General features: G+C 40.1%; 95 protein-coding genes and 4 pseudogenes (1 of these 99 running past the window's edge). 13 read left to right on the top strand and 86 right to left on the bottom strand.

The window, feature by feature from the left end:
* The 3 genes from uvrA to AR328_RS04245 all read right to left on the bottom strand — a co-directional run.
* Positions 1-1,664, bottom strand: partial view of an excinuclease ABC subunit UvrA gene (gene uvrA, locus AR328_RS04255; protein WP_066290518.1) — the 5' portion only. The gene continues 1,216 nt to the left of window position 1, outside the view; only the first 1,664 of its 2,880 coding nucleotides appear in the window; its start codon is at positions 1,662-1,664; its stop codon lies beyond the left edge, outside the window.
* A gap of 7 nt (positions 1,665-1,671) precedes the next feature.
* Positions 1,672-3,651 carry an excinuclease ABC subunit UvrB gene (gene uvrB / locus AR328_RS04250; RefSeq protein ID WP_066290517.1) on the bottom strand — a complete coding sequence of 660 codons (1,980 nt, stop codon included), beginning with the start codon at positions 3,649-3,651 and terminating at the stop codon, positions 1,672-1,674.
* A 292-nt stretch (positions 3,652-3,943) separates the two neighbouring features.
* On the bottom strand, positions 3,944-4,612 hold the full coding sequence (locus AR328_RS04245) for a GntR family transcriptional regulator (protein WP_066290515.1): 669 nt from the start codon (positions 4,610-4,612) through the stop codon (positions 3,944-3,946).
* Positions 4,613-5,059: 447 nt separating this feature from the next.
* Here AR328_RS04245 and brnQ (AR328_RS04240) point away from each other — a divergent pair, with 447 nt between their 5' ends.
* A complete protein-coding gene (gene brnQ, locus AR328_RS04240) occupies positions 5,060-6,406 on the top strand; it encodes a branched-chain amino acid transport system II carrier protein (protein ID WP_066290508.1) in 1,347 nt (448 codons plus the stop codon).
* Between the two features lie 51 nt (positions 6,407-6,457).
* On the opposite strand, the gene AR328_RS04235 is transcribed toward brnQ (AR328_RS04240), so the two are convergent.
* Positions 6,458-6,691 (bottom strand): CsbA family protein, encoded by a 234-nt coding sequence (locus AR328_RS04235; protein ID WP_066290506.1) that lies wholly within the window; start codon positions 6,689-6,691, stop codon positions 6,458-6,460.
* A gap of 163 nt (positions 6,692-6,854) precedes the next feature.
* On the opposite strand from AR328_RS04235, the gene AR328_RS04230 reads away from it, so the two are divergent.
* Positions 6,855-7,127 (top strand): alpha/beta-type small acid-soluble spore protein, encoded by a 273-nt coding sequence (locus AR328_RS04230; RefSeq protein WP_066290504.1) that lies wholly within the window; start codon positions 6,855-6,857, stop codon positions 7,125-7,127.
* A 196-nt stretch (positions 7,128-7,323) separates the two neighbouring features.
* Entirely contained in the window at positions 7,324-7,878 is a 555-nt protein-coding gene (locus AR328_RS04225) for a hypothetical protein (protein ID WP_066290502.1), read from the top strand.
* Positions 7,879-8,150: 272 nt separating this feature from the next.
* On the opposite strand, the gene AR328_RS04220 is transcribed toward AR328_RS04225, so the two are convergent.
* From AR328_RS04220 to AR328_RS04145, 16 genes are all read right to left on the bottom strand, one after another.
* Entirely contained in the window at positions 8,151-9,734 is a 1,584-nt protein-coding gene (locus tag AR328_RS04220) for an acetolactate synthase large subunit (RefSeq protein WP_066290500.1), read from the bottom strand.
* 139 nt (positions 9,735-9,873) lie between these two features.
* Complete coding sequence (locus AR328_RS04215; RefSeq protein WP_066290498.1) at positions 9,874-11,463, bottom strand: amidohydrolase; 1,590 nt, start codon at positions 11,461-11,463, stop codon at positions 9,874-9,876.
* A gap of 49 nt (positions 11,464-11,512) precedes the next feature.
* Positions 11,513-12,835: a branched-chain amino acid transport system II carrier protein gene (brnQ, locus tag AR328_RS04210; protein WP_066290496.1), complete on the bottom strand. Its 1,323-nt coding sequence runs from the start codon at positions 12,833-12,835 to the stop codon at positions 11,513-11,515.
* A 322-nt stretch (positions 12,836-13,157) separates the two neighbouring features.
* Positions 13,158-14,525, bottom strand: coding sequence for a sigma-54 interaction domain-containing protein (locus AR328_RS04205; RefSeq protein ID WP_231734769.1), 1,368 nt, complete (start codon positions 14,523-14,525; stop codon positions 13,158-13,160).
* A 402-nt stretch (positions 14,526-14,927) separates the two neighbouring features.
* Positions 14,928-15,347 carry an arsenate reductase (thioredoxin) gene (gene arsC, locus AR328_RS04200; protein ID WP_066290487.1) on the bottom strand — a complete coding sequence of 140 codons (420 nt, stop codon included), beginning with the start codon at positions 15,345-15,347 and terminating at the stop codon, positions 14,928-14,930.
* A gap of 21 nt (positions 15,348-15,368) precedes the next feature.
* Positions 15,369-16,667, bottom strand: a complete 1,299-nt coding sequence (locus AR328_RS04195; protein WP_066290483.1) for an arsenic transporter — start codon at positions 16,665-16,667, stop codon at positions 15,369-15,371.
* Positions 16,668-16,682: 15 nt separating this feature from the next.
* Positions 16,683-17,027, bottom strand: a complete 345-nt coding sequence (locus AR328_RS04190; RefSeq protein WP_066290477.1) for an ArsR/SmtB family transcription factor — start codon at positions 17,025-17,027, stop codon at positions 16,683-16,685.
* Between the two features lie 407 nt (positions 17,028-17,434).
* Positions 17,435-18,796, bottom strand: a complete 1,362-nt coding sequence (locus AR328_RS04185; RefSeq protein ID WP_066290476.1) for an NAD(P)-binding domain-containing protein — start codon at positions 18,794-18,796, stop codon at positions 17,435-17,437.
* 55 nt (positions 18,797-18,851) lie between these two features.
* The gene (locus tag AR328_RS04180; RefSeq protein ID WP_066290473.1) at positions 18,852-19,301 is read right to left on the bottom strand and encodes a MarR family winged helix-turn-helix transcriptional regulator; all 450 of its coding nucleotides are present in this window, start codon (positions 19,299-19,301) and stop codon (positions 18,852-18,854) included.
* Between the two features lie 166 nt (positions 19,302-19,467).
* Positions 19,468-19,971, bottom strand: a complete 504-nt coding sequence (locus tag AR328_RS04175; RefSeq protein WP_066290465.1) for an arsinothricin resistance N-acetyltransferase ArsN1 family A — start codon at positions 19,969-19,971, stop codon at positions 19,468-19,470.
* 282 nt (positions 19,972-20,253) lie between these two features.
* Entirely contained in the window at positions 20,254-21,447 is a 1,194-nt protein-coding gene (locus AR328_RS04170) for a PDZ domain-containing protein (protein ID WP_066290461.1), read from the bottom strand.
* Between the two features lie 536 nt (positions 21,448-21,983).
* Positions 21,984-23,435, bottom strand: coding sequence for a S41 family peptidase (locus tag AR328_RS04165; protein ID WP_066290454.1), 1,452 nt, complete (start codon positions 23,433-23,435; stop codon positions 21,984-21,986).
* Between the two features lie 217 nt (positions 23,436-23,652).
* Positions 23,653-24,546 (bottom strand): permease-like cell division protein FtsX, encoded by an 894-nt coding sequence (gene ftsX, locus AR328_RS04160; RefSeq protein ID WP_066290451.1) that lies wholly within the window; start codon positions 24,544-24,546, stop codon positions 23,653-23,655.
* Entirely contained in the window at positions 24,536-25,222 is a 687-nt protein-coding gene (gene ftsE, locus AR328_RS04155) for a cell division ATP-binding protein FtsE (RefSeq protein ID WP_066290445.1), read from the bottom strand. The genes ftsX and ftsE overlap by 11 nt, the downstream gene beginning before the upstream one ends.
* Before the next feature lie 257 nt (positions 25,223-25,479).
* Positions 25,480-25,833: a cytochrome c551 gene (gene cccB / locus AR328_RS04150; protein WP_066291897.1), complete on the bottom strand. Its 354-nt coding sequence runs from the start codon at positions 25,831-25,833 to the stop codon at positions 25,480-25,482.
* A 54-nt stretch (positions 25,834-25,887) separates the two neighbouring features.
* Positions 25,888-26,706, bottom strand: coding sequence for a YitT family protein (locus AR328_RS04145; protein ID WP_442854430.1), 819 nt, complete (start codon positions 26,704-26,706; stop codon positions 25,888-25,890).
* A 284-nt stretch (positions 26,707-26,990) separates the two neighbouring features.
* On the opposite strand from AR328_RS04145, the gene AR328_RS04140 reads away from it, so the two are divergent.
* Positions 26,991-27,332: a hypothetical protein gene (locus AR328_RS04140; RefSeq protein WP_066290441.1), complete on the top strand. Its 342-nt coding sequence runs from the start codon at positions 26,991-26,993 to the stop codon at positions 27,330-27,332.
* Positions 27,333-27,439: 107 nt separating this feature from the next.
* Here the strand turns inward: AR328_RS04140 and prfB are convergent.
* The 5 genes from prfB to hpf all read right to left on the bottom strand — a co-directional run bounded on the left by prfB (position 27,440) and on the right by hpf (position 35,647).
* Positions 27,440-28,541, bottom strand: a protein-coding gene (gene prfB / locus AR328_RS04135; RefSeq protein ID WP_156422646.1) for a peptide chain release factor 2 whose coding sequence is annotated in 2 segments (ribosomal slippage) — positions 27,440-28,468 and positions 28,470-28,541 — 1,101 coding nt in all. Because the reading frame shifts where the segments join, the coding sequence is not laid out codon by codon here.
* Positions 28,542-29,532: 991 nt separating this feature from the next.
* Positions 29,533-32,046: a preprotein translocase subunit SecA gene (gene secA / locus AR328_RS04130; protein ID WP_066290435.1), complete on the bottom strand. Its 2,514-nt coding sequence runs from the start codon at positions 32,044-32,046 to the stop codon at positions 29,533-29,535.
* A 364-nt stretch (positions 32,047-32,410) separates the two neighbouring features.
* Entirely contained in the window at positions 32,411-33,256 is an 846-nt protein-coding gene (locus tag AR328_RS04125) for a DUF1028 domain-containing protein (protein ID WP_066290433.1), read from the bottom strand.
* A 103-nt stretch (positions 33,257-33,359) separates the two neighbouring features.
* On the bottom strand, positions 33,360-34,970 hold the full coding sequence (locus AR328_RS04120) for a gamma-glutamyltransferase family protein (RefSeq protein ID WP_197414414.1): 1,611 nt from the start codon (positions 34,968-34,970) through the stop codon (positions 33,360-33,362).
* A 125-nt stretch (positions 34,971-35,095) separates the two neighbouring features.
* Complete coding sequence (hpf, locus tag AR328_RS04115) at positions 35,096-35,647, bottom strand: ribosome hibernation-promoting factor, HPF/YfiA family (protein ID WP_066290431.1); 552 nt, start codon at positions 35,645-35,647, stop codon at positions 35,096-35,098.
* A gap of 339 nt (positions 35,648-35,986) precedes the next feature.
* Between hpf and AR328_RS04110 the strand changes: the two genes are divergently transcribed.
* Positions 35,987-36,553, top strand: a complete 567-nt coding sequence (locus AR328_RS04110; protein WP_066290428.1) for a Uma2 family endonuclease — start codon at positions 35,987-35,989, stop codon at positions 36,551-36,553.
* 146 nt (positions 36,554-36,699) lie between these two features.
* On the opposite strand, the gene AR328_RS04105 is transcribed toward AR328_RS04110, so the two are convergent.
* The 31 genes and pseudogenes from AR328_RS04105 to sda form a co-directional block, all read right to left on the bottom strand.
* A complete protein-coding gene (locus tag AR328_RS04105) occupies positions 36,700-37,053 on the bottom strand; it encodes a hypothetical protein (protein ID WP_066290421.1) in 354 nt (117 codons plus the stop codon).
* Entirely contained in the window at positions 37,053-37,454 is a 402-nt protein-coding gene (fliS, locus tag AR328_RS04100; protein WP_066290416.1) for a flagellar export chaperone FliS, read from the bottom strand. Before fliS (AR328_RS04100) ends, AR328_RS04105 begins: the two co-directional genes overlap by 1 nt.
* 20 nt (positions 37,455-37,474) lie before the next feature.
* Positions 37,475-39,649, bottom strand: a complete 2,175-nt coding sequence (gene fliD / locus AR328_RS04095; protein WP_066290413.1) for a flagellar filament capping protein FliD — start codon at positions 39,647-39,649, stop codon at positions 37,475-37,477.
* 129 nt (positions 39,650-39,778) lie between these two features.
* The gene (locus AR328_RS04090; RefSeq protein WP_066290409.1) at positions 39,779-40,147 is read right to left on the bottom strand and encodes a flagellar protein FlaG; all 369 of its coding nucleotides are present in this window, start codon (positions 40,145-40,147) and stop codon (positions 39,779-39,781) included.
* Between the two features lie 113 nt (positions 40,148-40,260).
* Positions 40,261-40,404 carry a hypothetical protein gene (locus tag AR328_RS22485; RefSeq protein ID WP_156422645.1) on the bottom strand — a complete coding sequence of 48 codons (144 nt, stop codon included), beginning with the start codon at positions 40,402-40,404 and terminating at the stop codon, positions 40,261-40,263.
* Between the two features lie 9 nt (positions 40,405-40,413).
* A complete protein-coding gene (locus AR328_RS04085) occupies positions 40,414-41,535 on the bottom strand; it encodes a PD-(D/E)XK nuclease family protein (RefSeq protein ID WP_066290403.1) in 1,122 nt (373 codons plus the stop codon).
* A 21-nt stretch (positions 41,536-41,556) separates the two neighbouring features.
* On the bottom strand, positions 41,557-41,709 hold the full coding sequence (locus tag AR328_RS22480) for a hypothetical protein (RefSeq protein WP_156422644.1): 153 nt from the start codon (positions 41,707-41,709) through the stop codon (positions 41,557-41,559).
* Between the two features lie 114 nt (positions 41,710-41,823).
* Positions 41,824-42,063, bottom strand: coding sequence for a hypothetical protein (locus AR328_RS04080; protein ID WP_066290401.1), 240 nt, complete (start codon positions 42,061-42,063; stop codon positions 41,824-41,826).
* 64 nt (positions 42,064-42,127) lie between these two features.
* Positions 42,128-42,328, bottom strand: a complete 201-nt coding sequence (locus tag AR328_RS04075; protein ID WP_066290400.1) for a YjfB family protein — start codon at positions 42,326-42,328, stop codon at positions 42,128-42,130.
* Between the two features lie 33 nt (positions 42,329-42,361).
* On the bottom strand, positions 42,362-42,730 hold the full coding sequence (locus AR328_RS04070) for a hypothetical protein (protein WP_066290399.1): 369 nt from the start codon (positions 42,728-42,730) through the stop codon (positions 42,362-42,364).
* 185 nt (positions 42,731-42,915) lie between these two features.
* Positions 42,916-43,191, bottom strand: a pseudogene (locus AR328_RS23445) (flagellin); the annotation flags it as partial.
* 1,833 nt (positions 43,192-45,024) lie between these two features.
* Positions 45,025-45,333: pseudogene (locus tag AR328_RS23440) on the bottom strand (flagellin N-terminal helical domain-containing protein); the annotation flags it as partial.
* 177 nt (positions 45,334-45,510) lie between these two features.
* Positions 45,511-45,750 (bottom strand): carbon storage regulator CsrA, encoded by a 240-nt coding sequence (csrA, locus tag AR328_RS04060; protein WP_066290388.1) that lies wholly within the window; start codon positions 45,748-45,750, stop codon positions 45,511-45,513.
* Position 45,751: 1 nt separating this feature from the next.
* Positions 45,752-46,201 carry a flagellar assembly protein FliW gene (fliW, locus tag AR328_RS04055; RefSeq protein ID WP_066290381.1) on the bottom strand — a complete coding sequence of 150 codons (450 nt, stop codon included), beginning with the start codon at positions 46,199-46,201 and terminating at the stop codon, positions 45,752-45,754.
* 17 nt (positions 46,202-46,218) lie between these two features.
* Positions 46,219-46,797: a DUF6470 family protein gene (locus AR328_RS04050; protein WP_066290378.1), complete on the bottom strand. Its 579-nt coding sequence runs from the start codon at positions 46,795-46,797 to the stop codon at positions 46,219-46,221.
* Positions 46,798-46,865: 68 nt separating this feature from the next.
* Positions 46,866-48,080, bottom strand: coding sequence for a flagellar hook-associated protein FlgL (gene flgL / locus AR328_RS04045; RefSeq protein WP_066290373.1), 1,215 nt, complete (start codon positions 48,078-48,080; stop codon positions 46,866-46,868).
* A gap of 15 nt (positions 48,081-48,095) precedes the next feature.
* Positions 48,096-50,084, bottom strand: coding sequence for a flagellar hook-associated protein FlgK (flgK, locus tag AR328_RS04040; RefSeq protein ID WP_066290370.1), 1,989 nt, complete (start codon positions 50,082-50,084; stop codon positions 48,096-48,098).
* A 15-nt stretch (positions 50,085-50,099) separates the two neighbouring features.
* On the bottom strand, positions 50,100-50,594 hold the full coding sequence (locus tag AR328_RS04035; protein WP_066290368.1) for a flagellar protein FlgN: 495 nt from the start codon (positions 50,592-50,594) through the stop codon (positions 50,100-50,102).
* Between the two features lie 25 nt (positions 50,595-50,619).
* On the bottom strand, positions 50,620-50,877 hold the full coding sequence (gene flgM / locus AR328_RS04030) for a flagellar biosynthesis anti-sigma factor FlgM (RefSeq protein ID WP_066290365.1): 258 nt from the start codon (positions 50,875-50,877) through the stop codon (positions 50,620-50,622).
* 267 nt (positions 50,878-51,144) lie between these two features.
* The gene (locus AR328_RS04025; RefSeq protein ID WP_066290362.1) at positions 51,145-52,074 is read right to left on the bottom strand and encodes a transcriptional regulator; all 930 of its coding nucleotides are present in this window, start codon (positions 52,072-52,074) and stop codon (positions 51,145-51,147) included.
* A gap of 219 nt (positions 52,075-52,293) precedes the next feature.
* Positions 52,294-52,731: a YaaR family protein gene (locus AR328_RS04020; RefSeq protein WP_066290360.1), complete on the bottom strand. Its 438-nt coding sequence runs from the start codon at positions 52,729-52,731 to the stop codon at positions 52,294-52,296.
* Between the two features lie 92 nt (positions 52,732-52,823).
* Positions 52,824-53,258, bottom strand: coding sequence for a flagellin (locus AR328_RS22770; RefSeq protein ID WP_442854433.1), 435 nt, complete (start codon positions 53,256-53,258; stop codon positions 52,824-52,826).
* Positions 53,259-54,707: 1,449 nt separating this feature from the next.
* Positions 54,708-55,121 (bottom strand): annotated as a pseudogene (locus AR328_RS22090) (flagellin N-terminal helical domain-containing protein); the annotation flags it as partial.
* Between the two features lie 24 nt (positions 55,122-55,145).
* Positions 55,146-55,571 carry a flagellar export chaperone FliS gene (gene fliS / locus AR328_RS04010; RefSeq protein ID WP_066290355.1) on the bottom strand — a complete coding sequence of 142 codons (426 nt, stop codon included), beginning with the start codon at positions 55,569-55,571 and terminating at the stop codon, positions 55,146-55,148.
* 57 nt (positions 55,572-55,628) lie between these two features.
* Positions 55,629-55,928 carry an EscU/YscU/HrcU family type III secretion system export apparatus switch protein gene (locus tag AR328_RS04005; protein ID WP_066290352.1) on the bottom strand — a complete coding sequence of 100 codons (300 nt, stop codon included), beginning with the start codon at positions 55,926-55,928 and terminating at the stop codon, positions 55,629-55,631.
* Positions 55,925-59,992, bottom strand: coding sequence for a hypothetical protein (locus tag AR328_RS04000; RefSeq protein WP_066290350.1), 4,068 nt, complete (start codon positions 59,990-59,992; stop codon positions 55,925-55,927). Before AR328_RS04000 ends, AR328_RS04005 begins: the two co-directional genes overlap by 4 nt.
* Positions 59,993-60,449: 457 nt before the next feature.
* Positions 60,450-60,875: a TIGR03826 family flagellar region protein gene (locus AR328_RS03995; RefSeq protein WP_066290342.1), complete on the bottom strand. Its 426-nt coding sequence runs from the start codon at positions 60,873-60,875 to the stop codon at positions 60,450-60,452.
* A 92-nt stretch (positions 60,876-60,967) separates the two neighbouring features.
* The gene (locus AR328_RS03990) at positions 60,968-61,672 is read right to left on the bottom strand and encodes a ComF family protein (RefSeq protein WP_066290340.1); all 705 of its coding nucleotides are present in this window, start codon (positions 61,670-61,672) and stop codon (positions 60,968-60,970) included.
* Complete coding sequence (locus AR328_RS03985) at positions 61,662-63,158, bottom strand: DEAD/DEAH box helicase (RefSeq protein WP_066290337.1); 1,497 nt, start codon at positions 63,156-63,158, stop codon at positions 61,662-61,664. Before AR328_RS03985 ends, AR328_RS03990 begins: the two co-directional genes overlap by 11 nt.
* 64 nt (positions 63,159-63,222) lie before the next feature.
* Positions 63,223-64,062 (bottom strand): DegV family protein, encoded by an 840-nt coding sequence (locus AR328_RS03980; protein ID WP_066291880.1) that lies wholly within the window; start codon positions 64,060-64,062, stop codon positions 63,223-63,225.
* 622 nt (positions 64,063-64,684) lie between these two features.
* Positions 64,685-64,855 carry a sporulation histidine kinase inhibitor Sda gene (sda, locus tag AR328_RS22085; RefSeq protein WP_082677119.1) on the bottom strand — a complete coding sequence of 57 codons (171 nt, stop codon included), beginning with the start codon at positions 64,853-64,855 and terminating at the stop codon, positions 64,685-64,687.
* 246 nt (positions 64,856-65,101) lie between these two features.
* Between sda and AR328_RS03975 the strand changes: the two genes are divergently transcribed.
* Positions 65,102-65,335 carry a hypothetical protein gene (locus AR328_RS03975; protein WP_066290336.1) on the top strand — a complete coding sequence of 78 codons (234 nt, stop codon included), beginning with the start codon at positions 65,102-65,104 and terminating at the stop codon, positions 65,333-65,335.
* 56 nt (positions 65,336-65,391) lie between these two features.
* Here the strand turns inward: AR328_RS03975 and AR328_RS03970 are convergent, their stop codons facing one another.
* Together AR328_RS03970 and AR328_RS03965 are read right to left on the bottom strand one after the other, a co-directional pair.
* Positions 65,392-66,078, bottom strand: a complete 687-nt coding sequence (locus tag AR328_RS03970) for a response regulator (protein WP_066290334.1) — start codon at positions 66,076-66,078, stop codon at positions 65,392-65,394.
* 186 nt (positions 66,079-66,264) lie between these two features.
* Entirely contained in the window at positions 66,265-67,407 is a 1,143-nt protein-coding gene (locus tag AR328_RS03965; RefSeq protein ID WP_066290331.1) for a sensor histidine kinase, read from the bottom strand.
* A gap of 593 nt (positions 67,408-68,000) precedes the next feature.
* Here AR328_RS03965 and AR328_RS03960 point away from each other — a divergent pair.
* The 5 genes from AR328_RS03960 to AR328_RS03940 all read left to right on the top strand — a co-directional run bounded on the left by AR328_RS03960 (position 68,001) and on the right by AR328_RS03940 (position 74,602).
* Entirely contained in the window at positions 68,001-68,639 is a 639-nt protein-coding gene (locus tag AR328_RS03960) for a YigZ family protein (protein ID WP_066290328.1), read from the top strand.
* A 105-nt stretch (positions 68,640-68,744) separates the two neighbouring features.
* On the top strand, positions 68,745-69,782 hold the full coding sequence (locus AR328_RS03955; protein ID WP_066290326.1) for an LCP family protein: 1,038 nt from the start codon (positions 68,745-68,747) through the stop codon (positions 69,780-69,782).
* 348 nt (positions 69,783-70,130) lie between these two features.
* Complete coding sequence (locus tag AR328_RS03950) at positions 70,131-72,419, top strand: N-acetylmuramoyl-L-alanine amidase (RefSeq protein WP_066290323.1); 2,289 nt, start codon at positions 70,131-70,133, stop codon at positions 72,417-72,419.
* Positions 72,420-72,552: 133 nt separating this feature from the next.
* A complete protein-coding gene (locus AR328_RS03945; RefSeq protein ID WP_066290321.1) occupies positions 72,553-73,269 on the top strand; it encodes an SH3 domain-containing protein in 717 nt (238 codons plus the stop codon).
* A gap of 1 nt (position 73,270) precedes the next feature.
* A complete protein-coding gene (locus AR328_RS03940; protein ID WP_066290318.1) occupies positions 73,271-74,602 on the top strand; it encodes a SpoIID/LytB domain-containing protein in 1,332 nt (443 codons plus the stop codon).
* Between the two features lie 496 nt (positions 74,603-75,098).
* Here AR328_RS03940 and AR328_RS03935 read toward each other — a convergent pair whose 3' ends face one another.
* The 14 genes from AR328_RS03935 to AR328_RS03865 all read right to left on the bottom strand — a co-directional run bounded on the left by AR328_RS03935 (position 75,099) and on the right by AR328_RS03865 (position 91,520).
* Entirely contained in the window at positions 75,099-76,340 is a 1,242-nt protein-coding gene (locus AR328_RS03935) for a glycosyltransferase family 4 protein (RefSeq protein ID WP_066290312.1), read from the bottom strand.
* Between the two features lie 14 nt (positions 76,341-76,354).
* The gene (gene galU, locus AR328_RS03930; RefSeq protein WP_066290309.1) at positions 76,355-77,218 is read right to left on the bottom strand and encodes a UTP--glucose-1-phosphate uridylyltransferase GalU; all 864 of its coding nucleotides are present in this window, start codon (positions 77,216-77,218) and stop codon (positions 76,355-76,357) included.
* Entirely contained in the window at positions 77,215-78,297 is a 1,083-nt protein-coding gene (locus tag AR328_RS03925) for a glycosyltransferase (protein ID WP_066290302.1), read from the bottom strand. Before AR328_RS03925 ends, galU begins: the two co-directional genes overlap by 4 nt.
* A gap of 35 nt (positions 78,298-78,332) precedes the next feature.
* Complete coding sequence (locus AR328_RS03920; protein WP_066290300.1) at positions 78,333-79,439, bottom strand: glycosyltransferase; 1,107 nt, start codon at positions 79,437-79,439, stop codon at positions 78,333-78,335.
* An 11-nt stretch (positions 79,440-79,450) separates the two neighbouring features.
* Positions 79,451-80,833, bottom strand: coding sequence for an O-antigen polymerase (locus tag AR328_RS03915; RefSeq protein ID WP_066290296.1), 1,383 nt, complete (start codon positions 80,831-80,833; stop codon positions 79,451-79,453).
* A 10-nt stretch (positions 80,834-80,843) separates the two neighbouring features.
* Complete coding sequence (gene wecB / locus AR328_RS03910; RefSeq protein ID WP_066290294.1) at positions 80,844-81,902, bottom strand: non-hydrolyzing UDP-N-acetylglucosamine 2-epimerase; 1,059 nt, start codon at positions 81,900-81,902, stop codon at positions 80,844-80,846.
* Positions 81,899-83,491, bottom strand: coding sequence for an asparagine synthase C-terminal domain-containing protein (locus tag AR328_RS03905; RefSeq protein ID WP_066290291.1), 1,593 nt, complete (start codon positions 83,489-83,491; stop codon positions 81,899-81,901). Before AR328_RS03905 ends, wecB begins: the two co-directional genes overlap by 4 nt.
* 19 nt (positions 83,492-83,510) lie before the next feature.
* Complete coding sequence (locus AR328_RS03900; RefSeq protein ID WP_066290286.1) at positions 83,511-84,935, bottom strand: lipopolysaccharide biosynthesis protein; 1,425 nt, start codon at positions 84,933-84,935, stop codon at positions 83,511-83,513.
* A gap of 1 nt (position 84,936) precedes the next feature.
* Positions 84,937-85,668 carry an acyltransferase gene (locus tag AR328_RS03895; protein ID WP_066290282.1) on the bottom strand — a complete coding sequence of 244 codons (732 nt, stop codon included), beginning with the start codon at positions 85,666-85,668 and terminating at the stop codon, positions 84,937-84,939.
* Positions 85,669-85,950: 282 nt separating this feature from the next.
* Positions 85,951-87,264, bottom strand: a complete 1,314-nt coding sequence (locus AR328_RS03885) for a nucleotide sugar dehydrogenase (protein ID WP_066290276.1) — start codon at positions 87,262-87,264, stop codon at positions 85,951-85,953.
* 49 nt (positions 87,265-87,313) lie between these two features.
* Positions 87,314-88,324, bottom strand: coding sequence for a Gfo/Idh/MocA family protein (locus tag AR328_RS03880; RefSeq protein WP_066290273.1), 1,011 nt, complete (start codon positions 88,322-88,324; stop codon positions 87,314-87,316).
* The gene (locus AR328_RS03875) at positions 88,317-89,156 is read right to left on the bottom strand and encodes a hypothetical protein (RefSeq protein WP_066290270.1); all 840 of its coding nucleotides are present in this window, start codon (positions 89,154-89,156) and stop codon (positions 88,317-88,319) included. Before AR328_RS03875 ends, AR328_RS03880 begins: the two co-directional genes overlap by 8 nt.
* 43 nt (positions 89,157-89,199) lie before the next feature.
* Positions 89,200-90,312 (bottom strand): DegT/DnrJ/EryC1/StrS family aminotransferase, encoded by a 1,113-nt coding sequence (locus AR328_RS03870; protein WP_066290264.1) that lies wholly within the window; start codon positions 90,310-90,312, stop codon positions 89,200-89,202.
* Positions 90,313-90,461: 149 nt separating this feature from the next.
* Positions 90,462-91,520: a glycosyltransferase family 4 protein gene (locus AR328_RS03865; RefSeq protein ID WP_066290261.1), complete on the bottom strand. Its 1,059-nt coding sequence runs from the start codon at positions 91,518-91,520 to the stop codon at positions 90,462-90,464.
* A gap of 379 nt (positions 91,521-91,899) precedes the next feature.
* Between AR328_RS03865 and secA2 the strand changes: the two genes are divergently transcribed.
* Positions 91,900-94,254: an accessory Sec system translocase SecA2 gene (gene secA2 / locus AR328_RS03860; RefSeq protein WP_066290258.1), complete on the top strand. Its 2,355-nt coding sequence runs from the start codon at positions 91,900-91,902 to the stop codon at positions 94,252-94,254.
* An 83-nt stretch (positions 94,255-94,337) separates the two neighbouring features.
* Positions 94,338-95,180: an accessory Sec system S-layer assembly protein gene (locus tag AR328_RS03855; RefSeq protein WP_066290252.1), complete on the top strand. Its 843-nt coding sequence runs from the start codon at positions 94,338-94,340 to the stop codon at positions 95,178-95,180.
* Positions 95,181-95,353: 173 nt separating this feature from the next.
* Here the strand turns inward: AR328_RS03855 and AR328_RS03850 are convergent, their stop codons facing one another.
* From AR328_RS03850 to AR328_RS03800, 14 genes and pseudogenes are all read right to left on the bottom strand, one after another.
* Complete coding sequence (locus AR328_RS03850) at positions 95,354-96,085, bottom strand: C40 family peptidase (RefSeq protein WP_066290247.1); 732 nt, start codon at positions 96,083-96,085, stop codon at positions 95,354-95,356.
* 360 nt (positions 96,086-96,445) lie between these two features.
* Positions 96,446-96,853 carry a hypothetical protein gene (locus AR328_RS03845; protein ID WP_066290244.1) on the bottom strand — a complete coding sequence of 136 codons (408 nt, stop codon included), beginning with the start codon at positions 96,851-96,853 and terminating at the stop codon, positions 96,446-96,448.
* A gap of 374 nt (positions 96,854-97,227) precedes the next feature.
* The gene (locus AR328_RS03840; protein ID WP_082677117.1) at positions 97,228-99,705 is read right to left on the bottom strand and encodes a phosphodiester glycosidase family protein; all 2,478 of its coding nucleotides are present in this window, start codon (positions 99,703-99,705) and stop codon (positions 97,228-97,230) included.
* A 320-nt stretch (positions 99,706-100,025) separates the two neighbouring features.
* Complete coding sequence (locus tag AR328_RS23375; protein ID WP_331457157.1) at positions 100,026-100,622, bottom strand: anthrax toxin lethal factor-related metalloendopeptidase; 597 nt, start codon at positions 100,620-100,622, stop codon at positions 100,026-100,028.
* Positions 100,602-100,880: pseudogene (locus AR328_RS22965) on the bottom strand (bifunctional 2',3'-cyclic-nucleotide 2'-phosphodiesterase/3'-nucleotidase); the annotation flags it as partial. The gene AR328_RS23375 and the pseudogene AR328_RS22965, both read right to left, overlap by 21 nt.
* A 553-nt stretch (positions 100,881-101,433) precedes the next feature.
* Complete coding sequence (locus tag AR328_RS03830; RefSeq protein WP_066290239.1) at positions 101,434-104,895, bottom strand: S8 family peptidase; 3,462 nt, start codon at positions 104,893-104,895, stop codon at positions 101,434-101,436.
* A gap of 101 nt (positions 104,896-104,996) precedes the next feature.
* Entirely contained in the window at positions 104,997-106,193 is a 1,197-nt protein-coding gene (locus AR328_RS03825; RefSeq protein ID WP_066290223.1) for an efflux RND transporter periplasmic adaptor subunit, read from the bottom strand.
* Between the two features lie 16 nt (positions 106,194-106,209).
* Positions 106,210-106,863, bottom strand: coding sequence for a hypothetical protein (locus AR328_RS03820; RefSeq protein ID WP_066290218.1), 654 nt, complete (start codon positions 106,861-106,863; stop codon positions 106,210-106,212).
* 259 nt (positions 106,864-107,122) lie between these two features.
* On the bottom strand, positions 107,123-107,254 hold the full coding sequence (locus tag AR328_RS23250; RefSeq protein WP_269433500.1) for a hypothetical protein: 132 nt from the start codon (positions 107,252-107,254) through the stop codon (positions 107,123-107,125).
* Positions 107,255-107,295: 41 nt separating this feature from the next.
* A complete protein-coding gene (locus AR328_RS03815) occupies positions 107,296-108,435 on the bottom strand; it encodes a glucosaminidase domain-containing protein (RefSeq protein ID WP_066290213.1) in 1,140 nt (379 codons plus the stop codon).
* A 174-nt stretch (positions 108,436-108,609) separates the two neighbouring features.
* Positions 108,610-110,463 carry a bifunctional metallophosphatase/5'-nucleotidase gene (locus AR328_RS03810; RefSeq protein ID WP_066290210.1) on the bottom strand — a complete coding sequence of 618 codons (1,854 nt, stop codon included), beginning with the start codon at positions 110,461-110,463 and terminating at the stop codon, positions 108,610-108,612.
* 347 nt (positions 110,464-110,810) lie between these two features.
* Positions 110,811-110,957: a hypothetical protein gene (locus AR328_RS22465; protein ID WP_156422640.1), complete on the bottom strand. Its 147-nt coding sequence runs from the start codon at positions 110,955-110,957 to the stop codon at positions 110,811-110,813.
* 44 nt (positions 110,958-111,001) lie between these two features.
* Positions 111,002-112,621: a right-handed parallel beta-helix repeat-containing protein gene (locus AR328_RS03805; protein ID WP_066290207.1), complete on the bottom strand. Its 1,620-nt coding sequence runs from the start codon at positions 112,619-112,621 to the stop codon at positions 111,002-111,004.
* A 371-nt stretch (positions 112,622-112,992) separates the two neighbouring features.
* Positions 112,993-114,903 (bottom strand): N-acetylmuramoyl-L-alanine amidase, encoded by a 1,911-nt coding sequence (locus AR328_RS03800; protein WP_066290205.1) that lies wholly within the window; start codon positions 114,901-114,903, stop codon positions 112,993-112,995.
* Positions 114,904-115,343 lie beyond the last annotated feature (440 nt).

The raw sequence follows: 115,343 nt of genomic DNA, 5'->3' as shown, positions 1-115,343 counted from the left end.
TCTGCGGCCATCATCGTATCCTCGTCATGCTCAACGACAATTAGCGTATTTCCGATATCACGCATATTTTTCATCGTGTCAATTAAGCGGTCATTGTCACGCTGATGCAGGCCAATCGAAGGCTCGTCCAAAATGTAAAGAACACCAGTTAATCGGGAACCAATTTGAGTAGCTAACCGGATTCGCTGAGCTTCCCCTCCTGACAGCGTTCCAGCTGCACGGCTTAAAGTCAGATAATCGAGACCTACATTGACTAAAAAGCCAAGACGTTCTTTAATTTCGCCAAAAATCAGATGGGCGATTTTCATTTCTTTTTCAGATAGTTTCAGATGTTCAAAAAAATGATAGGCTTCCTCTACGGACAGCTCTGTTACTTTTCCGATATGCTGACCAGAAACGAGAACAGCAAGTGTTTCCTTTTTTAACCGATAGCCTTTACATGCTGGACAAGGCTTCTGGCCCATATATTTTTCCATTTGCTCACGAATATAGTCAGAGCTTGTTTCTTTATAACGGCGCTCGACATTTCGGATAACCCCTTCAAATTCAATGAGCCCTTCTCTAACTTGTCCAAAATCATTCTCATAATGGAAAAAGATCTTTTCTCCATTAGAGCCATATAAAACTTTCTCAAGGAGATGCTCAGGAATTTCCTTTACCGGAACGTCCATATCAATCCCATAATGGGTACAAACGGCCTCCAGCAGCTGTGGATAGTACTGTGAACTTGTAGGTTCCCATGGTGCAATCGCATGCTGGCGCAAAGATAAATCCGTATTAGGAATAACTAAATCCACATCGACCTCGAGCTTAGACCCAAGCCCATCACATTCAGTACAAGCTCCGAATGGGCTGTTAAAGGAAAACATCCGTGGCTCTAGCTCCCCAATCGAAAATCCACAATGAGGGCAGGCGTGATTTTCACTAAACAGCAGCTCTTCTTCGCCAATCACATCAATAAGCACTTTTCCGCTTCCAAGCTTCAAAGCTGTTTCAATTGAATCAGCCAGACGAGCAGAAACGCCCTCTTTCACAACAATTCTGTCTATGACTACCTCAATGGAATGTTTTTTATTCTTTTCAAGCTCGATTTCCTCTCCAAGATCAAGCATGTCTCCATTCACTCTGACCCGGACAAACCCTTGCTTCTTTACTTCATCTAATACTTTCACATGTGTGCCTTTTCTTCCAGAAACAATCGGGGCAAGCACTTGAAGCTTTGTTCGCTCCGGGTATTCAAGAATGCGGTCCACCATCTGCTCGATCGTCTGTGAAGAGATTTCGATCCCATGATTAGGACATGTGGGACGCCCTACTCTTGCAAATAATAATCTTAAATAATCATATATTTCCGTCACGGTTCCAACAGTCGAGCGGGGATTTCGGCTCGTTGTCTTTTGGTCAATCGAAATGGCTGGAGACAAACCTTCGATGGCATCAATATCGGGTTTGTCCATTTGTCCAAGAAATTGGCGTGCATAGGCAGATAAGGATTCCACATATCTGCGCTGCCCTTCTGCATAAATCGTGTCAAAGGCAAGTGAGGACTTCCCAGATCCAGAAAGCCCTGTCAACACAACTAATTTATCCCTCGGAATGGTGACATCAATATTTTTCAGATTATGTGCTCTGGCGCCTTTTACAATGATATTTTCCATCGCCATTTATACGTCATCCTTCCGCTTTCAGCTCTAAAATCAAATCACGAAGTTCTGCAGCACGTTCAAAATTAAGTGCTTTTGCTTCTTCCTTCATTTCTTTTTCCATCACTTGAATGAGTTTTTCTCTTTCCTTCTTATTCATCTTGCCAATTTTCGCGGATGCTTTATATTCTTCCTGATCTTCCGCAGCAATGGTGGCACGGATGACATCACGGATTTCCTTTTGAATCGTTTGAGGAGTGATGCCATGCTTTTCATTGTATTCTTCTTGAATGGAACGGCGTCGTTTTGTTTCGCTAATCGCTAATTCCATTGAGTTTGTCATTTTATCCGCGTACATGATTACATGGCCGTTTGCATTACGTGCTGCCCGGCCGATTGTCTGAATAAGTGAACGCTCAGAACGAAGGAAGCCTTCCTTGTCTGCATCAAGAATGGTCACTAATGAAACTTCCGGAATATCAAGTCCTTCTCTTAAAAGGTTGATCCCAACTAGAACATCATAAGTACCAAGGCGCAGCTCACGAATAATTTCAATTCGCTCCAATGTCTTCACTTCAGAATGCAAATATTGCACCTTAATGCCGATTTCTTTTAAATAATCGGTTAAGTCTTCTGACATTTTTTTTGTTAAGGTTGTAATAAGAACGCGCTCATTCCGCTTGATTCGGTCATGGATTTCTCCGATTAAATCATCAATTTGCCCTTCAATCGGCCGAACTTCGATGATCGGATCAAGAAGCCCAGTCGGCCGGATGATTTGCTGAATCATTTCAGGTGTGTGCTCAATCTCGTATGGGCCAGGAGTTGCAGATACGTAGACAATTTGATTAATATGGTTTTCAAATTCATTAAACGTCAAAGGTCGATTATCTAATGCTGAAGGCAGGCGGAAGCCATGTTCCACCAGCACCGATTTTCTCGCCTGGTCCCCATTATACATTCCGCGAATTTGCGGGAGGGTGACGTGGGACTCATCTATAACTATAAGCAGATCTTCAGGAAAAAAGTCCATTAATGTATATGGAGTAGAACCCGGAGGCCTTAAAGTTAAATGTCTTGAGTAGTTTTCGATTCCGGAGCAAAAGCCCATTTCTCTCATCATTTCTAGATCATACCGAGTCCGCTGCTCCAGACGCTGAGCCTCGAGAAGCCTATCATTTTCTCGCATTTCCTTCAGCTGGACTTCCAACTCTTCCTCGATGCTTTGAATCGCCACACGCATTTTTTCCTCACGAGTAACGAAGTGGGACCTTGGAAAAATCGCTACATGCTCGCGGTCCCCGATAATTTCGCCTGTCAGTGAATCCACCTCGCGAATGCGGTCAATTTCATCCCCGAAAAACTCCACACGAATACAGCGCTCATCCTTTGATGCCGGGATAATCTCCACTACATCTCCGCGCACACGAAAAGTCCCGCGCTGAAAAGCAATATCATTTCTTTCATATTGAATATCTACGAGTCTGTGGAGAAGCTGATTTCTCTCAATCTCCATCCCTGTTCGAAGAGACAGAACGAGCTCCCGGTATTCCTCCGGCGAACCTAAACCATAAATACAAGAAACACTGGCAATAATAACGACATCTTTCCGTTCAAATAACGAAGAAGTCGCTGAATGGCGAAGCTTATCAATTTCATCATTAATACTCGCATCTTTTTCAATAAATGTATCTGTCTGCGGAACATAGGCTTCCGGCTGATAGTAATCATAGTAGCTAACGAAATATTCAACCGCATTATTTGGAAAAAACTCTTTAAACTCACTGTATAGCTGGCCAGCAAGTGTTTTATTATGAGCAATGATAAGAGTTGGCCGGTTAATTTCTTGGATCACATTTGAAATCGTGAACGTCTTTCCTGTCCCAGTCGCTCCTAGTAATGTTTGATGCTTTTTGCCGGATTTAAGCCCCTTTACTAGCTGTTTAATCGCTTCTGGCTGATCTCCTTGGGGAGTATATTTTGAGACTAGTGTAAATTGGTCCTTCATAAAAAGCCTCCCGTTTTTTCTTCTCTATTAAAAAACCTAACATCCTCTAAGCAGGTGTAAGGGGTATTTGTTATCTAAGCTGGTTAAATATATAAAAGAACGTAAAACATTCTATAAACATTCTACCACAAAGCAATGAAATCTAACCACTAATATGCGAACGGATATTCGATTATTTTTTAAATATATAAGGAAGGTACTATTTATATGAAAAAGGGGAGGGATTTTTGCGTGGATTCACCTATGGAACAAATACAAAAGCCTGCCAAAATAACGGCAGGCTACTATTTTTCTATTTTTTATTTTCCTGTATGGAGTAGAATATCTCAATAGCCTTAACGATATTGTTTCGGGCAATGCTGGCGGCTTCTTCTTTATTTTTCTCTTCAAGCGCCTTCAATATAGCTTCATGCTCCTCAATAGACTTCGGAGTTAGAATAATGGAGTTGTGAAAATAAAGCCTGCGCACATGTGACAGAAGATTTGAAACGGTACTAGTGATATACGAATTGTCGGTTACCTCGACAATGCCTTTGTGAAATTCTTCATCCAGCTTTAAAGCCTTGTAGGAATCACCTGATTTTACAGCCTCTGCAAATTGATGATTAAGTTCACGAAGAGATTCAATCTGTTCCTGACTAATAATCGGTGCCGCCAATTCAGTAGCTAAAGCTTGCAGGGCACCTAATGGCGGCAAGATTTTGCTAATATCCTCTTGATTAACTGATGTAACTTGAGTTCCCACTCCTGGGTACATTTCAACAAACCCTTGAAAGCTGAGCAGCTGTAAAGCCTCTCTAATAGGAGTTCGGCTTACGCCTAAGCTTTTCGCAAGATCCGCATCATTCAACTTTTCTTTAGGATGCAAAGTCCCGTCAATAATCCATTCTAGAATTTGGGAGTAGGCACGCTTTTTTGCGGACATCCGAATAGGAGTGGAATAATTAGCAGGAATCGGCATATAATTACCCCCTTCGTTATTTTAAAAAATACCATCATGCCTATAAATGAAACGCTTACATTTTTAAATAACAGTATTATTATATTAGACTAATAATAAGAATACAATATATTACAATTAAAATAAATCTATTTCCCCTATCAATCTTGTAAAAAGTATTTTCATATAATTCTATTTTCAGAAATATATTGCATACATATAGCCTATATGTTATATTTTCTTTATTCCATTTAACATTTGTACTTTGAGCAAGTTTCAAAAAGAATATTCAAATAATTTTATTTCCTTCGAAAAAACAAAAATTAATATTCGCATTTACTCAATTTACAATAATAAAAATATTATAATAATTTACTGCACTGATTTGGGATTCATAGATGAATAGAGATAGTATCTCCCTATCAGAGTTGCAGTTCATTATTTTATCTGAAACAGGAGGGAATTATCATGTCATCAAAAGGGTCATTTTCATTTTTGATTGCTGCAGGTTTTATGCTATTCGCGTTATTCTTCGGGGCTGGGAACTTAATTTTCCCCGTCATGCTTGGACAAATGGCAGGAGAAAATGTGTGGGCAGCGAATGCCGGATTTATCGTAACTGGAGTTGGCTTGCCGTTACTAGGAATATTAGCTTTAGGATTCTCAGGTAAAAGTGATTTGCAATCATTAGCAAGCCGTGTAAACCCAGCTTACGGAATTTTCTTTACAGTGGCTTTATATTTATCAATTGGTCCATTATTTGCAATCCCAAGAACAGGCACAGTTTCTTACGAAATTGGCATTAAGCCATTTTTAGGCGAAACGAACAGTGTTCTGCCGTTAATCATTTTCTCCATAATCTTTTTCGGAGTTACGTTATTCTTTTCATTAAAAGCTTCCAAGCTTGTCGATATTGTTGGGAAAGTGTTAACGCCATTATTATTAATTTTTATTGCTATTCTTATTGTAACGGTATTTATTAACCCAATCGGTGAAATTCAAGCTCCTACTGAAACTTACATGGAAAATGCCTTTTTTAAAGGATTCCAAGAGGGCTACTTGACGATGGATGCACTTGCTGCGTTTGTATTCGGGATCATCATCATTAATACAATGAAGGATCGAGGCGCACAAACGAAGAAACAAATTATGACTTCTAGCATGAAGGTTGCTTTCATTGCAGCTGGCCTATTGGCTGTCATTTATTCATCTCTTGCCTATATGGGCGCATCTGGTGTTGCAGGACTTGGGCATTTAGAAAACGGCGGGGCAATCCTTGCGGCGGTTTCTACCCATTATTTCGGTTCTTTCGGGAAAGTGTTATTAGCGCTTATCGTTATTGCTGCATGTTTAACAACAAGTATTGGTCTGATTACGGCATGTGCTTCTTATTTTAATAAACTAGCACCAAGTATTTCTTATACAAAGTGGGCTGTAATTTTCTCCGTTTTTAGTGCGGCGATTGCTAACTTTGGACTATCTACTTTAATTTCCATTTCGGTACCGGTTTTAGTAGCGCTTTATCCTTTAGCTATTTGTTTAATGGCTTTGACATTCTTACACCCTCTTTTCAAGGGAAAAACAGCGGTTTATCAAGGCAGTATTCTAATGACATTTATCGTTAGCTTATTTGACGGATTAAACGCAGCTGGCATCGAAATTAAAGCGATCAATGATTTATTTACAACAATGCTTCCAGGATATTCAGTTGGAATTGGCTGGATCATCCCCGCGATTATCGGCGGAATTATCGGTTATGCGTTAAGCTTAGGAAAAAGAGAAAGCTTAAAAGCATCCCCAATTGAAGGAAAATAAAAGATACAAAAAGGCGATTCTTTTATAATGAAGAATCGCCTTTTTTGCCTATTAAGATCGTTTATGAATATTTTCCTTCATTCGATTTGCATACCAGAAGCCAGCAGTCAGTGAAAACGCATCAACAACAATGAGCCATATGGAATCTGTGTAGCCTTTATAAACAGAAGCGGCAATTAATGCTACCGTCAATACAAGTCCAATCACACGATTATACGCTACTCTCGTAAATAACACCACTAGCAGTCCCGGCAGCAGCAGAGCTGATAGGTATTTTAAAAACAATGATTACACCTTCTTTTTCAAAATGATCAACGTCACCATTCTTTCCTATAAGATAACATAGAATCCCCTATTACGATAGGATTTACAAGATTATTCCACAGGATAAACCGATTAGATCCGCACAAACTATTAGCAAACTCGCATATATAAGGAGGCCGAAAGCATGGCTAGAAGAAAACGGCGCCCTCTCGTACCGGATTCAAGAGGGGCTTTAGATCAGTTCAAAAATAAGGTGATGGCCAATGAAGGATACAAAGTGGACAGTGAGAACCCCGACCATGTGAAGTTTGAAGTAGCAGATGAAGTGGGGGTGCCCCTGCAAAAAGGCTACAATGGCCGCCTAACATCAAGGGAAGCTGGAAAGGTCGGCGGAAAAATCGGCGGGAGCATGGTGAAGGAGCTTGTCCGAATGGCACAGGAACAGATGAAGAAATAAGCGGGGCGGTTTGTATATGTGCCTGAAGTGGGGAAATTTGGGGATCGAGCATATATTCGCATTATCGTGCAAATATTCCTGGTATCGTGCATATATGCCGGATTAGTGTAATTTACACAGTCTCGCTATAGATCACGATTTTACTATAATAAAATGTATTTCTGTGCATATAGTGGATGGCATAAGGAGGTTTGCCATGCACGACTTAAAGGAAGATATGAACGAAATACAAGCTGCTTTTGAACAATGGCCCCGGGCGAAAAAGATTGTGCTAATCTCTCTTTTAAGCAGCTTCGGGGCCATTTTTCAATCGGCAGGAGGTTTTTTACCGGGTGTCGGTTATTTCATTAGCCCCTTGGCTACAGCGCCTATTATTGTTTGCTCTATTTTTTCAATTCCCCTTGGTCTTGCTTCCTACATTTTAACAGCTCTATTACTTTTGATATTACAGCCTTCCGAGTTAATTGTTTTTCCTTTTACAACAGGTCTGTTGGGGCTATTTATCGGAATTTCCTTTCACCAGTTCCGAAAAAGATGGAGTCATATTTTGAGCGGGGCGGCAGGCCTAATGTTTGGAATCTGCCTATTATTATACGGATTGAAATTCCCCGTTTTAGGGCCCGCCATCTCCCACCAATTTAGCGTTACTGTTGTTGGCTTGATTTTTATTTTCTCTGCTTTTTATAGCTGGATCTGGGTTGTTTTAAGCGCAAGACTTATAAAAAGAATCAGGGGTATTGTATTTTCGTAGCCTTCATTCTGTCGGTTTGGTAGTCACTTGGAATTTAGATTATATTCCAAGTGACCATATTAGGGTGGATTAGTGACCGAACGGATCATTTTTCAACGCCGATGGGCACCATGGAGACGCTTTGGTGACCGGGCGGATCGTTTTTCACCCCCGACGGGCACCATACGAACGCTTTGGTGACCGGGCGGGTCGTTTTTCAACGCCGACGGGCACCATACGAACGCTTAATGAACTATCGAATTTACCAAAGAAACCTCCATCCACAAATCCTTCTATTCATTCTCCATCTGAATTTCGATAAGCGTCAGTTCTTTTTTAGTCAACGCTTCATCAAGCATGGTTTCGAATTCATGGACATTCGCAGGCTGTACCCCTTTTATACCAAAGCTTCTCGCAAGCTGTACAAAGTCAGGATTTCCAAAAGCAGTTCCAAAATCATTGCCCAATTTTTTCATCATCATTTGTTCTTCCAATTTCAGCTTCGAATCGTTAAGGACGATGATCACAAAAGACAATCCTAATCTGGCTGCTGTTTCGATTTCTGCAAAGTTCATTAGGGCTCCCCCGTCACCCGTTATGCAAATGACCGGATCCAATGGGCATGCTAGCTTGGCTCCAATGGCACCGGGAATGGCTATCCCCATTGAAGCAAGCCCATTGGAGATAATAAGCTTATTTGGCTTCTTTGGCTGATAAGTTCGGGCTATGGCCACTTTATGTGAACCTACATCCGATAGGACAATCGTATTCTCACATGTACGCTTTTCAATGGCTTGCAAAATGGATGTAATGGATAAAGAAGAATTCGATTCTTCATTCAAATGGTAGGCCCGTTTGATATGCTCCCGTAAATTCCCGGATGGCTCCCACGGCTTCGGCTTGATTTCAGACTCATTAATAGCCTGCAAAGTCCTTTTAACATCTCCAACCAATTCGCTTTGAATAGGATAATATTCATCCGATTCAGCCAGAACAGCATTTATATGGATAACCGGCACCTTCTTTTTATTCCATTCCTTAGGAAGCCGCTCCACAAAATCATATCCGATAACGATAAGCAGATCTGCCTCCTCGATCCCCGGCAGAACCTCATCCTGCTCGCTAAAGCCAAACGTAAAATAATTAAGCGAATAATCTTTAGGAAGAATCCCTTTTGCTTTCATGCTATGAGTAACAGGTGCCTGAAGACGGTCAATGAATGCTTGTACCTCATTCACAGCCTCCCCCCTAATCACCCCATTCCCAATGATGATAAATGGCCTTTGGCTATTGTTGATTTGGTCAATAGCAGCTTTGATCTCTTCAATTACAGGCGTATAGACTGGCAACGGTTTGACAGTCATCGCATTGTCAGGAATTTTTTGACCAGCTAAATTTTCCGGTAATTCCACGATAACAGCGCCCGGCTTTTCCATTTTTGCCTTCTGAAAGGCTTTATTTACGACCTCTGTAATTGTTAGGGAATCCTTAATTTGAATGCTCCATTTCGTTGCTGGCTCGAATATTTTCACCAAGTCCAAATATTGATGCGATTCCTTATGCTGCCTTTCCAATCCAGCCTGTCCGATGAGCGCCACTACAGGTGAGAAATCAAGAGTTCCACTCGCAATCCCCGTTAATAAATTCGTTGCCCCCGGCCCCAATGTAGACGTACACACCCCAGCTTTACGAGACAGCCTCCCGTAAACATCAGCCATAAAGGCGGCTCCTTGCTCATGCCTCGTATTGACAAATTGAATTTGCTCAGATCGGGACAGGGAATCGATAAGATCCAGCGTTTCTTTTCCCATGATCCCAAAAATATATTCCACTCCTTCATTTTCTAAACATCGAACAAGAACATCAGTCGCTTTCATATGATCCTCCTAAATAGATTTACCACTTGCATGAATAGGTTGGTTATTCGTAGTTTTGCCTATTATTCAGGAATCATTTATCGTGACTAATTGAAAAAAAGAGGAAGCGAATTGTAACCAACTCTGCTTCCTCTCATTATTATTTTTCAAATACCTTTTCCCCGCCCATATAGGTCGCTTTTACCCTAACCTCATCAATCTGTTCAGGGCTTACTTCAAGAATATCCTTATCCAATACGATAAAGTCAGCTTGATACCCTTGCTTTAACTGGCCGATTGCCGGAATACGTGTGATCTCATGAGCGGCACGAGTGTAAAGCTCAATGGCCGTTTCCACATCAACGCGCTGATCCTTGCCTGTGTCTGTTCCATCATACGACACACGTGTGACAGCTGCTTTGATGCTGACAAACGGATCAACCGGATCTGCCCATGCCGTTGCTGGCGCATCAGAAGAGAAGGCTACCTTAATGCCTGCATCCAGCATCTTTTTAACCGGGTAAGTCGTTTTTGTACGCTCTGCACCCAGATTATTTAAATAGCTTTCGATTTCAGCAAAAAGAAAAATCGGCTGCGGAACAAAGGCAACCCCCATTTCAACCGCACGCTGAATCGCCTGTTCTGTTGGCATAGCCGCGTGCTCGATGCGAATAGAAGGCGCATCCTCCAGCCAGCCCTTTTTCCCGTAAAATGTATCAACGATCAGGTCGATCGCTTGCTCACCCATCGCGTGAACGACTAATTGCACACCATAATTTTCTGCCACCTCAGCCGCTTCCAGCAATTCTTCTCTAGAAGTTGTAGAAATGCCGCAGTTTTCATCATCGCCTAGGAACGGAGGGTTAACCCAAGCCGTTCTGCCGGACACACTGCCGTCAGCAAACAGCTTAATTCCGCCAATGTGAATAGGGTTTTCTCTATTCGTCTTATGTTCGTCCAAGATCATGTCCTTCTTTAAATCCTCCCACATATAGTAGAGGACAGTCCGCTGTTTCAGCCCATGATCTCGCGCTTCATTATACATGTCTAAGTAGTCAATAGGCTTGCTTAATGCCATTAGATCAGTAATGGCCGTTATTCCGCGCTCAAATAAAAATGGACTTAACTCAGCAAGAAGCGATGCATTTTCCTCTATCGAACGAACTGGCATCGCGTTTAATACAAGATGCCTTGCACTTTCTCGTAAAATTCCGGTCGGCTCCCCGTTTGCATCACGGTCAATTTGTCCTCCTGGAGGATTAATCGTATCCTTTGTAATTCCTGCAATCTCCAAAGCCCTGCTGTTGACAGAAATAATATGGCCGCATGTACGTGTTACTACAACGGGATTATCAGGAGCGGCTTTATCTAAATCCGAACGGAAAGGCGCACGCCCATCCGTCAGCTTCCCTTCATCATAGCCCCAGCCTTCAATCCATTCGCCAGAGCCTATAGATTCACTCTGTTTGCGAATGGCTTGGACCATATCATCAATGGAATAAACAACTGGAGCCATACAGACAACCTGTTTAGCAGCATTCGCTAAATAAAGCGGATGTAAATGCGCATCAATAATTCCAGGTATAACACGGCGATCTTGAAGATCGACACGCACTCCTTCCAGTTCAGCCAAATCCCCTTCATTGCCAATCCAATCGATTTGCCCTTCGCTCACAACCATCGCGCTAGCATAGGGCTGATCTGGATTTGATGTAAAAATTCGCCCATTATGAAAAATTGTTTTATTCATAACTCTCTCTCCTTACCATTTATGTCTTCACTAGTTGAAAGTGATCCCCTTATTCATTTTCTAAAAGTTCTATCGTAGGGTCCTGATCTTTTTTTATAGAAATAGTTTTATAGATGATTGTTCCTAAAATAAATCCAATAATAGCTGGTACAAGCCATGAGAAGCCATTTGCACTAAATGGAAGCATGGAAATAAAACTTTGAACTGCTGATAAATGAATTCCAGTCGCTCCCAATGTTCCTAAAATACTAACAATAAACGTTAGAAGAATCGCTCCACGATAAGAACCAGGATTCGGAATAATCTTTCGGAATAAACCGAGGAAAACTAATACGATCGCTACTGGGTATAGTGCTAGGAAGATCCATAGCGTATAGTTAATAATGTTTTCTACGCCAAGTGATCCGATTGCAATCCCTGTTAAACAAACAATTAACGCCCAAACACGATAGCCAAATTTATTTTTCGTTAAATCATTTAAAAATTCAGCTATAACAGCAATAACACCGATGGCAGAGGTTAAACATGCTAATGCGATTGCGATGGATAGGGCAACTGCACCGCTGCTCCCTAATAGGTGGTTGACCAATTCAGAAACAAGAGCTGTACTATCCATATCCTTCGGGAACATTCCGCTGCCGGAAGCCCCAATGTAAAGCAACCCGCCATAAACAATCAAAAGGCCGGCACCCGCAATCACTGTTCCAGTAATGGCAATTTTGCGCATCTCTTTTCCTTTATAGCCATAGCTCAAAATCGCAGCGATAAAAATAGGGGCACAAAAAATCCCAGTAACAACATCTCCTGTTTGATAGGCACTAATAAAGGCATTAGAAAATGGCGATTTCAAATCTGTTGCAACAGGAGTTCCAATTGGATTAAAGATTCCTTTTCCAACAATAAATAAAAGAATTAGCACTAATAAAGGTGTTAAAAACTTCCCGATTTTTTCAATAACATTAGATTGATCCATGGCAAAATAAAAACTTATTGCAAAAAAGACGATAATTGTAACAATAGATGGAACTTGAGGAAATAAGGTGTAAACACCAAGCTCATGAGTAGTAGCTGCCATGCGAGGAATCGTGACAAACATGCCAATCCCAACCATGAGCAACAGATTAAAAGCTTTATAGAACCACGGACTGATCGGTCTCGTTAATTCTTCAAACCTGCCCCCAGCATTTAAAATGGCGATGACAGCTAATAATGGGAGTGCAATTCCCGTAACACAGAAGCCAATCAGCGCGGGAATCCAATTCGTGCCCGAGGCGTTGCCAATAGACGGAGGAAAGATTAAGTTTCCTGCACCGAAGTAAATGGCGAATAAGGCAAAACCTAATATAAGACTGTGCTGGACCGTTTTATTCATATTTCTCATCCCTTTCTTTTACCAATAGAAATCGTTTTCATTTTTGTCTTTGCCCTAGGAAGTTCTTCCCGAGCAAGATATCTTTATAAATGCAATTTGCATGCCAACATTAATTTTAGTGGCTGTTGTTTTAGAGTTTTTGATGATTCTATGGCAAGTAAAGTCTTAATCTGACAGGTTTTTCGACAATTTTCTTTCCATTATAATACTTTTCATTATTTTTAATCATGGAAATATTTATTCAGCCAGCATCATTGGTTTCATTAATGGACAAAAAAAGAGGGGGAAAATTTTCTCCCCCTCCGTAAAAAAATCTTTACTATTACCTTAATTGATACTTATCCAATTTGTATTTTAAAGATTGTTTGGAAAGCCCTAAACGCCTCGCTGTTTCTGCTATTTTTCCGTTCGTTTCATTTAGTTCATTCATGATGATTGATTTTTCATAACTCTCAACTGTATCCTTCAACGACAGCATCTTCGCATGACTAACGTTCACTCTTGCTTCTTTTCCGGAATAATTTTTAATTCGATCAGGAATATCATCGATGGTTATGAGAGTTGAACTCACGTTGTTAAAGGCGTTCTCCACCGCGTTCTTCAGCTCTCTAATATTTCCCGGCCAGCTGTATCGTTTAAAACATTCAAGTGCTTCCTCCGTCATGCCTTCCACAAATATATTCATATTGTTGGTGTAAAAATTCACATAATATTGCAGAAGTACTTCAATGTCATCAGTTCTGACTGAAAGCTTTGGCAGATTGATTTGCACGACCCCTAAACGGAAAAATAAATCCTGTCTTAATCGCTTTTCATCAACGAGAATATCCGGATCCTCGTTGGTCGCGGAAAGCACTCTTATATCTAATTGAATATTTTTCTTGCCGCCAATTCGGCGAATCGTTTTTTCCTCAATCGCCTTTAGCAGCTTCACCTGAAGATTCATATCAAGCGAGTTAATTTCATCTAAAAACAGCGTGCCTCCCTCTGCCTGTTCAAACAGACCAGGCATATCCTCCGAGCCAGTAAAGCTGCCCTTCGTTGTGCCAAATAACGTGCTTTCCATCAGGCTCGCGGGGATTGCTCCACAGTTGAAGGAAATAAACGGCTTGCCGAATCTCTCACTCAAATTATGTATAGACTGGGCCACGACCTCTTTGCCTGTACCGGTTTGCCCATAAATTAAGACCGTAGAGTCCGTTTTCGCTACTTTTTCAATTCTTTTTTTAACAGTCATCATCTGCGGATTAACCGTCACAATATCATCAATCGTATAAATGGTATTATTTTTTCGATATATTTTATGACCGGCATACTGATCAAGAAATTGAATATCCTCTTTCGTAAAAAAATGCTTTGAAAACTCGATAGCTCCAATAACTGTTTTATCTTGCTTAATCGGATATGTAGAGCTTTTCGATACGAACGCACTCCCCGTTTTCGTGATCATTTGCTGCTCGACTTCACATAAAGCTTCCCCTGTTCTTAACACATTCATAATCGTGCTATTTTCAAGAGTCAAATTTTTATAAAAAGACGTAATGTTTTTTCCAAGAAACTCCTCTGGCTTTTGTCCAAGCTTCTTCAAAATATGCAAGTCTGCTAAATCATAAAAAATTGTTTTTCCCGTTTTATCAACAACAAGAACATTGTCAAAATCAGATAAATGCTTCAAATTGGGTATATCCATATTCACATTTATCCCTCCCATCGAAAAGCAATATCATATATAAACAGTATACAGACACTGTGAACGAAGACAATATTTTTTATAGCTTGCCCTAACTATTAGCAAAAAAAATATGAGAACCGACTGATGGTCGATTCTCATTGATTACATTTCCACAAGGTTAGATAATCTGTGATTTTCCATAATTCGTGAGAATGACATCCAATAGAGACAGAGATATTTACTAGCATTTTTTCATAATTCGTGAGAATAAAATGACCGAAAGCAAAGAAATTTCATCGTTTTTTCATAATTATTGAGAAAAAATCATTTTAACGAATTCCTTCTAAAAAGCAGCTTTCCTAAAGGATAGCCACTCATGAGATTTATATAGTGAAAGTATGGTGATTTATTGTTACTTTTTCAATTTCCTGTTTCTGCAAAGTGCTTTATTCTCTTGCCAACTTCATCGCGAACACGTTGGAAGAAAGTCCATTTTTCCTCTTCTGTTCCTTCAGCTTTTGCTGGATCATCGAATCCCCAGTGTTCACGTGTAACGTGAGGTGGTGTCATTGGACATTTATCAGCAGCATCTCCGCATAGTGTTACAACTAAATCAGCATTATTTAAGATCTCAGAATCGATAATATCAGATGTTTGGTTAGAAATATCCACTCCTGCTTCTTTCATAGCCTTTATAGCATTCGGATTTAAACCATGTGCTTCAATCCCAGCACTATACACGTTCCACTCATCACCTAGATATTTCTTAGCCCATCCTTCTGCCATTTGGCTTCTGCAAGAATTTCCTGTACATAAAAAGTAAATTGTTTTTTTAGACATATTGTATTTCTCCCTTTTTAATTAGTGAATGAATAACAACCATATATACAAGCCAACTAATGTAATAAATAGGGTTGGGATGGTTAAAACAATCCCTGTTTTAAAATAAGTTCCCCATGAAATCTTAACCCCTTTTTGGGATAAGACATGTAGCCATAATAAAGTTGCAAGAGAACCGATTGGCGTGATCTTAGGACCTAAATCAGACCCAATCACATTCGCATAAATAAGCGCTTCACGTATGACACCACTTGTATTGGTGTCTGCAATAGCTAATGCATCAATCATAACGGTAGGCATATTATTCATAATTGATGAAAGAATAGCGGCTATGAATCCCATTCCAACTGTAGCCGCGAACAGACCTTGATCGGCAGTCACCTGAATAAGATCAGCTAATATATTAGTTAACCCTTGATTTCGTAAGCCATAAACGACAACATACATTCCTATTGAGAAAAAGACGATTGCCCATGGTGCACTCTTAATAACGGTGCGAGTGTTCACAGCATGGCTTCTTCTAGCCATGAAAAGGAAAAAGATAGCTGCAATACTAGCGATAATCGAGACGGGAATACCTGTAAATTCACTAGCAAAATACCCCATAAGGAGGACAGCCAGTACATACCATGACAATAGAAACATTTTTTCATCCCGTATCGCTTCTACTGGTTTTTTAAGATCGGATAAATCATAATTCTGGGGAATGCTTTTACGGAAAAAGAGATATAAAACGAAAATACTAGCAGCAAGAGAAAAGAAGTTAGGAACAATCATTCTTGATGCAAATTCATTAAATCCAATTCCGAAATAATCTGCCGAAACAATATTTACAAGATTACTTACAACTAATGGAAGTGATGTTGTATCCGCAATAAATCCACTTGCAATAATGAATGGAAAAACCATTTTTTCATTAAACTTAAGATTTCGCACCATTGCCAATACGATAGGAGTTAAAATGAGCGCGGCACCATCATTCGCAAAAAAAGCGGCCACTAAAGCTCCAAGTATGGATACATAAACAAACATTAAAACCCCGTTTCCTTTAGCAGCCCTCGCCATATGAAGCGCTGACCACTCAAAGAAACCAATTTCATCTAATATAAGAGAAATAATGATGATTGCGATAAATGCTAATGTCGCATTCCAAACGATGGATGTTACATCGATTACATCTTTTAAGTCAACCACTCCAACGATTAATGCTAGAATAGCGCCTCCACAAGCTGACCAGCCGATGGATAAACCTTTAGGCTGCCAAATTACTAAAATAAGTGTTATTAAAAAGATCACTGATGCTAATATAACTGATGTCAAAACTTTATCCTCCTATTACTCACACGAGATACGTAACCCCTGTTCTTCTAGTTCTTGTAATTTATTATCTTGACTTGGGAGATGCTGAAGTATGTTTTCAACCAATGAATAGTATTCACTATCTCTGTTCAATGAATAAATAATCCATTGTCCTCTTCTTGCTTCTTTTACAATTCTAAGGTCTTTTAGTTTTCGTAAATGTTGACTTATTGCAGGCTGGCTAGTTTTAAATATTTCAACAAATTCACAAACACAGCAATCATGAGAGTCTAAAATTTTCACCATGGTTAGTCGCGTTTTATCCCCGAATAATTTTAAGACCATTGCGGCCTTTTCTATTTCAACAGTTGATACTTGCATAAAAGCACCTCCTATACTCACCCTTATATAAACATATAATAATTCACTTATATATTGATTACAAACATTTTTTTGTGAATTTATTGTTAACAAATAAAACGATAATAAACAAAAAGTTCATTACCGCAACTCTAAAAATATACAATTACATTAATACTTGAGTTTCATGTCTCTGCTCTACAGACTTTTTTTCATTTTTATAAATCTCCTGAGAGACTTAAAGCAGTAACTATGGCAACAATGACAATAACTTTGGAATTCCGCGGCTCTTTTTTAGAAACAGACATATTAGAAGTTCTCCTTTTCCAAGTGAAACTAACTATAATAAAATTCCTTTATATAGGCATTCTCTAAAGTAATAAAGGAAGCACTAAGCCCCCTTAACAATTTAATTTCATGAAGTTGAATCAACAACTAGACGTTTTTGTTTTTAAATTCACACTACACACACCAGTTTCCGGTAGGTCTAATTCCACATTTTCTGCAGATTTAATATCTCCACTTAGATTGGCCACGACTGATCTAACTTGTTCGTAACCTGTCGCCATTAAGAATGTTGGAGCACGTCCATAGCTTTTTGCACCAACAATATAAAAACCTTTATCTGGTTGGCGTAATTCTTTTTCTCCATGTGGGCGGACGGTGCCACAACTATGAATATTTGGATCAATAAGTGGTGCTAACGCATTAACACTTTCTGTTGAAGAATCGATAGATAATCTTATTTCATTTATGATTGTTAAATCTGGACGACTTCCTGTATTTACTATCATCTCATTAATTCCAGCTAGGCTTCTTTCCTCACCGCTCTGAATGCCTGTAATCGTAATTCCTTCTTGAAATCTTTTTACCATCTGGATTAAGAATGGAGTAATTACTTTTATTTTCTGATCATCAACAAGGCTGTGGATGCGGCTTCCTAACTCACCACGGGCTGCTAATGCATCCTTTTCTTCTCCACCATATGCATCTTCAACCTGTAGCCTTCTCATTATCCATATAATTTCTGTTTTAGGAAAAGACTCTTTAAGATTTGCTAAATCTAATAATGTATTAATAGCTGAATGCCCACCGCCTATAACGGCTATTCGCTTATTGGCATACCGTTCCTTTTCTTTCCCTAAAACATTAGGGATTCCATAAAATATTTGGTCATGAAGCGATTTCTCTTCATTTAGCCATATTCCACTTGATACAGCAGGATTCGGATTTCCCCAAGTTCCAGTTGCATCAATTACTGCTCTAGCTTCATAAGTTTTATAGGTTCCATTTGATTTTGCATGAATAATAAAAGGGATATTTTCTCGATTCAGTGCTTTCATTTTATCCGTATCTTTTTTACCAATTGAGATTACCTTGGTATTCAAGTGAATAAAGGGTTTAATTTCTGAAAGATTTGAAAGTGGTTCTAAATACTTCTCTACAAGTTCTTTACCTGTTGGCAATTCCTCCAAATCGGGATGTTTCCAATTACTCTTATCCAGTAGGCCCTTAGCAGCCTTATCAATGTTATAACGCCACGGTGAAAATAATCGAATATGTCCCCAAGTTAATATGTTGGAACCAACTTGGTTACCACCTTCTAATAGGAAAAAGGATTCCCCTCGACTAACTAAATGAGCGGCAGCTGATAATCCAACTGGACCAGCACCAATAATAGCGATTGGCAATTTATCTTCGTTATGGTTTAAAGTTTTTGTTTTTAAAGATGTTGTTTGTGGAGCACAGCATCCTTGTACATTAATTAATAGATTATTTAAGTCCTTCATATTTATCTCTCCTTTTATAATTACTTGCAACTTGCAACTATTTATTTTGAGGATTTCACCTCAAAGAAATTGTGCAACAATGGCTTGTTTTTGCCATTGCCTCATTTAATAGCTTAATGGATCTAATAACCGTTTCTTTCTCAAATTCATTCATATTAGAAAAAACATCGTTCAAGTATTCATTCATTTGCTGATCAATTGTTGTCGCTACATATTTCCCTTCAACTGTAAGAGATAAAATATAGACTCTTTTATCATCGCTGTGTGGGGTTTTTTTTACCAAATTCAGTTTAACTAATGATTGCACTTGACGACTAAAAGTTGTGATGTCTGTACCCAATGTATCTGCTATTTGTTGCATCGATGGTTCGTGTTGATTGTCAATCTCATAAAGAATATGACTTTGAATGAGGGAAATATCACAACCTCCAACACTACAGCAATTTTTATTTAAAAGGCCAAACCGTCGTGTCATGACTTGAAATAACTCACGTGGATTTTCCATTTTCTTCACCTCTTACACTTTTTATATAAAATAATTTGCAAAATGCAACTATTTATTTTTTATTATTTCTATGCTGAGTGGGAATTTAATATATTTCCTGACCGTAAAGCAAAAATTCCATTTTAAAATTCAAACTATAATTGCCTGCCACAGTACAAAGCTACCTTTACTTAGCTTGTACGAGTAGCTTCTCCATTGCCATAACGTTAACATATTTTCCATCCAAAATACCCTGATTCTTAAAAGTACCAACCTCACGATATCCTTTCTTTCGATATAAACCCTGACCAAGCTGATTGAATGGAAATGTAAAAAGAACTATTTTATGAAAATCATTTTCTATGGCTTGATTTTCGATAGCTGCTAGCAACAAACTTCCTATGCCCTTCCCTCTGTACTCCCTAGCAATATATACAGATAAATCTGCTACTCCAGCATAAGTACCACGGTTATTATATTGATTTAAAGAAGACCATCCTAATATTTGTCCATTTTGTTCAGCAACTATAACTTTGTACCGCCCTCTATGCTGCTCAAACCATTCTTTCATGTATTGTAAATCTTTTGTTTCAGTTTCTAAAGTTGCAATTTTGTCTTCAATGCCTTGATTATAGATATTTAAAATGGTATCAATATCATTTAAATTTCCTTCACGTATTACAGCTAACATTTTGTCACCCCTAACAACAATTATCAATATTGCCTTTAACAAATATATAATATTTACTCAAGCCATATGTAACTTTGAAAAAAGGTTGATCAATAGTTGCCAAGTGTTGTTAGTAGAAAAAAAGAAAATCCATTTTGAAAAAAGCGTGATAAAAAATGGATTCTCTTCTTATGAATTATTAGATATTTATAATAAAGATTAGCATGGAGAATTCTCACAAATTATGAAAAAAACCTCATGAATCATGAAATGAATCTCAGATTCATGAAAAAATCACAGTAATTATACCGCCTCACTGCCCTTTTTCTTCTCATCCTGCACAAAGAAAATCCCAAGCTCATGGTGGTCCCCTTCATATAAGGCCCTTTGCGCAAAGCGGATTTGACCATTCACATCGAGCACCTCCAGCTTACAATGGGCGCGGTTTTTCAAAAGTGCCTGATAGAAGCTGTTTCTGTCATGGACAGCGAGGCCGTTTACCTTCGTAATGAGCTCTCCCACCTGTAAAGCCATATTATTCGCTGGAGATCCAGGGATAATCCCAAGGACAAGAACCCCTTGATTTCTTTTTGAAAAATAGAACGGGAGATTCTCCTCCGCTATTCTCTGTCTTAACGTAATCATTTCACGTCCAATAATCGCAAGCGCCACCACCGCAATGGAAGCAAGCGGATACCAGTAGCCTGAAATGGATGCAAGCGCAATAAATATGCCAAGAGCGATTACCCTTCCACCGACTGACTTCACAGCTTCAGCTGGCAGCTTGCCCTGAATCTGCTGGAAAAAGCCAATAGCAAACGGTACAAGAATAAGGGAATACGTGCTGCCGCCGAACGTAAAGACTGGCCACCATTCAAAAGGGGTCTGCAGCACCTCTCCCGGAACGAGAAGAAACATAGGCAGCATCCAGAGCCGCTTCACCTCATGAACGCCAACCCTCTGACCGCGTTTGCTATTGATTAGCTTAGGAGACGACCCCTTTCTGCCATTCCGGGAAATAAGGATGCCTTCCCCGATTAGAAGAAGTGCAAGAAGGGCAGCAATTGATGGAAAAATCGTCTGTTCCGAATCCGTAATAGAAGTTAAAAACCCCGGCAGCTTCCACGGGAGTTCTGCCGCAAATATAGTCACAAAAAAAGCAAAGCCAAGCGTATAGGCCGGCGACATCCAGCGAATTCTTGTCGTAATGCTCCAAACGATCGTTAGGATCGCCGTATATAGGATTGTTTCCATTGGAATGACAAGTCCTGCCACAATCGAAACGAGTGACAGCCCCAGTCCCGCTAAAATGCCCAACGGGAGCAGCTGCCTCAGCTCAAAATAGGCATTCTCCGCGCGAACATGGAAATTCCTTCTCTCCCGCTTCACCCGAGAAACGCCCAATACCGCAGCCATAAAGAAAAGAAAATAGAAAACAGGGTGAAGAAAAAGCTTACCCATCCCCTTCAATATTTCAAAAAGCCATTCCAGAGCCAACTTAGCCACCTACCTTTATTAGAAAAATACTTGAGCAAGTATGTAAAATAATCATTTGTGAATGCATCTCAACCGTAATATAGGAATGAAATGAACCTATTAGTTAAAAAAAATTGCTAAATTAACCTATTACTCTATATTCTATCAAAATGTCCTCTTAAAGCCTATTGCTATATTTTTGAAAAGGGATTCTTATTGGTCATTTTAATTTTTCATATAAATACCGTTTGTGATTTTACTCTGTTTGAAAAATAAACGGAGAAATTCCGCTTAAATTGAGAAATACCCCTATTTCCTTAAAAATAAAGGAAGTTTTTCCGGTTATCTTATCCAAATCGATTGATTTTTGCCTTTTTAGAGCAGTTAACCGGAATTGCTCCGCTTATATCTGCCTCTTATGCATCCACTATATACATTAGACGGAAATTCTCCGCTTATAATTTTATACCTACAAAGAAATATAAGAAGCATGGCGAATTCACCATGCTTCTTTGTAAGTTATTTAATCCGTTTTTCACACTTCAAAACTTCACTTATTATCTAGCCACAAGCCGCAACGCCATTTGCAGCTGCATGTCGTTCTCTTCTTTTTTCATTTCGGCAATAACCGCTTGTTCGAGTGCGGAGGCTGTCTTTTTATCGATGGCTCCGGTTGGTTTTAGATCGTGCTGCTTCTGGAAAGCACGTACGGCCGTTTCTGTAGATTCACTGAAATATCCATCGTTGCGACCTGGCCCATAGCCTAAGCCCTCGAGCATTTCCTGTGCGTTTTTCACTTGCTCATTGTTCATATCTTTCTCAAGAGCTTTACTAATTTGAATCGGATGTGTATAAAAAATCTTCGGCTGCTTTACTTCCAAAGTCGGTTTGATCCCTTCATTATGAATCCAATTTCCATCTGGCGTCAGCCATTTATATAAAGTTAATTTAATATTGCTGCCATCCCCCATCGGTACCGGCTGCTGAACAGTCCCTTTGCCAAATGTATTCTCTCCGACGAGCGCATATCCTTCCGCTTCTTTTAGGGCACCCGCCAGAATTTCTGAAGCTGACGCACTGCCTTTATCAATTAGCACGGCAATCGGGTATTCCTTTTTCTTCTTTAAGCTGGAATAATATCTTTTCTTTTCACCTTCGCGCTTTTCTATTTGAATATAAGGCTTTTCATCTGTGACGAGCTCTTTCAAAATTTTCTCTACTGATATTAGGAGCCCACCAGGATTCCCGCGCACATCTATGACTAAGCCTTCCATCCCTTTTTCCTCTAATGACTTAAGGCTTTTTTCAAATTCTGGAGCTGTATCAGTTGAAAAGGATGTTATTTCGATATAGCCGACTTTTTTCCCATTTTGCTTTTTCATTTCTGGAAACACCGTAATTTGCGGGATTTCGTCACGCTTCACCTCAACAATAAGCGACTCCTTTAATCCATTGCGCGCAATTTCCAGCTTCACCTTCGTTCCTTTTTTACCGCGGATTTTGGAGGTTGCCTGGAAAAGATCCAATCCTTTTAAGCTTTCCCCATCCACTTTCAATATCTGATCATGCGGCTTTAATCCTGCCTTTTCTGCAGGAGATTCTTTAAAAGGGGAAATAATAATAATTTTTCCATCCTCCATGCCTACTTCTGCACCTATTCCTTCAAAGGAGGATTCAAGCGTCTCATTGAATTGTTTGACTGTTTCCTTGTCCATATAGATGGAATACGGATCTGCAAGGGTCGCAAGCATGCCTTGAATCGCTCCTTCAACTAGCTGCTGCTCTCCAACCTTTTCAACATAGCTATTAAGAATAAGACTATATGCCTGCTCTACCTTTGTTAAATCACTTTTTCCAGTTGCTGATGGGAAATTTCCCTCTTCCATTTGAGAAGGTTCAATTCTCTCTAGCACGGTACCTTGGCTCAACCACTTCATGCCCGCATATGTCCCGCCAGCCCCCGTCAGAAGTGAACCAGTCAAAAATAACGCCATCCATTTTCTATTCATCCCATCTTCCTTTCTATTCGCTACACACCCTGGTGAAAATTTCGGGAAGGCGAATGCCTTTGCTTTTTTTTTCCAAAAATAATGAAGCCTTCTTAAATAGTTAGGGATGCCTTAATAATTCAATATATGACGAAAGTGGACGGGTTATGAGAGTTTTATGAGAGGCGGGGTTTAACGCAAAAAGGAAGAAGCCAATGGCCCCTTCCTTCGTAAATTCCTATACTTTTAAAAACTTTCTAACAGACATCATACTGCCCCAAATGCCAATCAATGCGCCCATGAGGAGAAGCAACCCGGAAATTTGATAGACAAACGGGTTAAAAGCGAGAATCTCGATAAAATTCCCTTTCAGCTTCGGTGCAAGGAAATCATATAGATAATAGTACGAGAACGTAACGAGAATGATTGGCAGAATGGCTCCAATGATACCTAGCCACAAGCCCTCCAAGAAGAATGGCCATCTGATAAAGGCATTGGTGGCCCCTACTAATCTCATAATCTCAATTTCTCTTCTTCTAGCGACAATGGTAATTTTGATTGTATTGGAAATGAGGAACATGGCCGTAAACAACAAGCCTACGATCAGAACGATCCCGACATTTCGGCTGTTCTTAATAAAGGAGAAGAGCTTTTCAATCTTCCCTTGGCCATATTTAACCTTTGCCGCGTATTCCATTTTTTCAATTTTTTTCGCAACCATCATCGTATCAGAAGGTTTCGTCGTTTTGACAACGAAGACATCATTTAACGGATTGTCCTGTTCAAACAGCTTGTAGGCTTCCCCTTCTTCTCCGAAGCTTTCAATCAGATTATTAAGCTCTTTATCTTTCGGAGAAAAAACAACGGATTTTACCTCTGAAATTTTTTCAATTTTTTCCCCTAATATCTTCTGGTCCTGTTCATTGGCAGCCACATCGATATGGACGCGGATTTCCACTTGCTCCTCTAAATCGGTTGCCACTTTATTCAAATTCATCATAATGACGAAGAAAACTCCGACCAAAATAAGTGTTACCGTTACAGCACTCGCAGACGCAAAAGTCATCCAACCGTTTCTCGCAAGACTCTTCAAGCTCTCTCTTAGGTGACGGCGCATTGTTCTAGCTTTCATAGCCATAATCACCTCTCTGCTGGTCACGAACAATCTTTCCGCCCTCAATGGCGATAACACGGTGCTTAATCGTATTTACGATTTCCTTATTATGTGTAGCCATCACGACAGTCGTGCCCCTCGTGTTAATTTCGTCAAAGATGTTCATAATTTCCCATGATGTGTCAGGGTCAAGGTTTCCCGTTGGCTCGTCTGCGATGACAACCTTCGGAGAATTGACGATGGAACGCGCAATCGACACACGCTGCTGCTCCCCACCAGACAATTCAGTTGGCAGCATACGGGCTTTATGCTTTAAATTCACAAGCTCCAGCGTTTCCATAACCTGTTTCTTAATATATTTAGGCTGTTCCTCTGTCACTTCTAGCGCAAAAGCAACATTCTCATAAACAGATAGTGTCGGCAGCAGTTTAAAGTCCTGGAAGACTACGCCAATATTACGACGAAGAAGAGGGACCTTATTCGCCTTTAACTTCCCAAGGTTTACGCCATTTATTGTAATCGTTCCGCTCGTCGGCTTCTCTTCTCTATACATCATTTTGATAAAAGTTGATTTCCCCGCACCGCTCGGGCCTACGACATACACAAACTCTCCCGGCTTGATATGCACATCAATCCCATTTGCAGCAACTACTCCATTTGGGTACTTTTTAAATACATCATGCATTTCTATCATTTACATCACCTAATATTTTCTTAAAGTTTCGATTGAGTGACCGCTCGGCCTTAATCAAACAGCATTCGTTAAAATTCGACAGCAAAAAAACGTAAAACAAGACACCTTTTTCATTTACACTTTCCCATTATAACATCATCGGTTGTCTAATTACCTTGAAAAATTATTACATTTTCTTTTCACTCTGTAAAATGGGGCTTGAAGGGAAATAAAAAAAACGCTCTGTCTACAAAACAGAACGTTTTCTCTCGTAGCTATTACTTCTTAGCAGCTAACCAATCAGCAACTTGTGTTGCTTCATCGCCTTTAAGAAGGCCTCCTGGCATTGCACCTTGTCCATTAGCAATGATCTTTTCAATATCTTCTTTGGATAGGTGAGACCCAGCATCAGAAAGCTTAGGACCTACAGTACCTTCAAGGTTTGCACCATGACAGCTTGAGCATTTTTGATCGTATAGCTTTTGAGCATCGCCATCTCCAGCTGTTGTTGTTTGACCGCCGTTTGTGGTACCTGTATCCTCTTTTTCAGTAGCTTTGTCACCGCCACCGCCGCCACAAGCAGCAAGAACTAGGGATGTACCCATTAATAATGCAAGAAGCTTCTTTTTCACCATTATATCCCCCTCTGGTAAAATTACATACTACAGCTATATTATACCAATATGTTATACCCGTTTGAAACCCTCCCCAAGCACCTCAGAGGCATCCGAAACCACGACAAACGCAGCAGGATCAATGGTTTTGACCAATTGTTTCAACTTTGTGAATTCTGTCTGATCGACGACACACATGAGAACCGGGCGTTCATTATCGGTATAACCGCCATATGCTGTTAGTTTTGTCACACCTCTATCAATTTTATTCAGGATTTCTTCACGAACTTCATTTTCATTTTCCGTAATAATCAACGTCATCTTTGAACGCTTCATTCCCATTTGAACAATATCAATCGTCTTACTTGTCACATAGAGAGCCAGCAGTGCGTAAAGCCCCCTCTCAATATCAAACACAATCGCAGCAGTCAGCACAATTAAGCCGTCAATAATCGCCACACATGTCCCAAGTGTCATGCCCGTGTATTTATTAATAATTTGCGCAGCCAAATCGGTTCCGCCAGTTGAAGCCTTTCCTCTAAAAACAATACCCAGCCCAAGCCCCACGCCAATCCCACCAAATAGCGAGGCTAATAACGGATCATTTGTCCATGGCTCAAACCCCTTTGTCAGAAAAACGACAAACGGCAGAAAAATCGTTCCCGCCAGCGTTTTCACCCCAAACTGCTTTCCAAGGAACACAATTCCGGCAATAAAGAGCGGTATATTAAACGCCCATTGCACATACGCCGGCTCCCAGCCCACAACCGCCGCCAAAATCGTACTAATCCCGCTTACCCCACCAGACGCCACCTGATTCGGCAGCAAAAACACATTAAACGTAATCGCAATAATTGCAGCACCGATAAGTATGGATAGGTATTCTTGCATGGTTTCCCATATTATGTTCTGTGAAAAATCACGTTTTGCTTTTGTCATAGGAAAACTCCTTTTAATGTAAAAATCAGATATTGCAGCTAATGCCGTCAGTGAGTATAGCATGAGGTTATAGTTGTGTAAATGCCATCAGACTGCTGTTTTAACGCGGTAAAATGATCTGGAGGGTTGTTTTTTAATAGGTTGTGGATGATTGACTAAAACTATGAATGATTAAAAAGCCTAAAGGCCTTTTTGCCTACTTTGTGGTATAATCGCGAAAAAGGAGGTGGACAAAGATGGAGAAAATTCTTTATGAAATTTTAGACCAACTGAAGGATCATTCGAAGAGATTTGATAAGATTGATGAAAGATTTGATGCCGTTGACCGGAGACTTGATGCGATGGATCAAAGATTTGAATCAATCGACCGAAGATTCGATGCGGTTGATGAAAGATTGGATTCGATTGACCATAGACTTTATAAACTTGAGGAGACGGTTCAGAATAATGCTACAGAGTTTAGAAGCCATTTCAAGCATATCCATTCAAAATTAGACCAGCATGATGAAAACTTTCGAATTATTTCTGAAAATTTAAAGGTCGCTACTGTTGGTACTAAGAAAAACAGTACGCACTAAATTCCACTTCTAGTAATTGCCTCACAATCAACAAAGGCAAACGCCAAAATTCCAAATAAACAAAAAGGCCTTTGCTGATCAAATAATCGAGCAAAGGCTTTTTTCTATTAACTTAATTTTGATCTAAGGAAAGCATCAATAAATGAATCCAGTTCTCCGTCCATGACGGCCTGCACATTCCCAGATTCTGTATTTGTCCGATGATCTTTTACCATCGAGTATGGATGGAATACGTAAGAACGAATTTGGCTGCCCCAGCCAATTTCTTTTTGCTCTCCGCGAATATCGGCCATTTGCTGTTCCTGCTCTTCGATTTTCTTCTGATAGAGCTTCGCTTGAAGCATTTTCATCGCACGCTCACGGTTTTTAATCTGTGAACGCTCTGTTTGACATGTCACGACTACTCCAGTCGGGATATGTGTGATCCTTACCGCAGAGTCCGTTGTATTGACGTGCTGTCCGCCGGCTCCACTTGACCGATATGTGTCAATCTTTAGATCCTCTGTCCGGATATCGATATCAATCTCATCATTGAACTCTGGCATCACTTCACATGATACAAAGGAAGTATGTCGACGGCCTGATGAATCAAATGGCGAAATACGGACTAAACGGTGCACGCCTTTTTCCGCCTTCAAATAGCCGTATGCATTGTGGCCTTTAATGCTCAAGGTGACACTTTTAATTCCAGCCTCGTCTCCCGGCAAGTAGTCAAGTGTCTCAACTTTAAAGCCGTGCTTTTCAGCCCATCTCGTATACATGCGCAGCAGCATGGAACCCCAATCCTGTGATTCCGTTCCGCCCGCACCTGGATGCAGCTCAAGAATGGCATTATTTTTATCATATGGCTCGCTTAGAAGAAGCTGCAGTTCAAACTCATTGAAGCGTTTGGACATTTCTTTCAACTCTGCCTCAAGCTCTTCCCGAAGTTCCAGGTCATCCTCTTCCTTAACGAGTTCGTACGTTAACTCCAAGTTTTCATACGTTTCGTTCAAATCATACAGCTCATGTACCTGATCCTTTAACCCATTAAGCTCTCCAATTACCACTTGAGCCTGCTGCTGATCATCCCAGAAACCAGGCTGAAGCATCGTATCATCAAGTTCCGCAATTCGTGCCTCTTTGTTTTCTAAGTCAAAGAGACCCCCTAAAGTCCGCCAAACGCTTAGCTGCTTTTTCTAACTCATGTCGAATATCTGCTAATTCCAATTTCGTCACCTCATATTAGTATTGTTATTTTTATTATAGCTTTGTTAAAAAAATTGTTGATTTGCAATTCGCTTACTATGATGAGTATCATGGCGCTTCCCCATCCAAAACGCTCACTATGAAGAGTTCATAACACTCGTTTAAGTGGCACCTCATCCAAAACGCTCACCATGAAGAATTCATAACACTCGTTTGGGTGGTTCCTCATACAAAACGCTCACTATGAAGAGTTCATAACACTCGTTTGGGCGGGTACTCATACAAAACGCTCACTATGAAGGAGTCATAACACTCGTTTGGGCGGCCCCTCATGCATAACGCTCACTATGAAGAGTTCATAACACTCGTTTTGGTGGTTCCTTATGCAAAACGCTCACTATGAAGGAGTCATAACACTCGTTTTGGAGGCCCCTCATGCAAAACGCTCACTATGAAGGAGTCATAACACTCGTTTGGGCGGCCCCTCATGCAAAACGCTCACTATGAAGGAGTCATAACACTCGTTTGGGCGGCCCCTCATGCATAACGCTCACTATGAAGAGTTCATAACACTCGTTTTGGTGGTTCCTTATGCAAAACGCTCACTATGAAGGAGTCATAACACTCGTTTGGGCGGCCCCTCATGCAAAACGCTCACTATGAAGAGTTCATAACACTCATTCTGGCCGTTCTTCATGCAAAACGCTCACTATGAAGAGGTCATAACACTCGTTTGGGTGGTTCCTCATACAAAACGCTCACTATGAAGAGTTCATAACACTCGTTTAAGTGGCACCTCATCCAAAACGCTCACCATGAAGAATTCATAACACTCATTAAACCAACAATCACCAATTTACCCTTACATTAAAAAACATGATATTTATTATACTGTTTCCAATTAAAAATTTCACACCTATTTTATGAAAATTACCATTTTTGGCTTAAAAAAACCGCAAGAAGGCCGGCAAAGCTGTTCTGAACGGCTCGCCGGCCCTTATTCTGTGGACAGTTATGCATTAACCCCACAGCAGTTTTTATATTTTTTGCCGCTTCCGCAAATACATGGGTCATTGCGGCCGACGCTGAGTTGCTTGACCACTGGCTTTTTCTTCACCTTTTCGCCATCTTCTTTAGGGTTTACTGCCTGACCCTTTGCTACTTCCTGGCGCTCAAGGTTATTGCGAATTTCAGCCTTCATGATGTATTTCGCTACATCCTCTTCAATCGCAGCAATCATGTGCTCAAACATCGCGAAGCCTTCATGCTGGTATTCTCTTAATGGATCAATTTGACCGTACGCGCGGAGGTGAATCCCTTGACGAAGCTGATCCATCGCATCAATATGATCAATCCATTTCGAATCTACAGCACGGAGAACGATAACTTTTTCGAATTCACGCATTTGTTCTGGCTGAAGAATGTCTTCTTTTTCATCGTAGCGTTCTTTTACTTTTGCAAAAATCGTATCTACAATCTCATCAGATTCCTTGCCGCGAAGATCATTAACCGTGATGTCTCCTTCATGCAGAAGGTTTCCAATCACATAATCAACCAGACCTTGGTAGTTCCATTCCTCATCGTCCCCAGAATTAGGGGCAAAGGCTTCAACATTACGCTCTAGAGAAGTCGTAATCATTTTCTCAACGATTTCACGAAGATTTTCTGATTCCAACACTTCATTACGCTGTGTATAAAGAATTTCACGTTGCTGGCGAAGGACATCATCATAAGATAGAAGCTGCTTACGAGCATCGAAGTTATTTCCTTCCACACGTTTCTGAGCAGACTCAACAGCTTTTGAAACCATTTTACTTTGAATCGGCTGAGAATCGTCCATGCCTAGACGCTCCATCATCGACTTCATATTGTCAGAACCGAAACGGCGCATGAGCTCATCTTCCATAGAAAGATAAAATTGCGTAACCCCTGGATCTCCTTGACGACCAGAACGTCCGCGAAGCTGGTTATCAATCCGTCGGCTCTCATGGCGTTCTGTTCCAATAACAGCTAAGCCGCCTATTTCTTTAACACCTTCACCCAGCTTAATATCCGTACCACGGCCTGCCATGTTTGTCGCAATCGTAACAGAACCCTGTTCACCTGCATTGGCAATAATTTCAGCCTCACGTCCATGGTTTTTCGCGTTCAATACATTATGGCGAATACCTTTTTTCGTTAAATATTTCGAAATGACTTCAGATGTTTCAATCGCAACCGTACCAACAAGAACAGGCTGTCCTTTTTTGTAGCGCTCCGCAATATCCTCCACAACCGCACGGAATTTCCCATCGATCGATGAATAAATAAGATCGGCACGGTCATCACGAGCAATCGGACGATTAGTTGGAATCACGACAACATTCATATTGTAAATATTGCGGAATTCCTCTTCCTCTGTCTTCGCTGTTCCCGTCATCCCCGAAAGCTTCTCATACATCCGGAAGTAGTTCTGGAAAGTAATGGTTGCAAGCGTCATACTTTCATTTTGAATTTCCAAGCCCTCTTTTGCCTCAATAGCCTGGTGAAGCCCGTCACTATAACGGCGCCCCTTCATCAAACGGCCGGTAAATTGGTCAACAATGACAATTTCGCCTTCTTGAACGACATAATCCACATCAAGATGCATGCTCGAATGAGCCTTTAATGCCTGTGTAATATGGTGATTTAATGTGACATGACTGATATCAAACAGGTTCTCAATGCCAAAAGCACGCTCAGCCTTCGTCATCCCTTCTTCTGTCAGCTGAACCCCTTTAGTCTTTTCGTCAAACGTATAATCCTCATCCTTTTTCAGCGTACGTACGAAAGCGTTCGCCTGAATATAGAGGGCTGCTGACTTTTGAGCAGTACCTGAAATAATTAACGGCGTACGGGCCTCATCAATTAAAATCGAGTCAACCTCGTCAATGACCGCGTAATAAAGCGGGCGCTGAACCTTTTGCTCTTTGTAAAGAACCATGTTGTCACGAAGATAATCGAAGCCAAGCTCGTTATTTGTGCTATACGTAATATCCGCAGCATACGCAGCCTGCTTCTCTTCCTTCGTCAGCCCATTTAAATTCAACCCGACAGTGAGCCCAAGAAATTCATACAGCTGGCCCATTTCGTTCGCATCACGGCTCGCCAAATATTCGTTCACCGTTACAACATGAACCCCTTTGCCTGAGAGGGCGTTCAAATAAACGGGCATCGTAGCCGTTAAGGTTTTCCCTTCCCCTGTCTTCATCTCGGAAATATTTCCATCATGCAGGGACGCTCCCCCCATCATTTGAACGGGGTACGGATATAAGCCAAGGACACGACGGGAACCTTCTCTTACAACCGAGAAAGCTTCTACCAGCAAATCATCCAATGACTCGCCCTTTTGATAGCGCGCTTTAAATTCTTCCGTTTTCCCGCGGAGCTCATCGTCTGAAAGCTTTTCCATATCTGCTGCATAAGTCTCTACTTGTTCAGCTATTTTCGTTAGGCGTTTTAGTTCGCGTTTATTTTGATCGAATACTTTATTTAAAATTCCAAGCATTAAAAACGCTCCTTTATATTGGATATGGGAGGAAATGTGAAAGCCTTCTATTTCAATCTGCTTAAATCTCGTTCTTTTAGCTTAAAAAAAGATTCGCTGCCAATCGGCTGAATCCTCCCATGAAATCGTATATTTATACCTATTAATATTACCACTTTCACTAGGGAGTGACAACTTCTGGGGGGAGGAGGGGATTTTGGCGGATAGCCGTTTCTGGTTGTTGTTACCAAATTTTTAGCTGATTCGAAGTTTATTTGCTGGTTCCCTTGTAAATGAACTATATTTTTATTGGTAAAATTATGTAAGTTTTGATATACCCTCCACTACCTTCCAGACAGAAAAAAATAGCGGCATGACCCGCCCGCTATTTTCCTTGCTTCCTCATATAAGTCAAAACATCCAAATCAATTTTCCCCTGTGCCTGCTCACGGGCTTCGAAGTTTTCAGTATGAATGTAAGTGGTTAACGCTTTAAATAGCTGTTCATCGTCATGCCTAGCATCCAAATATTGCAGACGAACCAATTCATCAGCAACAGCCTCTTTTACTTCTCCCTCAACCTCAACAATATTTTCCACCTTAGCTGGAGCGAAATAAAGCTGCTGTAGCTGGTAAATGCGGATAAGCTCCTTAATCGGCTCCGGGTGTTCATCAACCCGAAGATCGACATAACGATCATTAAATCCGCCATAGCCGCCTTTATCTTTCACAACAAGGAGTGCCGCAGATTGCTGGCCCCGGCTATCCCCGCCTGCTGACTGGCCGGCATCAAGTGCCGCGAGCAATCGCTCAGCCAAAGTTCCTTCTACGTTTTGAAAAGTTTCCGCCATCGCTTGCACCGTTTTTTCGTCAACCAAAATATTTCCTTGCGCCGCAAAATGGGGACCTGTAATCCCCCCAGCCCAGTCATAACAGCCTTTACCCGTAAAGGTAGCCGCGTTCCCGAACGCATCAATGATCCCTACCTGGCGCAGCCCTTTTTGCGGATCCTTCTCCGTAATAATATCCATTACCTCTTGCGCTGTTTTCCCTTGGGCAAATAATTCAAGTGCCTTTGGGCCATAAGAAGTATTCGCATAGGATTGAGTGGCTACCGCACCACCCCCGGCTTTTGCAAACGGCACAACTGCCCCCACACCAAGAAATTTAGACTGAACCGCAATTCCCCATTCTTTCTCCTTTGGATCATAACCAACAATTGAAAACGTCATCGTAACTCCTCCTCTTTTTAAAAATAAACGCCTTACCTGATCTCTCTTGTTTTCGCGCATACATGCAAAAATAATCGCTCATATTGCCTAAACATAATTCGGTTTACCAAACCGCAATCGCCCCGTCCGTTCGGGATTCGGTTCCCCCCATAAGCACACCCGTCTCCAAATCACGCCAAATGATTTGCCCGCGGCCAAATCCGCCGGAATCTACTGTCATTTCTATTTGATGCCCTTTTCTCATCAACGCTTGTGCGAGGGAGACCGGAAAATGCGGCTCAACCAGCACCTTTTTATCCGACACCCATTGCCATCTTGGTGCATCAAGGGCAGCCTGGGGATTAAGGTGAAAATCAACCGTGTTCATCACCACCTGCATATGCCCCTGAGGCTGCATAAAGCCGCCCATGACGCCAAAAGGGCCAACAGCTTGATTCCCCTTCGTCAGAAACCCCGGAATAATCGTATGAAATGTCTTTTTCCCAGGCTTTAGAGCATTATGGTGACTCGGATCGAGCGAGAAATCATACCCCCGATTTTGCAGAGCAATGCCTGTCCCCGGAACGACCAAACCAGACCCAAAACCCATATAGTTGCTCTGAATAAACGAAACCATATTGCCCTCATCATCGACAGTAGCCAGATAAACCGTCCCCCCGCTCGCTGGCTGATAAGTCCTTGGCATGATCGCCTGCTCGCCGATTTCAGCTCTCCTTCGTGCCCCATACTCCGCCGAAAGCAGCTCACTCAGTTGAATCCTCATCTCTTTCGGATCGGTAATATAGGCCTTTCCATCTGTAAAAGCAAGCTTCATCGCTTCAATTTGTTTATGTATCGTATCCACTGAATCTCGGTGACCAAAAGTGTAGCCGCTTACAATATTTAAACCTAATAGCGCAATCAGCCCCTGGGTGCTAGGCGGAATTTCCCACACATCATACCCGCGGTAATTGACTTTTATAGGCGTAACCCATTCCGCTTTATACTTAGCTAAATCCTCTTTAGAAAGAAAAGCATTGTATTTTTTTGCAAAGGCATCAATTTTTTCAGCCAATTCCCCTCTGTAAAAACTCTCTCCATATGTGTCGCCAATAGAACGTAATGTTGTGGCATGATCTTCAGAGCGCCACTGCTCTCCAATTTTCGGAGCTCTTCCATCAGGTGCAAAGGTTTCAAACCAGTGCTGAAATTCCTCGCCTTTTAATACCTGCTTAAACTTCTGAAAGGCATACCCCCAATATTTCCCTAAGACAGGGGTCAAAGGATAGCCGCTTTCCGCATAGTCAATCGCTGGCTGCAGAACTTCCTGGAAAGAAAGCCGGCCAAATCTTTTCGATAATTCAGCCCATCCGGAAGGGGCACCCGGCACGGTAACCGGCATCCACCCATGGGCAGGGATTTTCTCAAATCCTCTTGCTTTCATGGCTTCAATCGAAATGCTTTGAGGCGCCGGACCACTGGCATCCAACCCATACAGGCTTCCATTTGTCCAGACAAGTGCAAACGCATCGCCCCCAATGCCATTCGAGGTCGGTTCTAGTACCGTCAATGCGGCTGCTGTGGCTACGGCGGCATCGATTGCATTCCCGCCCTTTTTGAGCATATCCAGCCCCGCCTGAGCAGCAAGCGGCTGAGAAGTCGCCACCATGCCTCGCTTCGCCATTACCGTCATTCTTTGAGACGGATAGGGATGATATAGAAAATCCACATTCATCTGCAACACCCTTTTAGTCGTAGTATTCCAATTATACCAAATTATTAAAATATATGATTTTTTACTAGACTATTTTTTTAAAAAAAGGCACCAAAAAACCCCGCAACTGGGCGGGGTTTTCATACTTATTGAGCTTCAATCAAGCCATAGCGGCCGTCTTTACGCTTATATACTACATTAGTTAGACTTGTCTCAGCATTTGTAAACACATAGAAACTGTGACCAAGCATATTCATTTGAAGGATGGCTTCCTCGCTATCCATCGGTTTCAAATCGAAGCTCTTTTGGCGAACCACTTCCAGATCTTGATCCTCATCAACTGGCGTTCTTTCAGAATCGTCCAGCGTCACGAACATAGCTGGTGCATTGCCCTTTTCACGGAACTTGCGGTTAACCTTTGTCTTATGCTTACGAATTTGACGCTCAAGCTTATCAGTGATTAAATCAATCGCTGCATACATATCATCATGAACTTCCTCCGCACGAAGCACTAGATTCGGCATCGGAATCGTAACTTCCACTTTAGACTTTTTATCTTGATACGTTTTCAAATTCACATGTACAGTTGATTCAGGAGTTTCAGTAAAATACCTTTCTAATTTAGCAATTTTCTTCTCGACATACTCTCGAATTGCTGGAGTTACCTCAATGTTTTCACCACGAATGTTAAAATTCATAAGTGAGCCCCTCCTTTTCATTTACAAATGCTTACGCTTTTTAGGGTTGCCACTTTAATGAAATAGCCCCTTTAAAAAAGCGCTAAGTCTTATTAAAAAGACTATATGTTTACATTTCTATTTTACCCCATAAAACTCCTGCTAGTACAGGAAAAAGAATTATTGAAATTGTCGATTGTGTGAAGGATTTGCGGTGATGGGGGTGGATAAAGCTTTTCTTGATCAAATGTATTTGTTCATATCGTATAATTTAAAGTAGGATTACCCCCGAGTGACAAGAATCTTTTACTAAATTATTGTATACTGATGATACATGACATTGAAGGAGGATGAAAAAAGGTGTCTTCAAAAAAAACGAAAGTGAAGGAAAACCCCATTCCCTATAATGAAAAAGAAGAACGGTTTGAAATTATTGAGGGCATTCGCTATGATTTCCAAGCTGCACCTGCGATAAGACATCAGCAATTAGTCGCCTATCTATGGAAATGTTTCGAGGATACTTGTGCACCGGATGGACTGGTCCTTGCCTCGCCCATTGATGTAAAATTTGATGATGAGAACGAATGTCAGCCAGATCTCATCTATATTGCCAACGAGAATCTTCATATTGTCACGGAGAAAAAAATCATCGGTGCCCCAGACATAATTGTCGAAATCCTCTCTCCTAGCACTAGCAATAATGATAAAATCCGCAAAAAAAATGTCTACGAACGCTTTGGCGTCAAGGAATATTGGATTGCCGACCCAACCCATCTATATGTCGATCAATTTATTCTTTCCGACAACAAATATATACTCGCTCACACATATGGAAAAAATGACACTGTTCGTTCAGACTTATTTTCTTGTATAAAAATAGATTTAGAATCGATATTTAGCCGGTTGTTGGTGTTTGATAGGGATTGATTTGTAAGTGATTGACTCGCTTTTCAGCCGGAACATACTCGCTAACGCGACTTAACCATGACCCAAGTGAAAAGTATTCACTTGGGTTTTTATTCGCCTGTCGCATTGTGCCATTACAAAAAGGACAGATCATCCCTGTCCAATTATTATTTCTTCTTATCCAAAAACATCCCATCCTCATAACTAGCCGCATAAGGATTTTCGTATTTGGTTTGCTGCTGTTTCTTTTGCTTCAACGAAGTAATATCCATTTTAATTTCGTTCAACTTCGCATTTAACAAGATATTAATCTTCCCATCATATTTAGCAATTTCAGCCCCAAGCAGTTTATCTTCATCACTAAACGGCGGCTTCATTTGCTCCAATAACGATTGTCTTTCATTTAACAGGTGCTCAAGCTTTTCAATATATTGCTCACGTCCATCCTTATTCCCATCCCACTTTTGTAAAAAAGAATAAAGATCCAAGGTAGATTCATAAAGCTCTTTAACAATGCTCACTAAATTCTTCCACCTTGTTGATGATTCATCTGACGGCTTTGCTGAATAATTTCCTTCCACGTATCGCGAAATTCCACAATAAACCCTTCAACTTCATCAAGAATGGCGACATTATTCGTTACATTAGCTTGTACAAGCTGACGGAATAGGTAATCATACATTCTCATTAAATCCGCTGACAGGCCAACATCTGTATTTAACGTTACCATAAGCTCTTGGACAATGGCTTGGGTTTTTTGGATGTTCTCATTTTTCAGCGGAATATTATTCTGCACAATCCCTTGCTTAGCAAGCTTAATAAATTTCAATGCTCCATTATAAAGCATTAATGTTAATTCTGCGGGTGAGGCTTGGGTTACTGAGTTTTGCTTATACGTTTGATATGGGTTATTAATGGCCATTTATTGCTTCACTCCCATTTTTATTGCTGCATTGCCATCCCTAGCTGCTGCATCATGTAGGATGATTGCTGATTCATCTTTTGGATGGCTTGTTCCATGGCATTAAATTGTTTATAGTACCGGTCTTCCAGTTGTTTAAGTCTGCCTTCAAAATCCTTCATTCTCGTATTCAAATCATCTAAGTTCTTACCAATCGTAAACTGGCTGTTCGTCTTCAAATCATTACCAGCCGTTTCCTCAATGCTTTGCATCGTCGTTGTTAACGAATCTCTTAATCTTCTAGCAATACCCTTTTCTGAATAGTTTTCACTATCTGCTGCAAATAGCTTATAAATACCTTCCGGATCATTATTAATAGCCTCTTTTAACTTGGCCTCGTTAATCTCTAATTTTCCTTTATTCACATTATATAAATTCGTTGTGGTGATGCCAATGGCACTCAATTGCTTATATTGGCTATCTCCCTGAAAATTAACCGATGCGTAAAAATCACTTCTTAACTTATCCAACCCATTCGACAATTTTTGATCTCTTCGAAGCAATCCGCTTTTGGCCTTTTCTTCCCACATTTTAATTTCATCTTCACTCATTGAGTCCCGCTGTTCTTTTGTAAGCGGGGTAAACTCACGATAATACTCTTCGCCGATTTTTTTATTAACTTTATCGATGGTTTCATTGTACTTGTCAATAAAGCTTTTAATGTTTTCAAAAACTTTATCGGTATCTGTCTTGGTCCCGATAGTTATCGGAGAATTGGAAACATCTTTTAAGGTAAAATTAACCCCGTTAACAGTGAACGTGTTTGAATGTCGGCCTGTCTCTAAGCCGTTTAGCGTAAACTTAGCGTCATCTCCGCCTTTTTCATTGCGCCCATGAAGCTGCAGAATATTTTTCAAAAATGGATCATTCATAAAACTTATTTCTGCATTACGTGTCGTTATTGTTGTGCCATCCGCCCCATAAACGTTAGCATTGTAGTCGCCTGTTTCCGTTCGAGTAACAGTCACCTTATCCGCATATTCATCATAAAAGGCATTGACACCTAAGCCTGATTTGGAGATTTTGTCTAAAACAGAGTTGAATGAATCTCCTGCATTAATTTTAAATGACTCAGTCACTTGACCTTTTGAAGTATGGGAAGACATTTTCATTTCGAAAAATTTATAGGAATATTCCGCCTCAATTTTTGCCCCTTGTTCAAGATCTTTATCAAAAGTCAATTTGCCGGTGTTTTCATCAATTGTCACTTCATTATCGGCAGGTGAGCTTTTATATTTCCCATCCGCATCTTTCGTATAGGTGTATACCTGTTTTACAATTGAATTCCCGCTAGAATTTTTCTTAATCGTTCCATCTGCATTTTTTTCATAAGTGGTAACAGTAAATGATTGGACATTGGCAATCCCAGCATTTGATAAATTAAATTCCTTCTTTGCCGTACTAGCAGTTAATGTGTCCTTTTTATTATATTTATAGGATAAATCAAAGCTACTGCCTGCCGCTAACTCTTTTCCGAAGGTCAACTGACCGGTTTCCGTATTTACAAATACCTCATCCTCTTTTAAATCATCAAGTTTTGATTTGTCAGTAATAACCTTGAATTTATCTCCGTTCGTTTTATCACCATTAATGATTTGAATTTCCGTACCAGAAACACTGCTACTATCAATGATTCCTCCAGATAATTGAGATAGGCTTATAGTCTTACTTGCCTTCGTTACCTTGACAGTCTCTTTATAACCATTTCCATCAGTAGTTTTCCACTCAGAAGCATCCATAGATCCAGCGAATTTATCCTGCAAAGAGTAAACACTAGCCTTAGGATCAATTTTTCCACCAGCTTTAGAAATTGCAATCTCACTAGCATTCGTCGCAGCCGAAGCCAAACGATCCACTTTATTAAAAGTATAGCTAGCATTTCCTGCAGTTGGATCAGATGATGCTGAAATTTTACTATCATTTGAGGAGGTTGCGGTTTTAGTTAAATAAGTTGAAGTCAAACGCATTTTCAACGTTTCTTCCCTTAATGAGAAAAGAAGTGTATTCATTTCGCGGTAATTATCCCGTTTCCACTCAAGGGTCTGCTTTTTTTGACCCATCTTATCAAAAGGAATTCGCTGGGCCCGAACCATATCCTTTACAATACTATCTATATCCATACCGGTCGCCAATCCGGTAATTCTCAATCCTGCCATGTCCATCCTCCCTTTTCATCTCGGAGACTATCAATTTACAGTCCATACTCTTAATTATGTTATCGGCCAATGCTGAAAAAATTGAAGTCCGAATCCAAAAGAAAAAGAAGAGTTCATCACCCTTCTCCCTTAAATCTTCGTATCCATTAAAATCCCCGAATATTCCGTAATTCTAGCCATCAAATCAAGAAACTCCTTGGACGGAATCTCTTTAATCACTTCTTTTGTCTTCTGGTCCTGAACCTCGACATAGTATCGATTTGTCTCTTCGTGAAGGTTGAATTTCAGAGAGGTCATATTCGACTCCAATACTTTATTAATACCATCAATCTGAGCTTCAACTTTTTCCTTTTCATTCGTTTGTGGATTTAATGCATTCTCTGAGGTGTGTGGTTGTTTAGTGTCTAAATTCTTGCGGCTGATTTCGTTCATTTCGGGCTGTTTCTGGTATTGGGGCATTCCCTGAACACCCGTTTTCACTTGCGAGGTAACTTGCATAATCGGCCCTCCTTAACACTTTTTAATTATATCGGATGGAAATCAGCTATTTTTAGAAAAATTAATCATTTTAATATACTTTTAGAATTATAGAGACTGTTTCTTTCAAAAAGTTATCCTTTTGATTCTTGTGTTTTAATCTGTCTTATCCCTCTTAACAATTCATCACATTCATATTCATTCACACAATCCTCCCAATAGCCAAATTTTAAAATGGCATCGATGTTCATCGCTGGGTTGACAATTTTACTGTTCAAGTCCAGAATTTACCCGCGGCCACTTCCTAATTGAAGAAGAAAAGTTTTTTCATCTTGCTGAGCAATGACGTTTCTAAGAATTTGAATATTCCAATCAAGATTAGAGGTTTCTAGAAGAAAATCCTCTACAAGATCTAAATGTTCACAGAACCACCTATGCATCCATTTTTCAGGATTGCTTTGATTAATGACATCTTCTAGCGGGATCGAATACCTTGCTCTAAGTCCGGAATCCGTTTCAATGACGAGGTCAAATACGGCTTCTCTCTCAACAATATGCTTCTGAAACTCTTCAAATTTACTATTATTCCTATTGCCCCATAGTTGAACAAATAAAGCCGGGCCACCATTCTCATCAAAAGTAACCCCTGCTATCAACTCACTACTTCCCGTACTAAACGCCTTTTTCCGAGAAATAATAAATCGGTTATAATCGGCAATTTCCTTCATTCCTTGATTTCCCGGTTTCACTGTGGCATCACCAAAACGCTTGCTGAACTCTAGGCTGACTATCTCCATCCATTCACCAAGTTTCTGAAGCGTTTCTTGCATTTGTGTCATTACATACAAATCAGTTTTATTAATTTCTCCACTTTTCACTAATTTCGTCCTTTCTAAATAAAGTATGAATGCATGAACAAGGGAATCGTCATTGTACGACGAAAGATAACGATAAATATCATTCCATCTTAAAGAATGAAAGCCTATCTCAAATAGTTGATTAACTTCCTCGATGTTTTTTGTGCAATAACGCAGGTATACTTCTTTGTATTTATCTTGATCCTTCAACTGACTAAGCACTTTTTCATAACGTCTTAATTGACCCGTATGCTCAGTAGAATCCACTTTATTTTCTAAAAAACAAATACTAGTATCGGAATAAAACACCATATCTACACGGCAATTTCGATCATCATCTAGGGGGTAAAACTTTTGTGTGACAACCCGGAAATGATCGCCTGGAATATGCAATACTTCATTCACAAATCCATCGATTATAGCCTGGTTACTTCCCAAAACACCAGCCAAAACCTCTGTTGTAAAATCTTCAAGTGGAACGTTCATATGAACGTCATTTCTTTCATAAAGGCTTAAGAGCTTTTCAAAAATTGAACCCATCTCTCTTTCCATATCACTCATCCTTTAATTAGATCAGATACGTTCATAAAACCCACATTTCTTCGTACAAACCAATGCCAGAAAAGCATCCAAAGTCATATTGCCACTTTCGTCAAAAATCAACTCTTCATTGGCATCTTCAATTAGTAATGAACCACACTTGGGACAAAGCTTATTATCTGCCAAAGGGAAAACTCCTTTTCTGTTTGTTTACTATTTCCATATAAATAAAAGAGATATTGTACTAATCTTTTTTGTATAAATTATCATATTAGGTGTTTTATCATAATCATGTTGCCATTAATGAACAACTGTATTCAATTGCTTCTCTAGATGTTTAACTTCATCTTTTAAAGTATTCAATTGCTCATTGAGCTTATGAATTTCATTTAAACTTAGGTTATGAGTAAGGGAAAATTCAGCGATCTCCTTCATCTCGTGAAGCTTATCATTTATTGCATCTAAAATTTTTGAACGATCTTTACTCCACTCTAGCTGCTGCTCTAGGAACTTCATTAATTCTTGTTGTTCGGTATTCATCAATTATTCCCTCCCCCAAACCAAAATGAAAAAGAGCAACCTCCTTGGCTACTCGAATTTCCTTTTATCCTTTTAAATCAATATTCCCACCCAGATGTGGCTGAGTTGCATGCTGGAGTGCCTGTACATCAGCTGTTGCCATCATTTTTGTCAGTCCATCAGCACCTGTTTCTGCTTGGTCCATGGCTATTTTCATGACCGACATGGAAGCTTGTTGTTGGACTTGTCCTTGACTTAATGCCATTGAGAGTAATGCGATATCCATAATGATACCTCCTTGTGTAGTTATATTCATTAATTAGGAAACAATGAATGGGTTAAATGCTAGTTCTAATTCTTCTTTCAGCCTTTTGTATCGTGGTACTAGTGTAAATTGAATAATTTCTTTTACTTTAGCATAGTTCTTTTCTTCGTAGGCTGTAACAACTAGGTTGGCTGTATGGCTGAATTCCGCTTGCTTAGCAGATATGCTTTCATTGTTTAGCTCATTTACAACTGGTTCAATGTTTCTTTCAATGGTTGCATAGGCTTGTAACACTTCTTCAAACATGAAAACAGATTGTTCACTTTTTCCTTCACTTAGTAGCTTTTGGATATATCGCAAGCCTTCTAGAATCGTTTCAGAAAGTTCTAGGGACTTTTTCATTACTTCGATGTATTTTTCCATGTCGTACCTTCTTTCTGATTATTAATCTTTATCTATGAAATTCTTTAAGTAAATAATCAATTATTACTTCTGCCTGTTAAGAGTGTTTTCCAATATTAAAAATCGCTATAGGAATCCCTCACACATTTATGTAAAAAAGGAGACCCCAGCATTGCTAGAGCCTCCTTTGTAATTGTTAATTAGGATTAACCTAATAATTGTAATACTGCTTGAGGCTTTTGGTTTGCTTGTGCAAGCATTGCTTGAGATGCTTGTCCTAGGATGTTTGCACGAGTCATTTCCATTACCTCTTTAGCCATATCTACGTCACGGATACGAGATTCAGCTGCAGTTAAGTTTTCAGATGCATTGCTTAAGTTAGAGATTGTGTGCTCTAAACGGTTTTGGAATGCACCAAGATTAGAACGTTGTGCTGAAATTGTTTCGATTGCATCGTTGATAACTGAAATTGCGGCAGATGCTTTTTCATGTGTAGAAATATCTAAAGCAAACTCAACGTTTTCATTATTTGATCCATTTGTTACATTTGCAGTTGCTACGAAAGAAGCAGTTTTACCATTTTTAGCCTCTACTTCTCCAGCAGATTCTGTTCCACTAATTTTGAGTGCTTTTGAACGCATGTCACCAATTTCAATTGTCATGCTTTGTCCTGAGTTAGCTCCAATTTGGAAAGTAGCTTCGAATTTTCCACCGACAACTTCCTCTTTACCAGAACCTTGCGCAGTAGTAAATGAGAATGAAATTTTTTCATCTTTATCAAACTTTGTAGGGTCCCAAGAACCAATATTAACAGTAACCTCACCAATACCATCTTTAGCTGTTAATTTTACATTTGCTTGACCATTAGTTACAACAACAGCATTTCCTGCTTTATTACCACTACCAGCTTCAGTTAGTGTAGCTTCATATTTTGTACCAACAGTAAAATCTAATGTTTGAGCTCCAGCTGCAGCTGTAAAGTCATTTGGTGTGTAATTATCTAATGTAATCGTAACATTTTTCCCAGCAACTGAGAATGTACCTGAACCACCTGAAACATCAATAGCTCCGGCAGAAACTACACCCCATGTTCCATCAGCATTTTTCTTTTCAAGATTGACCTCATCTTGAGATCCAGTACTTACTAACCGATAATCTCCCTCAGCTAAATCAGCATTTGCTGCAATAGACACTGTAGGATTGGTATTAAAACCACCAGCAGCTGTTCCTGTTGTAGCAATTTTACCTTTATTTTCAATTGTAACCTTGTGTTCTCCATCAGCTAAACCTTTTGCTGAAACTACCTTTTCTCCTTCTAAACGCCCATTACCATATGTTTCAGTTACAGCTACTTCTGCGTTATTTCCTACAATGATTTCGTTACCAGCTCCACCACTTTGAGTGGCTGTAAGTTGGAGAACTCCATTTCCCGCATTAGATAATAAAACATTTGCAAGGGCACTGTTCGAAGCACTATATGTTCCAGCTGTTTGTGAAGCCCCTACCGCTTGACCAGCAGTTCCAGACATTGCATCTACGATTTTATCAACAACTTGCTGGCCGTTACGAGCTCCATTTAAGTCAATTGCAAAATCTGCATTACCTTCATATTTACCATTAGCACTGTCATAGAAATCAACTGATTTTCCATCAATTACAATACCAGTTCCAGCTAATGTTTCAGCAGAACTTTTTGAAAAGTCAATTGTTGCTGTTCCATGTGCTCCTTTTGAAGCTGAATTAGTAATAGTTCCTCCTGTTCCAGTTACTCCATCTGCAATTTTCACTTTTCCGCCATCAAGAGGCCCAGTTAACTTACCATCTTTATCGTATGCAATTGCATTACCTTGGATTTTAATAGTTCCAGCTGTGGATGTAGTATCTACTGTATATTTACCTTTTAAATTTTCATCATTATTAATAACACTAGTTAATTGATCTCCAATAGCCGTTGCTAAATTGGGAGCTGTCATACCATCAGTTGTTTTGATAGTAATATTATCACCATCAATTGAATGATTTGAAGCGGTTGAATCATACTTAACAGTTAGTTCACGTTCTCCAATTGTTACTCTAAAACTTTTACCATCATCATTTGTCGCAGTTGCGTTAATAGCACTTAATGCAATTGATGCATTAGCACGATCCGCTGGAGTGTTTAAAACATTCGCAGTACCTTCTCCACCTGCTAAGTTCGCAGGTACTGTTAATCCATTTCCAGATACTGATGTTTTCTTAGTTGGATCAACTCCGCCACCATTAAGTAACTTCTGAGTATTGAACTCAGTTGTGTTACCAATTCGGTTAATTTCAGAAGTTAATTGGTTCATCTCTTTTTGGATTTCTTCACGATCAACAGCTACGTTAGTATCGTTTGCTGCTTGTGTTGCTAGCTCACGCATACGTTGTAGGATATTGTGAGTTTCTTGTAATGCACCCTCAGCTGTTTGGATCATTGAGATACCATCTTGAGAGTTACGAGAAGCTTGGTCTAAACCTTTGATTTGTGCACGCATTTTTTCAGAGATTGCTAGACCCGCAGCATCGTCGCCTGCACGATTGATACGAAGACCTGAAGATAATTTTTCCATTGCTTTTGAGCCTGCATTTTGGTTAACACCCATCTGACGGTACGTGTTCAACGCAGAAATATTGTGGTTGATAATCATTTGTATTTCCTCCTTGAAATGTTTGTTTGTCCCACATCCATGTGGTTTTTTTAGCAGCAAAATAAGAGACTAGCGGCCGTCCAGACTCTTATTTTGCTTTACGATGATTATATCGGCCTATTTTGTCGAGTTTTAATAGATTTTTGTATTTTTTATTTGTTTTGTGAAATTTTCTAAGATGGAGATGGATGTTTGTGCTGCTTTTTGGTTTTCTTGCTGGATGGCTAGGTAAACTTCTTTACGGTGAATCTCTATATTTTTTGGGGCATCGATGCCGATTTTAATTTGTTCGCCCTCAATGGATAGGATTTTGATTTCGATGTCTTCGCCGATTCGGATGGCTTCGTTAAGTTTTCTTGTTAAAACAAGCATATTAGCGCTCCTCTCCTACAGAGGGTTTTTGTTTGAAAATTATATGCCTCGTAAGGTATTCAGCGTCATTCAGAACAATTTGCTTTCCTAGTTTTTCTTTCGTATTAATAATAATTGGACCTTTTAAATTTATTGTTGTTTCTTCGAAGGGCTCCTTCACAGTCAAGATGCCAAAGGTCGCCACAGTTTCTTTCTCTTCAATTTTCAACTGCTCAATCACTGCCTCTGGAATAGCGACTTTATATTCTGGAAAAAAGCTAAAGGGATCCGTTACAAGAAAGGCTAGAGCAGGTGTTGATAAGGATTGTAAAACGATAAATGGGGTATCTTCCCCCAATTCTAACAGGGTAAATCTCTTTTCTTCCTCAAAGCTAGGAATCCCATTCTCAAAATGAATGATATTTTCCTGATCAATTTCTATTTCACCATGATACTTCGTCTGGATTAACATGATTTCACCCCTCTATCTTATTTTTGAACATCTACATTTAAGCCCGGTACTGAAAATGAAATGGACGACTTTTGTTTTAGATAAATATTAGTCTTACCAGGATTTACGTTAATTACTGGTTGATTTGGCTTTATTTTAATAATGGGTTCTTGCTGATCAACTTTCATGTGAAATGCTCCAGGAGAGTATTGGATTTTTACCTTGGATGCAGATGATGGCATAAAGCCTATGTTAAATTCCCTTATCGGATCTTCGCTATTGGTCTTTGCGATTTGGGGAATGACTAGACCCCCTTGCTCAATTTTCATCATTTGATCGCCTTGCTGGGCAATCGTTGCGATGGCCTGCTTAGCTTGTTGCTCTCCCTTTTCTGCCCATTCCCGTATATGTCTGCTAATCGGCTTTAAACCTGCATCAGCAAATGCCTCTGATTGATCAATTTGAATAGTTGCGTCTCTTTGCTGATAATCTATTTGGGCATGTGGCTGCCTTATGGTCATATCTGCCATTGGCTGCCGCATTTGAATCGTTGTTGGTGTCTTCTGAATTTCAAGCTTTGCACTTGTAGCATTGATTTGGATGCTAGGTAGCCTCATCAATAGTCACCTCACTTTAGAAAATGGAAAAAGAGCTATCTTCCGAAAAAGATAGCTGCATAAAATAATTATCGTAAAAAATCCATTAATGTTGGCTGAATAATTCTTGCCCCTACAGCTAGAGCTGATCGGTGAATCATCTCTTGGATTTTGAGATCAGTGACTGCTTTTTCAAAATCAATATCTTCGTTTTCAGACATCGTTTTCCTCGCAATTAAATCCTGTTGGCCAAGTCTTTCCTCAATTAATTCTACCCGGTTAAACCTGGCTCCTAGGTCTGATCTTTCAGCCGTCACGTTATCAAAATGCTTCTCAAATTTGCTAAGGAAAGCGTTAATATCCGTAGCTTTTTGACTAGGCTCCTTTAGTGCCTTAATAAGATCTGCTGTATCCTTGAACATTTCCGCGGAAAAAACATTCTGCGGGCGAATGTTGACATTAATGTTAATGCCTTTCATTACTTCAATTTCTAGATCTTGTTGATTGGTGGAAATGGCGTTTTTGTTTGAGATGACGATGTCTCCGCTTGTAATAGAAATTGCCTTAGTTGGATCACCTGAATCTTTATTATAAACAACAGACTCTTCTTCCTTTGTAGAAGTAACACCATCCTTTGTTGTCTCAGTTAACTTATGGGTTAGTGTTATTTCCTCATTGCCGCTTTTAAATACATAGGTATGAGTTGTATCTTTGGTTGTGATTCCATCAACGGTAGAACTATTTATTATTGGAGTAGGCGCACTATCAAACGTAAATTGTTTACCCTGATAATTCAGTATTAGATCTTTCCGAGTCTGAGCATCCATCCCATTCAAATCAGCGATATTAAATCCAATTTGACTAATATCCACTGGCTTGCTGTTCGTATTCGTACCATTAAAAATATACTTGTTGTTTATTTTTGTATTGGCAAGCGACTGCAGGTGGTTTTGTAATTCACTAATTTCCTTTGCAATCCCATTTCGTTGATCGGGTGTGTACGTTTCATTGGAAGCTTGGACAATAAGCTCCTTAATTCTGTGAAGAACTTGAGTCGTATCGCTAAGTGTGGCATCCGCATTATCCATCCAGCTATGTACTTCACTTAGATTTCTTTCAAACTGTTCAACTTCTACCACTTGAGAACGATAGGACATCCCTTTAATCGCGATGACTGGATCTTGGGATGGGCGAGTAATTTTCTTCTGAGAATTGATTTGATCGAGAAGATCGCCATATCGTTCATAGTTATTGCTAATATAATTGAGGTTATTACGCATGAGCATATTTTGTGTAATCCGCATTAATTAATCACCAGCCTATCTGCCAACTAATCCCATATTATTAATAATTCGATCTAGCATTTCATCCACCATCGTTATATTTCTTGCTGCTGCGTTGTAGGCATGCTGAAATTTAACCATGTTAATCATTTCCTCATCAAGTGAAACGGATGAAATAGATTCTCTTCTTGTTAAAACGGAATCAGCAAGAACTTTTGTATTCTTGGTCATTTGGTTAGCTTGAGAAGCCTTAACTCCCATGTCCCCAATTATCGATTGGTAAAAGCTCATTACGGATGATGATGAGCCATCGTAATTTAAGATTTCGTCTTTTACTCTCGCAAGTGCTGACGCATTGGATCCGCTGCCTGCGAAAGCTTTATCTTTTGGGGTAATGCCCTCATTATTATTAATTGTTAGTGACCAGGAATCTCCTGTTTTCTGATTTGCCACACTTGAAAAATCAACTTTCAAGCCTCCTGGAAGTTCCGCTACATTGTTTTTGATGTCTATTACAGTAGCTGGGCTTACATTTCCAGATGGTTGCTCAGTAATCTTATACTTCCAGTCAGCCCCATCAGAGAAAACTTCCACATTTATCGCACTTACACCTGGCAGGAAGTCGATATTTCCAAAAATAACAGGTTCACCCGTTGTTCCTGCATCATTTGCAGCATTTTTTTGCATGGTTGAGGAAATCATCATCCCTTCCGCAGCTGCTGCAATATTATCCGTACTCTCAAGAATAGCTTTATCAATTTTTAATCGCTTGGCTGCCCCAGTCGGATCTGCAAGAGTAGGTTTAGTAGGAGAACTATCATCAAAGGTGAAGAAGTTTTTCCCGTCCTTTACCCCATTCTCCAATTCTGTCAAACTCCAGCCTGAACGATGGACTTCATTAAATTTTTGCGAAAAAGTGTACGCCATTTCGTCTAATTTTCGAAGCATGTCAGGGTATGTACCATTTGCTTTACCATTTGCGTCTGTGAAGCCATAAGATTCAATAAAAGAATTCAAGCTTCCAGTAGAATTATTTTTTAAAGGCTCGAAGCTAGTAAAAGTATAAGATGGATCCATTGCCTTTGATGGATCTGCTGGGTTGACTGCAAAGCCATCAATGCGCTTGCTATTTGGGTCAAGCTTTACGAAGTTTAGCCCTTTAACAGGATTTTCAGGATGAGCAGTGTCATATTGAACACTGATCCCGATAGCTGTTCCATCTTTATCAATTAGCTTAATGTTCCTTCCATTTGAATCTTTCAATATTTTTCCATCGTTGTCTGCAAGGTAAATATCCACTTTACCATCGGCAATTGGTGAAGCAAGACCGCCAGATTTTTGCGGGTCTACTTTAATATTTACATAGGTTGATAGGCTATCAATCAATAAATCTCGCTTGTCATACAAATCATTAGGCAAGTACCCATGAACTTCAATATCACCAATTTGTTTATTAATATCATTTATTTGGTTAAGAATGGAGTTTACTGCTTTTTGAGTAACATCAATTTCATTCTTGTAATCTTCACGAACCGCTGTAAGGCTCGAACTTAAATAATTGAACGTATCAACAACGGCTAGACCTCTCTGACGAACAACAGATCTTGTCCCAGAATCCTGAGGAGTAACAGACAAGTCTTGAAGGGACTTCCAAAATTGATCAAGAGTATTGGCTAAACCGTGCTCCGTCGGCTCGTTCATGATGGTTTCCATCGTATGCAATGACTGGCTTCTAGCACTCCAATAGCCAAGCTTATTGTTTTCACCGCGGTATTGGTCATCTATGAAGCTGTCCCTCATCCGTTGAATGGACCCTGCCATGACTCCAGTTCCCATTTGCCCTGGAATTTGCGGACGATTCATGGAAGGGTTTGGGAAAGGATTTGTCTGTTCAAAGTTGACCCTTTGTCTTGAATATCCAGGAGTATTAGCATTTGATATATTATGTCCAGTTACATACAAAGCTGCCTGCTGAGCCGACATCCCTCTTTTGGCAACTTCTAACCCGTGAAATGTAGAAATCATTATATTTTTCCCCCATTACGCCTTTGAATCAAAAATAGAACGTTTGGTTTCTTCTATATCATGTCCCTGATGCGGACGATCGTAGTTATAGGAGTCAATCTCTGGTGACAGCATATCGATTGACATGTTGACGAACTGTAAGGATTGCTCGATTAATTGCTGGTTTAGTTCGTTTTGCTGCTTCAGCATGCTGATTTGTTCTTCTAAGGCAGATTTGATCCCTGATAATTCTTGTTTTTCTGGATCAGCAGCCGCATTTATACATTCAGTCAATGTGATATTCCGATCTGATGACTGATCCGCTTTTAAAAATAATTTTGTTTCATTTTGTAATTTGCTTTCTAGCTTTTGGAGAGCTTGTAGAAAGAGTTTCTCTTCTGTAATGGTTGATTGCAGGGCAGAGAGATCACCTTTTTTGATAATTTTTGTTTTTTGAACGGCTGCTGTTGTCAGTTTCTCGTACGTTTTTAACAGCATTTCGAGTGTTTTTATAAGATTGAGAGCAGACAAAGGTTAATCCCCCTTTTCCCTTTTATTACAGATTCCAAAAGTCATACATTTTTTTAGCGATTTCTCGCGGTTTTATTTCATATTCCCCTGATTGAACCTTTTCCTTTAATTTCTCCACTTTTTCTTGTCGTTCAATTTCAAGTGGACCTCCCTTTTGAAGCTCCAATGCCTCAGAGGAAATTTCGATTTTGTCCCGCTTTGATACATTTTGTGCCTTCTCCATTTTTTCCATTTGCTTATTATATGGGTTAACGTTCACACGACCGATATTGTTGATTTTCATTTGGTTCACCCCTTTAAAATGTTTATATAAAGTTCGATTATGTTTATAAATTTCCATCCCTATTCGTTATTCTTTTTCTTATATCGGTAAAAATTCGAGAAGTTGAAGAAAAAAGTTGATTTTGTAAAAATGGCGTTATATTGTAGTCAAAAAAACTACTAGAAATGAGCTCTAGTAGTTGGAGTATGTGTAAATATTAATGAACAGACCTTTGAATTCTCCGGTGCATTTGCTTAAGATGCCGCAATACTTTTTAAGGAATTTAGGCTATTTGTCTATTTTTAGTTTTTCAACTTCAGCAACTGATAATCCCGTTATTTGTGATACTTTTTCCACATTCAAATCCGCTAGTAACTTTCTTGCTATTTCGTAAGCCTGCTCCTTTAGGGCTTGTTCTTTTTCCTGTTGATTTCTTAAAGCCTGCTCTCGCAAGGATTGTTCTATTTCTTGCTGTTTTCTTATTGCTAATTCTCGCAAGGATTCTTCCTTCTCCTGCTGATAGATTTTCTCGACCTTGGTCATCCGTAACCACTCCCTTATACTTTTAGAGTATTCTTCGTCAATAATCTTATCAGTCGCAGTCAAAATTCCTACGATGACGGCAATTTGCTCATAATCATTTTGAATTTCTTTTGCAATATCTATGCTCTTTCGAATTAAATCGTGGCGATCTTGGGTACTTTTCATGAGAGGCACAAGTATTAATTTCATTATATCCACTTTAGTAAGCAAAATTCCATTTTCTATTTTATGTTTAATTGCAACTAGAATGGCATTACCGTCAAAGTCCCGAAGTGAAACTGATTTTGTTTCTATAAACATACTTCCCATATCTAATAATTGAACGTCTGGAATGATATCGCTTGAATATATAACTGCAACATGAACCTTTTTAATTTGATTGTCTTCCTTATAATATCGATTTACAATCCGGAGAACATATTCGCTATATTTAAGATGATTTTCAATGATTCGACTGTTTGTTTCATATTCTAAAAGCAAAATTGATTCATCTTCAAGTAAAAAGACATTATCAGCTCGCCGTTCATCTACCTTCATTTGCGGAAAGTTATTAGGAAGAACTTCTTTTATTTTTGGGTAATCTAGCTGATAAACTTTCAAAACCTGATTTTTGTAAAGCTCACTCAATGATTTCATAAGTATATCATTTGAATGATAGCTTATATTTTTTTCCATACAATTTCCTCATTTCTCTTTAATTTTTGGCAAACTCCTTTCTTTAAGTTGAAAATTTCATCGATAGATTTTTGAAATTGTGATAGACATGATGGGGAATAGCAAAAAACAGGACTTCTTTCCATCGAAATTGCCCTGTTTGACTACACTTGAAGTAAATTTATTTGAGGTTTTATGTGGTGATTGCTTCGTAAAGAAGTAAGTAACTTATTAGACTCTTTATGTGTAAATATTAATCAATAATCCTTTAATCTCACCAACTTGATTTAATATGTCGAGGCCCTTCTTTTCTTTATCTAATACGGTATTCGTCAAATCAATAAGCTTTTTATCTACTTCTTTAACAATTTTGTAGATTTTAGTTCGACCGCGGCGATTGAAGCCACGTTGTTCTTCCAATTGAAGGCCATTTTGAACAGCTTCTTCTAGAAAACTTTTTACTAATTTCTTATATTTCCTAAGTTCATCAACTGTCCGCTTTTCGGATAAAGCTTTCCCTTGATCTTCGATATCTTGAACCATCTTGTTGAATTTATCATATAAAACCTGCTGACGATTCTTCGAAATTACTTCTTGGAAGGAAATACTTTCTGTTGGTAAGTTTTGTTTGGTTTGAATTTTATCCAGTCCTGTTTTTCCGATCTTTTGAACATCCATGTGACAACCACCTTAAAATCGAAGTGTGACTTTATTTTATCATAAATTAGTGTAAAAAGAGAGAGGTGCTGTGGTGTGCACCTCTCGGAAAATTAGCCTTGTAGTAATTGTAGAACACCTTGCGGCAATTGGTTTGCTTGAGCAAGCATCGCTTGAGCAGACTGATTAAGGATGTTGTTTTTCGTAAATGCAGTCATTTCAAGTGCCATATCAGCGTCACGAATACGTGATTCAGAAGATGATAGGTTTTCATGAGTTACTTTTAGGTTGTTGATTGTGTGCTCTAGGCGGTTTTGAAGCGCTCCTAGGGAAGCTCTTTCACCGTTAACTCTTTCGATAGCTGTATCGAATACTTTGATAGCTGCAGATGCTTTCTCATGAGATGTTACATCAATTGAGAATTCAACAAACCCTTCACTTAGTCCATTTGAGATATTTTTTACTACATTAAATGCAGCACCTTCGATTAGATCGCCGTTAATATCTCTAATTTCAGTTCTTGGATCTGTTGTAGCTATACCGAGCATTGGTGAACGGATATCATGTAATTCCACTGTTAACACTTGATGCTGGTTAGGTCCAATTTGGAGGTTGGATTTAAATGTATCTCCGTCGCCAGTGTTGGAAAGCATTATGTTTGGTAAGACAGCACTTTCATAACCAGGCCTTTGTTCTAATTTAATTTCGTTTCCTGAGCCAGTAACAAAGTATTTTTTACCTAATTCAGGGTTTCTTTCAATCGCTTTTCTTAAGTTATCAGCTTGCTCAGATAGAACTTCGCTGTAACGCATAGCCTTGCCCGTATTGACATCATCGTTATATTTTGTAGAATCATTGACTACTTTAATTTCAACGTCGTCAATTGTGTAGGATTGGCCTACGATTGAACGTTCGATGGTGAAGCTGAATTGCCCTGGGATGGCTTGGGTTAAATCAGTTTCAGGTTTAGTAATTGTACCAGCACCATTTGCTTTTGCCTCTAACGTGATTTTTGTTCCAGCGATACTTACATTATAAGCCCCGCCTAATGTAGTGTTTGCCTCAATTGCTTGTTTCAAACTATTTGCTTGGTCACGTGCATTGCCATCTACACTAAATTGTCCGGTCCCTGCTGTACCTAATTTACCAGTGAATACTTGGGTACCAATTTGTATTGTTTCATTTTCTCTGAATACATTTGTAATATCGATTTCATATTTTGCCGTTGTTGATGCTGAACCTGGGGAGATTTCATTAAAATGAACTGTACCTTGGGCGTTACCAACTCTATTAATCACTGGTGCAGAGCCTTTAGCCTGTCCTGCTTTTTCTTTTAGAGTTAATTTGTTATCTACTACTTCTACTGAGAATCTTGTAGAAAGATTTGAATTTGCCTCAATAGCTGCTTTAATGTTAGAAGCTTGTTCAGATTCAGTGTCTCCGATATTTATTTGACTGCCAGTTGCCCCGCTAGATACAAATGTAAAAGTTTCGTTACCTACTTTTATTTGCTCTCCGGCAATGAACTTTTTGGTTAATTCTAGTGAATATTCGCCTGATTTTTCTAATAAGTTAGTTGGGTTTGCTGTGATGGAATATGTATTTCCAGTTCCAGCCGCTTCAGTTAGTTGAATTTTAGCGCCTGTATTGGTAGCACCAGCTGTAAAATCAGAATCTACTGTTCCTATTAATGTTGCTAGTGCTGCTGCCTGTGCTGAAGGAGTTGTAGCACTTGAAATATCTACATCATTAGCTCCGGAAGGCGTAGCTGTAAATGTATACTCTTTATTATTAAAAGTAATTTTTTCACCTTCAGCAAAGGCATTTTTAATAGTAAATTCATATTTTCCTTGAGTCGTAGTTGCTACGCTAGCTAGAGTAGTTGTCAATACTGAAACTTTACCTTCTACACTAGCAGTTTTTGTTTCTAACGCTACTTCTCCAGTTGCAATTGCAACTCCATATTTATCAACTGTAGGTGCAATCTTCGTAGCCCCACCATTCAAAATCTTCTTCGTATTAAACTCAGTAGCATTACCAATACGATTTATTTCAGAAGTCAACTGATCAATTTCCTTCTGAATTTCCTTACGATCGCCTTCTGTGTTTGTGTCGTTGGCTGCTTGTACAGCTAGCTCACGCATACGGTGAAGCATGCTATGTACTTCAGTTAATGCACCTTCAGCTGTTTGGATTAGGGAAATTCCGTCTAGGGAATTTCTTTCAGCCATTTGTAAGCCGCGGATTTGGGCGCGCATTTTTTCAGAGATTGCTAGACCAGCTGCATCGTCTGCTGCACGATTGATGCGTAGTCCTGAAGATAGTCTTTCTAGGTTTTTGGAAGTGTTGAATTGGTTAGATGATAGGTTTCTATAAGCATTCAATGCTTGAATATTATTATTAATTCTCATTTCATTAGATCTCCTTTATTTTAGCTATTCTACTGTAAGGATATGTTTTTCGTAGGCATTTGCTTTTTGACGTAAAGCATTTGGCAGCTTGTTGGGTTTTGTTTTAAGAGCCTGATTCCACGATGCACTTATTTCACTAAGAATGTTTATTACTTCTTCTATTAACTTAGTATCTTTATTTATGTTTGCTTCAATTAGCTTCTCTGACATGTAGTCATAGAGGGCGTCTAGTTGGTCTGCGATAATTCCGGCTTCATAGTTTATTCCCGCATCCAGTCTGTAAAGGATGTCATTTGCTTTTGTTAAAAGTTTATTGGATTTGAAATAATCCTTTTGTTTTATGGCTTCCACTGCTTCTTCCAGAGTGGTTATACAAACTTCATATAGTAATGAAGTGATTTCTTGAGGTGATTTTTTATAAATCAATTCTTCTGTTAAGAAGTCGGTCACTACTGTGCACCTCCAAATTGGTTGTCTGTCTCTTTTATCGACAATTTTCTCAAGTGTTTAATAGTTTTTTTCCATTTCCTCAATTAGCACTAAAATTTCCGCCATGACGGCATAAAGCTGGGGGGGAATATTATCCCCCAGGTCCATGTCCAGCAGGTTGGCTACTAGTGAAGAATCCTCTTGCATATGAATATTATTCTTTTGGGCTAGTTCGATAATTTGTTGGGCAACCTGTCCTTTTCCATGGGCGACAATGACAGGGGCCTTCCCGTTTTCTTCATCGTACTTAATAACAGCGGCGGAAGGACCGTTGATTTCTTTGCGTTTCTTTTGGTTGTAAAAGTTTGAAACTCTCATATTTTGAAGTCCATTCCCTTCTCGGTAAAGACTGGTCTTGTTGGTTTAGCTTGGGCATTTGGTTCGTTTTGAGAAATAGATTCTGTTTGGATAGGGGTCATTCTTGTAAAACTTAGGCTGCTGACGTTATATCCTACCTCTTGAAGCTTATCTTTTGTAAAAGCTGCCAATGGCTCCATTTTCTCTTTAAAACCTGGCAGATCATTTTTGATTGTAATGGATAAATTTTTATCCGTTGAATTTAATAGAATGCCAACGTCTCCGAGTTTTTTCGTTTCGAGTAAAAAGTATAAATTACAATTCTGCCAATCTACTTGCTGACCTTCATTTTTCGAGTTGACAAATACTTGCAGGTTTTCTGGTTTGCCGCCTAACAGAAGCGGAAGATTAAAGAACATGCTTTGCAAGGTACCTGTTGCGTCCGATTTACTTAGTAGCTGCTGGCCAGTCAGATTTGTTAAGGCTTGTTCAGCATGTTGGGTAATTTTTGTATTGGTTTCTTCTCCTTGTGCTAGCTTCATCAGAACTGCTTTTAAGTTTTGCTGCTGTTGCTGGTTTTCTTGAGATTGATCGCCTTTTTGGAATACTAAGGACTGTGCGACATCACTGTCATGATTCAATCCAAGAGAACGGACCATTTCAAACATTTGTCTTGGTGATGCTTCCTGGCCAGCATATCCGCGAGTTGTTTCCCCAAATTGGGCCAGCATTTGTTGTCCAGGTGTACGATTTTCAAGAGCCATACTCTCTTTATTGATAAAGTGCATGATTTTTTGTTCTGACGGTTTAAAAATAAGTTTGTCGACTAAATTTTTTACGTCGTGAACAATTTTCCCAGCTTGAGCATGATCTCCTTTTGCTAATAACTTTTTCGCTTCGGCTAGCTGAGAGCTTGCCTGCATGAGCTGTTTTTCCGTTTTCATGTCTGTAAAAAGCATCATTTCACTTTTTAAAATTGCATTATCAAGCTTACTGATGGCCGTTTCCAGCATTTGCTTTGCCTGTGGATAGGCGTTATTTTTGAACGTTTCAACCAAACGATGGACGTTATCAAGGCTTCTGGATATTTCCCGCTTTAGCTCACGAAAATCATGAGTGGCCTGGGCTAGTTTCTGAGAAACCTTGGTTACTAGAATATCTTTTGATTGAACTTGCATGGATTGCAGCTGTTCATTCAGGTCGTACTGGGCTAGCTTTTGATCCGGAGTTACCTTTGGCTCTGCTTTGGCCAGCTCTTGCTCGATTTCTGATAGTTCTGATGTAATTTGTTGTCGGGCTGCTATTTCTCTTCCTCGATCTAGCAGTTGATTGGCATTATTAATTGCTTTTTCAGCTCGTTCAATTGTTTTTACATCAATACTTGGATTACTAGTGATTTCTTTTCGTACCTGCTCAAGTGCATGTTCTAGGTTTGGTTCTTTTTGCAGTTGTTTTAATGCTTGGTTAATAGTATCGGAAGGACGAACTTCTTGAGATTTTGCTAGTTCTGTCATGTCAGCATTTTTTAAATTGTTCATTGGCTGTGTAATCTTAGTAGCTGACTGTTCCTTTTGATTCATTTCTGAACCATTGTCCGTACCTTTTGTTTGCGTCTCCTGTTTTAAAGCGGCCTCCACTTGTTGAAGCATTTTAACAAGGCGCTCACGACCGGCCTGATCCAGTTGGTTGGCTTGTTTGGCTAATCGCTCTATATCTTTTGAAATTTGAGGATCTATATTTTTGTTGTTTGTAATGAGATCCTGAACTTTTTGTAAAACTTTATTCGTGTCAGACTCTGTTTTGATCTGTTCACGGACTTGTTGAATGGAGTCTTTTACATTTGGTTCTTGTTTAATCGGCTGAGTTTCAGTTTGCTTTGAATTTGGTTCGATTTTCGTTTCACTATTTAGCTGGTTTTGTGATTGTTGTGCCGGTTGGCGGATTTCTATTTGTTTTAATTCAACTTCCGCTTTGGCCAAGGCTTGTTGAAGACGATCTCGACCGACTGATTCTTTGCCTATTTGTTGAAGCTGGCTGGCTTCTTTTAGAGCTTGTTCTACTTTTTGAGAAACCTCACGATCCATTTTTGGATGGTTGACGACTTGGTCGCGGACTTTTTCTATTGCCCGCTGCAGGTTTGGTTCTCTTTGAATTTCTGTTTTTACTTCCTTCAAAATATCACTTGGGCGCTGTTCTGCTGTGCTTCGTTCTGGTTGTGATACTTGAGTCGGCTGACGGGTTTCCAGTTGTTTTAATTCAACTTCTGCTTTGGCTAAAGCCTGTTGGAGACGCTCTCGGCCTACTGATTCCCTACCGATTTGTTGTAGCTGGCTCGCTTCTTTTAAAGCTTGTTCTACCTTTTGAGCAACTTCACGATCCATTTTAGGATGGTTTACGACTTGATCCCGGACTTTTTCTATAGCCTGTTGAAGGTTTGGATTCCTTTGAACCTCTGCTTTTACTTCCTTCACGATTTCACTTGGCTGCTGTGCAGTGGTGCTTCGATCTGTTTGTGGTACCTGAGTCGGCTGAGCAGGTTGACGGGACTCTATCTGCTTTAGTTCTACTTCAGCTTTTGTTAGGGCTTGCTGGAGGCGGTCTCTACCTACTGACTCTCTCCCTGCTTGCTGAAGCTGAGCCACTTCTTTTAAAGCTTGCTCCACTTTTTGAACAACTTCACGATCTACCTTTGGATGATTGACAATCAGGTCGCGCACTTTTTCAATCGCTTGTTGAAGGTTTGGGTTTCTTTGAACTTCCGCTTTTACTTCCCTAACGACCTCACTTGGACGAATATCAAGATTTACAGCCTTTCCATTTACTTTTTCAACCGATTCCCCAATTTCAGCTAGTACTCTGCTCAAGACTTCTCTTCCGGTAGTCATCCTCCCCTGTTTTGCCAGGGCTGACGCTTCATTAACAGCCTGATTTGCTTTATCTGTTAACTCTTTAGGGAAGCGAGGATTTTCTGCAATTAGTTCTTTTACTTGATGAATGAACCGAGGGAGGTTTGGGCTTTTTGAAACCTCGTTTTGCAAATCTTTTACTGCGCTGGCTAAATGCGCTTCCTTCGTAGGAAGAGTGTCCGTACTTTTCTGTTGAATCGCTGCCTTTACGGATTGCTGCTCACTTTTCAGCAGTTGCTCTTCTGCACCTTTTAATGCATGAAGCAGGCGATCCTTCCCAATTGATTGGAGTTTCTCGGCCTCAGACACCGCTTTTTCAACCTTTTGGGCTAGGTCACGGTCGATATTTGGATTTTTTATGATGACTTCTTTAATCTGCTGAATGGCCTTCTTTAAATTGGGCTCCTGCTCCACCATTTCTCGGCTTTTCCGGACAAGCTCGCTTAGTTGATTGGATTGTGCTGGAGGTTTGGATTGTATAGGTTCAGCCTGTTGTACTGGAGTCGGCTTGGCTGTTTCAACGGGATTCGTTGGTATATTTGTTTTTTGAATATTCTGTTGCGGTATCTTCGGATCTTTATTTTCAAGTTTAAACTCCGGGTCAATTTCTTTTGCAATATCCGTCAGCACCTCATTTAATGGCTTGCCGTGCAAAGCCTCATGTACAGCACGGAGCTGCGGCTGTGTCGGTTCAAGTCTTTTATTGGCAAGTGCCTTAACAGTTTCAATTTTTGTTTCTGCCGTTCCTGTTGCTTTATCCATGAAGTTTTTTAAATCTTGAACGGTTTCCTTGGATAGTGGAGAACCCTTGTCTAATAAAATTTGAACAGCTTGCTTTAAGCCGGTGCTTTCTTTTCCGGATAGTCCTAAGCTTTTTAGAACGTTCTCTTCATTGATCACCCGAGCGTTTGAAGCTGATTTGGCGCTTTCCGTATCTATCGTTTTCACATGAATCATTTGCTCATTTTTTTCATTAACTTGGATCGTTACCCGATTTCCCGAGGCTGGAACACCATCTTCAAAACGGGCAAGCTGTTCCTTGCCTCTTATTTGTAAAATGGCTTCGTTATCGGAAACTCTCTCTTTAATCGTGGCCCGATAGACTGCCCCTTCCTTTATCTCTGCTGGACTCTCCATAAGGGCTGAAGGATTAAGTGATGGCTGGTTGTTGATTTGCATATGTTCCACTCCCGTACACTGCGTTCTGCATTTAATATCGGTTTAATCTAGATAATATTAAATAATGTGCAGCTGGATTTTATTGGGTGTGAGCTTCCTTTTTACTTCTTCGGTAAATGAACTCCCTTTGCTTTTACCGTTTAGGCTTCCTTTTTTACCTTTTTGGGAAATGAACTCCTTTTGCTTTTACCGTTGAGGTTCCTTTTTTACTTTTTCGGGAAATGTACTCCCTTTGCTTTTACCGTCAAGGCTCCCTTTTTACCTTTTCGGGAAATGAACTCCCTTTGCTTTTACCGTCAAAGCTCCCTTTTTTACCTTTTCGGGAAATATACTTCCTTTGCTTTTACCGTTTAGGCCCCTTTTTTTGCTACTTGGGAAATGGACTGCCTTTGCATTTAGGGAATCGGCTTTTTTTCCAACAAAAAAAGGATATCCCTAAAGATATCCTCTGCTCCAATTACTTCCGAAACTTCTCATTCCCCGCAAAGTAAGTCGCATGCTTCTCTCTTCGTTCTATTTCCTTCCGGCGTTCTTCTTCCGATGCATGTACTTGCAAATCCTTCCTTAGCTCTTCTGTACATTTATCACAAATTTTCCCTGTTCGAATAATTGCCCCGCATTTGTCACAAGGGTATCCTAGATTCGGAAATTGGGTTAGCTGAAGTCGGCCGGCTTTGATAAATTTCAAAATCAATTCTTCTTCGACTTCTGTTGCTTCAACGACTTGTCTCATCGTTGCGGCGCGGTTTTCGCGTTTGCGCATGAATTTGTAGACGGTTTCGTAGGCTTTTTCTTCTTCTTTCCAGCATTTATCGCACACATCGCGGAATTTATTTTTTACAAAAATACTGTCGCATTTTGGGCAATTCATAAGCTCTGCCATTCTTTCTCCCCCTCATGTTGAACATGTCTCTTTATTTCCTCCATTATAGCCAAAGTTCTCCATTTAAGAAATGACGGATTCACGAATTTTCGCTAGCCGCGGGCAAAAGTGAGGGAGCTTACTGAGTCGGCGCCCGCTTCCTTTAAACATTTGGCAGCATGCCGAAGAGTGGAACCCGTAGTATAAATATCGTCAATCAGGAGAATGTTTTGATTCGGAATGGGTTCTTTTATTCGAAAAACTTGCTCTAGATGGATTCGTTCCGAGCGGGATTTTTTCGATTGTTTTTCGGTGTGGATTCGGGTAAAAAGATCGCTTGGCTCAAAGCCACAAGCCCGAATGAATGCCTCTGACTGGTTAAAGCCGCGTTCATAAAGGCGCTCGGCACTTAACGGAATCGGGACAATCTTGTCAAAGGGGATTGCAGCAAGCTTTTTTTTCATAAAAGAAGCAAAGACATGCCCGAGGACATAGTCGCCTCGGTATTTAAATTGGGCCATGACCTCTTTGGCAAAATCATTGTACATCACGATGGAGTAGTTTTTTTCCAAGGTCTCTGCCCAATGCGGATCCTCCTCCCAGCGAACACAATCCAGACATTGGTCGTGAAGCTTAAATTGCGGTTCTATTTGCTCTAATGGACGATCACAAGTCCGGCATGTCTCGCCTACAATGATGGAAAACTTTTCGCGGCAAGACCAGCAAACTGTCACTTCCTCCTCTTTGGAAAATAAAGCGGTCCAGCCGATTTGAGGGATTATTTCTGCAAAACATACAAGACAATAATTAATAATCAATCAATCCTTTCTTTTCCGCTTCATCATTCATATTTTGGATTTGTTTTTTCGCGCGGATCATGGCTTCTGTTTTTCCATAATGAAAAAATACAATATCACCGCCGGGAGCAAGCGAGCTTCTTCCAACACGGCCAGCTATTTGCACTAAAGCGCTTTCGGTAAAAATCCGGTCTTCTGCACCCAAGACAGCGACATCAATATTAGGGAAAGTGACTCCCCTTTCTAAAATAGTCGTCGTGAGCAGAAGCGGGATTTCCTTATTTCTCATTGCCTGAACCTTTTCTTTACGCTGAGGGTCCTCGGCATGGACCGCTTCAATTTTGGGATGAAGTTTCCTTACGAGAGGAAGAATTTTTCCCATCTTATCGATTTTAGGAACAAATAATAGACATTGCTTGTTGGAATCCAGCCGGTTTTTGATCCATTGGATGACATTAGGCGGGAGCTGCTCTTTTTTGAGTCGCTTTTCCCAATTGCCGCACCATTGAAAACGAGGTACCGGGAGAGGGTGGCGGTGAAAACGTGCGGGAATGGTGACAAAATCTCGTTTTCCTTGGCGGCAATCTCTTTGCCATTTTTCATTAGGAGTGGCGGTTAGGTAAATCATCGAGGATGTCGGTTTGCGCGATTGGCGAACAGCATACTGGAGCGATTCTTCGACTGAATAGGGAAAGGCATCAACTTCATCAAGGATGACGGTATCGAAGGCATTGTGGAAACGAAAAAGCTGGTGGGTAGTGGCGATGGTGAGCGGCGCATTGAGGTGTCGGTCCTCGCTGCCGCCGTAAAGGGAGGCGACAGTGATAGTCGGAAATACTTTTTTCAGACGTGGAGTAAGCTCAAGGACCACGTCGGTTCTGGGGGTTGCGAGGCATACTCTTTTTTCAGCGGTGAGTGCCGCGTTTATTCCTTCGAAAAGCACTTCTGTTTTCCCCGCTCCGCAGACAGCCCAGACGAGCAGCTCTTTGTCGTTTTTAACGGCTTCGACAACCCGCTTGGATGCAAATTGCTGTCCGTCGGATAATGTGCCATCCCAGGAAAGCGGCGGGTCTGTACATTTTAACTTGGGCACTGGACCTGTCCAGCTGATCAGGGGCGTGCAGGTGCTCACTCTTCCCATCATGATGCATTTTCGGCAATAGAGACACTCTTCCCCGCATCTTGCACATGGAAACGAGGTGAAAAATTGTTTGTCCTTGTTGCCGCAGCGCTGACAGAAGCTTTTGCGCCCTTCTTTTAAAATTCCCTTTCGATACATGAGATACCCGTTTTCATAGTGTTTCTGGATTACTTGAATGTGTTCATTTAGGTCATCCAGCAAAAGCTGCTTTCCGGATAATTGCTGCTGGAGTTCTTGTGAGAATGGGTAGGCTGGATTTAATTCTTGGTGAGGAATGCTTTCTATGGAGGAGATTTGATGAGTTTTTGCAGGGGACGTTAGAAGTTTGTCTGGAATAATCTTGCTTTCAATTAGGGCAAATCGCATTGGGGACACCTCTTTTATATAAAGTTATAAGGACCCTCTCCAAGATAGAAAGGGTCTTTCATATCTATTTCTTCACCCACCCAAGCCCCATCGATCCTTCGCCAAGATGGGTGCCAATGACTGGGCCAAAGTAGCTGACCATGAATTCCACATTTGGGAACTGGCCTTCTAGCTCGTTCTTCCATTCAAGAGCTTCTTCTTCCCGATTGGCATGAATAATAACGGCGCGGTAAGGTTCGCCGGATTTCACATCTTCTTCCAGTAGGTCGACAACTCGCTTTAATGCTTTTTTACGGGTGCGAATTTTTTCGAATGGGACGATTTTCTTGTCTGTAAAATGGAGAAGTGGTTTGACTTGGAGCAGGCTGCCAATGAGTGCCTGTGCGCTGGAAAGCCGGCCGCCGCGCTGCAGATGCGAGAGATCGTCCACCATGAAATAAGCGCGGATGGATTTCTTCATTTCTTCCAAACGAGCGATGATTTCTTGAGGGGCTTTGCCTGCTGCTGCCATTTCCGCTGCCTCCAAGACGTAGAAGCCTTGTACCATGCAGCTAATTTCTGAATCGAATGGATAAACCTCAATTCCCTCTGCCATTTCGCCTGCAGAAACGGCTCCTTGGAACGTGCCGCTAATCCCGCTCGAAAGATGAATGGTGATGACCGCATCATAGTCCTTTGCCAATTGGTTGAAAAGCTCTACAAATTGACCAACGGAAGGCTGGGATGTTGTTGGAAGCTCTTTTTCCCTAACCTCTTGATAGAATTCCGAAGCGGTAATTTCGACCTCCTCCTGATAGCTTTCATTTTCGAAGATGACACTGAGAGGAATCATATGTATTTGTAGGGAATCTCGCAATTCCTTCGGGATATAGGCTGTACTATCCGTGACAACGGCCGTTTTCATCATTTCGTAACCATCCTTATTTTCTACTGTTATCTAGAATTCATTTTAGCGGAAATCAGGTGGGATTGCATTAAATAAGGGTAAAAGGGCCTATAAGTATATTTCATAGTGAGCGTTTCAACTTAGGCCAGAATTTTCAAGCACCATGAGCCCGTCATAGTGAGCGTTTTCAGCTTGGGACACACTTTTCGTGCACTATGAACCCTTCATAGTGAGCATTTTCAACTTGAATCACTATTTCCGAGCACTATGAACTCGTCATAGTGAGCATTTTCAACTTGGAACATCCTTTTCAAGCACTATGAACCCGTCATAGTGGGCATTTTCAACTTGGAGCACCTTTTTCGAGCACTATGAACCATTCATAGTGAGCGTTTTCAACTTGAAGCAACCTTTTCAAGCACTATAAACCCGTCAAAGTGAGCGTTTTCAGCTTGGGACACACTTTTCGAGCACTATGAACCCTTCATAGTGAGCATTTTCAACTTGGAGCACCTTTTTCGGGCACTATGAACCCGTCATAGTGAGCATTTTCAACTTGGAGCACCCTTTTCGAGCACTATGAACCCGTCATAGTGAGCATTTTCAACTGGGAGCACACTTTTCGAGCACTATGAACCTGTCAAAAAATAACTCGCATATCTGCATCCTCCTTATCACCTTTTACCTCTAAGCCTCTCTTTTCTAATTCTGCCGATAATATTTCGATAAAGAAAGGGTCAAGGTTTTGATCTATTGCTTTCTCGTATGTATTAATTAGAACGGTATCTGTCAAACAAGCTAAACTTTCCATAAGTCATTCCTCCTATAACCATATACCTATTTTGTATAAATTACCGAATTTTGTAAATAGCAATATGAAAAATGTCATTATTTTAACAAACTTGATACAATTTGGCGACTTTTATCAATTATGTTAAAGTGAACTAATATGCAGGTCTCATTAAAATATCCTTAATCATAAAAAAATGCCCTCGATTTCTTCAAGGGAAATAAGGATGAAAATTATCAACACTTGTTCGGGGGAATGTAAAATAAAATGCTACAGAATTATAAGTTCAATCAATTAAAAAGTGAGCTGGGCCGGCACAAGTCCATCAAAGTGCCGAATATGAATTATTCTATTAGTGGGGATGAATTAGCAGACTGGGTACTTGAGGTTTCTTCTCCACAGGAGTTAGATGAAATCATTCTAATGATTCAATATGCACGCAAAAGAGGTTCCAAAATTATGTCACTTCTCCAAACGATCGCTGCCGCGTTATTAAAATAAAAAACACGTCATAGCTCTATAAAGCCATCACGTGTTTTTAAAATGAGTAGTGCCAATTAACGCACTTCCACCCAGCCATTTTTAATCGCTACAACCACTGCTTGAGTACGGTCGTTAACATTCATCTTTTGAAGAATATTACTTACGTGGTTTTTAACCGTTTTTTCGCTGATGAAGATCGCTTCGCCGATGCCTCGGTTGCTTTTTCCGTCAGCAAGCAGCTGAAGGACTTCGCATTCGCGGCGAGTCAGCAAGTGAAGCGGGCGGCGAATTTCTACTCTTTGTGTGTAGCCCCCACCCTTTCCAGACTCCTCAAGAGCCAGACGGCGATATTCATTCACCAAGTTATGAGTAACTTTTGGATGCAGGTAGGATCCGCCGTCTGCGACAACCTTAACAGCCTCGATTAAGGCATCCGCATCCATTTCCTTCAATAAATATCCACTGGCGCCAGTTTTTAGCGCATGTGACACATAGTTTTCATCATCGTGAATAGATAGAATGATGACTTTTGATTCTGGATATTTCTCAATTAACTGTCTCGTTGCTTCTACGCCGTTCGTTGTAGGCATATTAATATCCATGATCACAACGTCTGGCTGATGTGTTTCTACAAGTGCTAACGCTTCACTTCCGTCATCACCTTCTGCAACAACCGAGAATGATTTTTCAAAATCTAGTATTCTTTTTACACCTTCTCTAAACAATTGGTGGTCATCGATTATGACAATCTTTGTAGTCAATTGTGTTCCCTCCCAAATAAATCCCAATTTGTCTCATTCTATTTTTTTCCTCTTATCATTCTACAATTACTATTTAAATACCTGCGAATTGATTCTGATACGAACGCTTTTTTGTTTGCAAAGTAAGAGAACCAATTCTGCTGGTAGAAGATCTGCATTTTTATCGCTTTACAATGTATGTAGCAGCTACATATTTAATGGAACCTGTATAATGACAATGGTCCCTTTTCCAACGACTGAATCGATGGCTAGCTGTCCTTCCAGCAGCTCGACTCTTTCTCTCATGCCCATAATCCCAAAGGAATTGTTCTTCTTTTCTTGAATATCGAAGCCTTTTCCATCATCTCTAATGACGACAGTTACCTTCGATTTATCAATTTCCAGTCTCACTGTGATTCGATTGGCTTCTGCATGCTTTAAAGCATTTTGCACGGATTCCTGAATGAGGCGAAAAAGTGCTACTTCGTATTTACCAGGAAGGCGCTTTTCTTCTTTTATATTTGAAAAATCTATTCGAATCGACTTATGATATTCTTCGATGGTTGCTAAGTATTTTTTGAGGGTTGGGACTAAGCCTAAGTCGTCAAGGGCCATCGGGCGCAAATCATAAATAATCCTTCGAACCTCATAGAGAGCGCTTCGGACCATTTTCTTAAGATCGCGAATTTCCCCAATTGCTGCAGGACCGCCTTGTTCCTTATATACTCGTTCAATCAAATCGGAACGCATCATCACATTCGCCATCATCTGTGCGGGGCCATCGTGTATTTCACGGGACAGCCGCTTCCGCTCTTCTTCCTGCGCTTCGATAATTTTCAAGCCAAATTCCTGTTTCAGCTTGGCGTTTTCCAGCATTTCTCCAACCTGTTTCAAATCGCTCATTAAATAATTCATAACCACTGAAATTTGCGATATCAAATGCTCGGCACGTTCAATGGTTTCATTTAAGCCCAAGAGCCTTCTTTCAATATCATCCCGTCTGTCCCGGAGCTGCTTTTCGAGCTGCTGATTCATGGAATAATCCATTTGCAGGCGGTGCGCCTTTTCATAGGCATCCCGAACCTCAGCTTCAGTATAGTCCTTAAAGTGCTTGCTCACCTCGGAAAGCTTCTTTCTGGCAAAACGAGTCTGAGCCTCAAGCTTGTCCCCTTCGTCAATGGAATTTCTGACAAGCTCCTTCACTTCTTTAAGTTCATCGGATAATGATAAATGCTCCTTGCGGCATTGCTCACCAATTTGAAACACTTCGTCCTTGCTTGAACCAACTGCTTCAACCATTTGCTCTAAAATCAAATCAAGTGTTTTCGTATCAAATTTCTTATTACTCATAAGATTTTCCTCCAATGATTAGACGCCAGAAACTTCGCATAAGTTTCACTATCGCCTAACTCAATTTGGCGGGCTGGCAAAGGCAAATTGCTTCTCTACTTGAAATTTTTAGCCTTGCAGCGATCGGAAGAGTACTAACCGCATGTTTACAATGAATATTATTACTAGGTACCTTCTTTTAAGCCCATTACCTATATCCATTATATTAGTTTTATTTAACAAGAGATACTATCATTCCGCCCATTAAATTATACTAAATCATGAAAAAATCGGTAAAAAGACTCATACTTGAGTTTTTCCTCTATGTCTTATATCCTAGTATAATGACTATAGGTGTGACTAAATCCTAAAGTACTTTCCTGTTAAGCGGCCGACAAGCTCCACTAATCCAATTTTTCACTATTAGGATAGTGTTATTATACCATGGGACAAATATTGCTATATTAAGATTTCATTACAAAACAAGATATATTTTTCAACTTTATTATATTTTAGAATAGCACGTAACTTTTACCATTATGATTGATGTAATAATGGTGTCGAATTATAATGTAGAAAGGCGATTCAATGTTTGAAAAGAAAGGAGCGGTTATATGCTGCCCCGTTACTATACAGTGAAAGAATACGGTGAAAACGAAATTGTCATCCAAAAATCACGATTTATTGCTTATGTGACTAGAGCGGAGACGGAAGCAGAAGCCCAGGACTTTATTCAGCAAATTAAGAAGAAGCACTGGGATGCCACACATAACTGCTCAGCCTATATGATTGGAGAAAATGATCAAATTCAAAAGGCAAACGATGATGGAGAGCCGAGCGGCACAGCCGGAGTTCCCATTCTTGAAGTACTGAAGAAAAAACATCTTAAAGATACAGCTGTTGTGATTACCCGTTATTTCGGCGGAATTAAGCTCGGTGCCGGCGGCCTGATCCGCGCCTATGGAAAAGCCACCTCTGAAGGCATCGATTCAACCGGTATAGTCGAACGGAAATTAATGAGGGTCATGCACACAAAAGTCGATTACACCTGGCTTGGCAAGCTTGAAAATGAACTCCGCTCGTCCGTTTATTCGATTAAAGAGATCCATTACCTTGATAATGTCGAGTTTGAAACTTATGTCGAAGAGGAGCAAACGGAGAACTTCATTAACTGGATGGTTGAGCTTACGAATGGACAAGGTATTATTTCGAAAGGTGACAAGGTGTATTTGGAGGAAGAAGTGGGAAAATAATTATATTTACGATTGCCTATTATTTATGTAAAATTAACTATTGTTTCAATCCCATTTCCTAATTCAAAAAAGTGACTATATTATTTTAAAAAAAGTAGGGATAGCATGTCTAAATCTAGGTCAAATAGGCGAAAAAACAAAAAGAAACGCTTTTGGCGAGTTACTGTCCTCCTTTTCCTCCTCCTTCTCTTAGGCGGCGGGTCCTATTTTGCTATTAACGTATTTTACCATGCCAAATTAGCCGGCGATAATATTTATAAAGAAATTGATCGGGATAAAGTAAAAAATCACCGTACAGAAGAAGTAAAGATTACGAAGGATGCTTTTAATATACTTTTACTTGGGATAGAAGAGCAAGGCGGCGGTGCAAGATCTGATGTTGTCATGCTAGTAACAGTCAGTCCGCAAACAGGAGAAGTATCCATGCTCAGCATTCCTCGGGATACTCGAACGATGATTCCAGCAGCAGGTTTCCAGACAAAAATCACGGAATCCTATAGCTATGGCGGTGTAGAGTCCACAATCGAAACAGTTAATCAATTATTGGATGTTCCGATTGATTACTATATCACGACAAATTTCGAAGGCTTTGAAGATATCGTTGACACCCTTGGCGGCGTTCAGGTGAATGTTCCCTTTACATTTAAATCCCAATTAACCGGAAGTTTAAAATGGAAAACTTTCTACGAAGGCCAAATGGACTTAAATGGAAATGAAGCACTTGCCTACGTTAGGATGAGAAAAAAGGATCCTGAAGGTGATAAAGGACGTAATGAAAGACAGAAAGAAGTCATAAAAGCGATCATCGACAAAGGCACCTCTTTCGGAACGATTACAAAAATTGATGATCTATTAGGCGATCTTGGAGAGAATGTGAAAACAAACATCCCTCCATCTCAATTTGCTAGCTTTGTTAAGCTTTATTCCAAACTAAAAACTTCAGAAATTCAAACCCTTGCTTTAAGAGGAACTGATGGGAAATATAATGGGATCTCTTACTTTTTCCCAGAAGATGAATCCATCGAAGAAATTAGCACGATTCTAAATAACACGCTCAACAACACGACTACTAATAACCTGTCGGGAAATCAATCATCCGATTCGAGCGCTTCTGAACAGGCGTCCACTGGTGTAGAATACTAATTTCATTTTTTAAAAGATTACCATCTTAATAGATACTAATTAAAGTTGCCGATGCGGATGCTAAGGCAGCTTTTTTTATGTAAAAACTAAATTGTTGTTGAATTCAGCAGAACTTGTTAGTAATCACCAGCGCCGAGAAATGAAGCCAGCGACATTTATTCTAGGCTGGGAGCAGACGCTCATGAATGTTTTCTGCCTATCAAACAAGCCTATTTTAGCTTTATTTTCCTCCTTACATTTTTTTCATAATTATAAATGCCTAAATTTGCTTTTACGGGTTGGAACATTAGACAAAATTCGCTAGAATAAGGTAGTATCTATTAAATTTTGACAACGGAGGGAAGAAATTTGAAAAAACTCATTGCCTCTTCTGTTCTTGCCACTGCTGCTTTATTCCCTGCCATCGTACAAGCCGAAAATCTTAATACTCCGGCTAATATGTTCGTAGACCAAAATGTTGAGATTAGAAAAGGCGCTACAGCTGCCTATCCTCTAATTACATCTCTTCCTATAGGAAAAAGCGTTACCGTTATTGATGAATTCATCAACTCTGCTGGTGAAACATGGTATCGAGTTGATTTAGGCAGCAAACAAGGATGGGGATTAGCGAGCGGCTTTGCCGAGAATTCTACTAATCAATCTACACTGCTAACAGGAAAAGAAGCAACCATTACAGAGGATCAAGTAAATGTTCGTAAAGGCGCTACAACCACTTATGACGTAGCAGCAAAGCTATCAAAAGGAACGAAGGTAAAAGTGATTGATAGCTTTAAAAATAGCAAAGGGGAATTATGGTACCGAATCGAAGTTGGTTCGATTAAAGGATGGGTCATTCAAAGCTACTTAACCCCGGTGACCGATTCAAAGCCTGCCCCTCCTGCTATAGAAAGCAAGACGGTTCAATCCAAAGCTGCAGTCAGAAAGGGCGCCACTGGATCCTACAGCATTGTTACATACGTTTATCAAAATCAAAAGATCAACATCATTGACACATTTAAAAATGCGGCTGGAGAAACTTGGTATCGTGCAGATTTAGGCACCATTAAAGGCTGGATTCATGAGGATGCCTTTAAGCCTGCTTCCAATTTGCCAAGTCCTCCTGACTCGGAGACTGCCCCTGATGCATCCACCCTCCCAGAGGTTGGCAGCTATGTATTCAGCAGTAAAAACGGAAATGATGTAAGAAAAGGGGCGACTGACTCCTATGCATCTGTAACCAAGCTATCAGCGAACCAAAAGGTTAAAGTCGTTGATCATTTTACACATACGAATGGAACTGCTTGGCTAAGGGTAGAGGTTACCCCAACATTATTAGGCTGGGTCCCGGCTCATACAATCAGTACGACTGAATCACTGAATATTGACTTATATGTAAGTGTGGCAGTAGCCAATTTAAGAAGCGGCCCATCAACAAATGATTCTGTTGTTGATCAAGCGACAATGGGAACTCTGTTAACAGCTATAGATAAGGCATACGACACAAGCGGCAGTCTATGGTACAAAGCCCTCAACAGTTCTAATCAAACAGTCTGGGTGCATGCAACAGTCGTATCTACTAAGCCAACCATTAGTAAAGGGGCTACCCTTGTTGTAGGTGCAAGCAATATTTCTTTACATTCCGGTGCTTCGACCCAATATAAAGTAAAGGAAGTTCTCAAAAAGAGCACTAAAGTGACTGTAGTTGGCGACTTTACGAATTCACTTGGCCAATATTGGCTTCAAATAAAGAGCTCATCTGGAAATACAGGCTGGGTTCAGGAAACACATATTGATTCCCTTCAATTATTAGAGAAAAAGCTTCTTTCTCCTGAAGTGACTAGTTTGGATGGGAATCAATACTTAAACTGGAAAAAGCCTAGTAAATATTCAATCTCTTACTCTACTTTATCGTCCAATCGATTAAAGCTTTCCGGAGGATTAACGGACGTTGATCTGCCAAAAGGAAATATTCCAGGGATTCAATCCGTTGAGACGATTGCGTCCGGCAGTGAAAAATCTGTAATCATCACATTTGAACCAGGGTACTCTTTTACAATCAGAGATTATAACGATAAGTTATCGATCAAAATTGTCCCATTCGGATTGCTTGGCAAGCATATTATCGTAGATGCCGGACATGGCGGAAAAGATGCTGGGGCTGTTGGTCCGACTGGGCTAAAAGAGAAAGATGTAAATTTAGGCACGGCTCTCATCCTCAAGCAGGAACTAGAAGCATATGGTGCCATCGTCACTTTGACTAGGAGCACAGATATCTTTTTAGAGCTGTCACAAAGAACGGATATTGCCAATCGGTCACAGGCGGATGCGTTCATTAGTATTCACGGAGACTCTTTTTCTTCAACATCTAATGGAACGACGACCTATTATAATTCAACCGTTAACTTTAACGGTCCAAGAAGTAAAACACTGGGAACGGCCATTCAGAAAAATATGGTATCCTCTATGAATACGTATAATAGAGGTGTGAAGGAGCAAGTATTCTACGTAAACCGTATGAACGAGCTTCCGAGTGTTCTAGTTGAACTGGCATTCCTATCAAACCCTAAGGAAGAAGCTTTATTAAAAACAACAGAATTCCGCAAAAAAGCAGCTGTTGGAATCACGAAAGGTTTAGAGGAATACTTTAACAACTTCTAAAATCTAGTAATTCTATTTCCTGACAAAAAAATTTATGTTAATCTACTATATGTAAGTGAATTTGGGTATTTTTTATATAATACCCAAATTTTTTTTTATAAAACTATTACATAACATAGGGGGAAAAAAATAAATGAACCGGTCTAAAAAATTAATTGCTGCTGGAGCATTGACACTTAGCATTGGAGCAGGCGCTGTATTGGCAACACCCCAGGCGATGAACGCTTCTAGCAATGTTGTATTAGCCAGTGTGGAATGGGTAACCTCCCAATTAAATCCAATGAAGACAAAAATGACTGAGCTTGAGAATAAGATTAATACACAACAGCTAGAGATTAATAGTTTGAAAGCTCAAGTTGCTCAACTAGGATCAAATCCTGTAACACCACCGCCAACTACGACTCAGCCGCCGGCAAACGGAGAACTTCCATCAACTGTTTATGCAGCCAATGCATCGGTTAATATTCACTCCGGCGCAACGAAAAGCTATAAAGTCATTGCTACAAAAACACAAGGGTCAGCGCTGAAGGTCATTGATCAATTTACATCTTCTACAGGCCTTTGGTATCGTGTTGAGCTTTCCGCTACTGTAAAGGGATGGGTATTTTCAAACGAGGTTTCTGTAACAAAACCGAGCACGAGCGGTCCGACACAGGTCGTTACATTTGGAGATGTTCATCTGCGCAAAGGGGCTACGACTAGCTATGCCGTCATCGAAACACTGAAAAAAGGAACATCATTGAAATATATTTCAACATTTACTAATGCAAAAGGAGAAGTTTGGTACAATGCTGAAACTTCTGCTGGAGTAAAAGGATGGGTATCCGGATCTCTTAGCGAGGTGAAATAAATTGAAGAAATTCATTTCTATCATTGTTAGTTTCCTATTGCTACTAGTCTATCTTCCAACAGACTCAAAAGCATCTGAACTAGTAAATTATCCGAATGAAGTAAATGTATCGGTACATCTGGCAGCCAGTGTTACGCTAACAGCAAATGGCAGTTATCAGTTAAACAACAAAGATACGGCTGAAGTCACAGAAATACCACAAGGCACGGTTCTCATCGTTAAAAAGGACGGTTCAAATGTAAATGTCACTTTCAACGGAACTAGTCTTAATTCTGCAACAGGCTTCAATTTACAGGAAAAAATCAGCACAAGTACCTCTCTTGTCAGAGTCAGCAACAGCACGACATATAGGGGCAGCTTCTTTTTAAAGCCAAATGGAAGCAAGGTAGAAATCATTAACATTCTTGATATGGAAGATTATTTAAAGGGAGTTGTCCCAAGTGAAATGCCTGCCTCCTTTCATAAGGAAGCACTGAAGGCTCAAGCGATATCAGCAAGAAGCTATGCTGCCAACACCTTGATGCTGACAAGCACAGCAGCTAGCCAAGTGTATCGAGGATACTCTGGTGAAGACGCAAGAACAAATGCGGCTATTAAAGAAACAGAAGGAATGCTAGTCAAATATAACGGCAAGCCGATCCAAACATTTTTCTTTTCCACAAGCGGCGGCAGAACGGCAAATGTTGGTGATGTGTGGAACTCGAACCAAGCGCACTTCCCATATCTTGTTTCAGTAGATGATCCATATGAATCATCGCCGTTCAGCAACTGGACAGAAACATTCCCTGCCGAAACTCTGCTGAAAACTTTTGGATTCACAGATCTTTCAGCACAGATTTATGACATAGTGTTATCAAAAACAGGTGCTAACGGAGAGGTAAAAGGCATGACGATTAAAACCTCTGCAGGGGATAAAACAGTAACAGGAAATGAATCGATTATTCGAAACTATTTCCCACTGAACAACCCGCAGCTGTATAATAAATTGCAATCCAACTGGTTCGACATTCAGCTGAATGGTGGCTCGGCTTCACAAAATCTTTCTGTACAGACTTCTAGCGGAACTACTGCTATTGGAGATTTGAAAGGGCAAAAAGTGCAAACTGCGAATGGCGAAGTCACGCTGACGGATTCAAAGGTTTCTATTCAAACTGCTAATGGTGTTGTAACGAATGAAGGAACCGGAAACATTACAACCGTTACCCTAAACGGAAAAGGCTGGGGCCACCGCGTCGGCATGAGCCAATATGGTGCAAAGGGATTTGCGGAAAAAGGCTGGACAGCCGAGCAAATTCTTACTCATTACTTCCAGGGGACAACGGTGTCTAGGTAAATTTCACTTTAGGTCGTCCATTTCGCTCACTATGAACTTGTCATAGTGAGCGTTTTTACTTTGGGGCGGGCTTTTTGAGCACTATGAACCCTTCATAGTGAGCGTTTTTACCTTGGGCCAGCCTTTTCGAGCACTATGAACTCGTCATAGTGCGCGTTTTTACCTTGACCCATCATTTTCGAGCACTATGAACCCGTCATAGTACGCGTTTTTACCTTGACCCATCATTTTCGAACACTATGAACTCGTCATAGTGAGCGTTTTTACTTTGGGTCGCCCTTTTCGAGCACTATGAACATGTCATAGTGAGCGTTTTCATCTTGAGCCACCATTTTCGAGCACTATGAACTCGTCATAGTGAGCGTTTTTACCTTGGGCCCACCTTTTCGAGCACTATGAACTCGTCATAGTGCGCGTTTTCATCTTGTGCCAGCCTTTTCGAGCACTATGAACCCACCATGGACCATTTAACAAAACAAAAGCCAATTCCCCACACTCAGGAATTGGCTTTTGCTTTTCGCTTCATATCAATATTGTCTAGAATATCATCTACAATGCTCTTCCATGAATACTGTTCGATAGCAAGCTTGCGTCCATTTTCACTCATGGCTTGATACTCATCATCAGTTACTTTCATTAACTCTTCAATGGCAGCCGCAATTCCCTCTGGATTTTCCGGCGGCGCAATTTTACCACAGTGATATTCTTCCAAAATAGCCGCACTTTCGCCATCCCCACAGTATAAAACGGGTTTCCCTGAAGAAATGGCAGGAAAAATCTTCGATGGCCTTGCCCCTTTAAACAGTTCAATATTTCTCAACGAAACAATACTATAATCACAAATCGAGAACATCCTTGGCATTTCCGATACAGGAACGGATCCGTAGAATGTCACATTATCAAGCTGGAATTCCTCTTTCATGTTCACCAGCTTCTCGCGCTCCTGACCATCACCAACGAAGAGAAAATGCACATCTGGAAGCTTGTCCTTTAATATAAGAGCTGCCCCCAATACGGAATCTAATCCTTGGGCATAACCCAAAGCTCCAGCGTACATAAATACCTTTTTCCCCTGAATGCCTATTTTCTCCAAAAGCTCATGGTCTTTCGGAAGTGGCAAAAAGGTATCCGTATTCACACCATTCGGAAGAAGAAACACATCTGCCTCATCCTTCCCCTTTCGAACCATATAATCCTTAATGCCATCAGTAGCAGTCGCGATTTTCCACGACTTCTTATACAAGAACCTTTCAAGGACCTCCGCTAGCCGGATAAAGCTTTTATTTTTCAAAATGCCAAGCTCCACCGCTGATTCCGGCCAAATATCTGCAACGTTGAAAACAAACTTAGCCCGCTTCATTTTCGCACCGAGATAACCCGTAATCCCAAGAAATAACGGCGGGGAATTACAGATGATCACATCGGTTGGCTTGGATTTCATAATGGAATAAAAGGCACTAAAGGTGAAGGAAAAATAAGAAGCAAGCCGCTTCCAAAAGCTTCCCTTTGGAGATGGGTAAATCCAAGAACGATGAACAGGGATCCCATCCCACTTTTCAAACATATAAAACTTTCCTCGATATTCCTCTGGAATGATTCCGTGAGGGTGATGAGGAAATGCGGTAATCACTTCCACCTGATGTCCTCTGCTAATAAGCTCTTTACTCACTTCGTACACACGAATTTGCGGAGCACCTGTTTCAGGGGGAAAATGCTGACATAAGTAAATCACTCTCATTTTCCCATCTCCAATTAGTTCACATTTAACTGTTTAATATACGCTTCCAGCTTATCTTTAAGATCTGGACGCTTTAAAGCATAATCAATTGATGCCTGTAAGAAACCAAATTTATCCCCAACATCATATCGCTTCCCTTGAAGAATATAGGAGTAAATCGATTCTTTTCCTAATAAACGATCAATCGCATCTGTAAGCTGGATTTCACCTTTTTTATCAGGGGCAACCTCTTCAAGCAATTCAAAAATCGCCGGCGATAAAATATAGCGCCCAACAATCGCTTGTGTGGACGGAGCCTCTTCAATCGAAGGTTTTTCAACAAGGCTTTCCACCTTGTATAGATCCCCGTTTTTCTCTGAGTAATTCACGATTCCATACTTATTAACCTCAGAACGCGGAACCTCATTACAGCCCAATATGCTTGATTGAACTTCATTATATTGATTAATCATTTGTTTAAGAGCAGGAACCTCACTATCTACGATATCATCACCCAACAATACCGCAAAAGGCTCGTTTCCGATAAACTTCTTCGCACATAACACAGCATGTCCTAAGCCAAGCGGCTCTTTTTGTCGAACATAATGAATATCAACAAGATTGGAGATATTCTCAACCACTTCGAGCATATCATGCTTGCCTGTTCTTTCAAGAAGCATTTCTAACTCAACGGATTTATCAAAATGGTCCTCAATCGCCCTTTTGCTTCTTCCCGTTACGATAATAATATCCTCAATCCCTGATTCAACAGCCTCTTCAATAATATATTGAATCGTTGGTTTATCAACGATTGGAAGCATTTCCTTCGGCTGTGCTTTTGTTGCCGGCAAAAATCTAGTCCCCAACCCTGCAGCAGGAATTACCGCCTTTTTAATCATGATTTCATCCCCTCTTTCAAGGTTTTTTCATATAGGTCTAGCATTCCATTTGCATTATCTACCCAATTATAATGGGCTTTCACATGCTCGATTCCTGCTAGACCCATTTCTCTGCTCTTTTCTTTATTTTCAACTAAAGAAAGGATGGCTTTGGCTAACTCTTTCGGATTTTCCTTCGGTACAACGTATCCAGTCTTGCCTTCAACAACAACTTCTGGCAATCCGCCAACATTAGAAACGACAACAGGTACACCGCACGCCATCGATTCGACTGCAGCGACACCGAAGCTCTCACTATCTTCTGTTGAAGGGACAGCAAATACATCCATTTTATTGATATATTCCGGAACCTTGTCATTTGGAACTCGTCCAGTAAAAGTAGTGACATCTTCAATTTTCAAAGCGCGGGTTAATTGGATATATTCATCCTTCTGACGTCCATCCCCTACAATAAGCAGCCTGGCATTGCTTTTACTCTTATGGATGTCTGCAAAGGCATGAATTAAATCCGCAATTCCGTATTTATCTTCGAGTGCCTTAACCGTTCCAATCGTAATATGATCCTCAGATTTTAAACCTGGCAGAGGCTTGAACTTCGCCATATCTACTCCAAATGGTGTAACAAAAATGTTTTTATCCGTATACTTATTCGTTTCTTTAGCCATGATATGACTTGTAGAACCAATCACATCGGTTTTCGACAAAGTATATTCAACCATTTTCCGATTTAAACTGCCCTGCTGCGGAAACTGAAAAACATCTCTTCCCCAGACAGACAAATAAAAAGGCTTATAATTCGCAAGCGCTCCGACAAAGCCATAACTTGAGGCGTAATGAGCATGGAAAATATCAGGCTTAAATTGTTTTAGCACCTTCTTAAGGGCAAAAACGCTTGAAAAATAAGATAGCTTCCCAGGTAAAAGCTTAGGAAGTGTAGTCGTATCAATTTCCTTCGCATTTTCCTCAGAATAATGGTCCGCAAAGGTAACAACCTTAACGTCTATCCCGTTATTTTTGTAAAATAAGGCCCACTTATGCGTGTGGATCGACCTGCTTGGAGCCAAAATTAATACTTTCATAAATCCTCCTGTACATGCGCTTTAGCGCCTCGAAACTACTCTTTTACTAAGGCATTCTTAATTTTTTCCACCCTGGCGGTCCATGAATGCTTTTGCAAAAAGGTTTTTTGAATGTTTTCACGATATCCTGAAGCTTTGAAAGCCATCTCTTTAATGGCTCTTGCCATATCCTCAGGCTTATCCTCGCAAATAATTCCATATCCGTCTGACTCTATTATCTCTCTTTGCGCCTGACAATATGTGGCGACCACGGGCAGTTCATTAGAGAGATACTCAACAAGCTTCACAGGAACAGAGAAATCATTGTACGTGCTGCGGTATCTAGGAATATAGGCAAAGTCCATTTCACGATAGAGATCATTTAATGCTTCGCCGCTTACATGCTTGATCGCAACATTCATCTCTTTTAAACGATTCTTCTTCTCATCAGGTAACTGCCTGTATTCATCCTCACGGCAAACAATCGTCAATTTAGAAACCTTTTTCTGCTTGTTTGCCAGTTCTAATGCATCCAGCAGCAAAAATAAACCGTAATCTTCATTATTAATCCCGCCGACATAAAGACCCTGCGCGAGCTGAGTATCCTTTTCCTTCTTCACGACGTCCACTTTTTTGCCGCCCGGCGGAAGAGAAATCTTCTCTCTTTGAATATCAACATACGTCCCCATCGCATCGCTAGGAAGGAAAATAACTTGGCAATACTTGTTGTAAAACCTTTCCTCCATCCGATAAATGGTTTGCATGATCGTCTTTTTTACACCTTTTAACGGATAAAGCTCGTCAAACTTCCAATATACATCACGATAGAAAACGCCAACAGGCACTTGACGCTGCTTTAAATAACTCATCACCTTTTTATCAATGAATGGCTTCTTCGGAATATGACCTTTATCAGTCAGCCAGAAAGGAATCGTTTGATTTTCCATATAGCAAAACCAAACATGTTCAAGCTTCCCTTCTGCCTTCCATTGTTCAAAAAGGGCTTCCCGGGCAGAAGAATTTCCTGACAGAAGTAGAATTTCTATGTTCTCCTTCGCTCCCCATTCCTGAAACGCCTTATACATTTCCTTAGGTCGAAGCTTGGAACCGCTATTCGCATTTTCAGCTATTTCAAAAGGATAATAAAGCAAAACTGATTTCATATATGTTCTCCTTATCGTTCGTTGCCTGCAGCTTTTCTTTTTCCTAGATAAGCGAACAAATCCAAACGAAGTCTAATAAACAATAGCATTCCCGCGAATAAGCAAGTGATGAAAATCCAAATGGGATTGAATAGGAAATCCGTAAATCCACCTACTAATGTCCGCGGAATATTAATGGAAAAATAAATAAACAGGCATAAAAACACAGGGTTTTTTGGCAGTCTGATAAAAATAATATAGATAAGCTGAACGAGAACCCCTACGTAAATCGTGCCTAGGATAATTCCTAAATAGCCGAAATTCGCATAGGCTTCAGCAATAAATAACGTATTCAGCACGCCGCCCGTCCCATCTTCAATTCGGTTCGGGAACGCATTCGCCATCACTAATCTTGCAGAACGGACCTGCTCCATATCAAACCATCCGATTAGAATCGATGGTAAACTTCTGCCATTCAAAAATGGGATTGATTCGCCAAACAGATTTAAATGCAGATAAGTAGGCGAAATTTGCGCTAGAATTATTCTTCCGATCGGTCCGGATGAATAGTTAAGAAAACTGCCTAAATCTTTTACACCTTGGATAAAAACATACATAACAACAATAACTGCTGCTCCACTAATCGTGTATCCCACAATTTTCTGCCACTTTAATACCAATTTGCCAACATACAGTCTGACAAATATAAACATAATGATGTAGAAAATAATCGGCGATTTCGATAGATCATATACGCTAATCACCAATGCACTGACAAAAAGGGCGAAGAATAAAAAGATCCATTTCAAACGCCCTGTTTTTACCGCATATACATACGCAATTAACGATAGCAGCGGTGTCAAAGCAATCGCGAAAATATTTCTGATTAATACATTTCCGCCAAAATTCCTTGCTGCTTCAATCCGCTGCAACCCTAATTCCGAAAGATTCCCTTTTAAAAGGGAGAAAATCGGCACTTGATGAGTTTTTAAAAGCGTATAGGCAACGGCAAGCATACAAACCAAAGAGAGGCCAAGAAATAACAAGTAAAATTCATTCTTTTCACTAAACGTTTTTTCAATTGGTTTTTTCAAATACTCATTGAATTCCTTTTTCGCATCAAATCCAGCAAGTTTGCTGACAAGAAACATCGTAAGCGGCAGCATAATCATGACAAAGGATACCGCTCCGAAGCCGATATAGCGATAAACATCGTGATCAAGCTTGTTAATCATATAATAATGATCGATGTCTAAGGCTATCAGCAAGCTTCCGATATAGCAGGAAACAAACAACGAGTAATAAAAGATTAATGAATTTAAATTGGGTTTCGTAAAAGAAAGGCTTCCGGACACGCTAGAAAATAGCTTGATGGAAACAATTAAGACGATCACCCAGATAATGAAAGCCAACATTCGTCAGCACCTACTTTTTGTTAAGAAGTTCAACAATTTTTTCTGAAGCTTGGCCATCACCGAATACTTCTTTATATTCAGGGTGAACCTCTTTTTGAACGGCTGCTAAGATTTTTTCCGTATCTGTGCCTGTAAGGATATTCGCTTCCCCAGTCAATGTCTCCACCCATTCCGTTTGCTCACGGATTGTCACACAAGGCACTTGCATGAAATAGGCTTCCTTCTGAACGCCGCCAGAATCGGTTACAATTTTCTTCGCATTGGCTTCTAATGTCAGCATATCTAAATAGCCAACAGGATCAATGACTTTTAAGTTTGGAACATCTTCAAGATTTAAACCATAGTCAGCCAATTTATGCTTTGTTCTCGGATGGATTGGCCAAACTTTAACTTCTTCAATTTTTGAAAAAGCTTCTAAAATATTTTTCATATTTTGCAGATCATCCGTGTTTTCCGCTCTATGAATCGTAATTAAATGGTAATTTTTTGAAGTTAACCCAGCTTCTTCAAGGATATTTGATTTTTCCTTCGCAAGCTCACGGTTATAAAGAACAGCATCGTACATCACATCCCCGATGTTAAACACATTGCGGGTAATATTTTCGTTTGTTAAATTTTCAACCGCTGTATCTGTTGGGCAGAATAGGAATTCTGAAACATGATCTGTCATGATACGGTTAATTTCTTCCGGCATTTTCTTGTTAAAGCTTCTTAATCCAGCTTCAATATGAACAACAGGAACGTGCAATTTAGCAGCCACAAGTGCGCCCGCTAGCGTAGAGTTCGTATCTCCATAAACCAATAAATAATCTGGCTTCTCGCTTAATACGATTTCTTCAATTTTCGCAAGCATTTCACCTGTTTGCTTGCCATGGTTACCAGATCCGACACCAAGATGATAATCCGGCTTTGGAATATGAAGCTCTTCGAAGAAAATATCAGACATATTTGCATCATAGTGCTGACCTGTATGAATGATTTTCTCATCCATATGCTGTCTTAAAACCCTTGATACCGGTGCTGCTTTAATAAATTGTGGCCTTGCGCCAAGAATCGTTAGTATTTTCATTTAAATTCACCTTTCAAGCTTTGAATATAGTCTTTTGCTAAAAATGAATTAATATTATAAGGCTGTGAATATTTGTCTCCATTATGTTTGAAAGACAAAGCCATCACGTACTCAGGATAGGTCTTATAAATCCCATACCATTCCATAGGCTCGGTATAGTACTGCTGGTAAAGCTTTTTCTTGTTATAGAGCTTTTTCGCCGTATGATAGAAGACACCATATTTCTGTTTTAAAGAAGTCTCCTTCCCAGCTGGCTTTACAGGCTCAGGGAAATAATCCGGATACATTTTGTTCAATGTATAATCATATAAGTACTTCTTGAAGCGATATTCAACAGGAACTGTTTTGAAAAACTCCATTAACCGGTCATCCCATAACGGAATATCCCATCCCTTTTCATAAAACTCATATACGCGAATAGAGTTGATAATGAACTTTGCCTGCCGCTCTCGCCAGTCCCAGTATTCAAAGAGGGCGCTTGCTTGTTCGTTTGTTTGATGAGGGAGGTCTTTAAATGACCTTTTCATTTCAATTATCACGTCTGCGGCAGATGAGTGCAGCCATTGTCCCATTTCCCATAGCTTATGATGCTTATTAAAATTAAACTGGACAATATCGTCAGCAGTAAATTCACGATCGACCGTGATTTCATAGGCTAAGTGACTGCCTGCTACAAAGTCGCCGGAATGTCCTGGAATGAAGACATAATCTGCATCTTGCTTCGTAACGATCTCCCTTACCGCCGGCCAATCCTGAAGATGGGCCATAGACGAGCCATTCACAGCAAAATCAACATAGTCCTTCCATTCCTGAGAATGATACCATCGATGCCAATCATCCTTTTTGTACTCAATAAAGTCCCATTTCAACCCAAGTCGTTGGGCGATCTCACGGCTTACCTGCGCTTCTTTATTTTCCCTTTTCCCATATGTGAAGGAAGCGATATGTTCAATCCCATATTCCTTCAGCAGAATGGCAATAATCCGCGAATCATATCCACCGCTCAATGGCAAAATCGGAACTTTATTAATCAAACGTTTAATTAAATCATTAAATACCGCATGGAAGACGGCCTGAAGCTCCTCACTGAATTGCTCAAGCTCCTTATTTTCTGGATGGTGGTAAAATTGGTAGTACTCCTTATTATCAACTGTTCCCGCTTCATCGATTTGAATAGAAGAGCCGGCTTCAATTTGGTATACCCCTTCATAAAGCGTTTTTTCATTCGCGGTAAACCCTGTAAGAAGGAATTCTTTTGCAGCGGTCTTCTGGAGAATCCGATCTTGCTGGTGTGCAATTTTATCTGTCACAATCCAGCGGGATCCCTCTTTATAGTAGAATAGCGGAATACTGCGCTTCCGGTCGACAATCGCTGTTAATCTGTTGGGGCCAGCTTGAATAAATACAAACTCCCCGATTAAATCCTGTAAATGTTTTTCAAAGAAATTTTCCTCAAGGATATCTTGAATATTATCCTGATGATAATACTTCCCCTGATAAATCACATAGCCGCCAAAATAGACTTGGCCAAAGGAAACGGGAATTTCTTTTATGAGCCTGTTATTGGAAATTCTAACTTCATAGAACAAACGGATCACCTATTTTACGTTAAATTGCCCTTGATCTTTTCTTCAATAAATCTTTGTCCACCCGCGATAACAGGATGGCAACGATAAATCCAAGCCAAGCAAAAATAATATTGAGATCAGGGATGCTGCTCTCTTGAATATAGACAATTGCGATCACAGCTAATAAAGAGGTTATGAATAAAAAAGTCATTTTGCCAAATGAAACAGGCACATGGTATAGCTTTTGGCTTTTAAAGAAAATATACGTAATGGCCACGAGATAGGAAATCAAATAAGCCGCAACGCTTCCCCAAATCGAATACGATGGGATTAACACGATGTTTAAAATAATATTTACAACGGCGGCCATTCCAAACGCATAAGAAATAATCTTCGTTTGCTTCGTAAAGAAAATACCAACTGAAATGATCATATAGAAAAAATTCAGGAAAGTAACAGCCGACAAAATGGCTACATACTGGTAAGCCTCATGGTATTCGCTGCTTAACATCCGAATAATCCACGGCATAAGTGTGGCAACCATTAGAACACCCATCGTTCCTACTAACAGGATACCATAGTAGAGCTTTGCAAATAAAACGGGACTGTCCTTTTTGTCCTTTAGCGACATGGAAAAAGGACGCCAAGCCATTTGCACACCACTAGTCAGCAGCGTAATTAATGAGGCAAACTTAACCGCTGACCCGTAAATGCCCACCTCGTGAAAAGAAGTAAACTTCTCTAATAGAAGTGAATTCGCATTGACGATCACCCAGAATGCGAGGGATGCAGGAACGAGCGGTGCCGCATAGATTAAGATTTCTTTTAAAAGCTGTTTATTAAAGGTAAATTTAATGAATTTTAATAAAGGCTTGATTAACAACACGGCAACGATGGCTACACTGACCAGTCGCCCATATAATATCCCATCAATTGTAGGGCTGACATAAGCTAAAAATCCGTAAGAAAAGACGGCAATTAAAAGCATTTTCAATATCGTAAAAGTAACAACCTTTTTTGTAAAAAAGTCATACCGAAGAACCGTTAAGATTAAGGCGATGACTGTATCCAAGGCCATAACCCCAATGGCAATATAGAGCAAATAATAGAGGTTGGCATCATCTAATAGCAGTTGAGCCAGCCACCCGCCGCAGATAAGAAAGACGATCGCAATAATAAGAACAATCAGCAGTCTAAAGGTCATGACAGATCTGACATAATCAAGCTTCTTCTTTTTATCCTTCGATTCGAAGTAGTAAAAAGCGAGTGCCGAATCGGTGCCAAAGATGACTAGGAAGGTAAGCATCGAGGTAATCCGATCCAAGTAATCTATTACCCCATATTCCGCGGGGTTAAGAAAGGTGGTGTAAATAGGAAGCATGATAAAGGCGATCAGCTTCGTACCAACGTTCATAAATGCGTAAAGGAGCGAATCCGCTCCTAAACGCTTAATTTGGGCGAACACCCTATAACAGCTCCCGCTCGTCTACCATTTTGGTGAATTTAGCAGGAACCCCTTTAATTAATGTCTTCGGCTCTGTATCCTTCGTTACTAATGCACCTGCAGCCACAAATGTTTCTTCCTCTATAGTGATTCCAGGAAGGATAATGGAAGCACCGCCAACGCGAGCTCCTTTTTTTACATGGGCGCCTTTGATTTTATCAAAACGCTCTTCCGTTCTGCCCATATAGTTATCATTAGTCGTTGTCACACATGGAGCAATGAATACTTGCTCTTCAAGAGTCGTGTACGCCGTAATATAAGAGTTAGATTGGATTTTTGTCCGGTCGCCGATTTTTACGTAATTCTCAACAGTTACGCCTCTGCCAACAATGACAAAGTTGCCGATTTCCACATTTTCTCTCACGCTTGCAAGGTCCGCAATCAGCGTGCTTGAACCAATTTTGGCGCCGCGATAGATGACGCAATTCGCTCCAATTGTCACTTCTTCCCCGATTTCAAGTGCCGGGATTGAAGCAGAAAGCTTAACCGTGCTAGTCTTAGCAGGCTTTGGCGGCTTCCCAACAACTGCTCCATCAGCAATAGTCGTGTTGTCGCCAATGATTGTCCCTTCGTGAATCGTTACACGGTTACCGATGATGACATCTTTACCGATTTTCACATCTTTTTCGATTACTGAAAAATGTCCAACTTGGACGGATGGATCTACTTGAGCGGAAGGATCAATATAATTCATATTCGAAAGTCTCCCTTTACCTTTTAATATAGAGTGGCAGTTATATTAGCCGTTTTATGGAGTTGAGCCGAAATTTTTTAATGGATATCAGTATTTTTTAATTGGCTAATAAACTGTTGGATTTGGCTGACAAATCGTTAAAATTGGCTGATAAACAACTGAATTTGGCTGACAAATCGCAAAAATTGGCTGACAAACCGCTATATCTGGCTGATAAAGTTAAAATACCAACTTATACTTCACTATATCAAGTCGATAAACCAGCCAATTCAGCTAAAAAAATTACAATTTAATATATTTATTCGGTTTTTCAATGCCTTTTAATGCATTACGCGTATCAAAAATGACTTTGCTCTCTTGTGCAATCATGTTGTAGTCGAAATCTGTGTGATCAGTTGTAACCAATACGAGGTCTGCATCATTTAGCAGCTCTTTAGACAGCTCGACTGTTTCAACTTGCTGGTCACATGATCTGAATGATTTTACATATGGATCAACCACTGTGTAATCAGCGCCATGGTGCTCTAAGAGCTCAACAATTTTAAGAACTGGTGATTCACGAACATCGTCAATGTCCTTTTTGTAAGCTACACCAAGAACAGCAATTTTCGCGCCGCGAAGGGCTTTGCCGTCTTCGTTTAATACTTGCATAGAACGCGTAATCACGTATTCCGGCATGCTGTTATTAATTTCGCCTGCAAGCTCGATTAATTTTGTGTGGTAATTATATTCGCGCGCTTTCCATGTTAAATAGAATGGGTCGATTGGGATACAGTGGCCACCTAGACCTGGGCCTGGGTAGAATGCCATGAATCCATAAGGCTTTGTTTTAGCCGCATCAATAACTTCCCAAACATCGATGCCCATTTTATCGCATAAAATGGCCATTTCATTCGCTAAGGCAATGTTAATGTGACGGAACGTGTTTTCAAAGATTTTCTCCATTTCAGCAACAGCTGGAGAAGATACTTCGTGTACGTCCCCTTCAAGGACATTGCGGTAAAGGGCAGCTGCCACTTTCGTACAATTCTCAGTAATACCGCCAACAACCTTTGGTGTATTCTTCGTTTTAAATTGCTTGTTACCTGGGTCAACACGCTCTGGTGAATACGCAACAAACACGGTTTCTCCCACTTTAAAGCCTTTTTCTTCAAGGGCTGGCTTTACAATTTCCTCAGTTGTTCCTGGGTAAGTTGTGGACTCTAATACAACAAGCATGCCTTCATGTGCATATTTCGCAATCTCTTTAGATGAGCTTTTCACATAAGAAGTATCCGGCTGCTGATAAATATCAAGCGGTGTTGGCACGCAAATCGCTACAGCATCCACCTCTTGAATTCGAGCATAATCAGTAGTGGCTTCCAAATGACCGTTCTTGATCATATCCGCTAAATCTTGATCCACAACGTCTCCAATATAGTTAATTCCCATATTTACTTGCTCGACACGTGCTGCCTGCACATCAAAGCCAATTACTTTATAGCCGGCTTTTGCTTTTTCAACTGCTAGCGGCAGACCAACATAACCTAGGCCTACGACTCCAATGACCGCTTCTTTTTTTTCAATTTTATTTAATAATGATGTATATACGTCCATCTTTATTTCTCCTTTTAGAGCAGATTACGGGCAGCTGAACTGCCACTTATTATAGAACGACTTTTTTCCCTGTTTCGGCTGATTCTAAAATGGCCAGTATCAATTTTACAGGAGCGAGACCGTCTTCGCCAGTTACAATTGGATTACGGTTTTCTTTCACAGCTAGCACCATATCTTCGATGATGCATTGGTGACCTGGCTTCCCAAATGGATCTGCTTTGATTTCATTTTTTAGTTTGTCCGCATCCTCTTCGGATACACCTTCAATGTCCCACGTTTCAATGAAATTAGCATTTCGTCCGCTAATTTTCACAGATGCAGTTTCACCGAAAATGGCAAGGGATTCTTCCAAGTTCTTCGGATAAATGGTTGTCGCCGCTTCAATAACGCCTAGTGCGCCATTTTTAAATTGGACAACAGCTGCCGCAACGTCTTCTGTCTCGATTTTTCGCAGACGGGTTGCTGCCATAGCCTGAACAGATTCAACTGGCCCCATTAGCCATAGCATTAAATCAAGATCATGAATAGCCTGGTTCATTAGAACGCCGCCATCGAATTCCTTCGTTCCTCTCCATTCAGCCTGATCATAATAAGCTTGATTACGATTCCAGCGCACAGTTGCATTCGCATGGCTTAATTTCCCAAAGGCACCTGCATCCATTTGCTCTCTTAGCTTCTGAATTGCTGGTCTGAAACGGTTTGGATGAACGACAGCCAGCTTCACACCGTGGTCATTCGCATATTGAATCATATCTTCAGCATCCTGAAGCTTTAATGACATCGGCTTTTCTACAATAATATGTCTTCCGTTTTCTGCAACAATTTTCGTCAAACGAGCGTGCAGGCCGGACGGTACACAAATATTGACTACATGAATTTCCGGGTTTTCTTCGAGCATTTTTTGAAGATCTGTATATTTTTTCACATTCGGAAAATCCATTTCCAAACGTGCTGGATTTGTATCACAAATGGCAAATAAATTTGCATTCTCCGCCTTTTCAATGGCCTCAATATGTTTATTTGCTATATGCCCCATTCCTACGATGGCAAAATTAATCATGGCTGTAATTCCTCCGGGCTTCATTAATATAGTTCCAAAGCATAAGGATTAAGAAAGTCGCAAATACTCCTAAAATTAGACCTGCTAATGAAAACTCTAATTTATAGGTGTCCACTTCATTCACATTTTGACTTACAATGGAAGGCGGCTCGAAAAATTCTAAATCACCTTTCATTTTTGAAATAGAAGTTGCAGTTGAAGCCATTTCAAATTCTGTGTATTCAAGTAGACTAGTAATATGTGATGTTTCTTCAATTGTGAGGTTATTGCTTTCTAATTTCGCGCTGCTTGATGCTAATACACCTTCTTCAAGTGCATCATACTTTCTTTGATTAAGCGCTATAGCATCCTCTGTTGCTTTATATCTTCGGTCAAAACTATCTACAAGCGCCCATTCAACACCCGCCGTCATCTTTTGAAGATCCTGCTCCAGGCGTTCTTTGTTATCATCGTAAATTTTTATTTTAATATAGCTTTCACTTGATACATAAATATCCATAACCCCATGGACATCTTTGCCATAATCAGCCTCAATACTGATCGGATTCGTTAATGCCTTTAATTTTATCGATCCCGTAAAAACCGTTGCATTCCCTACATATTTTCCGTCTTTAGGAACTAAATATGAGCCTCCAAATCCTAATAGGGTAAAAATCAGCGGAATAATCAAAAAGAAAGCTTTCTTTTTCCAAAAGAATACGAGGTATTCATATAATACAAATCTTTTCTGTTCTGCCAACAGGACCACCATTCCTTTTAAAAATAATAAATATTCTTCGATTCCCGTGTGTTGCTTTTTTCTATAATCGGGAATTGCCTTCCTTACACGCAAGTAAAGAAACGCCCCCTATTCGGCGACGTTTCATTCGGTTTTTTTATTTGTTGTAAAACTCCTTAATTTTAGCTACAACATATTCCTGCTGCTCCTGTTTAAGTTCTGGGAACATTGGAAGCGATAATGCCTCTTTTGCAGCCTTTTCAGATTCAGGAAGGTCTCCCTCTTGGTAACCCAAATCTTTAAATACAGGCTGAACATGTAGCGGAAGCGGGTAGTAAATCATCGTTTGTACGCCTTGGTCTTTTAAAAACGCTTGAAGTTCATCACGCTTTTCTACACGGATCGTATACTGATGGAAAACATGATAATTTCCTTCTTTTACGACTGGAGTTTTTACAAGATCACCTAATTGCTCATTAAGAAGCTGAGTGTAGACAGCCGCTTTTTCTCTTCTAAGCTCGCTCCATTTATTTAAATGAGGAAACTTCACGTTTAGGACAGCCGCTTGAAGCTCATCTAGACGGCTATTGTAACCTAATACATGATGATAATATTTCGGTTTGCTTCCGTGCACACGGATCACGCGGCAATTTTCAGCTACTTGATCGTCATTTGTCACGATCATTCCTGCATCTCCGTAAGCACCAAGGTTTTTCGTCGGGAAGAAGCTGTATGTCGCAGCAGTTCCTAATTCACCGACCGTCTTTCCATTTTGTTTCGCGCCAATCGCTTGGGCAGCATCTTCGATAATAGCCAAATTATGCTTGTCTGCAATTTTGCGAAGTGCTTCCATATCTGCCATTTGTCCATATAAATGAACAGGAATAATTGCTTTTGTCTTTTCAGTAATAGCCTGCTCTACTTTCACAGGATCGATATTAAAAGTAACCGGGTCAATATCTACATATACAGGTGTTGCACCTGCACGAACAATCGCACCGCCTGTTGCAAAGAATGTGAATGGCGTAGTGATGACTTCATCCCCAGACTTAATACCTGCAGCCTGAAGTGCAATATGTATCGCATCACTGCCATTTCCACAGCCAATCCCATGACTGACATGACTAAATTCAGCTACATCAGCCTCAAGCTTTTTAACGTTATCACCCAAAATAAATCGGGAAGAACTCATAACCTCGTCTAAGGCTGCTAACATTTCTTCTTTTAACCCTTGATACTGCTCACTTAAATCTAACATTGGAATGTTCATACTCATTTCCTCCAACTTTCTAGATGAAATACTAAATTATATTATCACATAACAGACGACAATCAGACAAATTTCGTTACTGTTTTTTGACATTTTTCGATATTTCTTTTCAAAAAAAGCCGTTTGCGGGCGTCCACAAACGGCCTATCCTATTGTCGGCCAGTAACTTTACGATATATTTTAATAACTGGCTGATACTTTTCATGCACTAAACCAATCGCTTCAGCCAGCAGTTCAAAAATGAGCAGAAGGCCGAAGATGAGGAAAATACTAACCCAAAGTGTTGCTGTTGAGAATAGTATGGCACTTACGCTGAAAACAATTCCGAAACCGTAAATGCATAAGACAGTTTTTCTATGAGATAACCCTAATGCAAGCAGACGATGGTGCAAATGTGATTTGTCAGGAGCCGAAATCGGCTTTTTATTGACAATCCTTCTAATGATTGCATAAGTTGTATCGAAAACAGGAACACCTAATATGATGATCGGAACAATAAAGCTAAATAACGTAACACTTTTGTATAGTCCAAGCAAAGAAAGGACCGAAATCGAATAGCCCAAGAATAAGGCCCCCGTATCTCCCATGAAGATCTTTGCCGGATGAAAGTTATGGAACAAGAAGCCAATTGTGCTTCCCAATAAGATAAGCGATAACATTAAGATTAGCGGTTTCCCTGCAATTCCAGCCAGTAAAGCAATTGTCCCAATAACAATGGCTGAAATACCGGCAGAAAGACCGTCAAGCCCATCAATTAAATTAATTGCATTCGTGATAGCCACAATCCAGAAAACTGTCATTGGATAGGTCCATAATCCAAGATCATACGTACCGACAAACGGAATCGTTAAATGATCAATATTTAATCCGCTTCCTACAACGGCACCAGCAGCAAGAAGCTGGCCAAGAAGCTTATACTTTGCTGATAATTCATATTTATCATCAAGAATGCCGGTAATCACAATAATAATGGCACCGACTGTAATTCCGGTAATTTTTTCATTGTAAAGTCCACCGACAAAATAGCCTGCAATTACCCCGCCAAATATGGCCAAACCGCCAAGCCTAGGCATAATCTTTGAATGCACTTTCCTTTTGTTCGGTTTGTCAATTGCGCCAATCTTAATGGCTAATTTAATGACAAGGGGCGTTATCAGTAAGGATGTAACTATAGCCGCTAGAAAGGCAGCGATAAATTTTATCTCCAATAGTATCACCTTGTATTCGTAGTAATCCTGCTAGAGGCAAGTATAATCCCTCGAAAAAGCAAGTTTTATTCATATCAATTCAGATTAATCCTAACATATATACAAAAGAATTCAATTAATTTCATTTTTACAAATATTACAGATTAGCAACATTTGATAACTTTATTATATTATCACCTCATTTATTAAAAAGTCTTTATAACATTTCGCCCTAAATTGGGATTATCCTCTAAAATTGACGAATATTCTCGAAAAAGGTTTCAAATAATAGAGAATAATAGATTCTGTAAAAAATTAACTGCCGTTTTTCGACCAAAATATATTATACTACATTATATGTTATAATTTAGCTAGAAAAAAAGTTTTAGGAGAGAACAACATGCTATCTTTAATGAAGCGAGTATTTAATGAAGATTCTGCCGAACTAAAACGTCTATATAAACATGTTGCAAATATAAATGAATTAGAGGCAAATGTCTCAAAACTCAGTGATGAAGAATTAAAAGAAGCGACGCAATATTTTAAAGAGAAAATTGCGTCAGGCGTTTCGATCTTCAATTTAAAAGAAGAAGCCTTTGCCATTGTCCGTGAAGCTTCCAAACGGGTTCTCGGACTTCGCCATTATGATGTGCAATTACTTGGAGGCCTTGTCCTCTTAGATGGCGGCATTGCTCAAATGGCAACAGGGGAAGGAAAGACACTTGTCGCCACACTTTCAAGTTACTTAAAAGCACTTGAAGGAAAAGGCGTTCATGTGATTACCGCTAATGAATATTTAGCCACTCGTGACTTTGAGCAAATGGGAAAAGTCTTTCAATTCCTTGGATTAACGGTTGGCTTAAATATTTCCCAAATATCAGAATCAGAGAAGAAAGAAGCCTATAGCGCAGATATTACATACGGGACAGGCACGGAGTTCGGATTTGATTATTTAAGGGACAACATGGTTACACGCGTTGAAGATCAAGTGCAGCGGCCATTATATTATGCCATTGTCGATGAAATCGATAGTATTTTAATAGATGAGGCTAGAACGCCATTAATTATTGCTAGTAAATCTGATATTGCTACCGAACTCTTTCAAATTACATCTGAGATTGTAAGAGATTTTGAAGATAGCAATCACTATGAATTTTACCCTGAAACGAAGCAAATCGTATTGGCTGATAATGGAGCGAATGTATTCGAAGAGGCTTTTGGAATCGAGAACCTTTATGATGCTGAGCACCGCGAGCTGCTCCATAACATCATGCAGTCATTAAGAGCTCATGTCGTCATGCGCAAAGACGTTGATTATATTGTAAAAAAAGATGAAGTGATGCTTGTTGATCAATACACAGGCAGAATTATGGAAGGCCGGACATTCAGTGATGGACTTCATCAGGCAATCGAAGCAAAAGAAGGCGTAACGATTAAGGAAGAAAATCAAACACAAGCTTCGATTACCGTTCAAAATTACTTTAGAATGTACACAACCCTTTCTGGCATGACCGGCAGCGCCCTTCCTGCGAAGCAAGAGTTCTGGGAAACGTATAACTTAAGGGTTGTCGCGGTTCCAACGAATCAACCGAATGCTCGCCAAGATGAAGAACCATTAGTCTATAATGATTATGAATCGAAAGTGAAGAAGATTGTCGAGGAAGTTAGCAAGCATAATAAATTGGGACGCCCAGTCTTAATTGGAACGTCGTCGATTGAACAATCTGAGCGTTTATCTTCCTATTTAAAGAAGGCCGATATTAAGCATAAAATATTGAATGCCAAAACCGAAGAAGACGAAGCCCTTATTATTTCTCAAGCCGGACAAAAGAATAAAGTGATGCTTTCCACGAATATGGCTGGACGCGGAACCGATATTACTCTTGGAGAAGGGGTACGGGAATTAGGCGGTCTTCAAATTATCGGAACGGAGCTGCATGAAAGTGCACGGATTGATATGCAGCTAAGAGGACGTGCGGGCCGTCAAGGGGATCCGGGCTCCACTCAATTTATTATTTCTATCGAAGATGATATTTTCCATAGCTATGATAAAGAGGAAATGGATAGATGGAAGAAAAAAATGAAGTACGATGAAAATGGTCTTATCCAGTCTCCGAATCCTGTTAAATTCGTTAAGAAGGTACAGGAAACAGTGGAAGGCGCTCATTTCTCATCCAGAAATCATTTATTGAAGCTCGACGATATTGTTGATGAACAAAGAAAAATTATTTACAAGAGGCGCAATGATTTACTCACCATTCCTAATTTCAATGAGTTGCTGAAGGAATCGCTAAACAATCATGTACAGAAGCTCCTCGAAAAATATTGTCCAGACGATGTATTAGAGGAAGATTGGCCAACTGAAAGTCTTTATGAGGAGCTGACACTTGTTTTCGGAACCCCTCCTTTCCCGGCTTCTGAAATAAAAGGCGCTGAAAAGCAAATCATCCAAGGCAAAGTAGACGAGCTAATTAAAAATCAGCTAGAATTATTAGATAAGCTTGAGGCAAACGAAGATTTCCAAGTGCAAATCAAGAATATGTACTTGCAGACTTTAGATCACTCGTGGATTGTCCATATGGAATTGCTGTTCCACATGAGAGAGGATTTTGGCGTTCGCGGCTATGGACAGGAAGATCCTTACCGATTATATGCAGGTGAGGCATACGAAGAATTCCTGCACTTCATGTCAGAATTGGATGCCCAAATTGCTAAGCAGGCAAAATTATATATTCAACATTTTTTAGCCCAGTAAATACTGTATTTTAGCGGTGACCTCATGAGGGGCCACCGCGGAATTTATTTTACACAAATACTTTTTAAAAAGGTGGCTTTTTAATGGTAAAGGAAAATAAGACGGCAGAAGGTATTAAAACGAAGCTATCCTACCACCCTGATTGGGATTTAACCGTTCAAGAGAAATATGTATTTCAATATAATCACCAAAAGCTTCCGCGCCTTCAGCCGAACCAGCTATCTGTGAGCGGTATCAATCTATATGAATATGATGATGGCTTTGTGGTGACAGCTTTCTTAAGCAGCTCACTGCCACAAGCAATTTCTTTTGAAGTGATTGACCTTGTACTCGTCAATGAAGAGAATGAACCACTAGCGAGAAAAGGCTTTGAAATGGATCTATTCGGGGATCTCCCTCCAAACACAAGCAGACCATGGAGATTCCTATTTGAGAATGATAATAAATTAGTAGATGAAATTCCGAAAAAAGGCTGGAGACTCGTTTTTGAATTAAAGAAAAAACAAGTAAACGAGCTCACTCTTGATTTAGAAGATAGCTGGAAAGAATCCTTAAGCGACGAGCAAAAATCAAAGCTTGAAGAGATTAGCAAAAACCTCCCGCCGCTTCGGGACGGAGAAGTTAATTTCATGGGGTTAGAGGCTAATATTGTTGAAGGAAAAGGGTTAGCTGTCACATTACTCATTCGCAATGCCAGCAACCGCAGCATTTTCATTGAAAACATCCCTCTTGCATTCGAGGATGCCTCTCAGGAAGTAGTAGCACAAGCAGGCTTCCAGTTAGATAATCTTGAAGTAAAGAGCCAAACTTGCAAGCCTTGGACATTTGTTTTTCCAGAGTCCTCTATTACGAAGGAAAACTTGGATTTATCCAAATGGAAGGCGTATGTTCCACAATCAGCAAAAGTCGATGTGAAGCAATCATAAGGGATGATAATATCCGCCAATTTCTAAAGCGCCATGCGAGTGGCGCTTTTTTCTTTCGATCTGTTGACTCTAAAAACCGTCATTTGCGCGCAAGTTTTCGTAACGAAACCCTTACACAGTATCTCTAAAATTTAAAAGAGGTCTGAAGCAGCTTAGCTTCAGACCTCTCATTTTTATTTACTAGCATCAAGTGCATGGTATTCAATATGTGTTTTCATATCTGTAATAAAGGTTCCACCTAGGCCGTATTGTCCGCCATGGTTGGAATCATATGTATATACTCGGAACTTGTCCCCTGGTTGCAGCACACGGACCATTTCCAATTTATTATTGCTGTCGCGCTTCCAAAGATTAATCGGCTTCTTAATTTCAACAACTCCGATTTGGTTTTCCTTTAGATCAAGACCCATGAACTTTCCATCTGCCGGTGGAGCTGGCGGAGACTCAAGCTCTACGAATCTTTTCGCTCCTGCATATCTATTCTTCCAATAACTCTCAGTGCTTAAATTGCTAATTTTGATACCTCTTGTTGAATCTGCATGAATAAACTGGTTATCACCAATATAGATGCCTGAATGTGAGACACGATTACCAACTGTAATAAAGAAAACCGCATCCCCAGGAACTAGGTCTGCCTTATCTACAGGTTTCCCAGCATGATATTGATCAGTTGAGATTCTTGGCAAATTTACGCCAAAGTGGCTGTACACATAGGATAAAAATCCGGAGCAATCAAAACCGCTTGTAGATTCCCCTCCATATACATAAGGAATTCCTATTAAATTTCTGCTATATTCTATTAAATTTGTATTTGTAGTTTGTTCAGCTGCACTCGCTTGACTAACCCCGAAAAAGGTAGGAAATAGCAATGAGGCTGTGATGATGACTTTCGCTAATTTTTTCATGTTGGCCCCCTGAAATTAAGAAAAATGTCATTTCTTATCGGTTACTACTATGATTTTACATTATTTTCTGTCACTTTTACGTTTCAATTCTATTAAATATTACTTGTTATATTACAATTACGTTACAAAAGAGACTATTTTACTAGAATTAGAGGAGGAAGAAATAAACATGTAAAGAATAGGCAAAGTCATGCGGGTACAAGCTTATAAGCGAAATTGAAGTTGGGAGGAACAAAAGTTGTAAATAGGAAGATAGTTGCAAAACAGGGGAATCCTGCTTATTCGACAGGAAAATGAGGTTGACAGTTTTTAAAAAAAATCCTGACAAAATCAGGAAAACCTTCTTGATCACAAGAAGGTTTAGGAAAAGTCCGGCCAATTTTTTTGAAATTGGTCTCCTTTAATTTTTACAAGTGTTTTATATCGGAAAGGCATTAAATCGCTTGCATCTTTATTAATAAACTCTAGAGCGAGCTCTAAAGGAATGAGATGAAATTGATCCTCTACTTCAGAAAGAAAGAAAGCGTCCTTGATTTTTCCGCTTTTCTTCGTGTCAATCAGTAAAAAAGCTGGATAATAGCTGCCATCATTAGCTTCGAGAATTGCCTTTGCCGTTACAAACCCTTTCGGCTCTTGCTCAATATCATCATTTGCTGTTTTATCTAAAGTTTTCTGAGCCCAGCCTTGTCGCTTATATCCCCCAATAATTTTCGGAGGATCCTTTTCAAACTGTTTTCTAATTTGATCGTAATCAGAACTAAATGACATTCTTTTCCCTCCAACGAAAAGGGTCTTTAAAGATTTTCCTTAAACTAGGAACCAAAATTAAGATTGCATGTACTAGCGTATCATATCATAAATGACAAATCAAACAGATGTCTATAACAAATTTTAGCACAGACAGAATTTTATCACTCTCAAATACATTTATATCTAGTATGTTTCCCTATTAAACCGCTTTAATTACTATTATTTTTTCTTTGTAAAAACTAAATTGTCGGGTTTCAGCAGAACTTGTCTTTGATGTACGAAGTAGTCACCAGAAGCCAACGACATTTTGAGAGCAGACGCTTTTTATTAAATAAAAGGGGCTTTTCTCTGCAATAACATTGAACAGAGAAATTCGCCCCTTTTAAAAATAATTACTTGTAAACAGCTTGAATCTGATCAATATAAATGATTCCACTATTTTTATTAGCGTCATCTACTTCCATATAACGGACTGGTACATCTATGATTAGCGGTGTTTTCACACCTTGTGGAACAACTGCCTCCACATACTTCCAGCCTGTCCAATCTAAATTCTTCGTGAAATCAAGTTGAATTTCTTTATTATCCGCATCCTTCAGCTGCATTCTTAACCAATGTCCTTGGCCATCTCCGTACACCCACATCCCTATTTTCTTAGGGGAGCCTTTAATGGCAAGCGGTTTGACTGCATCAACATAAGCACCAGAAGTACCTGCTGTTCCTGAAAAATCATAGCTTAGCTTGATTGAATTTTTACCAGTTTTGATAATAGACGATTCATTTTCAATTTTTACGTTATTGTATCTGGCACCTGATGCCTTGTAATTAGCGATGCCGCCCTCGAATCCTTCAAGCAGGATCGGTTCAGGTGTTCCAACTGTAACATTCACCTTTGCGGAAACAGATCCGTGCGTGATCGTAATCGTGCCTGTGCCATCTGCCGCACCTGCTTTAAATTCACCTTTATTATTAATGGTGCCAATATTTGGTGTGACACTCCATTTAAATAAAGTCGGATCAGTTATAACTGTTTTTCCTTTATAAATTCCCTTTGGCTGGATCGTATATACATTATTTTTCTCAACGATAATGTCCTTTTCATCAACATGTATACTTTCCAGAGTATTGATTATATTAAGCTTAACCTTGCTGCTGATATTGCCAGCTGAAACAGCAATTTCACTTTGAGTTAGAGATGTTCCTACAGTATAGCTTCCGTCCGCATTTTTCTTTAATGCTGGTGAAGAGAACGCGACCGGCTGCGTGACAGGAACCGCGTTATAGTACTGATCCATTCCTTTTACGGTAATGCCTAAGTCTTTGTATGTAGCCCCTGCAAAAAGCGTAACATCAGCTGGGTTAACGATTAGCTGGTGAAGCGGACCTTTTAACCATTGGCTAATAAAAAGAAGTGCATTTGAAACCGAACGTGGTGATCCATCCGAAGGCTTGTTGACAATAGAAACTTTGTCATCCCCATGGTCCCTTGTTACTAGGGTAGATGAGCCGCCCCCATCAAAAGTAAATGCATGAATAGCGCCAAGATCCTTCATGACAGATGCCATTTCCTGTAAAGTCAGACCTACACTTTGCGTGCTGCGTCCATCCACTACAGCTGTAACGATTCCACCATCTGCTTTAATACCGATTGCGGATCTAGGATGAACTCCAGGAACATCTTGAGGAACGATTGCACCATTTTTAACGAGATGATAACGACCGCTAATCGCCTCTGTTACGTCATTCCATTCACTTGGAGAAAATTGAGCCCTAACCTCGACTTTGTCTCCTTCAACGACAGTTTGTAAAAAGTCGCTGGCAAAATGATGCCCGGATAAAACAAATTCGCCGTCATTCAATGATTCATTTCCAATTTTACTTGCAACCTTTGACACCGTACCTGTTAAAACGCTATGCCCGTTCAGCTGCCCAGTGTCAATTTTCACAACAACCTCAGTGCCAAGCTCATTCGTTCGTGTCGTGCTAGCGTAAGAAGGTGTGTAGAGTACAAGATGATTCGCTGCTCTTGTTCGGTTTACAGAATTAATTTTATATGGCTCTTGTCCATTTATTTGGACTGAAAGTGAAAGCTCTGGACTGCCGATGAGCGGTTTCCCTGTGCTCGTTAATCCAAAAACAGCTAACTGATTAATAGGTGTTTGGCTTGTTGAAACGATATTTCCTTTTTGAATCATCAGGTCAATCGGATGGCCGTTTTTATCAAAATAGTCTCCGTTGATGCCTGCAACAACTTGCTTATCCCCTGTTTGAGCCTTGTTTGCTTGACTCGCTACGGTTTCAAATCCAAATATTTGCCCATTGGCCAATGCTGTTTCCAAGCTGATCTTATCAGTTTTCCCATCATACTCAACGGTATAAATTTTCTGTTTCCCGCGGTTACTGTCGACTGAAAGCTGTGTTTCCGTTACCCCAGGAGCAATTTTCTTCGATTTCTGCTCGGTTACGGCTCCGATCGAAAGCTTCCCGATGGGCTTAGTTGGAGTAGTTCCGCTGCCATATGCTGCTTCAAGTTCAGCAAGCTTTTTCTTAGATGGGGTACGATAATCCACATAGCCTGCTATTTTCGTAATATAATAGCCGCCGCCAAGTCCGTACTGACCGCCATGAAGATTGTCATAACGATAGACTCGATACTGTTCGCCAGGCTTTAAAACACGAGTAAAAACTAGTTTGTTTCCATCTCTTTTCCAAAGGTTAATCGGCTTGAGTACCTTAATTTTACCCACTTGCCCTTTAACCATGAGCAGGCCGTCCCAATATACCTTAGGCTCACTTGCCTGAGCCGGAGATTGAAGTCCAAAAATCAATGCTGCCACAACTGCTAAATGAATAATCCACTTTTTCCCCATTTTTCCTCTCCTTCATTATACTATTCTATTATTATATGACATTTTCCCAAAAATATGGACAATTAACTACATAAAACGACTATTGGACTATGATATTTCCTAACTATTGATTAGACTTATGCAAAGTTTCTAGTTCATTTGCACGTTAATTTTTGTTTTTGCACGATTTTCGGTTTATTTGCACGATAATTTAGTTTTTTGCACGATATTCGGGTTTTTTGCACGATAATTAGTTTTTTGCACGATTTTCGGGTTTTTTTGCACGATAATCCGGATTTATCCCACAATAAAAAATCCCCTCATATTTCGAGGGGAGTACGCTATTTAATATTTTCTATAAGTTTATAAGTTTTCGGTGCAAGGGTTTGCAATCTTTTTCTTGCCTCTTTGTCGCGGTAATACATGGCGAAGCATTCTGCGAAATACTCTTCTGGATATAGAGTAAAATATTCTTCATTTGGGAATAGGCTTTTCTTTTCTAAATTCCAAACGGCACTAAATCCGGCTGAAGAAGATAAATGATTTTTTAGCAGATTATCAATGGTGTGGGCTAGCTCATGTAACTCAAGATTAACAGAGCCATGTCCGTTCCCTTTTTCACTATATCCAATTCTAACGACAACCGTTTTATTTCCGCCAATGCCAGGAACATCATCCCAAGTCTTATTCAAATTCTCCCAACCTCGTGGAATGACTCCTTTTAAGAATGCATATTCTTTTGTTTCTGTTATGGGTCCGTTTACGAGCAGAATGCGAATATTTTGCTGAATCAGCTGAACCAATACTGACTCAGGCAGAGCTTGCAAGCGTCCATTTATTTGGTTAACAGCAATTGAGTCATAAGAATCCTGCGGTAAAACAAGCAGCGTTTCGACTAAGCATTGTTGATTGCATTCCAGCAGTTTTCTTTTTGACAAAGAGGGAGTTTCATAGATCACATGATCAGATACTTTAGTTATATAGTAATCTCCGCCTACTCCATACTGACCGCCATAGAGATCATCCATTCGATAAACCCGGTAGACTTCCCCTTGCTGAAGAATTCTGTCAAATTGCAAGCCGTTCTCCGTTCTTTTCCATAGATTAATGGGCTTCATTACAGTAACACGGCCAATTTGCCCTTTTTTCAGCTCCACCCCATCCCAGTATACGGTTGCAGCCTGTGATTTCTCAGGGCTTATTGAAATAAATAGAATAATAGCAGCAAATATAAATAAAAGCCTTCTCACAAACATCCCCCCTACTAGCCTTATTTTAACTTAAATGAAGGTGCGGTCATAGCCATTTTGGATTTGTTGGAAAAATCTTCGTCAATTGCGGTGATTAGGCAGCGAATCCTTGCAGTCAATTGACCAGATCCAGTGTTTTACCGGCAAAATCACGCAATTTATCGGCAAAAAACATAGCTTCATTAATTTGTCAGCCAATTTTAGTAGTTTGTCAGCCAGATCATGCTATTTGTCAGCCAATTCTAGTAGTTTATCAGCCAAATTGTGCGGTTTGTCAGCCAATCACCCTTTCACAAGCACCTCCTTCAATTTATCGCTCAATTCGAGACGTTTGTCAGCCAATCACCTTTTCACAAGCATCTTTTTCAATTGATCGGCCAATTCGATCAGTCAAATCACATTGTTTATCAGCCAATTCACATTTCGAGGCACTACCTCCACCAAAATACCAATAAAATTAAAGCCAGCCCACTATCCAAAATGAGCTGGCCCTGATTACTTATTTATAAACATTCAAAGTATATGGAGTTAACGTAGCATTGCCGTGCAGGTCACGAACCTTGATGTGGTAGGTGCCTTTCGTTAAGTTGAAGTTAAGAACTTCATTATCCCCTTCAGGATAGTAATCGGCAGTGGCTACGAGCTTGCCATCTTTATATAGAGAGATGACGCCATCAATCTCGATGCCGGATTGAAGCTCAATTTTACCTTTAGCCGCTTTGTCGAGCTTGAGTACGTACCAGTCTTCATCCCCGTAAGGGACGCCTGCATTTAAATGGCCAACCGCTTGCAGATGCTTGGCAGATACGGTTTTCAGGGCAATCGGCTTCGATGGGATGTTGTTTTTAACAACGGAGCCTTTGTCCTCGTCATTTTTGTTTACAGGATTGATGGATAACACGTACGGGAGAAGCGAAAAGCTATTCGGCCATTCGAAATAGGCAGATAATGAGAAAATATAGTTTTTGCCTTTTTCTGTTTTGAAAGAACCAAAGGTTTTACCGGACATGGCTCCTTTTTCTAAGTATTGAGCCGTTCTCATTTCTTCTTCATCCAGCTTGCGGTTTTTGTTCGTATCCTCGTAAACCACAAACATTCCATAGAAAGGACTGAGCAGTTCTTTCGGATATTGAGCCTTGAACTGATCGCTGACCTGCTTTCTTTCCAATGTCATGCCATAAATTTCGTCGTGCTTGCTTTCAAAATAGAAATTATCCTGGTCATATGGCATGGAGAAGTTGCCTTCAATTACATTCGCCGGGAGGTTCTTTACTTCTTCCATTTTGTCGTTATCCTCATATTTATCCTGAGGATTTTTCACAATCAGCTTAGATGTAAACTTATATGGATCAAAAGAAATGGCCCCATTAAAGTAGTTTGTATTTGCTTTAATATAGTACGTTTCATTCTTTTTGAATCCAGCGAATAAACGGCTTTCTAAGCTGCCTGTCATCCAGAAGGAATATTCATTTGATGCAATCTGTTCCATGTAGGAGAACTCTTTTCCATCACGATCTTTTTCCGTTCTTACTTGGTAGATTCCAAACATCGGTACAGTTGCATTGTTCTTCTCTAAAGTAAATTCGTAAATGCCGTTTTCCTCTGGTGTGACGCTGAACCAGTCCTCATCCTCTAATGTTTGCAAATAGCCTGTCGCTTCATCATTGATTTGATAAGGCAGCGCGCCATCCTTAATCATTTGAACATAGTCAAATTCTTCTGCTGGCTGTTCCATTAAAAGAAGTTCTCGCTGTTTCTCAATCGAGCTTCCTTCATCCATGACAGGAATCATTGGCAAAGAATCTTCGTCTGGCGGAAGGACTTTTCCTTGTACCTTCAACTCATATGGAATGGCTGATGATTCAGGCGTTTGCTTTTCCCCAATCATCCCCCAGTTCATGAAAAAGTCGTAAATCCCAAAGTAGTTGCTGCCTTTATTGGAAACTTTGATGGAATAATCCATTCCCGGCTGTGCCAAAAACGATAAGGTTTCGCCTTCGCTCTTCCCTTTATTATTGGCATAGAAGTTCGGATCACGCTCGTCCTCCTTAAAAACAGGAAGCTCGAATTCGCCTTCCATTCCTCCTTCTTCAGGAGATGGCATTTTGAAAGTCTCGTAAACACTTAAACTCGTATCAACGCCTGGTATTCCTGACAAATCAATTTTAATCACCTGCTCTTCTTCAACAGAGAAATTAAAGTAATCATTGTCCCCTTCTTCACCAATTAATGTATACTTTTCTTTTGAAGAATTGTATGGCAGCTCGATTTTAATTGGTTCATCGAAAGTAGATTCATCTGCTGGAAGGACTGTGTGCTTTTTAACGGAAAGTGTGTATTTGGATTGCTGATTTTTGGAATCATCATAGCTTCCATTGACATCCTTCACACCGAATGAAAGGGTTCCCGTATAAGGAACTTTATACAATTTCCCTTCTGTCTTTCCATCCATCACGTCGTTCACTTCGAGCTTATCTTTGCCCTCCTGAGATTGGAGGTTCAGCATTAATTTGTAATCAAATTGTGTAGAGCCTTCTAGAGAAAATTGGATGTAATCTCCTTTTTTCACTTCTGCCGAATACCACTTTTCTTCGAATGGCTTGGTAATCGCTCCCTTGATCTCGCTTGTTTTCGCTAAATCAACAGGGGCTGAATTTTCAGCAATTTCCTTATCCGTCCAAGGCTTGCTCGTAAAGGAAGGAAGCTTCTTAATATCAAAGTTGAGAGCAGCGACAGGATTGACAAGTCCATTCCCGTATTTAATATCAAATCCAGGGTCACCAAGATCCTGTGCGGTATGTTCTAAAATATATTCCACCTGTGACGGTGTTAAGTTTTGATGCTTGGATAAAAGCAGTGAAGCTGCTCCAGCCACCATCGGAGTAGCCATCGATGTACCACTCATTTTACGGAAGCTTGATAATTTCTCAGGTTCATAGATAGGAGCGTATACTTCATCACCAGGTGCAACAATATCTACAGACGGGCCATAGCTCGAAAAGCTTGAGAGTTTCTTAGATTTATCGACTGAACCGACACTAATAACGCCTTCGTATGCTGCAGGATAACTAACCATCGTATCCCCTGTATTGCCGGCAGCAGCGACAATCGTTATATTTTTCTCTAAAGCCTTTTTGATCGCTTCTTCAATTAATGGCGATTTCATCGGTCCGCCTAAGCTCATGTTAATTACTTTCACGTTCTTTTCTACCGCATGCAAAATCCCTTGTGCGATCGAATAGTCATAGGCTCCCCAGCTGCGGTCAAATACATCAATCGGAAGAATCTTTACATTTGGATTGACCCCAAAGCCGCCAATGCCATTATCTTTATTACCTGCAATAATCCCTGCCACATGCGTTCCATGGAAATCGGGCGAGCCTTGATTCATTGGGTTTACTGCATTATAACTTGGGAGCAACTTTCCTTTTAACTCCGGATGCTGCATGTCCACACCTTGATCAATGACGGCGACCGTTACCGTATTCTTGCCAACTAGCTTATGGGCTTGATTGAGGTTAAGCAAGTTGATATGATATTGCTCGTTCACCTTCGGATCAGGCACGCCTAATGGCTTGTACATCGCACTTGGATTAACTGAATTCACATGGTTTAGGCCTTTGTACTTTTGCATAACCTTTTGAACGTCTTTTTTATTCTTTACCTTGACAACGGCATAATTTAAGGCTGGTATATTCGTAACAAGCGTACCGCCTGCCATTCTATGCTCTGCAGGTGTCAAAGGCTTCGTATATTTAATAATGAAAGTATCTTCACTCAAAGCCTTTTCCTTATACTGGTCTAGCTTGCTCTGAAGCTGAGGATTGCTCACTTCAATGGCTGACACATTCTGTAATTGTTTAGGAGACTCCGCCGATGCTGTCATGGAAAGTCCTAGATTACTAGAAAACAAACCAAGCCCTACAGTAACTGTAAACGCATTTTTAACCCATTTCTTCATATAATCCCCCTTCTCTTTTATAACCCTATAGTACATATATCTGTAAAAAAATAGCAAGAATTACCATGACCAAACTTTTTATGAAATTCGACAACTTCCTTCTATCTTATTAAAATCCCTTTTATGATATGTTTAAAAATATGTTTTTTTCTCATTTGCTTGATTTCAGATTGATCTATGTTTGATAGATTCAGAGGGGTAATAATTTTCGTGCCTTCACCTTTATTTATAGTAGGATTATTTACAACGAGCTCTCCCTTATCAACACCGGATTGGACCTGCAATTTATTGCCTGATATGATTCCAGTTTTGATTTCTCGTTTTTCTAGGGTTCCGCCTGAAGTAATGATCCAGACAAAGGACTTCTTCTTTTGCTTGATGATACTCTGCTTTGGAACCAGGATTGCCCCATTTACTTCTTTTGTAATTAATGTGACCTCGACAAGGGATCCTTGGAGCAGGTCAGAGGCCTCTTCATCCAACTGAACGGAAAATGGGTATAGACTTTCCTTTTCTGATGGGGCGGGATCTGGTAGTTTGCTGGCTTTCGTTAGCGTCCCTTTTCCATTTATCTGTTTTGAAGAAATAGTCGCTGGAATCCCAGTTTCTACCTTAAGCCTTTCATCCTCATTTAATTTTCCTTCAATCGTTGGGATAGATGAACTAATCGTGATCAGCGGATTATGCAATCCCACATTGATTTCTTTGATCATCCCTTCAAACTCACTGACAACCGTCCTATTCCCTTCACTCGCTTGAATGGTCTGCAGTTCCTGCTCATGCTTATCAGCTGTCTGCCTTAACAGGTCGGCCTGCAATTCTTTTTCAAGAATATCCTGCTCGACACTATGTAAAATGGAAAGCCCGACAGCCTTTTCTTCCTCATCAAAATATAAGGAATCCTTGTAATAGCGGAGCTCACTAATATGTCTGTCTAAAACATCGATTTGATTGTCAATTTTGGCTTTCTCCGCTTCAATCCTCGCCATATCCGCATCTAAATCAGCAGAAATATACTCGTATAACGGGGTGCCAACTTCAACCGTTTCTCCTTTCTTTACGAAAAACTGCTTAAATACTCCCATTTTTTGATCGTAAAAATAATGATAGTCTTCCAGAGGAGCGACAATTCCTTTTTTATGCAGAGTTTCCTTGATGTCTTTTTCTTCTGCCGCTGAATAGCTTTTTATAAAGGCAGAGCGTTCAATTTTCGAATCATCTTTTACTATTAAAAATAAATTACCCGCGACAAATAGGAAAACAGCTGCTGCTAAAATCCACTTGACCCGTTTCTTCACTCGTATCACCCCCGCCTTAAATGAACTTCTCAATTGCAAGATAGGATAACAAGGCAGACACAAGCCAAATGACAAGGTGAGCGAGAATGATCGTTAACAAAACTGTCTTCGGGCTTCTTTCACTCAACCCTTTTAACGCGTTGTATTGGAAAAAAATCACACAAACTGTAAATAACGAAAGATGGGAGAAGAAATAAACTAATATACTGCTCGATGTTAGGTAGGCAGCCAGAACCCCCAAGGAAAAAGGTGAGGCCTCCGGACCAATGCCAAGCCAAATATGGAACGGCAGTAATATCGCTTTTTCCAATAATAGAATACAAAGGACAAATTGCTGAACGGTGACGATTTTCTTGTAAGACATATCGAGAATGGCCCAAAGGATCACGGAAAATCCAAAAAGGACTAGCATGGAATAGATCATTCCCCATATTAGACGTCCGACTATGGCAAAAAGTTTCTCAATTTCAAATTCTTTCCTGCCTATTTCTTTTGTCAGGAATTCCATCCCGATTCCGAAATAGCCGCTAAGCGTAAACAGAATCATGCTGATCACGATTAGCCATACCGCCTTTTTCCATAACCCTCTTATCAGTTCTGCCTTCATGATTTGATAGGAGAATGTGTTTGGGGCCAGAAGTCCCTTCAATAGATGCACATAATAAACCATGGGCGTACCTCCAAATGTTATCTACCTATCATTCTAGCTCACCGGAAGAAATTATTCCCCTAATAACCCCATAGTTTGAAATAATTGGGTATATAATCATAGGGCTGTTACTTATGGTATATTTTTTAAAAAATGAATGGGGGATTGCGGTCGACAATATTATTTTGTTAGGGAATTTTGGTGGTTTGTTAGCTAAATCGAGCACTTTCTCAGCGAATTTGAGTGGTTTTCGAATGATTTCCCAGCTAAATTTAAGTAGTTAAAAGGACTTTTCAACTTTGTCAGCCAATTCATACCCGTTGTCAGCCAATTCCGGCGGTTTGTCAGCCAATTCATGCACTTTGTCAGCCAATTTCAGAGGTTTGTCAGCCAATCCCATATTTTGCACCAAAAAATAAACCACTGGCAAAAAGCCCAGTGGTCTCCAATGAATCAATGATTCGTATAATTTTGTTTTTGCTTATCATAGTTTACAAAGTAACCGCCGCCTAGATCCAACTTATTATCTTGAATCGCATAGACTCTAAATACTTGACCCTTCTTCAGCGTTCTCGCTACGCTTCCATTGGAATCGTAGAGCCCGCTATCGGCGGTGATTTGAATCGTTCCTTTATAAAAAGAAACCCCGGCATTCCTTTGAATATAGTAGCCCCCGCCAACATAATAAGCATTGTTATCAAAGCTAAACACTTTAATGAGCTCACCTGGAATTAATTTTCGATGAACTTTTCCATCTGGACGGTACAAATTAATATCCTTATTTTTAATATGCAATCTTCCAATATAGACACTCATTTTACTGCTGTTGGCGGGAATATAATAATTTCCGCCCAAATTATAGTTGTTTCCTATTGTGCCAAACACTTTATAGGAGTACCCTTTTTTCAGCGTCTTAGAAACTGATCCATCAGGACTGATGAGCGGCATATCTGCTTTCAAATAGACGGCAGCAGCTGGGAGCTTGGATGTCCATTGACTGCCTACATTTGGAATTTCCAAGTTAATGCTCTTCATCTCTGAAAAAATAGCAAGAATCCGCTCGCCGTATTGATCTCCCGGCACGGCCCAGCGATTATTCAAATCTGTCCAGTAAGGAGCAATCCCCCGCTTTACATAATCAAAGCGCGGATCGTTTTTTTCTGTCACGAGAGGTTCGTTGTTTGCATAGGCTTTCAAATGCTGAATCTGCGCTCTTACCCCTTCCTCAGGCGTGTTGAAATAAGCCCCTTGTGCACCGCCTCCAACAGCCCCAATCCCGGAGTAGTTATTCTGCTCAGGCAGAACATCTTTCCCATATTGGAAGTAGCCTGTTTCTAGAATGGCTTGGGCAAAAGCAATGTCCCCGCGAATCCCCTCTTGACGGCCTAAAGATAGATATAAATCTGCTAATCTATAAATATCAACAGTCGTTAATTTAGGTTCAGGATATTTTAATAGGACAAAATCGCCCATTTGTTTCGCGGTTAAAATGGAGCTGCCGCTAATCGATACCTTTTCTTCAGAAGCTTGTACCGGAGCATATGAGACGAAGCTAAACAGTAAAACAAACAGCAAAACATAAACTTTTTTCATCACTTTCTCCCTTAAAAACTTTTTTTCATTTCGTAGTTACTATTTTACACGTTTGACAGGGGCAGTAAAAGGAATTCAAATAATTGGAGTTTCCATCTTCACTTGGAAAACTGCAAAATTAACAAACTACTTTAAAAAGCAAAAAGCAGAGAGCTCTCTGCTTTTTACTTAACCTTACTTATTCAATTCCGCCAATTTCTTCTTAGAAGGTGTTTCATATTTTACAAACCCTTCCATCTTCGTTACATAATGTCCGCCGCCAACTCCGTACTGGCCGAAGTGCTGGCTGTCAAAGCTGTAAACTCGGTATTTTTCACCTGGGTTTAAGACACGAACAAAAGTAAGCTTGTTGTTTGCATCTTTTTTCCATAGATTGATAGGCTTTTCAATGATCACACGGCCAATTTGACCCTTTTTCATTAACAGGCCATCCCAGTAAACTTTTGGAGCCGGTTTTGTTTCTTCTTTTGGTTCTTCTTTTTCAACTGGCTTTGCCACAATGCGGGCTTCGTATTTCGTGTTAACCGTACCAAGCTTTTGGATATAAGCAATGAGTGCCTCATCTAAAGCAGGGAATTCATTTTCGATTGGGCTGTCTTTGAATGAAGTATACTCATCCCCGCCTGCAGCCATGAAATCGTTAGTTGCCACAACATATTGTTTATTCATATCAACAGGCTGTCCATTAATTTTCATAGAATGAATACGCTCGCCCACTTTTTGTGCTGTGTCAATGGCAAATGTCAGACCGCTAATATGCGGGAAAGCACCTTTTGATTCTGGATACGAATCGACTGCATTTTCAAGACTGGATTTAATTTGCGCCCCAGTTAACTTCTTCGTCACGATGTAGTTTCCGAACGGCAAAACTGTCACGACTTCCCCTTTCGTAATATCTCCTTCATCGATCGATGCACGGATCCCGCCGCCGTTTGTAATCGCTACATCTGCACCGGTCATATCGACCATCGCATCTGTAATCATGTTACCGAGGTTCGTTCCGCCTGTACGAACTTGTTCACGTTCGCCATCAAGCTTCACTGCCGTTTTTCCGATTACCTCTGATAAAATTTCTTCTTGAGCCGTTTGAATATCTTTAATCACCTTTTCCACTTCAGGATCTGGTTTTACGTCAGCTGTTTCTTCTTTTTTGATTAATTTCGCTTTTTTGCCAGTTAATTTCTTGCCTTCAAATGTTAACTCTACAACACCAAGATTTTTCGTATATTCGCCTGAGCTTACAATTAACGTATCATTTTCACCTTGCAATCCCTCTACTAGAGTAGAGTGGCTGTGACCATCTACAATCAAGTCGATTCCAGGTGCGCCTTTTGCTACTTTAATAGAAGTATCCGTACTGGACTCATCAATCCCTAAGTGAGTCACAGCAATAATCATGTCAACATTTAGACCTTTTAATTCTTTTACCATTGCCTGTGCTTCAACAACTGGATCAGTAAAAGTTAAACCCTCAACATTTTTCGGGTGAGTTTTATAATGTGTTTCTGGAGTGGATAAGCCAAAAATCCCAAGTTTAAGGCCGTCAACTTCCTTAATTACATAAGGTTTTAACAGCAATGTGCCATCCGCTTTACGAACGTTCGCACTTAAAACAGGGAAAACTACTTTCTTTTCTAACTCTAGCAGTCTCTCATATCCATAGTTGAAATCATGGTTACCTGCAGCCATGCCATCATAGCCAACTTTGTTCATCACTTCCGCAATGCTTTCCCCTTTGCTAAGTGTGGCAAAAGTTGTCCCGTGTAATGTATCACCAGCATCTAATAAAAGAGTGTTTGGATTTTCACTTTCAAATTGCTTAACCAAAGTCGAAATCTTTGCAAACCCCATTCCATCACTGCTGCTTTCCACTACGCGGCCATGTGAATCATTCGTATGCAAAATCGTAATTTTCTTTGTGTCCGCACTCGCAGTTCCTTCCGCATTAACGAGAAACTGTCCTCCAAACCCAGACCAAACTACTAACGATGAAACGAATACAGCAAAACCCTTTTTCAACCTTTGCATGGCTAGCCTCCTATTAGTTTTTACTACTTCGATAGTATTATATATGATTATTATTGATTTATGGTAAACCATTTGTAAAATTAGTATTTTCCTCCTAGAAATCTATTTAATTAAACGATTGATTAATTTTAATTAAACGATTGATTAATGAAAAATTTCCCACCTTCTTAATTTCGATTTCAGCATTTAACTTACATTTTGTCGGCTAGACCCATTCCAATATTCGCGAATTCTAGTGATTTATCAGCTAATTGGGTAGTTTCTCGTCAATTGTTTTGGTTTGCTAGCTTATTTGTAGGAATTCGCCCGATATTTTTGGCAATTTATAGTCGATTTGTTTCGATCTATCATCCTATATCTATTTTATCAGCCAATTTCGATAGTTTGTCAGCCAATTCAGGCTGTTTGTCAGCCAATTTAATCACTTTGTCAGCCAAATAAAAAAAGCCTACCAATCCGCAGTAGACTGATAGACTAAAATCCTGCTTCAACACCTATTCAATTTTCCGCTGTTCATCCTTATTTTTAAAATATGCTTTTATAAAATATTTCCTTTATCTCCACCACTAGATATATTACCCGCTTTATATCCGGAAGTTTGAGCAATTGCAATGGGAGTACCAGCAGAACCCATGCTCACGATATTACCAATGAAATTCACTATTCCGTTGTTAACAGAATAAAGACCAATATTGGAATTAGAATGTTCTAATTTAATAATATTCCCATTCACTTGTCCATCCTCAACATTTGAAACTTGAATACCACGCTGCAAGGCGGGAGCACCTATAGCATCAATCGTGTTATTAAAAATATTTAAAGAGTATGATTTTTGAGAAGAAGTAGAGGAACCAACTCTAATACCGTAAAAACTTGTATTTACCGTTCTTGGATCCACACCAATAATTTGATTTCCGGTAATCGTTAAACCATCAAATACTTCAGCATCAATAATCGAATCAGTTGCTCCGCAATTTTTCACTAAGTTATCAGAAATAATAGCATGTAGTTGAATTTTTTCACGGGAATAACCGGATCTATACCCGCCAACCATGATAGCTCCCAAACCCGTTCCATTCGCACTGCAGTTTGTGATCTTGTTTCCTTTAATAATAATATCTTGACTTTGTTGTAAATCATGACTCCATTTAGCAAAAATTCCACAAGCATACGAATTTTCAATCATATTGTCTGCAAATATCATGCCAATTCCAGTGTGACTATCAATGCCTTTTCTTTTGTTATCCCTAAAAATTGAACCCTGGACAATCATATTTTTCGCCTCACTCCAATTCGTTCCCCTCAATGTAACGCCATAACCCGGGTCAATAAATTTATGTGAGATTTGAGAATCAGGATGTCCAGCTCTTTCACTTATACAATTCGTAATTTGAACTCCGTCTACTGCTAAGGCATGTATGTTCGCTCCATAGTTATCATGAACATAGCAATTTTGAATAAGAATATTTTTAGAATCGTTATATCTTAAGTCCATTGGAACAAAGTTGCCGTTATGACCGATACCAATCCCAACATAATTAAAACCATGAACGTCCAGATTAAAAAGTTTAATGTTTTCAGAGCCATTATGAATTAAAATACCATAGGAGACGTTTCCTATAAATCCACCGTTTCCAAATAATCCCCACGGTCGTCCATTATTGATTGATGCGTGAGTTGATTTTTTTGACGTATCTAGGCTGTTATTTTTATAATACCCCCAAAAGCCAGAAGTGTAGTATCCGCCATTTGCCGTACCTTTTTCCCCATATCCGGTGTACCCAACAGAAGTTGTGTCAATTGCCGGAAACTCCCCATAGCCTGCTATTTCCAATCCTTCAACTATAATGTTAGATGATAATTGGATTTCAAGAATCCCCTGTGCATGCTGATCAACCCACAGTTTTGCCCCATAGCCAACTATTCGAACATTTTTCTTGTTTCTTAACAATAAGCATGGCTGGTCATTATTTGGGAAACCTGTCAAGTTCGTATTTTTACTGACTTTATAAGTGCCTGGATCGATTATGATTGTTCCACCATCAGCTACACGATCAAATGCTTCTTGCAATTTCAGTGTTAAATCATCGGTTCCATTTGCTGGAGACTTTGTATTAATAACCTTTGTTGAACCATTTGAGGTATACCGTATCGACATCACAACCACTCCACATCATTAATATCACGATCAAAAGTAATAGAAGAATCTTTTTAACAAGTCTGACTTGCTCCTAAGTTTACTATAACAGTTTATTATAATTTTCTGTTAACGATAATGCAGGTACCCTTGTCTTAAATTAAGATTTACGAGTTGAAAGAACCGCATTGAATTTGGAGTACATATTTTTTCCTTTGTCGTCATTGCCTGATAACATACAAAAAACATTCATGAACGTCTGCTCCCGAAATGTCGTTGGCTTCATTTCTCTCCGCTGAAGATTACTCCGTACATCAAGGACAGAATCCAACAACTATTTTGTTTTAAAATAGAAAAATGCCCCAAAGTTTCCTCTGGGACATCCTCCAATCCTATTTACGAACTACATCCACATCACTCTTCTTCACAAATCCTAAACGATGATTAAAGTAGATTTGATAATACTCATCCTGACCTTTTACGACTTGGTTTGTGGAAGGATCATTAAAGATTTTCGCATGGTAATAATCTGATTGAATCGGTCCTGTTGCGACATAGGTTTGGCCTTTTGGCATTTGATAGAGTGGTTCTGCTACTCCCCTTGCCGAGGCTGCAATTCCTGTCCCATCATAGGCAGCTTGTTCCGGGTAGGCAGCACCGTAGACTGGAATGGAATCTAGCCCTTCTTTTGGGGAAATAAGAATTCCGTCTCCTGGAACGGTATATTTATTATTTGGATTATAGAACCAAGCCTTTTTTCCGCCATAGTCGATGGCTGTCCAATCACCTTGCTGATCCACTTGATAGTAGCTTTGTCCGATGGCGGCCTTGTTGCCCCAATCATTCAGATTGGTCGTTCCTTTTCCTCCGCTTTTGTGAAAATGCGGATCACTGATTAGTGGGGCCTCAAAGCTCGGTTCCGTGTATAAATGTATGAGACTGGAAGACTGAGGCTCCAGCAGCTGATTGGCGTATGTGAAGGACGGTTTATTTGTGTTGTAATTAGGCTTGATTGTCACAATTCCGCTCTTCTTATCCCCTTTGCTCGGGTTAATCGGTTCGCCGAGGAGATTAAAGAAATGGGACCAATCCCAATAGGCGCCTGGATCCCAATGCATCAGTCCTTGTCTAGCCGGAGTTAACCCAGGAATTTCATCATGGCCGATAATATGCTGTCTGTCGATTGGAATATCAAATCTTTCCGCCAAGTATTTTACTAGTTTGGCAGAGGAGCGATACATTTGTTCAGAGTACCAATCGGTTCCCTTGGCGGCAAATCCTTCATGCTCAAAGCCAATGGAATGCATATTGAAGTACCAATTCCCCGCATGCCAAGGAACATCTTCAGGTCTAACCATCTGTGTGATTTTTCCAGTATCGGAATCCAGGATGTAATGGGCGCTAACAGACGATCTATTTCTAAAATGGTTAATCGCAGATTGTGCACTGCCTTCAATATCGTGAATAATAATATAGCGGATGTCGAGACCATCGTGTGGACGATTGGCAATGTCATAGTTGCCGTAATTGGTAGGGCTGCTGGAGAATTGTTCGTATAAAGCCGGGATGAAAGAGCACTCTAGTCCATTTGGACAGTCCGTACCAGTGAATTTTGCATTGCGTAGAGGGATGGAGTCTGCTGTCGATTTATTAGGTGTGACTGCTTCAGCCTTCATACTAACTTTTTGACCAGTGATTGTTGTTCTTTCGGCACCCTGTTGAATGGTGGCATACACGTCATCAGCAAATTCTTTGGCAACGGCGTCGAATTCGGAACCGCTGTATTTCACGATGGCTCCATACCAATCTTCGGGATTGCTTGGAATATCTCCCGCTGTTTCACGTGCGTATTCGGCAAGTAAGGCTGCACCGCCGCGGATGTTTTGTTCAGGATCATCCTTTAATGTTTCTGGGTCAATTCCTATTAAATTTGCTGCTTGGTCCAGTGTGTTGATGACGGAATTATCCACACTTTGGGCTTCAACATCCTCACCCTTTCCGTGAGCAAACTCTCCCCCATCAATCTGAACAAGGTTCATTACCCCATAACCGCCAACCTCGCTATGTCCTTTGTGATAATCCCACCGAGACTGATTGTAGGCAACTGCCATCAAAACATTTTGCGGAACTTTAAATTCCTCCGCCGCTTTCTCGAACGCCTGCTGCAAATCTTCTGAATTTCTGGTACTTTCAGCCGCTGCATATTCGTTGGCCGCCGGCATGAACCCAGAGGGTATAGCCAGGCTAGTTGCTAAAGCCACTGTCAAAAGCGATGCGGAAACCTTACGCATAGAAAACCCCATACAACTTCCTCCTTTTTATTAAAAAATATAAGGAAGGAATTCCAGCTTAAAAGATGTTTCCCTGCACGAATTGGAAAAATGATCCAAAGTACATAAGGGGTTTTTCTTTGCCTAGGTAGATGGTGGGAAATGTGAGCAGACCTATAGTCATGTGTGAATATTAGCGGAGTTTGCAGAATGTCGGGATTTCATAGATTCAAGTCCAAATAAACCACTTTGATAGACAGGTTTTTCTGCTTTCATAGATTCCTGTCCAAATAAACCAATTTAATGGACAGGTTTCTCCATTTTCATAGATTCCTGTCCGATAAAGTCAATTTAATGGACAGGTTTCTCCACTTTCAGATTATGTCCATATAATTGTGTAAAAAGAAAAGGAGTCATTTTATTCCTTCTTGTCTACAATGTTTAACAGCGACGATAAACAAGGAAGAGAGGAA

This window comes from Bacillus sp. FJAT-29937 (assembly GCF_001509555.1).
Classification (GTDB): Bacteria; Bacillota; Bacilli; order Bacillales; family Cytobacillaceae; genus Cytobacillus.
Note: the sequence above shows the minus strand (reverse complement) of the source record. Positions and strands in the feature narration are given on the sequence as shown.

Coding starts and splice junctions, on each gene's coding strand:
- uvrB (WP_066290517.1), bottom strand. CDS start 3,651: ATGAAGGACCAATTTACACTAGTCTCAAAATATACTCCCCAAGGAGAT.
- AR328_RS04245 (WP_066290515.1), bottom strand. CDS start 4,612: ATGCCGATTCCTGCTAATTATTCCACTCCTATTCGGATGTCCGCAAAA.
- brnQ (WP_066290508.1), top strand. CDS start 5,060: ATGTCATCAAAAGGGTCATTTTCATTTTTGATTGCTGCAGGTTTTATG.
- AR328_RS04230 (WP_066290504.1), top strand. CDS start 6,855: ATGGCTAGAAGAAAACGGCGCCCTCTCGTACCGGATTCAAGAGGGGCT.
- AR328_RS04225 (WP_066290502.1), top strand. CDS start 7,324: ATGCACGACTTAAAGGAAGATATGAACGAAATACAAGCTGCTTTTGAA.
- AR328_RS04220 (WP_066290500.1), bottom strand. CDS start 9,734: ATGAAAGCGACTGATGTTCTTGTTCGATGTTTAGAAAATGAAGGAGTG.
- AR328_RS04215 (WP_066290498.1), bottom strand. CDS start 11,463: ATGAATAAAACAATTTTTCATAATGGGCGAATTTTTACATCAAATCCA.
- brnQ (WP_066290496.1), bottom strand. CDS start 12,835: ATGAATAAAACGGTCCAGCACAGTCTTATATTAGGTTTTGCCTTATTC.
- AR328_RS04205 (WP_231734769.1), bottom strand. CDS start 14,525: ATGGATATACCCAATTTGAAGCATTTATCTGATTTTGACAATGTTCTT.
- arsC (WP_066290487.1), bottom strand. CDS start 15,347: ATGTCTAAAAAAACAATTTACTTTTTATGTACAGGAAATTCTTGCAGA.
- AR328_RS04190 (WP_066290477.1), bottom strand. CDS start 17,027: ATGCAAGTATCAACTGTTGAAATAGAAAAGGCCGCAATGGTCTTAAAA.
- AR328_RS04185 (WP_066290476.1), bottom strand. CDS start 18,796: ATGAAGGACTTAAATAATCTATTAATTAATGTACAAGGATGCTGTGCT.
- AR328_RS04180 (WP_066290473.1), bottom strand. CDS start 19,301: ATGGAAAATCCACGTGAGTTATTTCAAGTCATGACACGACGGTTTGGC.
- AR328_RS04175 (WP_066290465.1), bottom strand. CDS start 19,971: ATGTTAGCTGTAATACGTGAAGGAAATTTAAATGATATTGATACCATT.
- AR328_RS04165 (WP_066290454.1), bottom strand. CDS start 23,435: ATGAATAGAAAATGGATGGCGTTATTTTTGACTGGTTCACTTCTGACG.
- ftsX (WP_066290451.1), bottom strand. CDS start 24,546: ATGAAAGCTAGAACAATGCGCCGTCACCTAAGAGAGAGCTTGAAGAGT.
- ftsE (WP_066290445.1), bottom strand. CDS start 25,222: ATGATAGAAATGCATGATGTATTTAAAAAGTACCCAAATGGAGTAGTT.
- AR328_RS04145 (WP_442854430.1), bottom strand. CDS start 26,706: ATGCAAGAATACCTATCCATACTTATCGGTGCTGCAATTATTGCGATT.
- AR328_RS04140 (WP_066290441.1), top strand. CDS start 26,991: ATGGAGAAAATTCTTTATGAAATTTTAGACCAACTGAAGGATCATTCG.
- secA (WP_066290435.1), bottom strand. CDS start 32,046: ATGCTTGGAATTTTAAATAAAGTATTCGATCAAAATAAACGCGAACTA.
- AR328_RS04125 (WP_066290433.1), bottom strand. CDS start 33,256: ATGACGTTTTCAATTGTTGGTTATGATCCAAAGGAGAAAGAATGGGGA.
- AR328_RS04120 (WP_197414414.1), bottom strand. CDS start 34,970: ATGAATGTGGATTTTCTATATCATCCCTATCCGTCTCAAAGAATGACG.
- hpf (WP_066290431.1), bottom strand. CDS start 35,647: ATGAATTTTAACATTCGTGGTGAAAACATTGAGGTAACTCCAGCAATT.
- fliS (WP_066290416.1), bottom strand. CDS start 37,454: ATGGCCATTAATAACCCATATCAAACGTATAAGCAAAACTCAGTAACC.
- fliD (WP_066290413.1), bottom strand. CDS start 39,649: ATGGCAGGATTGAGAATTACCGGATTGGCGACCGGTATGGATATAGAT.
- AR328_RS04090 (WP_066290409.1), bottom strand. CDS start 40,147: ATGCAAGTTACCTCGCAAGTGAAAACGGGTGTTCAGGGAATGCCCCAA.
- AR328_RS04085 (WP_066290403.1), bottom strand. CDS start 41,535: ATGGAAAGAGAGATGGGTTCAATTTTTGAAAAGCTCTTAAGCCTTTAT.
- AR328_RS04080 (WP_066290401.1), bottom strand. CDS start 42,063: ATGAATACCGAACAACAAGAATTAATGAAGTTCCTAGAGCAGCAGCTA.
- AR328_RS04075 (WP_066290400.1), bottom strand. CDS start 42,328: ATGGATATCGCATTACTCTCAATGGCATTAAGTCAAGGACAAGTCCAA.
- AR328_RS04070 (WP_066290399.1), bottom strand. CDS start 42,730: ATGGAAAAATACATCGAAGTAATGAAAAAGTCCCTAGAACTTTCTGAA.
- csrA (WP_066290388.1), bottom strand. CDS start 45,750: ATGCTTGTTTTAACAAGAAAACTTAACGAAGCCATCCGAATCGGCGAA.
- fliW (WP_066290381.1), bottom strand. CDS start 46,201: ATGTTAATCCAGACGAAGTATCATGGTGAAATAGAAATTGATCAGGAA.
- AR328_RS04050 (WP_066290378.1), bottom strand. CDS start 46,797: ATGAGGCTACCTAGCATCCAAATCAATGCTACAAGTGCAAAGCTTGAA.
- flgL (WP_066290373.1), bottom strand. CDS start 48,080: ATGCGGATTACACAAAATATGCTCATGCGTAATAACCTCAATTATATT.
- flgK (WP_066290370.1), bottom strand. CDS start 50,084: ATGATTTCTACATTTCACGGGTTAGAAGTTGCCAAAAGAGGGATGTCG.
- flgM (WP_066290365.1), bottom strand. CDS start 50,877: ATGAAAATCAACAATATCGGTCGTGTGAACGTTAACCCATATAATAAG.
- AR328_RS04025 (WP_066290362.1), bottom strand. CDS start 52,074: ATGGAAAAAAATATAAGCTATCATTCAAATGATATACTTATGAAATCA.
- AR328_RS04020 (WP_066290360.1), bottom strand. CDS start 52,731: ATGGATGTTCAAAAGATCGGAAAAACAGGACTGGATAAAATTCAAACC.
- AR328_RS22770 (WP_442854433.1), bottom strand. CDS start 53,258: ATGCTCGGTATAGCTACAACAGATCCAAGAACTGAAATTAGAGATATT.
- AR328_RS04005 (WP_066290352.1), bottom strand. CDS start 55,928: ATGAGAGTTTCAAACTTTTACAACCAAAAGAAACGCAAAGAAATCAAC.
- AR328_RS04000 (WP_066290350.1), bottom strand. CDS start 59,992: ATGCAAATCAACAACCAGCCATCACTTAATCCTTCAGCCCTTATGGAG.
- AR328_RS03995 (WP_066290342.1), bottom strand. CDS start 60,875: ATGGCAGAGCTTATGAATTGCCCAAAATGCGACAGTATTTTTGTAAAA.
- AR328_RS03985 (WP_066290337.1), bottom strand. CDS start 63,158: ATGCGATTTGCCCTAATTGAAAGCAAGATTATTCCAGACAAACTTCTA.
- AR328_RS03980 (WP_066291880.1), bottom strand. CDS start 64,062: ATGAAAACGGCCGTTGTCACGGATAGTACAGCCTATATCCCGAAGGAA.
- sda (WP_082677119.1), bottom strand. CDS start 64,855: ATGGAAAGTTTAGCTTGTTTGACAGATACCGTTCTAATTAATACATAC.
- AR328_RS03975 (WP_066290336.1), top strand. CDS start 65,102: ATGCTACAGAATTATAAGTTCAATCAATTAAAAAGTGAGCTGGGCCGG.
- AR328_RS03965 (WP_066290331.1), bottom strand. CDS start 67,407: ATGAGTAATAAGAAATTTGATACGAAAACACTTGATTTGATTTTAGAG.
- AR328_RS03960 (WP_066290328.1), top strand. CDS start 68,001: ATGCTGCCCCGTTACTATACAGTGAAAGAATACGGTGAAAACGAAATT.
- AR328_RS03955 (WP_066290326.1), top strand. CDS start 68,745: ATGTCTAAATCTAGGTCAAATAGGCGAAAAAACAAAAAGAAACGCTTT.
- AR328_RS03945 (WP_066290321.1), top strand. CDS start 72,553: ATGAACCGGTCTAAAAAATTAATTGCTGCTGGAGCATTGACACTTAGC.
- AR328_RS03935 (WP_066290312.1), bottom strand. CDS start 76,340: ATGAGAGTGATTTACTTATGTCAGCATTTTCCCCCTGAAACAGGTGCT.
- galU (WP_066290309.1), bottom strand. CDS start 77,218: ATGATTAAAAAGGCGGTAATTCCTGCTGCAGGGTTGGGGACTAGATTT.
- AR328_RS03925 (WP_066290302.1), bottom strand. CDS start 78,297: ATGAAAGTATTAATTTTGGCTCCAAGCAGGTCGATCCACACGCATAAG.
- AR328_RS03920 (WP_066290300.1), bottom strand. CDS start 79,439: ATGAAATCAGTTTTGCTTTATTATCCTTTTGAAATAGCTGAAAATGCG.
- AR328_RS03915 (WP_066290296.1), bottom strand. CDS start 80,833: ATGTTGGCTTTCATTATCTGGGTGATCGTCTTAATTGTTTCCATCAAG.
- wecB (WP_066290294.1), bottom strand. CDS start 81,902: ATGAAAATACTAACGATTCTTGGCGCAAGGCCACAATTTATTAAAGCA.
- AR328_RS03895 (WP_066290282.1), bottom strand. CDS start 85,668: ATGAATTATATTGATCCTTCCGCTCAAGTAGATCCATCCGTCCAAGTT.
- AR328_RS03885 (WP_066290276.1), bottom strand. CDS start 87,264: ATGGACGTATATACATCATTATTAAATAAAATTGAAAAAAAAGAAGCG.
- AR328_RS03880 (WP_066290273.1), bottom strand. CDS start 88,324: ATGATTAATTTTGCCATCGTAGGAATGGGGCATATAGCAAATAAACAT.
- AR328_RS03870 (WP_066290264.1), bottom strand. CDS start 90,312: ATGAACATTCCAATGTTAGATTTAAGTGAGCAGTATCAAGGGTTAAAA.
- secA2 (WP_066290258.1), top strand. CDS start 91,900: ATGCTATCTTTAATGAAGCGAGTATTTAATGAAGATTCTGCCGAACTA.
- AR328_RS03855 (WP_066290252.1), top strand. CDS start 94,338: ATGGTAAAGGAAAATAAGACGGCAGAAGGTATTAAAACGAAGCTATCC.
- AR328_RS03850 (WP_066290247.1), bottom strand. CDS start 96,085: ATGAAAAAATTAGCGAAAGTCATCATCACAGCCTCATTGCTATTTCCT.
- AR328_RS03845 (WP_066290244.1), bottom strand. CDS start 96,853: ATGTCATTTAGTTCTGATTACGATCAAATTAGAAAACAGTTTGAAAAG.
- AR328_RS03840 (WP_082677117.1), bottom strand. CDS start 99,705: ATGGGGAAAAAGTGGATTATTCATTTAGCAGTTGTGGCAGCATTGATT.
- AR328_RS03830 (WP_066290239.1), bottom strand. CDS start 104,895: ATGAAGAAATGGGTTAAAAATGCGTTTACAGTTACTGTAGGGCTTGGT.
- AR328_RS03820 (WP_066290218.1), bottom strand. CDS start 106,863: ATGGTTTATTATGTGCATCTATTGAAGGGACTTCTGGCCCCAAACACA.
- AR328_RS03815 (WP_066290213.1), bottom strand. CDS start 108,435: ATGAAAAAAGTTTATGTTTTGCTGTTTGTTTTACTGTTTAGCTTCGTC.
- AR328_RS03810 (WP_066290210.1), bottom strand. CDS start 110,463: ATGCAAAGGTTGAAAAAGGGTTTTGCTGTATTCGTTTCATCGTTAGTA.
- AR328_RS03805 (WP_066290207.1), bottom strand. CDS start 112,621: ATGTCGATACGGTATACCTCAAATGGTTCAACAAAGGTTATTAATACA.
- AR328_RS03800 (WP_066290205.1), bottom strand. CDS start 114,903: ATGGGGTTTTCTATGCGTAAGGTTTCCGCATCGCTTTTGACAGTGGCT.